Consider the following 114,641-nt stretch of genomic DNA (forward strand, 5'->3'; position numbering starts at 1 on the left):
CGAACACCGGAATGGCCACCGTCGCGGCCCCCCTCACCAACACGGCAATCGCCACGGCCCCCTCCCCCGCCCCCGCTCCCGTCGCGAACACAGGGACCTTCAGCGTCCCCAACCCCCTCATGGACAGCGGAGCGTTCACCGCGATGCCTCCCTGGGCCGCCACCGGGGTCTTCCCCACCGCCAACCCTGTCGTCGCGCCCAGCCCCGTACTCCCGTCACCGGTCCCCGTCGCGGCGGCCCCGGCCCCGGTCGCGGCCCCAGCCCCCGCACCGGCACCGGCACCCGTCCCCGTCCCCGTCCCCTACGAGGGAAGGGCCGCGCAGGCACTGGCGTTCGCTCGGGCGCAGATCGGGCGGCCCTGTGTGTGGGGTGCGACCGGGCCGGACTCCTACGACTGCTCGAGTCTCACCCAGGTCGCCTGGCGAGCCGCAGGCGTGACGCTGCCGCGGGCCGCGCGGGAGCAGGCGGACGCCGGGACACCCGTGGCGCTGAGCGAGGCCCAGCCCGGTGACCTCGTGATCTTCTTCCAGGACGCCGGCCATGTCGGCCTGTACTCCGGCAACGGCATGATGATCCACGCCCCGGGCCAGGGCGCGTACATCCGCGAGGAGTCGGTCTACGGTGCCGGGGAGGCGGCGATTCACCGGGTGATACGGCCCGCGTGAGACCGGCCGCGCCAGCTCTCGTAGTGGTCGAGCAGGGTCTCTTCGACCGGCCGGTAGGAGAGACCCAGCTCGCGCACACTCCGGCTGTTGTCCACGCGGAAGCGGATGCCGAGGTGCTTGCCGATGTAGTCCTGGGTGAGCCCGAACGCGGGGCCCAGGACGCGTACCGGCCAGTGCGGGAGCGCGGTGCGCGGGAGGCGCGGGTCGCGGGGGTGGCGGGTGCGGATGACGCGGGACATCTCCAGGAAGGACGTCATCGTCTCGGCCGCGACGATGTAGCGGCCCTTTGCCGCCGGGTTCTCCGCGGCGGCGATGTGCGCGTCGGCGACGTCCCGTACGTCCGCCGTGGTGAAGCTGAAGTCCGGCGCGCCGTAGCAGAAGTACCCCTTGAACAGTTCGTCGAGCAGGAAGAGGCTGCCGGACTCGGACGCGGGGGTGAGTGAGGGGCCGAGGACCAGTCCGGGGTTGACGGACACCATCCGCCAGCGGTCCTGGGCCAGTTCGGCCTCCCTGGCGATGCGCTCCGCGACGGTCTTGGCGTAGTGGTAGGGATTGTTCTCCACCGTGCTGGTGGTGTTGACGTACTTCTCCGACAGCACCTGGCCGTCCATCTCGAGGACGTCGGCGTAGTCGCCGAAGACCGCGCCCACCGTGGAGGTGAGGACCAGGGTGTGCACGGACGGCGTCCGCTCCACCGCCGCCAGCAGGTTGCGGGTGCCCAGCACGGCCGGTTCGACCACGTCGCGGCGGCCGTCCGCGATCTTCTCCGGCATGAGGAACGGCGACGCCACGTGGAAGACCACCGTGCAGCCGCGCACCGCTTCGTCGAAGGAACCCTCCTGGAGCAAGTCGGCCTCGAACAGGGTCAGTTGCCCGGGGAAGGCCTCCTGCATCTCCCAGAGGGGCCGCACCTTCACGCGGTGCGCGATCCGGCGCACGGTCGTGTGCACGCGGTAGCCCCGCTCCAGCAGTCGCCGCACCAGATGGCTGCCGACGAACCCGCTGCCGCCGGTCACCACGACGGTCCGGTCCCCGTCCCCGCGCTCCCCCACCCTGCTCACCCGTCAAGGGTCGGGCATGCTCATGACCGGTGTCCACACCCCGGTAAGGGCATAAGACCGGTTTATGAGCTCATAGAAGGGACCCGCGTACTAACTTAGGCCTGCCTTAGCTTAGGCTTCCCGATCGAGTCGCCTGTCATCGCTCGAAGGGAACCTGATCATGCCGCGCCCGCTGCGGGTAGCCATAGTCGGAGCCGGCCCGGCCGGGATCTACGCCGCCGACGCCCTGCTCAAGTCCGAGGTGGCGGCCGAGCCCGGCGTGTCCATCGACCTCTTCGAGCGGATGCCCGCCCCCTTCGGGCTGATCCGCTACGGCGTCGCGCCCGACCACCCGCGCATCAAGGGCATCATCACGGCCCTGCACCAGGTGCTCGACAAGCCGCAGATCCGCCTGTTCGGCAACGTGGACTACCCGGCCGACATCAGCCTCGACGACCTGCGCGCCTTCTACGACGCCGTGATCTTCTCCACCGGCGCCACGGCCGACCGGGACCTGTCGGTCCCGGGCATCGACCTCGACGGCTCCTACGGCGCCGCCGACTTCGTGTCCTGGTACGACGGCCACCCGGACGTGCCGCGCACCTGGCCTCTCGAGGCCGAGAAGGTCGCCGTCCTCGGTGTCGGCAACGTCGCGCTCGACGTGGCCCGGATCCTGGCCAAGACGGCGGACGAGCTGCTGCCGACCGAGATCCCGCCGAACGTGTACGAGGGCCTGAAGGCCAACAAGGCCCTGGAGGTCCACGTCTTCGGCCGCCGCGGCCCGGCCCAGGCGAAGTTCAGCCCGATGGAGCTGCGCGAGCTGGACCACTCCCCCAACATCGAGGTCATCGTCGACCCCGAGGACATCGACTACGACGAGGGCTCGATCGAGACCCGCCGCGGCAACAAGCAGGCCGACATGGTCGCCAAGACGCTGGAGAACTGGGCGATCCGCGACGTGGGCGACCGGCCGCACAAGCTGTTCCTGCACTTCTTCGAGTCGCCGACCGAGATCCTCGGCGAGGACGGAAAGGTCGTCGGCCTGCGCACCGAGCGCACCGAGCTGGACGGCACCGGCAACGTCAAGGGCGCCGGCACCTTCAAGGACTGGGACGTCACCGCGGTCTACCGCGCCGTCGGCTACCTGTCCGAGAAGCTGCCCAAGCTGCCCTGGGACCTCGAGTCGGGCACGGTCCCGGACGCGGGCGGCCGGGTCGTCGAGGAGAGCGGCGCGCACCTCCGGTCCACATACGTCACCGGCTGGATCCGGCGCGGTCCGGTGGGCCTGATCGGCCACACCAAGGGCGACGCCAACGAGACGGTGTCCAACCTCCTGGACGACTACACGAACGGCCGGCTGCACACGCCCGACTCCCCGGCGCCGGAGGCCGTGGACGCCTTCCTCGCCGAGCGGAACGTCCGCTTCACCACCTGGGAGGGCTGGTACCGCCTGGACGCCGCCGAGAAGGCGCTGGGCGAGCCGCAGGGCCGGGAGCGCGTGAAGATCGTCGAACGCGAGGACATGCTGCGGGAGAGCGGGGCGTAAGGCCCCCGGAGGGCACCGCGAAAACCCGGCCTGCCAGGCCACACGGTCTGTTAGCGTCCTGCGGTGCTCTCCCTCCGTGAACCCGCTCTCTTCACCCGCCTGCGTGACGCGCGGCGGGTGCTCGTCGCCGGCGCGGGCGGTGGCTTCGACGTCTACGCCGGTCTCCCCCTGGCCCTCGCGCTCCGGGAGGCCGGCGCGGAAGTGCATCTGGCGAGCCTGTCCTTCGCCGACCTGTACGGCCTGGACCTGGACGTGTGGGTCGAGCAGGACGTCGCCGCCGTACGGCCGGACACCACGCTGCGCGGGGACTACTTCCCGGAGCGCACGCTCGCCGAGTGGCTGGCGGAGCAGGGGCTGCCGTCGACCGTGTACGCCTTCCCGCGCACCGGCGTCGAGCCGCTGCGGGCCGCCTACCGCAGCCTGCTCGCCCACCTGGGCGGGGTGGACGCCGTGGTGCTGGTGGACGGCGGCACCGACATCCTGATGCGCGGCGACGAGCACGGGCTGGGCACTCCGGAGGAGGACATGGCCAGCCTGGCCGCGGTGGCCGGGCTGGACGAGGTCCCGCACCGGCTGGTGGCCTGCCTCGGCTTCGGGGTGGACGCCTATCACGGCGTCAACCACTCCCTGGTCCTGGAGAACCTGGCGGCGCTGGAACGCGACGGCGCGTATCTGGGGGCGTTCTCGCTGCCTCGGGAGAGCCGTGAGGGTGCCCTCTACCTCGACGCGGTGGAGCACGCGCAGCGGCGCACCGCGAGCCACCCCAGCATCGTCAACGGCTCCGTCGCCGCGGCCGTGCGCGGCGGCTTCGGGGACGTGCGGTTCACCGAACGGACCCGGAACAGTGAGCTGTTCGTCAACCCGCTGATGTCGGTGTACTTCTGCGTGGACGCGCCCGGACTCGCCCGTCGCAACCTCTACCTCGACCGGCTGGAGGGCACGGCGCTGATGCGCCAGATCAGCTCGGCCATCGAGCGGTTCCGCGACGAACTGCCCCGGCAGCGTCCACCGAGGACCTTCCCCCACTGAACCGTTCAGCCGGTGGCCGCGGTGACGTCCCCGTTGACGGTGGTGAGGGTCATGCGCCGGTCGCCGGACGCGGACGCGGTGGGGATCGTGACGGAGGGGCGGCCGTTGGCCGTCGTGGCCGTGACCCGGTAGGCCGGCGCGTCGTGCGGCACCGAGACCCGGACCGAGCCGTTGGTGGTGACGGCGGTGACCGTGTCCGGCGCGGTGGCGCAGTCCAGGTCCAGGTCGCCGTTGACGGTCCCGGCCCGCAGCCGCTTCGCCCCGAGTGCGGTCGCGCGTACCGAGCCGTTGCGGGTGGCGAGCCGTACGGCGGCCCCGTCCCGGCCCGAGCGGGTCAGCGTCACATCGCCGTTGACGGTCGTCAGGTCCAGCGCGCCGGACACCCCCGCCGCGTCGATGCCGGCGTTGCGGGCGGAGACGGTGACGGCCGTGCCCGCCGGAACGTCCACCTCGGGCAGAGGGGGGCACCGGCCCGCCCGGTCGCCGTGCTCCGGGCAGGACAGGTCCAGCACCCAGGTGTCGCCGCGGTGGGACCAGCGGTGGTCCACCCGCCGGTCGACGCCGGCCGCGTCGCCGTCGGCGGGGCGCAGCCGGAGCCCGTTGTCGGTGGTGATCACCAGGCGGGCGGTCGCGGGGCCGCCCGGCAGTGCCGCGAGCGGACGCGCGTCCTTGTGGCCCCCGCCGCCGCAGCCCGTCGCGGTGAGCAGGACCGCGAGGAGAACGGCCGGGCGCCGCAGGGCGGTTGTCGTGGTGTCCATGCCGGACGGTTTCCCCGGCGGCGCGGGTCCATGGCGGTGGGGCCGGTGCGGCGTCGCTCGGCCGGAGCGGGTATCGCCAGCACGACGGGCGGACGGGGTCCGCCCCAAAGCGGATGGTGGGCGGACCCCGCCCGTTTCCCATTGTCGTGGCCTGGACAGATGACGGGCATGTGTGAATGACCACCCCTCGCAGTGCGCCGCGCACACCCCGTGCGCGCAACGCGAGCCCCCGCGAAACGCGGGGCCCCGCCCGACGTGTCGCGATCATCGACCGCGATACTGGAGGACACCCGTCGTCCCTTTCCGCAGATTGGCTCATGTCGAACTCCGCCACCGACCGCGCCACGACCCCCCGTACCGTGTGGCTCGCCCGCGGCCGCCACACCGGCTCCATCTCCGAGGACGTCCTCCGCCGCACCCTGCGCCGGCTGAAGGTGGACGAGGTTCTCGACGACTTCGCCGAACCGCCGGATCCCGAGGACACGCCCGGACGGGTGTTCGAGGCACGTTGGCGGGTCGACGGCGACGTGACGGTCAGGGCCCGCCTGACCCTGCTTCCGCCGCAGAGCCGGGAGGAGGGCCGGGAGTGGATCCTCGTCGCGGAGGCGGAGCGCCCGTGGGACGACGCGTGGCCGTCGCCCGCCACGATGTTCTGGCCGGACGACCCCGACGGCACGGCCACCGCCTGGGACCACCACCACGCCGTGCCGGAGCTGCGCTTCCGTCAGGTCAACCCGCTCCCCGCCGACGACAAGGAGATGCGGCGCGTCCTGCGCGACGCGGCGCGCGAGTCCTGGTGCGTCAACCTCGTCGTGCACGAGGCGATGACCCCGGACGAGCACGGCAGGCTGCCGCTCACACGGCTGCTGCCGCCCGGGCTGCGGCACCGGGTCGTGGAGCACCGGGCCGCCCCGCACCAGCTGCGCGCCGTCAACTACGCCCTGAAGTACTTCGGCGTCGAGGTGCCGCGCGGCGGCGCGGTGCTGCTCCCGCCGCAGCCGGCCCCGCCCGGATACGACGGCCGGGACCACTCGGTGCGCAGCGTCTTCCTGGACGGCTCGGAACCGGCCGAACTCATCGGCGTACTGCGCCGCTTCACCACCCTCCCCCGGCCGCTCCCCGAGGGCGCCGAGGAGGCGCTGACCGGCCTGCGGGAGAAGTGGACGCTGCGGACCCTCGAGGAGGAGCTGGCCCGGCAGCGGGAACTCGTCGCCAGGTACGCCGAGGCGCTCGACGCCATGACGAGGTCCCGCGACCTCTACCGGGAGGCCGCCGAGCGCGCGGGCGAGGCGCTGGCCGCCTTCCGCGACGCCCCCGCCCCGCCGCCCGAGCAGCCCGCCGCTCCACCGGCCTCGCCGTTGCAGCAGCTGACCCGGACCTTCGAGCGCCTCAAGTTCGGCGCCAAGGCGCTCCGTCCGGCGCCCGCCCTGCCCGCGGCGCGGGACGCCGACGACACCGGGGACGGTGACGCGGAGGAGACCGACCGGATCTCGTGACCCGCCCGGGAGGAGACCCGGGCGGGCGGGAGATAGGGCGAGCGGGACGGGGAAGGCGAAAGAGAGCGGCCTGCCGAGGTCCGAGGTCGCGAGGAGGAGGCCCCGTGGACGTGGACGTGCCCACCACCTGGCTCGTGGTCGCCGCCGTCGTCGCGGCGGCCCTGCTCGCCGCGGCCCTCGCCGTCCTCGTACGACTGGTGCGCACCAGGCGGACCCTGCGCCGGGCCGGACTTCCCACCGGTTCGCGCTGGGTCTTCTGGGGCGCCGTCCTCTATCTGGTGCTGCCGACCGATCTGCTGCCCGACCCCGTGTACCTCGACGACATCGGCGTCCTGCTCCTCGCCCTGCGCAGCATGCGTGCCGCCCGGCCGCTGCCGCCGGACGAGGCCGAATTCTGACCCGGCGGCTCCCGCCGCGCCGCGCGCCGCCGCATCATGATGCGATGCAGTCGACGTTCACCTCGATCACCGGTGTGTCCAGGACACCCGAGGCCGCCGTCGTCGTCGACGTGATGCGCGCGTTCACCGTGGCCGCCGGGGCCCTCCGGCAGGGAGCGGAGAAGATCGTCTTCACGGACACCACCGACGAGGCACTGGAGCTGAAAGCCCGTCACCCCGGCTGGCTGGCCTTCCAGGACGGCGCCCCGACACCCGGCTTCGACCTGGCCAACTCCCCCGCCCGGCTCCGTTCGCTCGACGTGGCGGGCCGCACCGTGGTGCAGAAGACCACCGCGGGAACCGTGGGCGCCCTGGCGGTCGCCGACGCCCGGCTCCTGCTGTGCGCGAGCTTCGCGGTGGCCGGTGCCACGGCGGAGCTCCTCAGCCGCGAGCGGCCGGCGGCGGTCACCTTCGTCGTCACCGGCGACGACGGCCGGGCGGAGGAGGACCTGGCCTGCGCCCAGTACATCGCGGCCCGCACCACCTCCGGCACCACCGACCCGGCGCCCTACCTCACCCGCGCCCGGCACTCCGACGGTGCCGCCCGGCTCGCCGACGGGGTACGGCGCGGCTGGACGGGCGTCCACCCCGAGGACATGGAGCTCTGCCTGGAGGTCGACACCTGCGCGTTCGCCATGGTGGCCGGACGGGAGGAGGGACGGCTGACCCTCAGGGCGGTACCGGCCCACTGACCGCCGACCGCGTCGCCGCCGCACGGCAATGCTCGGACTCATACCGTCCGCCCAGGTGCGTTTCCCGGCCGTCGTGACGCATTCTTGCTGTGACACCCACCCGGCGGCGCACGGACGGGGCAGAGGCCGATGACTGGGAGCGGGGAGCGGGCACACCGGGCCCGCGGACGGCTGGCCCGGCTGCTCGTCGACGCCTCCACCCGGGCACTCGGCACGGCCGGCGGGCATGTGAGCGGCGTCTACCTGCGCTCCGGCACGCCCAAGCTGCTACGTCTCGCGGTGCTGGTGGGGCTGCCCGGTCCGCTGTTCCGGCCCTGGTGGCAGCTGCATGTGAAGCAGCCCTTCCCGGTCGCCGACGCCTACCGGCTCGGCGTCCAGGTGGTGCTGCCGAACGCCATGGAGACGGTCCGCCGCTACCCCCAGCTCGCGGCCGGTCTGCCGTTCCAGTTCGGGTCGCTCTACATGCCCGTGCCCGGGGAGAAGTCGACCTTCGGTGTACTGGCCGTGATGCGGCCGGCCGCCACGGACGCGGCGGAGGAGCTGCCCGACCCCGAGCGGCTGGCCACCCTGGCAGAGAAGCTGGGCACCGAGCTGAGCGCGCTGGCCGACGGTGACGAGGACGCGGTCGTCTGGGACGGCGAACCGCTGTGCGTACGCCCGCCGGCGGCCCGCCCGGTGCCCTGGCCCGTCGGACGGTTCACCTGGGACCCGGCGACCTCCGCGGTCACCGCGGACAGCCGGCTGCACGACCTGCTGGGCGCGCTTCCCGAGGAGTTCGCCGCGACGGGGGAAATCCTCGCGGAGGCGCTGGCCCCGTCCGAAGCCCACCAGATCATGGCGGCGCTCGACGCCACGGCCGCCGGAACACCTCCGCCGCTGCCGCTGCACGTCCGGGCGGGCGACGGGACCGCGCGGCTGCTGGAACTCTGGCCCCCGGCCGACCAGGCCGGCACGCCCCTGGTGCGGGGCCTCGTCATCGATCCCGGCCCCGCCGCGTCCGCCGGCGCGGCGGCCGACCCGCTGCCGCAGGGCGTGTTCTGCCTGGACCGGCTGGGTGTGGTGGTGTACGCCAATCCGGCCGCGGCACGCCTGCTGGGCCAGGAGCGCGGGCGGCTGGTCGGGCGTGCTTTCGGGGAGGCCGTGCCGTGGCTGAGCCGGCCGCCGTACGAGGACCATATCCGCGGTGCCCTGCTCTCCCCCGAGCCGGTGCACTTCCACGTCCGGCGGCCTCCGGACGAGGACGACCGCGAGGGCGACGGCGAGGGTGACTGGCTGGCGCTGTCCCTGCACGCCGGTCCGGACACGCTCACCTGCACCGTCGTCCCGGCGGACCGGATCGACGCATCGCTGGACACCCACGTGGAGCTGCCGCCGGTCGAGCCCGCGCCGGGTGACCGGCCGGCCGGTCCCTCGATGGCCCCCTTGTACCGGCCCATCGCCCTGGCCATCGCGCTGACCGACGCGGTCACCGCCCGCCAGGTGTCGGAGGTCGTCACGCGGGAGCTGCTGCCCGCGTTCGGCGGGCGGCGACTGGCGATCTACCTGCTCCAGGAGCGGCACCTGTACCTGGCGTGGGAGACCGGCTTCCCGCAGGGCTTCCTCGCCCCGTTCGAGGGCGTCGGCCTCGACGCCCGCCTGCCCGGCGTCGAGACGCTCACCACGGGCCGGCCCATCTTCTTCGAGTCCATGGAGTTGCTGAACGCGGCCTACCCGGGCATCCCCCTGGACGCCACGGAGGGCGCCCGCGCCTTCCTGCCGCTGGTCGCCTCGGGGCGCCCGGTCGGCTCCTGCATCCTGGGCTTCGAGCGCCCCCGCGGGTTCAGCACGGAGGAACGTACGGTCCTCACCGCGCTCGCCGGGCTGATCGCGCACGCCATGGAGAAGGCGCAGCGCTACGACACCGAGGCGGCCCTCGCCCGGGGGCTCCAGCAGGCGCTGCTGCCCCGGCGGCTGTCGGCGCATCCGCTGGTGGAGACCGCCGGACGCTATCTGCCCGGCACGCAGGGCATGGACGTCGGCGGGGACTGGTACGACGTGGTCGAGGCCGGGGACGGTCTGGCGCTGGTCATCGGGGACGTCCAGGGGCACGGCGTGCAGGCGGCGGCCACGATGGGGCAGCTGCGCAGCGCGGTCCGGGCCTTCGCGCTCGGGGACCGTCCGCCCGACGAGGTCATGAGCGGTACGAACCGGCTGCTCATCGATCTCGACCCCGGACAGTTCGCCAGCTGCTGCTACCTGCGCCTCGACCCCGCCACCGGGGTGGCCCGGGTCGCCCGCGCCGGGCATCCGCCGCCGCTGCTGCGCTCCCCGGACGGGCGCACCCAGGTCCTGGTCCTTCCCGGCGGTGTCGTGCTGGGCGTGGACCCGCACGCGGTGTACCCGGTGGCGGAACTGACCCTGGAGCCCGACGCGATCCTCGCCCTGTACACGGACGGGCTCGTCGAGCGGCCCGGCACGGACATCGACGTCGGTATCGGCGCGCTGCGCGTGGCCCTGGCCCGGGCCGGGGCCGCCGCCGGGCGCCGGGGCGGCCGTTCCCTGTCCGGCGTCGCCGACCGCCTCACCGCCACGGCCCGCCACGCCACCGACCGCCCCGACGACGTCGCCCTGCTCCTGGCCACCCGCCGCACGGCCCCCGGGCGCCCGCGATGAGCCGCGCACATCCCGCCGCCCATGCCCCCGGCACATGCCATGCCGGTCTCGTCTGCGCCGGGCCCACCCGCACCGCCGATCACAGGCAGTTATCTCATGGGATGCCTCTCGCCTCCGGGGGCCGGGCAGTGTAGACATGGGCTCATGGTCCGACTGTTGGGCCGGATCGCGCTACGGCCGGTCCGCCGGTCCGGTGAACCGCAGGCGCCGCTCCCACCGCGGCAGGACGGCACCGGGCCGCGCCGCGAAGGGGCCGGCGGGCTGCGGGCGATGGGCGGACGCAGCGTTGCCGGACAGGTGTTCGTACTGCAAGTGGTGATCGTGCTGCTGCTGGTCGTGTCGGCCGTGGTGGCGCAGGTCCTCCAGGTCCGGCACGACAGCGACCTGGAGGCGCAGAACCGCTCCCTCGCCGTCGCCCAGTCGTTCGCCAACGCCCCGGGCACGGTCGCGGCACTGCGCAGCAAGAACCCGACGGCCCTGCTCCAGCCGAGGGCCGAGGCCACCCGCAAGGCCACCGGTGTGGACTTCATCGTCGTGATGAACACCGACGGGATCCGCTACACCCACCCCAAGCCGGACCGCATCGGCAAGAAGTTCGTCGGCACGATCGCGCCGGCGCAGGCCGGGCACATCGTGACCGAACACGTCCACGGCACCATCGGGCCGCTGGTGCAGGTCGTGGTCCCGGTCAAGGCACCGGACGGCACCGTCGTGGGCCTGGTGTCCTCGGGCATCACCACCGCGCACGTCGGCGGTGCCGCCGACCAGCAGCTGCCGCTGCTGCTGGCCTCCGCCGCGGCGGCGCTGGCCCTGGCCACCGCGGGCACGGCCCTGGTGAGCCGGCGCCTGCTGCGGCAGACGCACGGCCTCGGCCCGTCCGAGATGACCCGCATGTACGAGCACCACGACGCGGTGCTGCACGCCGTCCGGGAGGGTGTGCTCATCGTCAGCGGTGAGGGCCGGCTGCTGCTCGCCAACGACGAGGCGCACCGCCTGCTCGACCTGCCCGAGGACGCCGAGGCCCGCCATGTGCTGGAGCTCGGCCTCGACGCCGACACCGCCGGGCTGCTCGCCTCGGGCCGGGTCGCCACCGACGAGGTGCGCCTGGTCAAGGACCGGTTGCTGGCGATCAACCAGCGGCCGACGGACCTCAGGGGCGGCCCGCCCGGAAGCGTGACCACGCTGCGCGACTCCACGGAGCTGCGCGCCCTGTCGGGCCGGGCGGAGGTGGCCCGCGAACGCCTCGACATGCTGTACGACGCGGGGGTCGGCATCGGCACCAGCCTCGACGTGAGCCGCACCGCCGAGGAACTGGCGGGGCTGGCCGTGCCCCGGTTCGCGGACTTCGCCACCGTGGACCTCTTCGACGCCGTGATCGAGGGGGCGGAGCCGCGGCCGGGCACCGCCCTGCACCGCACCGCGTGCAGCGGGGTGCGCGAGGACGCCCCGCTGTATCCGGTGGGCCGGCGCATCCGGTTCGTGGCGACCTCACCGCAGGCCCGCAGCCTGGCCACCGGCCAGTCGGTGGTGGAGCCCCGGCTGCGCGAGGCCTCGGGCTGGCGGGCGCAGGACCTGGAGCGCACCGAGCAGGTCGTGGAGTACGGCATCCACTCGCTGATCAGCGTGCCGCTGCGCGCGGGCAGCCTGGTGCTGGGCGTGGCGACCTTCTGGCGTTCGCAGAAGCCCGAGCCGTTCGACGCCGAGGAGCTGGCCCTCGCCGAGGAGCTGGTCGCCCGCGCGGCGGTGTCCATCGACAACGCGCGCCGCTACACCCGCGAGCACAGCATGGCGGTCACCCTTCAGCGCAGCCTGCTGCCCCGCTCCCTGCCCGACCAGAGTGCCCTGGAGATCGCCTACCGCTATCTGCCCGCGCAGGCCGGGGTCGGCGGGGACTGGTTCGACGTGCTGCCGCTGTCCGGGGCGCGGGTGGCGCTGGTGGTGGGGGACGTGGTGGGGCACGGGCTGCACGCCGCGGCCACCATGGGGCGGCTGCGCACGGCGGTGCACAACTTCTCCGCGCTGGACCTGCCGCCCGACGAGCTCCTCGCCCTGCTGGACGAGCTGGTCGCCCGCATCGACCAGGACGAGCCCCCCGCGGACGGCGGCGCGGTGGTCACCGGGGCGACCTGCCTGTACGCGGTGTACGACCCGGTCGCCCGCCGCTGCACCGTCGCCCGGGCCGGCCACCCCCCGCCCGCCGTGGTCCGGCCCGACGGAAGCGTCGACTTCCCGGACGTGCCCGCGGGTCCCCCGCTGGGGCTGGGCGGGCTGCCCTTCGAGGCCGCCGAGCTGGAGCTGCCCGAGGGCAGTCGGCTGGTGCTGTACACGGACGGGCTGGTCGAGGACCGGGACCGGGACATCGACGAGGGCCTGGAGCTGCTGCGGACCGCGCTGAAGCGGGCCGGGGACTCGCCCGAGGACACCTGCCGGGCGGTGCTGGACCTGCTGCCGGCCCGGCCGAGCGACGACGTCGCCCTGATCGTGGCCCGTACCCGCACGCTGGGCGCCGACCGGGTCGCCGAGTGGCAGGTGCCGTCCGAACCGGCGGCCGTCTCCCAGGTTCGGGCCGCGGTGACCCGGCGGTTGGAGGAGTGGGGCCTGGACGATCTGGCGTTCACCACGGAGCTGATCCTGAGCGAGCTGGTCACCAACGCCATCCGCTACGGCCGCGGCCCCATCGGCGTACGGCTCCTGCACGACCGGACCCTGATCTGCGAGGTGTCCGACAGCAGCACGACCTCACCACACCTGCGGTACGCGGCCACCACCGACGAGGGCGGACGCGGGCTGTTCCTCGTCGCCCAGCTCGCCGAGCGCTGGGGCACCCGCTACACCCCCAGCGGCAAGATCATCTGGGCGGGGCAGCCACTGCCCTGAGACGGCCGGGCGGACGAACGACCCGGCCGTCGGGGGGGGCGGAATGTTGCGTCAGCCGCCGTTCAGCCGCGAGCGCAGCAGCTGCTTGCCCAGCTCGGCGCCCTTGCGGCTGTCCGACTGCGCCTTGCGGAACAGGTCGGCGATCTCCTGATCCTTGTCGCGTTCCGCGTCCTGGATGTACTGCTCCAGTCGGAGGGCGTTGCTCAGGCACGCCTCGACGTACCAGATCAGGTTGTAGTCCTTGTCCCGGGTACCGGTGACGTGACCGGTCTCGGTGCTGCTGGCCATGGGGTTCTCCTCCATCTCCTGGCCCGGCGTCGCTGTGCTTCTCCGGAAACCACCGAGTACCCGGGCGACCGGCGGGCACACCGCCCCGATCTGGGACTATTCGTCGATCACCGCTCCGAAACGGGCACCGTGGCCGTTCCCGCCCAGGGCGCCGGCGCCGTAGACCCACGAACCGTCGGCGAGCAGGCCGCGGCCGCTCGCGGGCAGCAGCCACACCGCGCCGTCGCCGGCGTTCTCGCCGGACGCCGACGCGAGCAGTTCGGCGCGGCCGTCGCGATCGGTGTCCACCAGCCGCACCTGGGAGCCCCAGCCGTCGTCCGCCTCGGCGGTGCCGGGAATCTGGCGGGTGTTCTGGTCGAAGGACTGGGCGCCGGACCCGGTCAGGCCCTTGGCGGTGCCGCGCAGCAGCCACACCGCGCCCGCGTCGGCGACCGTGCCCACGTCCTCGCCGGGCGCGCCCACGGCCACGTCGGCGTAGCCGTCGCCGTTCACGTCGGCCACGGACAGGTCGGCGCCCCAGTCGTCGCCCTGCTCCGCGGTGCCGGGCACGCCCGGGGAGTTCTGCGACCACCACTGCGCGGAGCTGCCGGGGCCCTGGGTGCCGGCCGGCCCGTCCGCGCCGCCGTAGTAGACACCGACCAGCCCGCCGGGCGCGTCCGCGTCCCCGGTGGACTCGTCGGCGGCGCTGAGCTGGCCGACGACGAGGTCGTCGTAGCCGTCGCGGTTGATGTCGCCGGAGGCCGTGCCCAGGCCGCCGTGCAGGTCCCGCCGGTAGCTCAGGCCCCCGGCGCCGCCCGCGTAGTACGCCGACCAGCCCTGGGTGTAGTCGTCGTCCGGGCTGTAGCCGGAGACGACGAGGTCGGCGAAGCCGTCGCGGTCGTAGTCGCCGGTGGTCACGGAGAGGGGCTGGAGCCTGTGGCCGGTGGAGTGCGGGGCCCCGACCCGCCGCAGGACGCCCGCGTGGTACGTGAAGGCGGTCAGGCCCACCTTCTGGTCGACGACGAGCTGGTCGGCGTCGGTGTCCCCGGTGAACCTCGCGGCGGCCACCGCGAGGCCGAACCGGGCCCCGGCGGCGGGCCGGGCGGCGGTGACGGAGGCGGTCCGTTCGGCGCCCAGGCCGGCCTTGGAGCCGTACAGGACGGTCACCCGGCCCGCGTCCGCGACGCTGCCCTCGTCCTCGCCGGGGGCGCCGATGACCGCGTCGTCGTAGCCGTCGCCGTCCAGGTCGCCGGTGGCGACGGCCTGCCCGAAGTCGTCCCAGGCCTCCGAGGTGCCGGGCACGCCCCTGCTGGACTGGCTGATGACCGCGGTACGGCCCTTGGGCACGGTGTTGTGGGTGCCGATGCCGCTGGGGGCGCCGTACTGGACGGTGACGTATCCGGCGCCCTTCTTGCCGTCGACGGTGCCCTCCGGGACGCCGATGAGGACGTCGGCGTAGCCGTCGCCGTTGAAGTCGCTGTTGCGGTCGGCGGCGCTGGTGCCGCCGGGGACGCCGGCGAACGCGGACGGCGCGGCCAGGATGCCGGCGCCGGCGAGCAGCAGGAAGGAGGCGGCCGTGGCGACGGCCGAGGCCGTGGTACGGCGGGTCGTGCGTGCGATGCGGGTCATGTCCCGTTCCCCCAGGGTCTCTTGACGGTCCGTCGGGTACTGTTTGGTGACCGACGCCCTGTTCGACACGAGAGGTCCGGGCGGAGTTGTGGTGCGGGGCGCGGCTGTGACAGACCGGTTACAGTCGGTGCGGGGCCGGGGTGTGCGGACGTGCGGGCGGGCGGGGTCAGCCGAGGGCGCGGTCCAGGTTGAAGGCGGCGCTGATCAGGGACAGGTGGGTGAACGCCTGCGGGAAGTTGCCCTGTTGCTCACCGGTGCGGCCGATCTCCTCTGCGTACAGGCCGAGATGGTTGGCGTAGGTGAGCATCTTCTCGAACGCCAGCCGTGCCTCCTCCAGCCGTCCGGCGCGCACCAGCGCCTCGACGTACCAGAACGAGCAGATCGAGAAGGTGCCCTCGTCGCCGCGCACCCCGTCCGGGCTGGCCTGCGGGTCGTAGCGGTAGACGAGGGAGTCGGAGACCAGCTCCTCGGTCAGCGCGTCCAGGGTGGACAGCCACTTGGGGTCGGTGGGGGCGATGAACTTGGCCAGCGGCATCATCAGCACGGAGGCGTCCAGGACGTCGCTGTCCTCGTGCTGGACGAAGGCGCGGCGCCGCGGCGACCAGCCGCGGTCCATGATCCGCCGGTAGATGGCGTCCCGGCTCTGCCGCCAGCGGAGGATGTCGGCGGGCAGGCCCCGCCGGTTGGCGAGGCGGATGGCACGCTCGATGGCCACCCAGCACATCAGACGGGAGTAGAGGAATTTCTTGCGGCCGCCGCGGATCTCCCACACACCCTCGTCGGGCTGGTCCCAGTGGTCGCAGACCCAGTCGACCAGGTGGCACACGTCGTCCCACTGGCCGCTGGGGATGGGCTCGGCCCACTTGTCGTAGAGGTAGATCGAGTCGATCAGGGCGCCGTAGATGTCGAGCTGGAGCTGGTCGGCGGCGGCGTTGCCGACCCGGACCGGGGCCGAGCCCTGGTGGCCGGACAGGTGCCCCAGTTCGCGTTCGGGCAGGTCGGTGCGGCCGTCGATGCCGTACATGATCTGCAGCGGGCCCGATCCGCGGCCGTCTCCGGGGCTGATGTGGGTGGTCACGAACCGCATGAACGCCTCGGCCTCGCCGGAGAAGCCCAGCCGCAGCAGGGCGTACACGCAGAAGGCGGCGTCGCGGACCCACACGTAGCGGTAGTCCCAGTTGCGTTCGCCGCCGAGCTGCTCGGGGAGGCTGGTGGTGGGCGCGGCGACGATGGCGCCGGTCGGGGCGTAGGTGAGCAGCTTCAGGGTGAGGGCGGAACGGTGGACCATCTCGCGCCAGCGGCCCCGGTAGCGGGACCGGGACAGCCAGCGCCGCCAGTAGGCGACCGTGGCGGCGAACTGGTGCTCGGCCTCCATGTGGGGGCAGCCGCGCGGTGGTACGTCCTCGCCGACCTGGTCGAGGGCGAACACGGCGGTCTCGCCCTCGGTGAGCTTGAAGTCGGCGAGCGCGTCCACGCCGTCGCCCTCCAGCGGCATGGTGGCGGTCAGCGCGAGGGCCGTGTCCCGGGACTCGAAGAGGGCGGTCTCGCCGAGCATGGTCAGGGCGTGCGGGGCGGCGCCGTAGTCGAAGCGCGGTGCGATGCGGGCCCGGAAGGGAACGGTGCCGCGGACGCACAGGACGCGGCGGATCACGCGGTGCCGGTCGCTCTCGGCGGCCTCGCCGCTCACGGGCATGAAGTCCTGGATCTCCCCGACACCGTCCTCCGTGTAGAACCGGGTGATCAGTACGTTGGTGTCGGGGAAGTAGAACTGCTTGGTACGGGCCGGTACGGCCGCGGCGAGCTCGAAGGCCCCGCCGCGCTCGGGGTCCAGGATGGCCGCGAAGACGCTGGGCCGGTCGAAGGCCCGGCAGCAGTACCAGTCGATCGTGCCGTCGCTGCCCACCAGGGCCACGCTGCGCAGATCGCCGATCAGCCCGTGCTCGGCGATCGGCAGGGGGCGGGGGCGCCCCTGTGTGTCCTGCGGGAACTGTGTCTCGGCCATGACGGCCTCCCGGTCCGGGCGTGCGCGCTGCTTCCAGCGTAGGTCCGGGGGTTTCTTTCCGCCGTCTTCAGGTACCTCGTCATCGAGCCTGCGGCCGCTCCGGATGCAGGGCGCGCTCAGGCGGTGAATGGTGAGAGTGGGTCCCGGTCTCGCGGTACGTGCCATCCGGGCCCGAGGAGGAGGCATCATGTCGACGTCAGAACCCGAAGCGTCCCGGTTGTCGGACGACCTGCGCACCCCGGACTCCCTGCTGCACAGCTCCCCCGGCGGGGACATCACGGCGGAGGACATGGTGATGGCGGCGGGCCGGGACGTCACCCCGGCGAACCTGGAGTGGGCGAGGCGCAAGCTGGAGACCGAGGGGCCGTCCGCCATCGAGAAGCTGCTCCCCTAGGGCTCCACGGCATCATGGCCACTGGCTCCGGAACGCTGTGCCGGGGCCGGTGGTTGTGGTGTGCTCGCGCGCGGCGGGCGGCATACGGCGCGGGATGGTTTTCCGATCAGTCTTCCGCTGTGAGGGCGCGGGCTGGCAGACTCCGGGGGTGCCCGACTTCGACTTCGACATGCTTGTCATCGGATCCGGACCCGGCGGCCAGAAGGCCGCCATCGCCGCGGCCAAACTCGGCCGGCGGGTCGCGGTCGTCGACCGCCCCGACATGGTCGGCGGGGTCTCCCTACACACCGGAACCATCCCCTCCAAGACTCTCCGCGAGGCGGTGCTGTACCTCACCGGACTCACCCAGCGCGATCTGTACGGGCAGAGCTACCGCCTGAAGGAGGACATCACCGTCGCGGACCTGATCGCGCGCACCCAGCACGTGGTCGGCCGGGAGACCGACGTCATCCGCAGCCAGCTCTCCCGCAACCACGTCTCCCTGCACGCCGGCACGGCCCGCTTCGTCGACCCGCACACCGTCGCCCTGCGGGAGGTGACCGGTCACGAGCGGCTGCTGAGCGCGGAGCACATCGTGATCGCCACCGGCACCCGGCCCGCCCGCCCGGACAGCGTCGAGTTCGACGGGCGCACGATCCTGGACTCGGACAACGTGCTCACGCTGGAGCGGGTGCCGCGCTCCATGGTCATCGTGGGTGCCGGTGTGATCGGCATGGAGTACGCCTCGATGTTCGCGGCGCTGGGCAGCCGGGTCACGGTGGTGGAGAAGCGCCCCGGGATGCTGGACCTGTGCGACGTGGAGGTCGTCGAGTCGCTCAAGTACCACCTGCGGGACCTGGCCGTCACCTTCCGGTTCGGGGAGACCGTCGCCGCCGTGGAACGCCATCAGAACGGGGCCCTGACCGTCCTGGAGAGCGGCAAGAAGATCCCCGCCGACGCGGTGATGTACTCCGCGGGCCGCCAGGGCGTCACCGACGAGCTCGACCTGCCCAAGGCCGGTCTGTCGGCGGATCCCCGCGGCCGGATCAGGGTGGACGAGTGCTACCGCACCGAGGTGCCGCACGTCTACGCCGTCGGCGACGTCATAGGCTTTCCGGCACTGGCCGCGACCTCGATGGAGCAGGGCCGGGCGGCGGCGTACCACGCGTTCGGCGAGCCGGTGGGCCGTATGCACAACCTCCAGCCGATCGGCATCTACACCATCCCGGAGATCAGCTTCGTAGGCCGGACGGAGGACCAACTCACCGCGGACAGCGTGCCGTTCGAGGTGGGCATCGCCCGCTACCGGGAACTGGCCCGCGGCCAGATCATCGGCGACTCGCACGGCATGCTCAAGCTGCTGGTCTCCCCCGAGGACCGCACGCTGCTGGGTGTGCACTGCTTCGGCACGGGCGCCACCGAGCTGATCCACATCGGCCAGTCCGTGATGGGCTGCGGCGGCACGGTCGACTATCTCGTCGACGCCGTGTTCAACTACCCGACGCTCGCGGAGTCCTACAAGGTGGCCGCGCTGGACGCCACGAACAAGCTGCGCCAGATAGACCACTTGGGAGACTGACCGGCGCTACTCGGGCAGTGCCGTGTCGTCCTCGACGACGTGCACCGCCGCCTCCTCCGCACCGGCCGCGCCTCCGTCGACGCCCACGTCGTCCGCGACGGTCTCCTTGGTGGTGTCCGGGTGGGCACCCTCGTCGGGGGCCACGAGCCGGCCGGCGCGGTGGCCGCCCGCCTCGGCGTCGACGGGCTCGCCCTCGCCGCCCGGCAGGTCGCCCACGGCGTCCCCGGGCGGCGGGGACACGTCGGGCCGCTCCTGGTCCAGCCGCTGGTCGAGGCTCTCGCCCTCGTGCTGCTCGGCCGCGGTGGTCCCGTACCGGGTGACGCCCAGCGGCTTCTCCGGGGGCGAGTAACCCTCGTCGAGGCTGTCGTCGTAGGTCCGTTCGTCCACCGCGTCCTGAAGGTCCAGGGGCGCGGCGTCCTGCTGTTCCTCGTTGGTCCCGGTGGGCTGGTACGCGTCGTCGCCCATCGGGGTGTGCTCCGGCTGCTGACCGGTCATGACCGCCTCCCTCTCGGCGCCCGGCGCCTGTCGCTGTCACGGTTCCCGGTCCGCGTTTCCCGCTGCCGGAACCCTAATCCCCTCACAGCAAAGGCCCTGACCAGCGAGGGAAGTTGGCGCTGGGGTCGGCCGGGCGCAGATTACCGGCTGGTCAATCTTGAAACGTAAACGAGTGCCGCTATCATCACACCCACCCCACACGCGGTGTGATCGGCTGCCGACGCAGGGCTGATCACCACGTGCGTCCCCCTCCCCATTTCCTGCCCGCCCCCCGACCCGAGGCCATCCCTCTCCGGGTCCCGGGCGGAGCCACCCCCCACCCGTACGACGCCGGGCCAGGACGCCCATGCGCGTGCACTGGCGCAAGCGGCTCGACAATGAGCAACATCAGGGGCAGAGGTCTTCAGGCCAACGCCCTCGGCACGTTCGACACGGTGGTCATGGCGGTCGCGGGCAGCGCCCCGGCCTACTCGCTCGCGGCGACCACCGCGGTCCTGGTCGGTGCCGTGGGACTGGCCAGTCCTGCCGCGTTGCTGTACCGCGCGATACCCATGCTGGGCATCGCGCTGGCGTTCAGCTACCTCGGCCGGATCGACGTCAACGCGGGGGCGAGCTACTCCTGGGTGGGACGCACCCTCCACCCCTTCCTCGGCTTCATCAGCGGCTGGGCGCTGGTGGTGTCCGCGACCATCTTCATGGTGGCCGGTTCGCTGCCCGCCGGGTCGATGACCCTGGCCCTGTTCGACGGCGAACTGGCCGACGACACCGCGCTGTCGACGGTGGTCGGCACCATTTGGTTCCTGATCATGCTCGGGGTGGTGCTGGGCGGCGCCCGGCTCACCGTGCGCGCGCAGTTGCTGATGTCGGGCGTAGAGCTGGCGATCCTGCTGCTGTTCGCGGTGCTGGCCCTGTTCCACACCGGCAACGCCCGCGCCTTCGACTGGTCCTGGCTCGGCTTCAGCCACTTCGACGGGATGGCCGGCTTCGCCTCGGGCGCGCTCATCGCCGCGTTCTACTACTGGGGCTGGGACGTCACCAGCAACCTCAGCGAGGAGACCCGCAACAGCCGCCGTACGACGGGTCTCGCGGGCCTGATCGGCGTGGGCATCGTCTTCCTGCTCTTCGAGGTGTTCACCATCGCCGTGAACATCATCCTGTCCTCCAAGCAGATCGAGGACAACGACGCCAACGTGCTGGCGGTGCTCGGCGAGGAGGTCTGGCCCGGCTGGGGCGGCAAGCTGCTGATCATCGCCGTGATGCTGTCGACCATCGCCACCCTGGAGACGACGCTCATCCAGGTCACCCGCTCGCTGTTCGCGATGGGCCGCGACCGTACGATGCCGTCCGCGTTCGGGCGGGTGCACCGCACCTGGAACACCCCCTGGGTGGCGATCGCCGTGGTGGGCGGGGTGGCGCTGGTGATGTTCATCGCCTCCAACGCCCTGGGCTCGGTGGGCGACATCCTCGCCGACGCCATCTCGGCGATCGGCCTTCAGATCGCCATCTACTACGGTCTCGCGGGCCTCGCGGTCGTGGTGGCCTACCGCAAGATGCTGCTGAGGTCCGCGGCCGACTTCGTACTCGGCGGGCTGTGGCCGCTGTTCGGCGCCCTGTTCATGTTCTGGATCTTCATCGAGTCCCTGGGCGAGCTGAGCGGCGCGGCCATCGGCATCGGCCTCGGCGGGCTGGCCGTGGGCCTGGTGCCGATGCTCTGGTACTGGAAGCAGGGCAGCGACTACTACCGGCCCGCCAAGCTCGACGCCACCCGCACCGTCGAGGCGGAGTACGTCCCCGACGACCGCGCCGCGGAGGCGTCACGGGCCCACGAGGGCCTCCCCACCGACTTCTGACGGGGAGGGACCCGATGGCGAGAGACCGCTTCGTCTCCAAGTACGCGCCCGACTTCGACCCCGACTGCGGGGACGACCCCCTCAGCACCGCCCGGCACGACATCGTGATCGGCCGCTGGCAGGGCCTGCGCGAGCTGCTACGGGCCTCCGGGGTCGACTGGCTGTCCCGGGGGCACCGGATCCGGCTGCTCGCGCAGGCGTGCGCGAGCAGTACGACGGTGGAGTCCTGGCTGGCCGCCGAACCCCGCGGCGCCGACGCGCTGGTGCTGCGTGCGGCGACCGAGACCGCACGGGCCTTCAGCATGGCCATCGCGGCCGGCCGGGGCGTGCCGATCGACCGGGACCGGATCGACGCGGCCGTACTGGCCTGTCTGCGGGCCTGTGAGGCCTACCCGGAGGACCCCACCCCGTGGATCTCCCTGATCTCGGTCGCGCGGCTGTACCCGACCGGGGTACGGCGACAGGAGATCGCCCGCTGGTGGGACGAGTTGCACCGGCGCGACCCCTACAGCGTGGAGGGGCACCTCCAGGTGCTGCACTACTACTCGGCGCGCTGGCACGGCACCCACGGCCTGATGTACGACTTCGCGCGCGACGCGGCCGGAGTGGCACCGCCCGGCAGCGCCCTGCCGGTGCTCGTGCAGTACGCCCGGGTCGAGGAGTTCCGTTACGCCCTCGACGGCGCGCAGGGGCAGCACACCGCGGTGGGCCTCGGCCGGCACTGGGACCACGACGGCGCGGTCAGCGACGTACGCCGCACCTGGCAGCGCTGGATCACCGGCCGCGGCGACGCCGCCTTGGCCCCGGGTGAGCTCCGTGACCTCAACTACCTCACCCACGCGGCCTGTCTCGCGGGCACGACGGACGTCGCGGGCTCCATGCTGCGCATGCTGGGCCGCCGGGCGACCCGTACGCCGTGGTCGTACACCGGGGATCCGGAGAAGCAGATCGCCAAGTGGCGCAAGGACCTGCGATTACGGGAGTGAGGTCCCAGGCCGGTCCCGTTCGCCGGCCCCGGCTCCCCGCGGGGAGGTGCTGTGCGGAACCGGGGTCGGCCATGGCCCAGCCTTGTGCCAACTCACAGCAGGTACAAGGGACGCGCAGTAAAGCCGGGGGAAAGTCAGGCCGCCAGCAGCCCCCGGCCCAGCCAGTCCCCGGTGTCCCGCACGCCCGGCAGTGCGAAGAAGTAACCGCCGCCCGTCGGGGAGATGTAGTCGACGAGGGGTTCGTCGATCAGCCGCGTCTGGGTGGCCTCGAACTGCCGCTTGACGTCCTGCTGGTAGCAGCAGAAGGCCAGTCCCATGTCGAGGTCGCCGACGTCGTCCACGCCCCGGTCGTAGTTGTAGCCCCGGCGCAGGATGCGGGAGTCGTCGGAGGCGGCGGTGCGCGGGTTGGCCCGGCGGATGTGCGCGTCCAGCGGGATGGCCGTGCCGTGCGGGTCCTTGGCGTACTGGGGGATGTCGGTCTCCTTGGCGCCGTCCAGCGGGGCGCCGGTGTCCTTGCGGCGGCCGAACATCTTCTCCTGCTCGGTCAGGGACACCCGGTCCCAGAACTCCACGAGCATCCGGATGATCCGGATCACCTGGTAGCTGCCGCCCTTCGTCCAGGCCGGCTCGCCCTGTCCGTCGCCCACCCAGATCAGCCGGCCGGTCTCCCGGGCCGAGGTGACGTCCGGGTTGGCGATGCCGTCCTTGAAGCCCAGCAGATTGCGCTGGGCGCCGGTGGGACGCGGGGTGTTCTGGAAGCCGTCGACGCGCCACTTGATCTGCGTGGCGCCCCTCGTGTGCCGGGCGATGTCGCGCAGTGCGTGCAGCACGGTGTCCTGGCGGTCGGCGCAGATCTGGAGCGACAGGTCGCCGTGGCACTCGGCCGCGTCGAGGTTGTCGTTCGGGAACGTCCGCATCGGCGTCAGCCGGGCCGGCTTCGCCTTGGCCAGGCCGTAGCGGTCGTCGAAGAGGGAGGCGCCGACGCCGACGGTGACGGTCAGGGCGTCCGGGGGGACGTCGGGGCCGAGGATGCCGTTGTCGGAGGGCGGAGCGCCGACCCCGAGGTCGGTGGGGGTGCCGCCGGAGGTGAGGCGACGGGCCCGCTCGGTGACGGTCCTGAGCAGGTCTTCGAGGCCCTTGCGGTCGTCGGCTATGACCTCCAGGGAGACGAAGGTCGCGGCGGCCGGCGCCGGTGTGACGATTCCGGCCTGGTGGGCGCCGTGGAAGGGGACCTTCGCCCCGCCGTCCGTACCCGTGTCCTCAGCCTGGGCCGTGCCGCCGCTCTCACCGAGCACGAAGCCGCCGCCGGCCAGGACCGCGCCCGCCGCACCGGCGCCCAGCGCGGTCCGCACGAAGGAGCGGCGGGCGGGGCCGACGGGGCAGGCCGGCGTTTCGGCAGTGGACATCGAAGGGGTCCCTTCCAGGTGCGGGTGTTCGGTGCTCATCAGGCGGACTTCCGGATCTCGAGGAGGTCCGGGACCGGGGCGAGGTCTTCCAGCAGCTGTCCGGTGGCGCCGTTGAGCCGCTGCCGGCCGGCGGGGTCGAGCCGGTCGACGGGGGTCCAGCCGTTGTCGTGGTGGGCGGCGTCCAGGAGCTTCTGGAGGCGGGCGATGCCGGCGTCGACGGTGGGCAGCAGCTTCGGCGCGCGGGTGGTCAGCAGCGGTTCGAGCACGGTGAGCAGCTCGCGGGTGCCCGCCAGGTTGGCGTCGGCGGTGGCGAGCCCGGTACCGCTGCCCTGGTCGGTGTCGCCGGTCAGCTCGAACTGGAGGGTGTTCTCCAGGATCTCGTGGGCGCGCAGCGGCAGGTCGCCCGCGTCGAACGCCTGGCCGGGGAAGGCCTTGGCCAGCCCGGCGACCGCCTCGGCCAGCTGCCGGGCCGGGGTGCGGAGGTCCTTGGCCGACTGTGCGTGCCACAGGCCGTACTCGATCCGGAGGAAGCCGGTGAAGTCCTTGTCCCGCACGCCGTTCGGGAGTCCGTCGGGCCGGCCGTCGATCTTCTGGTCGAAGTCCTCGAAGGTGCCGTAGGCGGCGCCGAGGGAGGCGTAGGTGCGGTGGGCGGTCAGCCAGTCGGCGCGGGCCCGGCCGAGCCGGCCGGCGTCGATGTCGTCGTCGAGCTTCCGGGTCTGGGCGACGAGAGTGGCCAGGCCCTGGTTCACGTACGCCTTGTACGCCTTCAGCGGGGCCGCGAGGTCGTTCTCCGAGACCGGCACGACCGCCCTGGCCGCTCCCCCGCCGGTGACGCTGACGGCCTTGGAGGTGACCGCCTTGCCGTCGGTCGGCACGCACCGCCACGCGTAGCTGCCGCCCGCGACCGTGGCGACCAGGTCGCGGGTGGTGCCGGGGGCGAGGCCCTCGATCTCGCCGTAGACCGCGCCGGTCGCCGGGTTGATGAGGTACACCTCGGACGTCTTGCCGCCCGTGTTCTGCATCTGGAAGGTCTGCCGGCCCGGCTTGGGCGCGGTGAAGCCCTTGCCGCACTCGGTCCCGGACACCGCCACCGTCTGCGCCCCGGCCGCCTTGGGCCGGGCGAACGCGACGACCAGCCCCGCCAGAACCGCCGGGACGGCGACGACAGCCACCGGGACGACCCAGCCGGGCCGACGGCGGCCCGCGGCCACGGGTTCGCGCTCGGGGGTGGCTGCCGCGGTGGCGCCGGGGGCGTTCGCGCGTACCCCCCGTACGAACAGGGTCATCACCACCGCGAGGTAGCCGGCGTACCCGGCCACCTGGAGCCAGGTCATGGTGGGCGTCAGGTTCAGTACGCCCTGGACGAGCGTGCTGTACCAGGAGCCGGCGTCGATGCTGCCGGCGAGGTCGACGGCGTACGCGGCCTTGCCGGGCAGTACGCCGCCCTCCTGGAGGTCGCGCAGGCCGTAGCCGAGGACGCCGGCCGCGATGACGATGAGGACCACGCCGGTGGCGGTGAAGAACCTCGTCAGGTTGATCTTCAGGACACGGCGGTACAGGCCCCAGCACAGGCCCGCCGCGAGCACGAGCCCGATGCCCGCACCGGTCATCGGGCCCGCGGACTCGCCCGCCGCGCGGGCGGTGGTCCACAGGAACAGGGCGGTCTCCAGGCCCTCACGGCCCACCGCGAGGAACGAGGTGAGCACCAGCACCCCCGCGCCCGTGCCGAGCGCGCCGGTGACCTTCTCCTTGATCTCACCGGAGAGGCCGCGGGCCGAGCGCCGCATCCAGAACACCATGCCGGTGACGAACGCGACGGCGATGACACTGAGGGTGCCGCCGAACGCCTCCTGGGCGGTGGCGGACAGGGACGCGGCGGTGAAGGTGAGGACCGCGCCGAAGCTCATCGACACCGCGATCGCGGCCAGGACGCCCGTCCACACCTGCGGCAGCCGGGACCGCGCACCGGCCCGTACGAGGGTGGCGACCAGGATGGAGACGATGAGTCCGCCCTCGAGTCCCTCCCTCAGTCCGATCAGGAAACTCGGAAACGCGTCGTCCCACATGCGTCGCGGCCCTCCCGGCAGGCACGTCCCCGCCACCTCGCCCCCGACTTAGCGAAGGCATGCCTTACTTTCGATGACCATCATGACTACACCCATGTAGTCGGCTGGTCATGAAGCGGCAATGTCAGGGCAAAAGCCGGGGCCACCCGGTCAGGTCACGCCTCACCGGTCACAGCGCCTTGCGCCGGATCAGCATCCCGAGCACCACCAGACCGGGCACCAGCGGCAGCCACACGGTCAGGAGCCGGTAGCCGAGCACGGCGGAGGCGGCCACCGCGGCCGGGGCCCCGGACGCGGTCAGGGCGAGGCCGAGCGCCGCGTCGAGCGAGCCCAGGCCGCCCGGCGTGGGCAGCAGGGCGGCGGCACTGCTCGCGGCGAGGTACAGCAGCGCCACGCGGGCCGGCGGCAGGGGCAGCGCGACGGCCCGGGTGACGGCGATCAGCACCAGGGAGTGCAGCGCGGCGAAGCCCAGCGAGCCGCCCCACAGGGCCGCCGCACGGTGCGGTCTGGCGTGCACGGCGCGGATGTCGGCCAGTACGGTCGCCAGGGCCGCCCGGCAGCGGGGCCACAGCGGACTGGCGAGCAGCCCGGCCACCAGCACGACGGCCGCGAGGGCGGCAACCAGGACGGCCGGGGGAACGTGCGGGACCCGCAGCAGCCCCGGGCAGAAGGGGGCGAGCGCCGCGATCAGCGCGGCGCGGACCAGGACGCCCGCGGTGGCCTTGACCGCGAGCGCGCTGGCCGAGCGGCCCGGCGGGAGCCCGCAGCGCATCAGGAACCGCAGGTTCACCGCCCCGGCCCCGAGCCCGGCGGGCAGGACGTGGTTGGCGGCGCAGGCGGCGAACTGGGCGGCCACCAGGCGTCCGCCGGGCAGCGGCCGGATGACCGCGCCCTGCTGGGCGAGCGCCGAGGCGGCCCAGGTCCCGACCGCCGCCGTCGCGCCCACCAGCAGCCAGCCCTGGTCCGCGACGGCGAGCCGCAGGGCGCCCGTCTCGAGGAGCGGCCAGTGCCGGCGGGTCAGATAGGCCGCGCAGGTCAGGACGGCGAGGCAGACGGCGGTGTGCCCGTACGCCCGCCGGCGGCCGGCACCGGTGGCGAGGCCCGCCGGGGACGTCATCGGCGGCCGGCCGGTACGGCGTAGTGGATCCGCAGCCCGCCGAACGGTACGGACGGCCAGTGCCGGGCGTACGCGGGTGCCCGGGACCCGGCGGTGACCAGGGCGGCGACCGGTGTGCGGTCGGCGGTCCGGGCGATGGCGTCCGCGGTGCTGTTGGCGTTGTGCCCGGAGGTCGCCGCGGAGGCACAGCCGGCGTAGAACGCGACCGGGACGGACTCGTGCCCAGTGAGCAGGCAGGGCGGGCGGACACCGAGGCGGTGCAGCTCGGCGGCGGTACGGGACCAGGCGCGGCGGGAGGCTGTGGTGCCGTCGACGGTGTGCACCAGGACGGCCGTCTGGACGGCGAGGTGGGCGGCCAGGCCGAGCGTCACCAGCGTCACGGCCACGGTCCGCAGGGTGCGGCCGGGGACGGTCACCAGGTGGACCAGCGCGCCGGCCACCGGGAGCGCCAGCAGGGCGTAGGCGGGCAGCAGGAACCGGGGCGCCGCGTATCCGATCATGAACAGGTACGGGAAGGCGGCCGTCGCCCCGCACATCAGCGGCACCAGGGTGGCCGGCGTACGCCGGGCCCGGACGGCGACGACGAAGCCGAGCACCGCGAGCAGCGGCAGGGCGAACCACCAGAGGGTGAGCAGCGGGTCGGGCAGGGCGCCCGTACAGGGCCGGCACAGGGCCCGCCCGCCCAGGCTGCGCAGCTGGTCGACGACGGCGACGTTCCAGCCCAGGCCGCCCTGGATCGCGGAGCCGTCGGCCAGCCGCCGGGCCAGACCGCCGTAGCTCACGTAGGCCTCGATCACCCACTCCGCCGCGCCGGCCGCCAGTCCGGTCAGGAGCACGCCGAGGAGGCGCCAGTGGCGGCGCGACAGGGCGAGGACCAGCAGGGGGAGGGTCGCCCAGATCGCGTCGGTGGGCCGCATCCAGGCCATCAGCGCCCCGCCGGCGGCCAGCCCCCACAGGGCGGCCCGGTCCGAGCGGTCGGCGCCGGCCCGCAGGAAGCAGGCGACGGCGGCGAGCGCGCCCACGGCGACCCAGTAGTTGGGCATGGCCTGGGGGCCGTAGAAGAGCGTCACCCACAGCGACGCGAACAGGGCGCCCGCCAGGGCCAGAACACGGACCGGGAAGAGCCCCCGCCAGGCGCGCAGCGCCAGGAAGAGGGCCAGGCCGGACAGGACGGCCAGGTAGATCCGCAGCAGCGGGGTGGACGACGACCAGGCCGCGACGGGTGCGACGAACAGGGAGACGCCACGGGCCCGGGGCGCGCTGAAGAAGGCCGCCGGGGCATGGGGGCTGACCTGGCTGACGTACACGGTCTCGTCCCAGCCGAGGCCCATGCCGGGCCGGACGAGGAGGAGCTGGGCCAGGGTGAAGGCGGCCGCGACCACCGCGAGGGGACCGTCGGCGCGGGCTCGCCGGGTGCCGCGGGGCACGGTCCACGGACCGCCGCGCCGGGTCCCGCGGAGTGTGGCGTGCGCGCTGCCTGACATCGTCCACCCTTCTCCCCTACAGGTTGTAGGGTTCGAGTCACCCTACAGCCTGTAGTGCTACGGGCGCGAAAATGCACAAACACTGAGAAGCAGAGACAAATTAACCGGCGACGAGCCGGGCCGCAGGGCCAACACGGCCATCCGTTTGACGGCCCTACGCGCTGTAAGGTTGTGGCATGGCTGGCACAGGGTCCCCGGGCAGAGCGGAGCGGCGCAGCGCCGGGGCGCTGGAGAGCGAGGTGCTGGCCGCGCTGTGGGCCACGGAGCGACCGCTGACGCCGGCCGAGATCCAGACCGAGATCGGCGGCGGTCTGGCCTACAACACCGTGCACACCATCCTCAAGCGGCTGTTCGACAAGGGGCTCGTGCTGCGCGACGCGAACGGGCGGCGCGGCGCCTACCGGCCCGCGAAGAACGCGGCCGAGCTGACCGCCGCGGCGATGCACGACGCCCTCGACCGCGGTCCGGACCCCATCGCCGCGTTGCAGCAGTTCGTGTCCGGACTGAGCCCCGAGGAGGAGCGGGCCCTGCGCGATCTGCTCGGCGGAGGCGGCGCATGAGGATCGACGTCTACACCCCGCTGCTGCTGTCGCTGCTGCTGCGGCTGGTCGGTCCGGTGCTCGGCCGGCGGGTGGCACCCGCGCTCGCCGCACGGGTGCTGACCTCCGCCGCCGTGCTCACCTCGGCGGCCACCACCTGGTCGCTGGTGCTGCTGGCGGCCGCGTTGGTGGGCGACGCTCCCCCGGTGGTCGCCGAGGCCCGGGAGGACGGGCACCGGCTGGCCGATCCGGTGCCGGGCGTCATCGGGATCGCCGCGTGCCTGGCCCTCGCCGTCGTCGCCCGCCGGGTGCACCGTGCGGTGCGTGCCGAGCGCGGCACCCGGCGGGCGCTGCGACGGCTGTCGGCGGGGCATCCGGCGGACACCGAGCTGATCGTCGCGGCCTCCGACCGGCCGCAGGCGTTCGCCATTCCCGGCCGGCCGGGCCGGATCCTGGTCACCACCGCCATGCTGGGCGCCCTCGGACCGGCCGAGCGCCGGGTGCTGCTCGCCCATGAGCGGGCCCATCTCGCGCACCGGCACGGCTTCCTGGTGACCGCGGCCTCGCTCGCCGCGGCGGCCGACCCGCTGCTGATCCCGGTCCGTTCGACGGTGTCCTTCCTGGTGGAGCGCTGGGCGGACGAGCAGGCGGCGACCGACGTCGGGGACCGTGACACCACGGCCCGGGCCCTGGCCCGCGCCGCGCTCACCGCGGGCGGCGTCCGGACCGGCTGCGCGCTCACCTTCACGGACCGCGCCGTCACCCGCCGGATCGCGGCCCTCCAGACGACCCCTCCCCCGCGCCTGTGGACCGCCGCCGCGGCCGTCCTCGCCCTCGGCGCCCTCCCGGCGCTGGGCGCCGCCGACGCGACCGGCGACCTGCTCGGACTGCTGACCGGCGTGCTGAGCTGAGGCGGTCCCCGGTCAGCGGCTGTCGGGCCTGCGGTGCGGCGGCTGCTCGGGGGCCGGACGCGGTGTCACCGGGGGTACTGCGCGGACGGCCGGCTCGTCGGGGTGCAGGGTGAGCGGCTCGCCGTGGTGGCCGATGGTCAGCGTGGGACCGTCCAGCAAGGAGTACGTGGCCTTGTCGGCGTGCACCTCCACCCGCAGCCGGCGGCCGAGGAACCGCACGGTGAAGGCCAGGCGGCGGATCTTCTCCGGCAGCCGCGGCGCGAACCGCAGCCCGTCGTCGTCCCGGCGCATCCCGCCGAAGCCCGCCACCAGCGCCATCCAGGTGCCGGCCAGTGACGCGATGTGCAGTCCGTCGCGGGTGTTGTGCTCCAGGTCCGCCAGGTCCATCAGCGCGGCCTCGGCCGCGTAGTCGTAGGCCAGGCCCAGATGGCCCGCGCGGGCGGCGACGACGGCCTGGCAGCACGCCGACAGGGAGGAGTCCCGTACGGTGAGCGGCTCGTAGTAGGCGAAGTTGCGGGCGATCTGCTCGTCGTCGAACCAGCCGTCGCAGGTGTACATCGCCAGCACCAGGTCGGCCTGCTTGACGACCTGTTTGCGGTAGAGGTCGAAGTAGGGGAAGTTCAGCAGCAGCGGGTACTGGTCGGGGCGGGTGTTCGCGAAGTCCCACTGCTGGTAGCGGGTGAAGCCCGCGTGCTGTTCGTGCACGCCGAGATCGTGGTTGTAGGGGATGTGCATGGCCTCGGCGGCGTCCCGCCAGGCGGCGCTCTCCTCGTCGTCGACGCCGAGCCGGGCCGCCGCGCGCGGATGGCGCTCGACGGCGTCGGCGGCCGCCAGCAGGTTCTCGCGGGCCATCAGGTTGGTGTACGTGTTGTCGTCGGCGACGGCGCTGTACTCGTCGGGTCCGGTGACCCCGTCGATGTGGAAGGCGCCGTGGTGGTCGTGGTGACCGAGGGAGCGCCACAGGCGCGCGGTCTCCACCAGCAGTTCGACGCCGGTGTCCCGTTCGAAGCCGGTGTCCCCGGTGGCGGCGACGTAGCGCACCACGGCACTGGCTATGTCGGCGTTCACATGGAAGGCCGCGGTGCCGGCGGGCCAGTACGCCGAGCCCTCCGAGCCCTCGATGGTGCGCCAGGGGAACGCGGCGCCCTCCAGGCCCAGCTGGGCCGCGCGTTCCCGTGCCGGGTCCAGCGTGTTGAACCGCCAGCGCAGCGCCTCGGCGACGGCCTCGGGCGCGGTGTAGGTCAGCAGGGGCAGCACGAACATCTCGCTGTCCCAGAAGGCGTGCCCGTCGTAGCCGGAGCCGGTCAGCCCCTTCGCCGGGATCGCCCGCTGCTCGGCGCGGGCGCCGGCCTGGAGGACGTGGAAGAGGGCGAAGCGGACGGCCTGCTGGATCTCCTCGTCGCCGTCCACCTCGACGTCCGCGCACGCCCAGAAGTCGTCCAGGTAGGCACGCTGTTCGTCGAGCAGGCCCGGCCAGCCGTCGTGCGCGGCGGCGGCGAGGGCCGCGTCGACCTGGTCGCTCATCGCGGGCAGCGAACGGGTGCCGGACCAGCCGTGCGCGACGAGCTTCTCCACCCGCAGCCGCTGGCCCGGCTCCAGGACGGAGGTGACCGTCAGCCGGGCCGTGTCCGGCCGGCTCTCGCTGCTCGTGGTGGTCCGTTCCGGGCCGCTGACGACGTGGTCGGCGGCCACGGCGACGCGCAGCCCGCTGCGGCGGGTGCGGTGCACCAGGCGCAGTCGCCCGCCCGAGGCGAAGTCCTCCTCCGGCTCCAGCGGCGACTGGAGGGCCATCGCCGCGCGCGGGTCGCCGTTGGACTCCGGCAGCTGCTCGTTGGCGACCAGCTCGGACTGGATCACCACCCGGGCCCGCTTGCCGACGGGCTCCACCTCGTAGGCGACGGCGGCCACCGCCCGCTGGGTGAGCGAGACGAGCCGCGTCGAACGCACCCGTACCGTGGATCCCGTGGGCGAGGTCCACTCGCAGGTCCGCTCCAGCACGCCGCGCCGCAGGTCCAGGGTCCGCTCATGGCGTACGAGCCGGCCGTAGCGCAGGTCGAAGGGCTCGTCGTCGACCAGCAGCCTGAGGATCTTGCCGTTGGTGACGTTGATGACCGTCTGGCCCGACTCCGGATAGCCGTAGCCGGCCTCGGCGTACGGCAGGGGGTGCACCTCGTGCACGCCGTTGAGGTAGCTGCCGGGCAGGCCGTGCGGTTCGCCCTCGTCGAGGTTGCCGCGCCAGCCGACATGGCCGTTGGACAGCGCGAACACGGACTCGCTCTGGGCCAGCACGTCGAGGCCGAGGTCGGTCTCGCGCACGGTCCACGGCTCGACGGCGTACGACCGCTGGGTGATCACTCCTTGCCTCCCAGTTGGGCGAGGTCCTCGACGACGATGTCGGCGCCGTGCGCGTACAAGGCATCCCTCTGACCGACCCGGTCGACGCCGACGACGTACCCGAAGCCGCCGGAGCGGCCCGCGTCCATGCCGGCCAGCGCGTCCTCGAAGACGGCGGCGGCACGGTACTCGACCCCGAGGTCGCGGGCGGCGGCCTGGAAGGTGTCGGGGTGGGGCTTGCCCGGCAGCCCCCGCTCGGCGGCGACCACGCCGTCGATCCGGACGTCGAAGAGCCGCTCGGCGTCGATGGAGCGCAGCACGTCGCGGGTGTTGGCGCTGGAGGAGACGATCGCTGTCCTCAGTCCCGTGGACCGGACCGCCTCGATGTAGCGCAGCGTGCCCTCGTAGGCCTCCACACCCTCGGTACGGATCTTCTCCAGGACCAGTGCGTTCTTGCGGTTGCCCAGCCCGTGCACGGTCGGGGCGTCCGGTGGGTCGTCGGGATCGCCCTCGGGCAGATCGATGCCCCGGGAGGCGAGGAAGGTGCGCACCCCGTCCGCGCGCGGGCGGCCGTCCACGTACTCGTCGTAGTCGGCGACCGCGTCGAACGGCCGGGCGCGTTCGCCCTCGTATCCGCGCAGGAAGTCGTCGAACGTCTCCTTCCAGGCGGCCGCGTGTACGACGGCCGTCCTGGTGACGACCCCGTCGAGGTCGAAGAGACAGGCCTGGATGGTGTCGGGCAGACCGAGCTCAGTCATACTCAGCACACTTCCCCACATGACGGATTCCAGTGGGTGGTACGCGCCACACTCCACATGAACGGCGGATGACAGACTCTGCCGCGTGCGCATGACTTTCGATGACCTCCTCACCCGTGCCCGCTCCCTCGCCGAGGGCGGCCCACGCGCCCTCCTCGGCATCACCGGCAGCCCCGGGGCGGGCAAGTCGACTTTCGCCGAGCACCTGGTGCGCGCGCTCAACGGCACCGGGGAACCCTGGGTGGCGCACGTCCCGATGGACGGCTTCCACCTCGCCGACGTCGAACTGGACCGCCTCGGCCGCCGGGACCGCAAGGGCGCGCCCGACACCTTCGACGCGGCCGGGTACGCGGCGCTGCTCGGGCGGCTGCGCGAGGAGCGGGACGAGGTGGTGTACGCGCCGGGCTTCGAGCGGGTGCTGGAGCAGCCGATCGCGGGCGCGGTCCCGGTGCCGCCGACGGCGCGGCTGGTGGTGACGGAGGGCAATTACCTGCTGCTGGACACGGGCGCGTGGCCCCGCGTCCGCGCGCGGCTCGACGAGGTGTGGTTCTGCGAGCTGGACGAGCCGGAGCGGCTGCGCCGTCTGATCGCCCGGCACGAGGAGTTCGGCAAGGGGCACGAGGAGGCGGTGGCGTGGGTGACGCGCAGCGACCAGCCCAATGCCGAGCTGGTCGCCGCCACCCGGGAACGGGCGGACCTGGTCGTGCCGGTGGGCGAACTCGCCCTCACCTGCTGACCGCGCGCAGGGTCAGCCGCGGCTCCCCCCGCTCGTCCGCCGCCCCGAGCACCGCGGTGAAGGCGTCCGTCCGTACGGTGAGCCCCTCCTCCGTCCGTTCCACCGATACCGCGAGCGGACCTCCGGAGCCGTGGCGCACCGCGAACACGTGCAGATCGTCCGGCGCGCCCGGGACCGGTCCCGCCTCCAGGGCGGTGGAGCTCAGCAGGTGGCGCCAGCCGTCATCGGGGTTGCCGTAGCCGCGCGGGTCGGCGGCGAGCGCGAACGCCGCCTGTTCCTGGGTGAGTTCGGCCCGCGCGTCGAAGTGCTCCGGGCCCCGCGTCTCGGGGTGGCTCAGGCGCAGGGCACCCGCCGACGCCACGGCGGCCTCGGCAGTCCGGCGGACCCGGTCGCCGTCGTCGGCCGCGTACGGCAGTCCGGCGAGCAGATACGGGTCTCCGGGGAGGCGTTCGACGGCGACCGTCGTCCACAGGGCCGTGCCGTCGGTGACGTACAGGGACCGGACGTGCCGCAGGACGTGGTCCCGGCCGACGACCGGCTTGGTGACCAGCTTCGCCGTGAGCCCGTCGGCGCGCAGGTCCCGTACCCGGACCTCGCCCATGGGACGGCAGAACAGGAAACCGTCGAGCACCGGCCCAAAGCCGTGCTGGCGGTCGACGGCGGCGGGCAGGTAGTACGTCCCGCCAGCCTCGACCAGCGACGGGGTCATACGGTCGTCGAAGGCCACCGAGACCGTCCCCGCGCGCAGTTGGTGCCGGGCGGGTGCCGGTGACGGCTCGCGGTGCCAGCGTGTCGTGTCCTGGATCTGCCAGACCAGCATCCAGGCGAAGTGGCCGTCGACCCCGCCGTCCGCCTTCACGGCGTGCCGGCCCCAGCGGGTGTCTCCCCGGTAGCGGCCCAGGTCGGAGCCGATGCGGGCACCGAAGTAGCGCAGGCCCAGGACGGACTCGAAGCCGGAGTGCTGCTCGCTGTAGCGCGGGCCGCCGACGTCGAAGCCGCCGCCCGTCAGGCGGGCGTCGAGGTAGCGGGCCAGCGCGTCGCCGTCCTCGGCGAACACCGGCTCGCCGCTGACCCGGTGGGCCTGGGCGAGGAAGGACAGGGAGATCGGGCCGTAGTTGTTGTCGTAGGCGCCGCCGTGCTCGGGGGGCAGCAGGGCGCCCCGGTCGCGGACGCGGTGGGCGCGGATCTCGTCGGCGTACAGCCCGAGTGCCCGTGCACGGACCGCGTCCCCCTCGGGGCCGGGCAGATGACGCGCCAGCATCAGCCCGCCCACCACGCACCCGATCGCCTGGTTGCCCGCCTCCTGCGGGTTGAAGAAGGTCGCCTCGGTGAGCCATCGCCAGTAGCCCCGTGCCACCTCCAGCAGACCGGCCCGCTGCTCGTCGTCGACGAGACCGTCGGCCGTGTCGAGGACGTTGACCGTCTGGAGCAGCGCCCACACCGTGCTCGGCCAGTCCCCGACGGGGTGCGCGCCCGCCTCCAGTACATAACGGGCGTACGGCAGCCCGGAGTCGCGGATCTTCAGGTTCGGGTAGCCGGGGTTGTCCTCGGTGTAGACCCGCTCGCGCAGATGGAAGCCGAGGCTCCGGCGCACCGCCTCCGGCAGGCGCGGGTCCTTGGTGCGCCGCCAGGCGAGCGCCAGCAGGGAGGTGATGCCGAGGGAGGTGTCACCGATGTCGTCGGTGCAGTCGGGGTGTTCGAGGTTGCCCTCCGGTGTCATGCGCGCGAGGGCCTGTTCGACGACGTCGGCGAGGACCGCGTCGTAGGCCTCCCGGGTGTCCGGGAGGTCGTGCAGCGGGCCGCGCTGGTGGAGGAGGTGCACGAGTGGATCAGCCCTTCATGCCGGAGGTGGCCGTCGCGTGGGTCTCGGGGTCAGAAGACAGGGACAGGTGCCAGGTGGCGGGCGCGCAGTGTGACGCTCAGCGTGTGCGGGCCGTGTCCACCGATGTAGACGCGGTTCCCGGTTGTCGCGTCGGTGCCGCCCACCACGGTGTGGTCCTGCCCCGGGTCGTACCGCAGTACGTCGCTCCGGTCCGGCCCGGCGAGCGGTTCGCCCGCCTCGACCTCGGTCTCGACCCGGATCTCGTCGTCACCGACCCGGTACGTCATGGGCCCGGTCGTCAGGCACCAGCGTCCGTCGCCGATCGGGACGGCGCCCTCCGGCACGCCGCCCGGCCGGAAGGTCAGTTCTAGGGCCCAGGGCACCGGTGGTCCGCTGATGCCGATCCGCAGGTCGACACCGTCCTCCCTCAGCTCCACGTCCACGCGGGTCGTCTGGGAGACCTCGTCCCGAGGCCGGTCCGGGAAGGCCATGGCGGCCGAGAAGCGTCCCTCGTCCGCCGTGCGGTAGGCGCCGTCGGCCCGTCGCCGGTCCGGCGGGAGCGGCTGGTAGTAGGCGGCCGAGAGGGTTTCGGTGAGCCGGTACCGGTTGTCGGCGAGCCGTTGCAGGCCGGCGGCGCGGAACGGGCCGAGGTCGAAGAATCCCCGTGAGAGGCGGACCGCGTCGAGGACTGCGTCGCCGGCGAACAGGCGCAGGAAGGTCGGGTTGCAGGCGAGGCCCGAGCGGATGCGCCGGTGCTCGGGCACGTCCGAGCCGCCGTACAGGACGCTGTGCGCGGTGGCGGAGGCACGGGAGGCAAGGCGCGCCGTGGTGATGTACCGGTCACGGGGAAGGGGTTCCGGCGCCGGTGTCGGCAGCACGCGGCACAGGTCGGGGGTGAGGAGGGTCTCGGCGAGCAGGTCGGGGTCGTCGACGCCGCCGGCGGCCGCCAGCCGCGCCGCCCGGCTGAAGTCGCCCCGGCCGGTGCGGATCGCGAGCAGCCGGTAGTGCGGCAGGTAGGGCGCCAGCGGGAACGGGTGGTTCTGGTCCTGCCGTCGCGAGTGGACGGTCTCCACCGTGCCGTCCGGTCTGATGAGGTCCAGGGTCGCGGTGAGGTTGCGTTCGACGGCGTCCCACAGGTCGGTGCGGCCGAGGACGTCGGCCAACAGCAGCAGCGACGGGTTGGACACGTGGGCCGCGTAGATCGCGCTCCGTTCCGAGTACAGGCCCTCCGCGTCGATGTCGACGCCCTCGGCGAGCCACTCGTCGATACGGTCGAGCAGTCGGCTGTCCGGGAACGACCGGTGCAGCCGGGCCAGCGCCGCGCACAGCTCCCAGCGGTGGTTCGGCGTGTGCACCCCACCGGTCAGGAGACTGCCGGTGGCGGCGCCGGCGATCTCGGCGAGCGCGGCCGTGACGTCGCGCAGTTCCGGCCCCGCCCCGGCTGCGAGGACGTGCGCGTCGCACACGTCGTTGACGGTGAACGCGGAGTCCGGCGGTGACTGCACGTTGTCGCCGCCGGCGAAGAGGCCGGTGGGTGTCTGCGCGGCCCTCAGGGCGCGGAGGTCGGTCGTCGCGGCGGCGACGGCCTGCCCGCTGCCGTGCAGTGCCGAGTCCGGGGACCGGTACGCCGCGACCAGAGTCTTCACCCGGCGTGCCAGAGCGCGGTGGGTCACACCGAGGGGACTCTCCTCGGGGCCGGCCGCCTGCGGGACGGCCAGTCGGTCGGCGGCGCGTGCGGCCGCGGCGACGAACTCGTGGTCGAGCGGGGTGGGCAAGGTCAGTCCTTCAGTCCGGCATTGATGTCGGCGCCCATGACGTAGCGCTGGAAGACCAGGAAGATCGCGATCAGCGGGATCATGGAGATGACCGATGCGCCGAGCAGTACCGACCAGTTGATGTTCTGCGCCCCGACGATGCTCTGGATGCCGATCTGCACGGTGAACTTGTTGGGGTCGTTCAGCATCAGCAGCGGCCAGATGTAGTCGTTCCACCGCCACTGGAAGGACAGGATGGCGAGGGTCAGCATGATGGGCCGGGAGAGCGGCACCATGATCCGCAGGAAGATCGACAGTTCGCGGGCGCCGTCGATGCGTGCGGCTTCCACGAGTTCGTCGGGAACCGTCAGGAAGAACTGGCGGAACATGAAGCATCCGGTCGCGGTGAGCACGGCCGGGAGGATGATGCCGGCGAAGGAGTTGTAGAGGCCGAGGTTGCGGACCACCAGGAACTCCGGGGCGAGCATGACCTCGGACGGCAGCATCGTGGTGGCCAGGATGCAGAGGAAGAACGCCTTGAGCCACCTGTTGTCGTACTTGGCCAGGGCGTATCCGGTGCAGCAGCTGACTCCCACCGTGAGGATCGTCGTGATCACGCACACGGTGGCCGTGTTGATGAAGTACTGGGAGAAGTTGGCACTGCGCCACGCCGTCAGGTAGCCCGACAGGGTGGGGTTGTGCGGAACCAGCGTCAGCGGATAGGAGAACAGGTCGCTGGCGGGCTTGAGGGAGCTGAGGATGAACCACAGCACGGGCAACCCGTAGAGGCACGCCAGGATCCACAGCAGTGTCGTCGCGGACACCGCCTGCCGGAGCCCACCGCCGCCCGTGTTGCGGGACCGCTTCCTGGAGACGGCCCGTCCGGGATCCGCGTCGACCTTGCGTGGCACGTCTGTGGTTGTCATCGGTTCTCCACCCGCCGGTTGACGATCAGCTGGATGATCGCGACGACCATCAGGATGAGCATGAGCACGAACGACGCGGCGCTCGCGTAGCCGATCTGGCCCCGTTTGAAGCCGGTCTCATAGATGTACTGGACAAGCAGGTTGTTCGACGTGCCGGGTCCGCCGTTGTTGAGGGCGACGAACACCGGGTATTCCTTCATCGCGTTGATCGTGTTGAGCAGGATGACGATGAACGAGGTGGGCGCGATGCTCGGCAGTGTGATGCTGAAGAACTGGCGCCATGGGCCGGCGCCGTCGAGCGAGGCCGCCTCGTAGTACGACACCGGTACGTTCTTGATCGCCGCGATGAACAGCAGCATCGAGAAACCCGTCCAGGCCCAGGAAGCCGCCATCACCACCACGATCAACGACAGGTCCGCGTTCGACTGCCACGGAACGGCACTTCCGCCGAGCTTCTCGATGACGTAGTTGGCCAGTCCGAAGTTCTCACCGAACAGCCACCGCCACAGGACACCCACGACGATGGGCGACAGAAGCCACGGGATGAAGAAGATGACGCGGGCGACCGACGCGCCCTTGGCGTGCTTGCTCACCACCAGGTTGGCGGTGAGCAGCGAGAGCGCGAAGTTCAGCGGTACGAAGAGCGCGGCGTACAGCAGTGTCCGGGTCAGCGCGTCGTAGAAGGTGGAGTCCCCGAACAGGTTGTGGTAGTTGTCCAGTCCGATGAACTGGAACGCCCCCACACCCGTGTAGTTCGTGAAGGAGTAGCCGAGCCCGATCACCGCCGGCCAGACGAAGAACAGAGCGAAGAGCACGACATTGGCCGCGATGAGCACGAGCGGCGCAAGGGTGTACTTACTGCGTCTCCTGGGCGGGCTCGCGGACACGTCCGAGGCGCGTTTTGTCATCTTCCTGACTCCGTGCTGGTGGAATGGATTGCTGTGGGCTCACGCCATGAGCCCGGCATCACAGGGGCGCCAGGGCCGGGCGGCGGAGTCTCGACCCCGCCGCCCGGCCCTGTGGCCTAGGATCCGCCGCCGACCTGCTGGTTGTAGCCGGCCACGATGTTCTCCAGGGCCTTGTCGGGCGACTGCTGGCCGTTGATCGCCTTGCCGAGCTCCGTCTTGGTCGGGTCCTCGGTGAGGCTCTTGCCCTTCAGCACCCAGTTCGTCTGCGCGCCGTTGAAGTACCCGGAGATCGGGGCGTAGAGCGGGATCTCCTCGTTGTACAGCTTGAACGCCGCCTGCGCCGCGTCGGAGGTGAAGGGGTACTTCGGGCTCAGACCGCTCTCGACCGGAAGGAACCCGGAGGTCTCGACCAGCTCGGTGTACTGCTTCGGGTCGTACACCCAGGACATGAACTTCTTCGCGGCGGTGGCCGCGGCGCCGTTGTTGTTGAAGCCCACCATCATGCCGCCGCTGTTGACGTCGCTGGCCTGCACCGGCTGGGCGGGGGTCGGGACGCTCGCCCAGTCGAACTTCTTGATGCTGTCCGCGAAGGAGGCGACCTGCCACACGCCGGACCAGTAGGCGACCACGTCACCGCTCTGGAACATCGCCGACGGGTCGGCGCCGCTGGTCCACACCGACTTCGGCATGGTCTTGTCGTCGTTCAGTCCGACGAAGTACTTCACGGCCTTCTTGGTCGCGGCGTCCACCGAGAACTTGCCGGAGGAGTCCGCGTGGACGTACTTCCCGCCCATCTCGTACACCATGGCGCGCAGCCGGGACGGCGACTGGTCGAAGGTCAGGGAGTACTTGGCGCCCGTCTTCTCCCGGACCTTGTTCGCCGCCGCGATGAACTCGGTCCAGGTCCAGGTCTTCGACGGCGAGGCCGGGACCTCGACACCCGCCTTCTTGAACAGCGTCTTGTTGATGAAGAGGCCGGAGGCGGTGACGTCCGAGGGGATGGACAGCACCTTCCCGGACGAGTCCTTGGCGAGGAAGTTGGCGTTGATGTTGTAGCTCTTGTTGTTGGCTATGGAGCCGAGGTCGATCAGCTTGTTCGACCAGATCGGGTCCAGCGCCGGCACGTCCGCGACGTCGGGCAGGGAGTTCGCCTGCGCGGCGTTGTGCAGCTTCGTCGGGTAGCCGTCGTAGGGGATGTTGACGAGCTTGACGCTGACGCCCGTTTCCTTCTTGTACTGCGCCACCAGCTTCTTCCAGCCCGCGTCCTGCCCCGGAACCGTGGAGATCCAGAACGTCAGCGACTTGGCGTTCCCGCCCGAGCCGGAACCCGAGCCCCCGCAGGCGGAGAGCAGCAGGGCACCTGCCGTGGCCACGGCAGCGAGGGGAACCAGGCGGCGCATACCGCCGCGGCCGAGTCGGCGGGAGCGCCGCACACCCACAGTGGTCATCTTCGATCCCATTTCGTCGTAGGGACGGAGCACGGCGCCGGCTGAGGCGGCACGGGTGCATTGTGAAGGAAAGTCGCTTTCCGGGGGCGCGGCCTCGCCCGGCCGCATCGTCCACGCGGGGCGAGATCCCCGGCCGTGCTGACCGTCACCGCACGGGCACGCCCTCGTGCGGTTGCCGTACGTCGTGTACGGACTGGGAGGCTCACCCCAAGCCGGCGTCCCGGCCGACTTAGAAAGCGCTTGTCCGGACATTGGCAGACCAAGTCGGAGGCCGTCAATCCTTCGCCCCCGCGGGCTCGGTCACGTTTTGGACTCCTCTGGCGACCGCGAGCCGGGCGGCGCCCACGACGGTGCCGGAGTCCCCGACCGTACTGCTGACCACCTCGGTCGGCCAGCTCAGCCGCTCCAGTTCCGCCCGCACACCGGGCAGGAGCTGCGGGTCCGCGCCCGTGCTGCCGCCCAGCACGATCAGCCCCGGGTCCAGCACGGCGGTCACGGCGGCGGCGATCCGGCCCACGTCGGCGGCGTGCTGGGCGACCACGGCGGCGGCCGTGGCGTGGCCCTCCCCGGCGAGCGCGAAGAGCCGGTCGGCGGTCCGGGGGCAGGGCCCGTCGGTGTCCCGCCAGGCCTGCCTGGTCCGGCGCAGCAGGGAGCGCGCGCCGATCTGGTCCTCCAGCGCCTCGCGGCGCGGCTCGCGGCCCTCGTCCCAGGGGTAGGGCAGCCGTGCCAGCTCTCCGGCGGCGCCGTTCGCGCCGCGCAGGACCTCGCCGCCGACGACGATGCCGAGGCCGACACCCACCCCGATCCGCAGATAGCCGAAGGTGCGGCGGTCGCGGGCGGCGCCCTCGTGCAGCTCCGCGAGGGCGGCGCAGTTGACGTTGTTCTCGAGGTGGACGGGCACCCGGGGCGGCAGCTCGACGGCGATGGCGTCGAAGACGGGGCCGGCCTTGGCGGTGGCGGGGCGCATACCGGTGCCCTCCCGGTCCCGCGTGGTGACGTCGCCGACGGCGACGACGATGCTGCGCAGCGGGGCGTCCGCGGGCAGTGCGCCGAGGGCCTTGCGCACGGCGTCGACGGCGTCCGTCCGGGAGCTGGTGGCCTCGGCGAGCAGGGTCCCGTCCAGGGCACAGCCGTGCACCCGGGTGAGCGCGGGCCCGAGATCGACGGCGAGCACGGACCCGGCGGCCGGTCCGAGACGGTAGACGGCGGCGTTGCGGCCGGTGCCGCTGGAGGCGGTGCCCGAGTGGGCGGCGAGCCCGGCGACCTCGAGTTCGGCCACGGCCGAGGAGACGGTCGGCTTGGACAGGCCCGCGTCGGCCGCCAGCCGGGGGCGGGTCGCGGTCCCCGCCGCGGCCAGTACGGCGAACACCGCGCGGGCACTTTCGCTCAGGTTCATGCTCTCCCCCAGATCGTGCCGCAGCGGTCTGCTCACAAGGGTTGGACGGCACCGGGATTCCGTGCCTCTTGACGCACTCTACTTCGTTAGTAAACTTCCTAACGAATTCCGCGGCACACGCCGGCCGCACCCCGTTCAGAAGCCCGTCCCGGGGCTTCGCTACGCATTCAAGTCCCCTTCTCCCAGGCACGGTTCGCCCGCCGTCGCAGCACAGCGCAACGACGAAAGAGGTTCCGTGCAGGACACCCCTCTCTCACGCCCCCTCGTGGTCGGCGTCGACGTGGGCGGCACCAAGACCCATCTGCGCGCCTTCACGGGCGAGGGTCCGGTCGCCGACCATGTGCGCACCAGCGGCGGCTGGCGGCCGCACGACCCCGTGGCCGCCGCCCGCTGGCTGGCCGCGCTGATCGCGGACGCGCTGCCCGTCGGCGCGCGCCCGTCCGCCGTGGCCGTGGGCGGGCACGCCTGCGAGACACCCCGGCAGTGCGACCTGATACGGACCGCGCTGCACCACCACTTCGACGCGCCCGCGCTGGTCGTCGGCGACGCCGAACTGCTGCTCCCGGCCGCCGGGCTGGACAAGGGCGTCGGCCTGGTCGCCGGCACCGGCTCGGTGGCCGTGGGCCGGCGCGCCGACGGCTCCGTCGTGCAGGTCGGCGGCTGGGGCGCGGTGCTCGGCGACGAGGGCGGCTCGGCCGGGCTCGTACGCGAGGCCGCGCGATCCGTCTGGGCCGCGCACGACCGCGGCGAGACCCCGGACGCGCTGGCGTCGGCGCTGGTCGACGCGTTCGGCGTCGCGGAGGTACCGGCGCTCGGAGCGGCACTCGAGGCCGCCTCCGACGTCTCCGCGGAGTGGGGCCGGCACGCCCCGGCCCTCTTCGCCGCCGCCGACGCGGGATCGCTCCTCGCCCGGGACGTGATCGCGGCCGGTGGCCGCTCCCTCGCCGCGCTCGTCGTCCGGCTCTCCGCGCGCGGGGTCGCCGCCGACGACGTGGTGATCGCGGGCAGCACCGTTCTCGCGCAGCCCCGGCTGTACGACGCCTTCACCACCGCACTCGCCGAAGCCCTCCCCGGTGCCCGGCCGCGCCCCCTCCACGTGCCCCCGGTCGAGGGCGCGGTGGCGTTGGCGCGCTCGATCCTGTGAACCGCGCGGCCCGCGTTCACCCGCGGGCCATGTCCCGGCCGCCGGGCCCTCGCCGACGGGACACGGCTCTCTCATAGATCTTCACTCCTCCCGGCTCGCAGGGCCGAACACAGGCCGCAGGGCCGCACAACACAAGAGAGGCACACGCATGCCGTCACCAGCCGGGCACCGCTCCCCCTCGCCGGTCCGCGACCGCGCCGTCGGCCGACGGGGGTTCCTCACGACCTCGCTCGGCGCCTCGGCGGGCGTGCTGACCGCGCCGACGTTCGCCGGCTGGCTGGCCGCCGCCGACGCCAAGGCCGCGACCGCCCCCGCCCCGTTCGCCGACGACTACAAGACCAACGTCCTGGGGAATCTCACCGCCGACACCAACGCGGTGGTCCGGATCCTGGACGGGTTCGCCCAGGTGTGGAAGACCGGCTCCGCGTGGAACGCCGGCGCCGTGCTGCGGCCCGAGGTGCTGCGCGCCAACATGCGCTACTGCGCCCGGACCACGGGCGCGCGCACGGACGCCGAGGCGAAGGAGGCGTTCGTCTACGACCGGCAGCACCAGAGCTACGCGATGATCGCGGGCCTCGGCCCGCTGGCCGGCCTGTACAAGGCGGGCGCCAAGGCGGTCACCTCGATCACCGGCGCGCCCGACGGCACCCCGGCGACCACCGTCAGCGACGCCGTGCCCGCCGACGCCCCGGCCGGCTCCGCGCTCGGCGCGGGCTCCCACGACTCCGCACTGGGCAGGGTGGCCGAGCTGGTCGACACCGTGCGCGGCCCGTACGCCTCCGGCAACCCGGCCAAGTACGCCTACCAGTACCCCCGGCCGTGGCGCATGAACGAGGACAGCGCGGTCGTCGACACGGGCAGGACCGACGCGCTCGGCTACCCGGTGTACGACTCCGAGGTGATCGTCGCCCCGCAGCTGCTGCGCCAGCGCGGCACCTCCCCCACCGACGACGGCGGCTTCCCCAGCGGCCACACCAACGCCTTCCACCTGGCGGGCCTCGCGCTGGCGTACGCGGTCCCCGAGCGCTTCCAGGAGCTGGTGACCCGCGCCTTCGAGCTGAGCCACACCCGGATCGTGGCGGGCATGCACTCCACCGTCGACGTCATCGGCGGCCGGATCATGGCCACCGCGCTGGCCGCCGCTACCCTCGCGGACCCGGCCAACACCGCCCTCAAGCAGGCCGCGCGGGCCCAGGCGCTGGCCTTCTTCGAGCAGGGCACCGGGACCACCGCCGACACCCTGTACGCCTACGCGCACGCGGCCGGCCCCGGCACCGACCCGTACGCCGACCGGGCCGCCAACGCGCGCGCGGTCACGCCCCGGCTGACGTACGTCCTGACCCGGCGCGGCCACAGCGCGCCGCTGACCGTGCCCAAGGGCGCGGAGGTGCTGCTGGAGACCCGGCTGCCGTACCTCGACGCGGCGCAGCGGCGCGAGGTGCTGCGCACCACCGGGCTGCCCGCGGGATACGTCCTGCTCGACGGTTTCGAGCAGTGGGGCCGGCTGAACCTGTTCGCGGCGGCGGACGGCTACGGTGCCTTCGACTCCGACGTGACGGTCACCCTCGACGCGGCCGCCGGGGGCTTCTCGGCGGCCGACAGCTGGCGCAACGACATCGACGGGCGCGGCGGCCTTACCAAGCGGGGCACCGGCACGCTCGCCCTGACCGGCCGCAACCGGTACTCGGGCGGGACCGTGCTGGCGGCGGGCACGCTGGTCGCGGGGTCGCAGGACGCCCTCGGCCACGGTGACGTGCGGGTCGCCGACGGCACGCTGCGGGTGGACGACGAGCGGGTACGGGTGCGCGGGCAGTACGGCCAGGACGCCGGCGCCCTCGAGGTCACCCTGCGCGCGGGCCGCAAGGCGCCGCTGACGGTGAAGCGGCGCGCGGTGCTCGGCCGGGGCAGCGTGCTGTCGCTACGGCTGGACGCCGAGCGGCCGCCCGCCGCGGGCAGCACGGTGCCGGTGATCGAGGTTCCGCAGCTGCGCGGTCAGTTCGACCGCGTCGAGGTGAACTCCGACCGGCTGCGCGCCGTACCGGTGTATACGGCAGACGGTCTGTCGGTACGACTCGTGAGGCGGTGACGCGCCCGGTGGCGGGGGCGATGCGAGAGTAGGGCCATGAGGCGGCCCTCCGATCGCCGCCGCCACCGGCCGGCGCGGGACACCGCGGGGCGGACGATGACACGCGAACAGCACTCGGTCCTCGAACCCGAGGCCCCCGGCGCGGACGGCCCGGCGCCGCGAGCGGCACTGCCCGTCCGGGCGCGCCTGTCCGCCGGGCTGCGCCGCCACCGGCGGTGGCTGCTGCCGCTGCTGGTGGCGCTGCTGCTCGCGCAGATGGCCGGCGCGATGGTGACGACGGCCGTGCGGCAGACACCCACGATCGACGAGCCGGTGTACGTGGCCACCGCCACCGACTACCTGCGCGAGCACCGCGTGCGCTACAACCCCGAGCATCCGCCGCTCGGCAAGCTGGTGATCATGGCGGGGATCGCGGTCGCCGACCCGCACTACGACGCCTCGTACCACGGCGACCAGGGCCAGGTGGGCAGCCGTCTGCTCTACGAGTCCGGCAACGACCCCTGGCGGCTGATGCTGTGGGCACGGCTGCCGGTGATCGCGCTGACGCTGCTGTTCGGGCTGGTCGTGTACGCCTTCGCCCGCGAGGTCGTCGGCACGGTGGGGGGCCTGGCGGCCCTCGCGCTGTACGCCTTCTCCCCCGACGTGATCACGCACGGCTCGCTGGCCACGCTCGACGTGCCGGCCGCCGGGTTCGTGCTGACCTCGGCGTGGCTGGTGTGGCGGGCGCGGCGCAGGCCCCGGTTGTACCTGCCCCTCGCGGGGGCGGCGCTCGGGGCGGCCGTGGCGACCAAGATGAGCGCGCTGCCGGCGATACCGGTGCTGATGCTGCTGGCTGTCCTGTCGGGCTGTGCGCGGGGCGGTGCCGATCGCCGCCGGGCGCTGGTGCGCGGGCTGGCCGGGGCGGCCGTCGTGGTGCTCGCCGCGGTCGCCGTCGTGTGGGTCAGCTATCTGGCCGTCGATCCGCGGCTGCGCTTCGCCCCCGCCGACCCCGTGCCCGTCATCCACGGGCTGCGCGGTCGCCTGGCCGGGCTGCTGCCGTTCCCGCGCGCGTACCGGGACGGGATGCTCGTGCAGTTCGCCTTCGAGGACCAACCGTGGCAGGGGTATCTGTTCGGCCGGCTCTACACCGGCTCGCTCTGGTACTACCTCCCGGCCGCCCTGCTGGTGAAGACCCCGCTCGGCATGCTGGCGCTGTGGGCGGCCGGGGCGGTGGCCGTCGTGCGGGTGCGCAGGCTGCGGTCCGCGGCGCCGTACGTGCTGCTGCCGCCCGCCGTGCTGCTGGCCGCGGCGATGACCGGCTCACGGGACTTCGGCACCCGCTACGCCTTGTTCATGCCGATGTTCCTCGCGGTCGGGGCGGCCTGCCTGCTCGCGGTGCGACGGCGGTGGGCGCCCGTGGTGACGGGGGCTCTGGTGCTGTTCGTCGCGGTGAGTTCCGTGCGGACGTTCCCCTACTATCTGCCGTACTCCAACGAGGCGTTCGGCGGACCGGCGAAGACGCATCTGCGGCTGCACGACTCCAACGTGGACTGGGGGCAGGACCTGGGCCGGCTCGCCGACCGGCTGGATGGCCGCTACCGGGGCGAGCGGATCTGGCTCGTCTACAAGGGGGCCCCTCTGCCTTCCTACTACGGCATCCACGCCGCCGATCCGCGCCGGGTGCCGCCGAGCGAGGTGCACGGTCTGCTGGTGGTGTCCGACTCGTCGGTCGCCAAGGCGCGCGGGCGACTGGCCGAACTGATCGACAGCAGCCGTCCGATCGACGACGTCGGTCATTCGATCACCATCTACCGGCGGTGACCGCCGCCGGCGCCGGTCGTCCCGCGCGACTTGTGGATTCGCCGTGCGGGAGGGGCCGTTGTTCCCTCGCAAGCCCTGGTCACCACGGTCCGTGAGCTATGTTGAGCTTCGTGGGAGACAAGACAGGCGCACCGGTGCCATCGCCCCAGCAGGCACGCGCGCAGGCATCCGCGATCACCTCGGGCAAGGCCGTCCCGGAGACCGAAGCGTCCCCGGTCTCCCGGCTCCGCGAACTCTTCGACGGCCCCCGGCTGTCACCCGGTCAGCGCCGTATCGCCCAGTACCTCATCGAGAACATCACCGAAGCCGCGTTCCTGTCGATCACCGACCTCGCCGACCGGGTCGGCGTGAGCCAGCCGTCCGTGACGCGGTTCGCCGCCGCGGTCGGCTTCAGCGGCTACCCGGCGCTGCGGGAGAAGCTCCAGTCGATCGCGCTGGGCGCCCTCGCCGGCGGCCCCGGCGCGGCCGAGGAGAACCGCAGCAACGAACTCCAGGCGGCCGTCGACGCCGAGATCCAGAACCTGGAGAACCTTCGGCGGGACTTCGCCGACCCCGGCCGGGTCATCCAGGTCGGCCGCGAGCTGTCCCGGTCCACCCCGCTGACCGTGGTGGGCATGCGCATCTCCGTCTCCCTGGCCGAGTACTTCGCCTACGCCGCACGCCGCATCCACCCCGACGTGCGGCTGGTGACCCGGGGCGGCAGCGTCGCCTTCGACGCGCTGCTCCAGTCACGCGAGGCCGGTGGGACGTGGGTGCTGGCCTTCGGCATGCCCCGGCACGCGCAGGAGACGCTGACCGCGATCCGGGTCGCGCGCGGCGCCGGCCTGAAGGTCGCCCTGATCACGGATCTCGCGCTCGGTCCGCTGGCCGACGAGGCCGACGTCGCCTTCGCGACCGGCACCGGCTCCCGGCTGGTCTTCGACTCCTACGCCGCCCCGGGGCTGATGGCCGCAGCACTGCTCCAGGCCATGACCGACGCCGATCCCGAGCGCACCCAGGCGCGGCTGGACGAGTACGAGCAGGTCGCCGACCAGCACCAGTTCTTCCTCAAGGACTGACGGGGGTCCCCGCGACCGGGGATCGTAGGGGGATCATTCACCCCAAAGCGCGCATGAATGTTTTCATACGTCTTGCAAAGCCGACGGCATATATAAATACTGCTCACGGATCGCACCCGGCCGGCTCCGGGGACCGTTCCACACCCAAGGACTCACCTCGCACGTGCCCCGAGAAAGCCGACGGACCGCCCATGCGCACGCAAGCCCGCACGCCGCGCCGGCGAACCGACGTCCGGGGCCCCTGCACGGACATCCCCAGCCGCCGTCCCCTACCCGCGTCGGCGCCCGGGGTGTTCGATCGGGCGTCTCCTGCACGAGCGCCCCTGGCGGCCCCGGTCATCCCCTAGGCCGGGGCCGCCCACCCCGTCGGACCACCCCTCACGACGCCGCACACCCGGAAGCGATGACCATGACCCTCACCACCACGCGCACCCGCCCGGACTGGCCCTGCCAGGTCAAGACGCCCGGCAGCTACGACTGGGAGCGCTCGGCGGCCAGGTGGCTGCGCGAGCTGGTCCCGGCCCGCTACGGCAGCTACCCGGTGCTGATCCGCCATCCCGTGCTGCTCGCCCGGCACGCCCAGATCCAGGTCCAGCAGGAGATCCGGGTGGCCCGGACCGCGCTTCAGACCGCGCGCGCCGAGCTGCCCACGCTGGGCCTGCCGGAGTCGGTCATCGAGCACACCATCAAGATGTACGCGGCCGAGGTGCTCCAGCTCCAGCACATCGCCCGCAGCGTCCGGGCGGTCACCGAGGCGCTGGTCGGGCACAGCACCGGCCGCTGACCAGGCACGACGGCCGCGCCGGTCCTGGCCTTCCCCCCGATCGGCCTCTCGATCGGCGGGTCACCGTCCGCCCCGGGCACACCACCGCGCCCCGGCGGGCGCACAGCCGGGCGGACTCCGGTCCGCCGCAGGTGTGATCGGACCGGCTCCGGTGTGCAATGCTCGTTCGCGTGACGAGCGAGCCCGCGCCTTCCTCGCCGACCGGTGGCGTCCCCGACCTGGCGGCGCTGGCCAGGGTCGTGGCCAGGCAGCGCGCGGAGATGGACCGGCTCCAGGAACTGGCGGCGACGTCGGCCGTCGTGGAGCGGGCCAAGGGCGCCCTGATGGCGCTCACCGGGTGCTCGCCGGACCATGCCCACGAGGAACTCCTCCAGCGCGCCAAGGCCGGGAGCCGCTCGCTCATCGAGGAGTGCTGGCTGACCCTGGGCGCGTTGATGCCGCCGCTGGACGACTTCGACGACGCCGCCCGCCCGGCCGTGCACACGGGACCGCGTGCGGTGGCGGCCCAGGAGGACGAGGAGGACGAGGAGGACGCAGCCCCGGTGGTCCGGGCGGTCACCGCGCTTCCCGTCCGGACCGGCACCGCCCTCCAGGCCGCCGGGCCCGACGACCGTTCCGAGGCGCTGGGGCGGCTCGGCAAGGCGCTGGTGCGGGTGGACTCGCCGCAGGAGCTCGCGGTGTGCCTGCTTCAGGGGCTCGGTCCGGAGGTGGGGGCCGACGCCGTCCTGCTCTTCAGGCGCCTGCCGGAGGGCGGGCTCGAACTGATCGGGCACGCCGGCGTGGGGGACACGCTGGCCGCCCAGTGGCACCGGGTCCCGCCGCTCGGCGGAGTCGCCCCGCTGGACGCCCTGGAGAACCGGGAGCCGTGCTGGCTGGAGGACCTGCCCGCGGACCGGTCGCGGTACCTGCTGATGGGGGATCCGCCCGAGCGGTGGCGTTCGCGTGCCTGGCTGCCCGTGTCGACCGGGCGCACGGCCGATGTGGCGCTCGGGGTGCTGCGCGGGCCCGGTGAGCCGTTCGCGCCCCGCACGCGCGAGTTCCTGCTGGCCGTCGCCCGGCTCTGCGCCGGCCGGCTGCGCGCCTTCGACGCACCGCGGGACCAGGCCGCCCCGAGCGTCGCCGACGCCGTGCAGGCCGTGTTCGACGTGCTCCCGGGCACGGCGATCCTGCTCACCCCGCTGCGTTCCGCGTCGGGCGAGGTGGAGGACTACCGCATCGACGCCGCGACCCCGGACTCGATCGACGTCCTGGACCGCACCGGACGCGAGCTGATCGGGCTGCGCATCCTGGAGTGCTACCCGTCCGTCGCGGGCGAGCCCCTGTGGCAGGGGTACCTCGCGGCGCTCACGACCGGGGAACCGTACGAGGGCGAGCCGTTCGCGTACCAGGAGATGACGGCCGAGGTGCCGCAGACCGTCACCTACTCGGTGCGGGCCGCGCGGCTGGGCGAGGGGCTGGTGGTCAGCTGGATCCGGCACGACCCCTCCGACCGCCAGGAGCAGCGGCTGGCGGACGTGCAGCGGCTCGGCAACCTGGGCTGGGCGAACTGGAACCTGGTGACGTACGAGGCCCTGTGGTCGGTCCAGGCGTACTCCGTGCTCGGCCGGGATCCCGCGCGCGGTCCCGTCGCTCTGGAACGCCTGCCGGATCTGGTGCTCCCGGAGGACGCCCCCGCCGTCTCGCGTGCCGTCACCGGCCTCGTCCGCTCCGGGCGTTCGTTCGACGTGCCGTTCCGGATCAGGACCGCGCGGGGGGTCCGGCACCTGCGGGCGGTCGCGGAGGCGGTGGCGGACCAGGACGGTACGCCCGTCGAGGTGCACGGGTTCGTACAGGACCTCACCGCCCAGCGCAGCGCCGAACTGGCGCTGGTGGAGAGCGAGCGGGCGGTGCTGATGCAACGCGGCATCCTCCAGGCGGAGCGGGCGATGGCCGCCCGGCTCCAGCACGCGCTGCTGCCGCTGCCGAGCAAGCCGGTCCAGCTGGCCGGGCTGCGGGTCGACGTGGCCTATGTGCCCGCCCAGTCGGAGATCCACGTCAGCGGTGACTGGTTCAGCGCCGTCGAACTGCCCGACCACAACGCCCTGTTCGTGGTCGGTGACGTGGCGGGGCACGGCATCGGCGCCGTCGCCACCATGGCCCAGCTCCGCTTCACCGCGAAGGGCATGGTCAGCACGGGTTCGTCGCTGACCGGTGCGCTGGCCCGGCTGAACATGCTGCTGCTGCACTCCCGGGACAGCCACGGCACCGCGACCATGGTCCTGGCCCGCTACGAGCCCGAGGAGCGCCGGCTGGCCTGGGCCCAGGCGGGTCATCCACCGCCGCTGCTGCTGCGCGGGGGCGAGGCGCGCTTCCTCGACCGGCCCGCCGGCATGCTGCTCGGGGCGTCCCCTACGCCCGTCTACCACGCCGCCGAGTGCCGTCTGGAACCCGGGGACCGGCTCCTGCTGTACACCGACGGCCTCGTCGAACGGCCCGGCGAGGGCATCGACGCGGGCCTCGCCCGGCTCGCCGCCGCCGTCCTCGCCCAGGACACCGACGGACCCGGCGCCCTGGAGTCCCTGCTCACCTCGATGCTGGAGGGCGAGCGGCGCGACGACGTCTGCGTACTGGACATACGGATGCCGACCGAGACACCCTGAGCCCCGCCGGCCGACCCACGCAGAGCGAACCCGGCACCGACCCCGGTCGCCCGAGTCGAGCAGGCCGGCCCCGCCCGGTCAGCCGCGTCCGCCCGCCGGCCGGACCCGGACCGAACGGGACGACAAGACCGCGACGACGGCCGCGTGCCGGACATACGGATCCCGACCGAGACACCCTGAGCTCCGCCGGCCGACGCACACAGAGCGAACCCGGCACCGACCCCGGTCGCCCGAGGCGAGCAGGTCAGCCGCGTCCGGCCGCCGGCCGGGCCGGGGCCGAACGGTCCGGCGGGAGCCGCGACGCGGGCCTCGCCCGGGGCACCCACGAGCCCGGAGCCCGGCGCCCTGAAGGCTCCCCTCGCCGGGATGTCAGTCGTCGAGGCGGGTCAGCCGCGGTCGGTCAGGCCGTGTTCGATGGCCAGGCGGGTCAGGTCGGGTCTGCGCCGGGAACCCGTCTTCTCGCCGATGCGGTCGAGGTGCGAGTGGACCGTGTGGGTGCTGATGGAGAGCCGGCGGGCGATCTCCTGGTCCGTCGCGCCGCCCGCGAGGAGTTCGAGCACCTCCCGTTCCCGGTCCGTGAAGTGCGGGGACGGCCCGAGCAGGTGGCCGGCGGGCACGGACACGTAGGCGCGGCCCGAGCCCACGCGCCGGATCGCCGTCAGCAGTTCCTCCCCCTCGGCCTGCCGGCTCAGATAGCCGCTGGCGCCCGCCCGGATCACCCGGACGGCGTCGATCTGCGGCGACGAGGACACCACGATCACGGCGTGCCCCCGCTCACGCAGCTCCGCCACGGCCGCGGAGAGGGCCGCGGGAGGCTTCTGGAGGTCCATGAGGACCACTTCCGTGCCCCGCAGATCGCCGTTCGCGACCTCGATCGAGGGCGCGGTGACGACCAGCCGGAGATCGGGGGCGGTCGCCACCAGGTGGGAGACGCCGTGCCGGAAGACGGGACAGTCCCCGACGACCGCGATGCACACGCGCGTGGCCGGGCCTGCCCCCGCGGCCCGGGGGCCACCGCTCATGGGCATCTCCGATCTCGCGCGGACGTCCTGCCCTCAGCCTGGGCTGGGGACGGTGAGCCGGCCCGCCGGGCTGGCCCGTCGGGGGGACGGGGACACGTCCTAGTCGTCGTCGCGGTGACGCCAGTACCAGCACAGGCCGACGACGGCGGCCAGCAGGAACACGGCGGGCAGCACCAGGCCCGGGATGCGGGAGCCGGTCATGGGCATGGCCTTCGATCGTTCGGTGGTCCGTCTGCGGGTGCGGGCTGCGGGAGGCCGACCGCGGGAGACTGCCCGTGGTGACCCACGTCACTCCCACACCGCCGGTTCTTTTCCCTGCCTCATGCCAGGCGTTCGACCAAGTGCCGGGCCGGGTCAGTCCACCGGATGACCCGGTTCGATGGCAAGCGCGTCGCCGAGTCGCAGCAGGGTCCCCGCGCGCCGCTCGCCCCACTGCACGGGGTCGAGGAGGAAGCCGACGTGGTCGCCGCCGTCGACGCGTCCCACCACGGTGCCGACGAACCAGGCCGCCGTGTCCTGGAGGACGACCGCACCGCCGTGGCCCCGCGTCCAGGGCACGTGGGCGAACTTGTCGACCCGGTCGCCGGTCTCCCCGCCGAACAGGGCCGCCACCTCGTACTGCTCGCGGGTCAGCAGGTGGACGGCGAGGCACTCGGTGTCCAGGGCGACCCGGTAGGTGTGGTTGACCTTGGACAGCCACACCACGAACCGCACGGGCTCGATGGAGCACTGCGAGGAGAACCCGACCAGACAGCCCGAGCGCTCCTCGCCCGCCGCGGCGGTGACCACGCACATGTCCGGGTCGAGCCGGCGCGTGAACACCTCGGGGTCCGCCATGCCCGCCTCACCTCCGTCACCACGCCCGCCGCCCGGGGCCGTACTCACCCCCCGGGTGCCCCCGGTCGCCCCCGCCTCACCCGGTGGCGAGGCTGGTACGGGATTCCAGGGAGCGGCGGGTGTCGTTGCCGTAGACGCCGGACTCGTCGCCGCGGATGCCGTACCAGAGCTGGAAACGCGCCACCGCCGCGGTGAGTTCGGTGTCGTAGCTGCCGTTGGTGGAGCCGTCGCGGTAGACGTCCGGGATGCGCAGCAGGCGCTGCTGGAGTTCGGTGACCTCGGGGCCGCTGTCGCCCTGGCGGAGCGTGCCGGCACCGTCGGGGTCGGCGGTGGCGGTCGCGGTAGGCGTGGTGTCGGCCGACTCGGTGGGGCCGGCGGAGGTGGCCGGTGCGGAAGGCTGCGCGGCGGAGGCGGTGTCCTGGCGGCCGGGCAGCAGCAGGGCGCAGGCGAAGCCGACCAGCGCGGCCGCGGTGACGGCGACCGCGACGGCGGCGCGGCGCAGCCCGGGTCCGAATCCGAAGGGGCCGGTGCGGGGCGCGGCACGCCGCTGCCGCCCGGACGGGGCATCTGCGACGCGCGGCAGTTCCTGGGTGTCGTCCTCGGCGGGCGGCTCCGACCAGTCCTCGGGGCCGGAAGGATCGGCGGAGGCGTCCGTGGCGGCGGGATCCGCGAAGGCGTCCGAGCCGGACGGGTCCGGGGCGGGCTCCGTCCGGGCCGCGTCCTGCTCCATCTCCCGCATCAGCTCGGCGAGCGCGTCGAGGCGACGGGGACGCAGGACGCGGATGGGTTCGAGGACCGGGCCACGGCTCGGGCCGCCCTGATCGTGCGGTGTCGACACAACGCTCTCCTTCCGTCCGAGCAGAGATACGCAAGCGCTGCCCCCGGAGTTCAGAATGCACTCAGTTCCCCCGAAGCCGCACTGAGTGCCACGAGATCCGGACGAGTGCTACGTTCACGTCCATGAGCTCCAGCAGCGCGCCGGCGGCCGCGAAGCCGCCCATGCGGGACGCCCTGGTGGCGGCGGCCTTCCGGCTGTTCCTGGAACGCGGCTACGAACAGACCACGGTGGACGACATCGTGGCCCTCGCGGGGGTCGGCCGGCGCTCGTTCTTCCGCTACTTCCCCTCCAAGGAGGACGTGGTCTTCCCCGACCACGAGCGCTGCCTGGCCGACATGACCGCCTTCCTGGCCGCGAGCGGCGAGGAGCACGAACCGGTGCGGCGGGTCTGCGACGCGGCCCGGCTGGTGCTGCGGATGTACGCGGAGAACCCCGACTTCTCCGTGCAGCGCTACCGGCTCACCAAGAAGGTGCCGGGGCTGCGGGCGTACGAACTGTCGGTGGTGTGGCGTTACGAGCGGGCGCTCGCCGAGTACCTGCGCGCCCGTTTCGCCGGCCGGCCCGACGGTGCGCTGCGGGCCGACGTGATCGCGGCGGCGGTGGTCGCGGCGCACAACAACGCGCTGCGCTCCTGGCTGCGTTCGGGCGGCGAGGGCGACGCGAGCGCGACGGTGGACCATGCGCTGGGGTATGTGCAGTCCGCCTTCGGCCGGCCCTCCGTGGTGGTGCCGGGCGAGCAGCGGGCCGAGGACGTGATCGTGCTGGTCTCCCGGCGCGGGGCGCCGCTGTGGCGCGTGGTGCAGGAGCTCGAGTCCGCACTCGGGCGTGACTGACCCGACCCGTGCGGCGGACCGGCTGACGCAGATTCGGGGTACGGAGTGCCTTTACGAGTGGCACTGAGTGCCATACTCTGTCGGCGTGCACGGTGGCACGGCGAACCGGGCACGTGTCTGCGCGGCCCGTGCCGGGCACGCGGATTCCGGCCGAGCGCAGGGAGTTGACCAGCGTGTACCACCATTCAGGAAGCTCCGCTCGTCCGGCGGGCGGCTCCGCGACGGGCGTCCTCGACCCCCAGGCCCCGGACTCGGGCACCCTTGTCTTCCAGCGCTGCAACTGGTGCGGCACCGCCATGTACCACCGGCTGCTGTGTCCGGTCTGCCAGGGCAGCGACCTGCGCACCGAGCGCAGCGAGGGCGTGGGCACGGTCCGCCATTCCACCGTGGTGCACCGCAACACGCCCGCCGCGCGCAATGTGTCGCTGATCGAGATGGCCGAGGGCTTCGTCGTCCGCGGGCGGGTGATGGGGCCGCCCGTCGGCATCCACAGCGGGGACCGGGTGCGGCTGTCCACGGCGAAGGACCCGGTCCGCGGCGAGCCCGTCTTCCAGTTGCTCGACGAGCCGTACCGCGCCTGGAGTTGACGGCTCCCCTCCAGGAATCACCTCCGCGGGATCCACCTGCTCCTCACAGGCAACCCACAGTCGCCTCTTCCCGTCCTCCGGAACGCGAGGGGCCCCCGGGACGGCCGGGGTGTCCGAACTCGGCGTCGGAGGAGGGGAACAGTGGTCCGTGCCCGGCGAATATGGGTCACCGCCGCGGTGTTGCTCGCGGTGGCGGGAGGCTCTCCAGGGCTGGCACAGGCGCAACAGCGGTCAGGCGCACCGTCGTCGGTGAACGCGGCCGACGAGAGGCTGCCACCGGGCTGGCGCATCGCCGGTGCCCGCTCGGCACCGGAGCTGGTGTGGCGGTCGGCGGCGCGGGTGCCCATGGGCGACGCGCGCGTGGAGTTCCGAACGGCGGGACGGTTGCTGGGCGTTCCGGCTCCGGGGAAGGACGGGCACAGCTTCCGGCTCGGCCTCGACGGTGTGCGGCCGGACGAGCTGAAGAACCTCCAAGTGTGGTCGGGCGGGCGGCGGCTGGATGGCGGGCCGGCCACCGCGTCACAGGACCGCGGCACCGCGGCGGCCCGGCCTCCGGCCCCGCTGCCCGCGAACGGTGTCGACCCGGGCAAGCCCGGCCGGTACCGGACCGTGACCGGCGAGTACACGCTCAAGTCGGTACGGCTGCCCGGCTTTTCGGAGCCGGTCGAGATGAAGGGCGTGGTGGTGGCGCCGTCCGGGGCCACCGGGCGCAGGCCGCTGGCACTGTTCCTGCACGGACGTCACTACACCTGCTACGCCCCGAACGGCGACATCAACGGCGACTGGCCGTGCAAGAGGGGCACCAAGCCGGTGCCCAGCCACCGCGGCTACCTGCGCGACCAGAAGCTGCTGGCCTCCCAGGGCTATGTGACGGTGTCGATCTCCGCCAACGGCATCAACGCCCAGGACGGGGACGCCGACGACGGCGGCGCGCAGGCCCGTTCGTCGCTGGTGCGGCTGCACCTGGCGCAGTGGGCCGACTGGGCCGAACACCCCGGCACCGCGCCGGCGGTGGTCCGTGACGCGCCGCGCGCCGATCTGTCCCGCGTCCTGCTGATCGGGCACTCCCGGGGCGGCGAGGGCGTCAACCGGGCGGCGATGGACAGCCTCTACCCGCCGCCCGCGGACCAGGACGGCTACCACGGCCCGGTGCGCTGGCACATCAGCGGCACCGTACTGATCGGCCCCACCGTCTTCGGCCAGAACCCGGTGGCCGACGTGCCGTCGGTGTCGATCCTGCCCGGCTGCGACGGCGATGTCTCCGACCTCCAGGGCGAGGTGTACGTCGACGGCACCCGGGGCGTCAGCCGGGGCACCGCCCTGCACAGCGCCGTCTACGTGATCGGCGCCAACCACAACTTCTTCAACACCGAGTGGACGCCGGGGCAGGCGCAGGCCCCGGCCGAGGACGACTTCTGGGACGAGCCGGACCACCCGGACCCGGTGTGCAAGAAGGGCTCGGCCACCCGGCTGACCGCGAACCAGCAGCACAAGGCGGGCTCCACCTACATCGCGGCGGCCGCCCGGCTGTTCGTCGCCGGGGACGACCGGGTGCGTCCGCTGCTCGACGGTTCGGGCCGGCGGGCCCCGTCGGCGGACCCGGCGCGGGTGCTCAGCCACGCGGTCGGCGCGAACCGGGGTGCGCGGTTCCTCCCGGACGACCCGGCCGGCAAGGTGTCCGTCTCCGGCGCCCGGCTGTGCGCGGCGGTCGACCCCGACCCGTCCGTCGCCTGTCTCGGCCGGAACGCCAAGGGCAGCTCGCCGCACTTCGCCACGTGGGACACGGACAAGGAGGCCGGCCGGCACGCGATCGCGCTGCGCTGGACGTCCTCAGGTTCCCCGGCGCGGATCAGCGCCGCCCGGCCCGTCTCCCTCGGCGGCGCCAAGGCGCTGGCGCTGCGCGTCATCGTCCCGCCGAACACCTCCGGGACGCAGCTGGACGTGGCCCTCACCGACACCTCCGGCCGCACCGCGACGCTCGGCCGGGCGCGGGTGGACGGGCTGCCCGGCAGTGACCGCACCGCCTCGTACTGGGCGCGCGAACTGCACGTGCCGCTCGCGGCGGCCGGCCGGGCCGGGCTCGACCTGCACCACGTCAAGTCCCTGCGGCTGACCCCGCGTTCACGGTCGGGGCAGGCCTGGCTGATGGACGCCTGGGGCTGGCGGCCGGGCACCCCGGCGGCGGGCACGGCGAAGCTGTCGCGCGTGGATGTCGGCCGGACCACGGTCGACGAGGGCGACTCGGGCGTACGCACCTACCGGGTGCCGGTCCAGGTGTCCGGGCAGGGCAGCGGCCAGGTGCGCGTGTACGTCGTCGACCCGGCCACCGGGCGGGCGAAGAACCGGCTGGTGACGGTCCGGCCCGGCGGTCACGACATCGACGTACAGGTCGAGGTCGAGGGGAACACGCGGTACGGCGACGACGTGCCGCACGACATCCTGGTCAAGGCGGTGAAGGGCACGGTCGTCGGCTCCCACCGCGGCGGGATCACCGTCCACAACGACGACCCCGCGCCCAGGATCACCGTGACCCCGGTGGCCGGCCGGGTCACCGAGGGACAGCCCCTGAAGTGGCGGATCTCCCTGTCGGAGGCCGCCGACGTGGACCTCGGGACGGCCTTCACCGCGGTCCCCGTCGCCGGGACCGAGCTGTCCACCAAGGACGTCGACCCGGCGTGGCTCAGGGACACCGCGGGCGCGTCACCGGACCCGGAGCGGCCACTGTCCAAGGTGGACGGCCTCTACCTGTGGCTGAACGTCCCGGCGGGCAAGCTGGGCATCGACGTGACCCTGCCCACGGTCAAGGACCGGGTCACCGAGTCCGAGGAGTCGGTGCGCTTCCAGCAGCTCGACGAGCAGGGCGACCCGCAGTCCGGCGGGCTGGTCCTGGACGGCACCGTGCTGGACGCCTCGTAACGGCGTACGGCACGCGTACGGCACACGTACGGCACACCGGCGGGGCCGCGGCGCGGGAGCCGCGGTCCCGCCGGGCCTTTTCCGGGCCTCGCCGTCAGGGTTTGAGGGTCACCGTGATGCCCACGGTCCCCTCCCGCCCCCGGCGCAGCCGGCTGCCCAGCAGCGTCAGGCGGCCCGCGATGCCGTACTTGCGGGCGATGAGCCCCCGGTAGCGCTCGGCCGTGGCCGCGTCGCCGATCTCCGCGGTGGCGGGAACCTGGTCGCCGGTCGGCGTGCCGCGCACGTCGCAGGGGCCGACGAGGACGTCCGGGTGGCGGCGGACACGTTTGACCTTCCAGGAGTCGGCGACCGTCCAGACGCCGAGCGCGGCCCCGTCCCGTACCACCCAGACCGGGGTGGCGACCGGGGTGCCGTCCTTGCGGTAGCTGGTGACGAGCAGGTACTTGCCCGCGGAGAGCCGGTCCAGCGACGAGTCGTCCATACCGTCAGTCTAGGAGGACGCCGCCTGCCCGAGCAGGGCGAGATAGCGGCGGGCGAAGAGGTAGGCGTCGCCCGGCCAGCGTGCCGACAGGTAGGCGCCGTCCTGGACGGCGAAGGCGTGCGTGTCGTCGTCAGCGGTGCCGCGCCGGGTGAGCTCGCGGGGTCCGGCCTCGAACTGCCGGGCCGGGTCGGCGAGGGCGGAGCGCACCTCGTCCTCGACGTAGGCGGGATAGGTGCGGTAGTAGCGGCCCAGCCGCCAGGCGGTGGTCCAGTAGGCGGTGCGTTCCATGTACTTGGGCAGGCAGGTCGTGCGCCGGCCGGCGAGCACGCTGCGGCCGGTCGCCGGGTCCTCGGTGCGGGCCAGCACCAGGACGCCGTGGCAGATCGCCCCGACGGGACGGCCGAGCGCCCAGAACCGGGCGACCTGGGACCGCAGTCCGGCCGAGCCGAGGTACTGCCGCATGCCGGGTGCGTGTCCGCCCGGCAGCAGCAGGCCGTCGAAGCCGGCCACGTCCACCTCCGCCCAGCCCTGCGTGGCGGTGAACTCCGGTGCCGCGCACAGCTCTTCGTAGAACCGCTTCGGCTCGTCCGCCGCACCCAGCTGCCCGAACAGCACGCCGGTGAGCAGCCGGGGATCGGCGGCGGGCCGGGTGCCGGCGCGTTCGGTGGCGAAGACGACCTCGTGCCCCGCGCGGGTCAGCAGCCGCCAGAGCACGGCCACCTCGGTCACGTCGAAGTCCCGGTCGGGAAGCGGCATCAGCACACGCATGGGCCCATCATGTCAGCGCCGCCGCCATCCGCCGCACCCCCTCCGTGATCACCTCCGGCGAGGTCGCCAGGTTCAGCCGTACGTACCCGGCTCCGCCCGTGCCGAACGGGATGCCGGAGCTGAGGGCGACCCGGCCGCGCTCCAGGAAGACCTCCGCCGGATCGTCCCCCAGGCCCAGGGCCCGGCAGTCCAGCCAGGCCAGGTAGGTGGCCTCGGCGGGGCGGTGCCGGATCGCGGGCAGGTGCTCGGCCAGCAGGCGGGCGAGCAGCCGCCGGTTGTCGTCGAGGCCGGCCAGCAGGGCGTCCAGCCAGCCCGTACCGTCCCGCAGGGCGGCCGTGTGGGCGATCACGCCGACGTGGCTCGGGCCGTGGCTCACCTCCTCGGGCAGCCGGGCCAGGTCGGCGGCGGCCGACGGTCCGGCGACGGCCAGCGCGGCCTTGATCCCAGCCAGGTTCCAGGCCTTGGACGCCGACATCAGCGACAGGCCGTGCTCCCCGCCCGGCACGCTCAGGTACGGCACGAAGGCGGCGCCGGCGGCGACCAGCGGGGCATGGATCTCGTCGGCGACGACCCGCACGCCGTACCGTTCGGCGAGCGCGGCGACGGCGGCCAGCTCCTCCGCGGTGTGCACGGTGCCGGTCGGATTGTGCGGGCTGCACAGCAGGTACGCGGCCCGTCCGCCGCCGGCGACCGCCGCCCGGAAGGCCTCCTGAAGGACCCCGAGGTCGATCCGCAGCCCCGCGCCGAGCGGGGCTTCCACCACGCGCCGGTCCATGTGCGTGACGAACTGGAAGAACGGCGGATAGACCGGCGGGTTGACCACCACCGGATCGCCGGGCCCGGTGACCAGCCTGAGCATCTCGACGACGCCCAGCATCACGTCGGGCACGATCGCGGTGCGCTCCACGGCCGGCCCGTCCCAGCCCCACCGCTCGGCGGCGAAGGAGGCCAGCGCCTCGGCGTAGGCGGTGCCCGCCGGATAGCCGGTGTCGCCGAGTTCCATCGCGTCCGCGACGGCGCGGATCACGGCCGGGGCGAGCGGCACGTCCATCTCGGCCACCCACATCGGCAGCACGTCCTCGGGATAGGTGCGCCATTTCATGCTCGTACGACGACGGAGACGGTCGAGGGTGAGCACGCGCAGGGGATCCGGTTCACCTGGTGTGCCGTGCGGGGTGCTGGTCATGGGGTCAAGATAGGCGGCCGGGGGTGTGACCCGGTACGGGGCGGGGCCGCCGCGCGCCGTGGAAAACGCCGGACGACCAGCGGAGATCAACTCCGGCGTCTAGATTGCCCTTTGACCCCTGTACCTCTCATCCGGCCCCTCAGGAGCTGACCGAAGTGACCGAGAATCCGGCAGTCACCAATGACGTCGCCGAGTCGCTGCGCGCCCGCATCAACACCGACCAGCCGCACACGGCCAGGATCTGGAACTACTGGCTCGGCGGCAAGGACAACTACGAGGTCGACCGCGCGGCAGGCGACCAGATCCGCTCGCTGCACCCGGGGATCGGGGAGTACGCCCGCGCGGACCGGCTGTTCCTGGGGCGGGCCGTGCGGCACCTGGCCGACGACCTCGGCATCCGCCAGTTCCTGGACATCGGCACCGGCCTGCCCACCGCCGACAACACGCACGAGGTCGCCCAGCGCGTCGCCCCCGAGAGCCGGATCGTGTACGTCGACAACGACCCGCTGGTCCTCGCCCACGCGCGGGCCCTGCTCACCAGCACCCCCGAGGGCCGCACCGACTACCTCGACGAGGACCTGCGCAACGTCGACGCGATCCTCGAGCACGCCGCGCAGACCCTGGACCTCAGCGAGCCGGTCGCGCTGATACTGCTCGGCGTGGTCATCTTCGTCGGCGACGACGAGGACCCGTACGGCCTGGTCCGGCAGCTGGTGGACCGGCTGCCCTCCGGCAGTCACCTGGTGCTGTCGCACACCATCACCAGCCCGGCGATGCCCGACGTGGACGAGGCGGTGAAGTTCTGGAACGAGCACGGCACGCCGAAGCTCACCCAGCGCACCCCCGAGGACGTCGCCCGCTTCTTCGACGGCCTCGACCTGCTGGAGCCGGGCGTGGTGTCCTGCTCGCGCTGGCGCCCGGAGCACTCCCACGGGGCCGAGCCGGAGGAGGTGGCCATGTTCGGCGGGGTGGGCCGCAAGAGCTGACCGAAGAAGATCACCGGTGTGGTGAACGCCCTCGCCCCGGGCCACGTATGAAGGACAGGGCGCTCAACGACCGGAGGGCCCCGCGGTGTTGTCCAGGCACCGTGCGTTCGGGGTTCGGGAGCCATGCGATGAGGCACGCACGACGACGGGTCGTCCGGCGAGTGACACAGCTGGCGGCGGTCGGCGGACTCCTGCTGGGAGGCGTCATGGTCACCCAGGCCATGGCGAGCGAGACTCCCGGCACGTCCGCCACGCCGTTCAGTACGGCGGGACAGGCCGGGAACACCGGCACCGCGCTGGTGGCGAAGCTCGGCACCACCCGTACGGCGGGCAGCTGGATCGGCACCGACGGGCGCCCGGTCGTCGCGGTCACCGACGACCAGGCGGCGGCCACGGTGAAGAAGGCCGGGGCCGAGCCGAAGGTCGTCCACCACAACATGAACCAGCTGAAGTCGGCCACCGCCGCCCTGCGTTCGGCGCCCCGCGTGGCGGGCACGGCGTGGTCCCTGGACTACCGGACCAACCAGGTCGTCGTGCAGGCCGACAAGACCGTGTCGGCCGCCGACTGGAAGCGGATGTCCGAGGTGGCGAAGGGCATCGGCGGCTTCGTGCGCATGGAGCGCACCCAGAGCACCTTCACCACCCGCCTCAACGGGGCGCAGCCGATCCTGTCGACCAGCGGCCGCTGTTCGGCGGGCTTCAACGTCACCAACGGCAAGAGCGACTTCATCCTCACGGCGGGCCACTGCGGTCCCTCCGGATCCACCTGGTTCGCCGACAACCAGGGCAACCAGCAGCTGGGCACGACGCTCCAGAGCAACTTCCCCGGCAACGACTTCTCCCTCATCCAGTACGCGACCGGGAAGGCCGGGGACGGCGCCGACGTGGTCGCCATCGGCAACGGCAACGGCGTCCGGATCACCGGCGCGGCCGATCCCACGGTCGGGCAGCGGGTGTTCCGCAGCGGCAGCACGAGCGGGCTGCACGACGGGACGGTGACCGGGCTCAACGCGACCGTGAACTACCCCGAGGGCACCGTCACCGGCCTCATCCAGACCAATGTGTGCGCCGAACCGGGCGACAGCGGCGGCCCCATGTTCTCGGAGGGCATCGCCCTGGGCGTGACCTCGGGCGGCAGCGGCGACTGCACGGCGGGCGGTACGACCTTCTTCCAGCCGATAACGAAGGCCATGTCGGCGCTCGGCGTCCAGCTGATCGTGTCGGCGCAGAACGCCGCGGGCGGCCAGAACGCCTCGTCCGCGCCGTCCTCCCCGGCCACCCAGGGCGCCATCGCGCCCAGCGCGGCCTCCCCCGGCACGTCGGCCCCGGCCACCGGCACCGCGGTGGGCACCACCTTCCTGTCCCGCCTCACCGACACCAAGAACGTCGGCCCCGGCCTGCTGGTGATCGCGGGCAGCCTGATCGCCCTGGTCGCGACCCGCTACTTCCGCTCGGAACAGGACCGCAGGGCGTACCAGCGGTACTACGGGGCGACCTGGGGCTGACGCCCCGGCCCGAGGCGGCCGATCCGGCCGGAGACGGCAGCGAGAAGGGCACCCGTGCGCTCACGGGTGCCCTGGACGGTGCTGCGGGGTCGGCGAATCAGGCCGCGTGGTCCGACGGAGGAGCGACGGCGGCCCACTCCATCACGAGCCGCTGGTACTCCTCGCGCTGCTCGGTGGTCAGTATCCCGCCCGACCGGAGCCACAGGGCCCGGATCTCCTCGTTGACCTCCGCGGCCGATCGCTCGGAGGCGGCTTCAACAGTGGTGGACATGGTGTGAAGCATATGCCGGTCGGCGTGAAGGCATCGTGAGTAAGTACGAGGAATTCGGGCATTGCGGACCGTGTTCATCATCACGTCGAGAGAGCTCGAGAGAGCGGAGAGCTACGGCGGGTTCAGCCTTCGACGGTGCCGAGCACCAGCACCTGGATCGCCAGGACGGCCGCCCCCCGCGCCCAGTCGTGGAAGTCGGAGACCTTCGTCTCCAGCCCGACCGGCGCGGCCATCGGGTGGCGGCCCGCCCTGATGCTCTCGTGCACCGCCGCGCCGGCCACGTCCATCAGCCCGACGCCCTCCCCGGCGAGCAGGATCTTCTGCGGCATCACGAAGTTGGCGATCTGGGCGACCAGCGTGCCGAGTGCCCGCGCCGCCTCGTCGATCACCCGGGCGGCCATCGGCTCCCCTTCGGCGGCGCGGGCGAGGATCTCCTCGTACGTCGCGTCGTGGCCGGTGGCGGCCCGGATCTGGTAGCGGATGCTGGGGATCGCGAGAAGGGACACGGCGCTGCCGCGCGCACCGTCCGGGGTCAGCGGGCCGTGGGGCTGGACGATCCAGTGGTGCCCGAAGCCGCGGTCCTCCTCGGCGTGGGGCACCCGCTTGCCGCCGAGCACCAGCCCGTAGCCGATGCCGGCCCCGATCGTCAGCACCACGAAGCGGTCGAGGCCGCGGCCCGCCCCGAACCAGGTCTCGGCCTCCACGAGGGCGGCGACGTCGTTCTCGACGACCACCGGCAGCCCGGTGCGCTCCCCCACCAGCCGGGCCAGGGGCACGTCGCGCCAGCCCAGGTAGGGGGACTCACCGACCACGGCGCGCTCCCGCACCAGGCCGCCCACACCGATGCCGATGCCCGCGAGCGGGGCGGTGGCGGCGGCGGCGAGCTCTTGCGTCATCGCCGCCAGCACGTCGGCGACCTCGCCGGGGTGGTGACCGGTGAGCGGGCGGTCGAGCCGGGCGACGACCTCGCTGCGGAGCGTGGTGACGACGCCGTAGACCATGTCGCCGGTGACCTTGAACCCGAGGAAGGCCCGGGAGCCGGCCACGACGTCCAGGGGCTGCGAGGGCCGCCCCTGCCGGGCCTGGGCCGCGATGCCCGACTCGGGCACCTCGACCAGCAGTCCGGACTCGATCAGCGGTTTGGTCAGCCGGGTGAGACTGCCCGCCGAGAGGCGCAGACGCCGGGCGAGCTCGGTGCGCGAGAGGGGGCCGTGGACGAGCACCTCGATCGCCACGGAGCGCTCCGCGGGGGTCAGCGGGGGCCATCCGGGAGTGGGTTGCTTTTGCATCAGAAGTAAGTCTGCCATTTCGGCCGGGCGGCAGGGAAGCCGAAGCGGGGCGTTACGGGCTCTTGACACCTAGATTCTTTTGATTCAAAAGTAAACCCATGGCATCCATGACACCCAAGACGCCCAAGACGTTTTCCCTCGGCATCGTCGGAGCCGGACAGTTCTCCGGCCAGTTCGCCACGCTGTTCCAGGCCCACCCGGGGGTCGGCGACGTGTTCGTCACCGACCTGCTGCCGGAGCGGGCCGAGCGGCTCGCCGCCGCGCAGGGGCTCGCGGGCACCTTTCCCTCGTACGAGGCCATGCTGGAGTCCCCGGCGGTGGACGCGGTCGCGATCTTCACGCAGCGCTGGACCCACGGCCCGCTGGTCCTGCGGGCGCTGAACGCCGGGAAGCACGTGTACAGCGCCGTGCCGATGGCGATCAGCACGGAGGAGATCGCGGCCATCATCGACGCGGTCCGGGCGACCGGGCTGACCTACATGATGGGCGAGACGAGCCAGTACAACCCGGCGACCGTGCACGCCCGCAACAGAATCGCCGAGGGCGCCTTCGGGCGGCTGTTCTACGCCGAGGGCGACTACGTCCACGACATGGACCTGGGGTTCTACGAGGCGTACCAGTACAGCGGCGGCGAGAACTGGAAGGCGACCGCCAGCTATCCGCCGCTGCTGTATCCGACGCACTCGGTGGGCGGGGTGCTCGGGGCCTGGGGGACGCACGCGGTGAGCGTGTCGGCGATCGGCGTGGTCGACGAGCGCGGGGACGGCGTGTTCGACAAGGAGGTCAGCCAGTTCGGCAACGACTTCTCCAACGCGACCGCGCTGTTCGAGGTGGCGGGCGGCGGCACGTTCCGTACGAACGAGTTCCGCAGGGTCGGCTACCCGTCCCACATACGGGAATCGCGATTCCGGTTCTTCGGTACGGAGGCGAGCATGGAGCAGCTCGCCACGGTCGCGCTGTGGCAGGACAAGAAGGGCGTGAAGGACATCACGGAGCTGCTGGAGCCCAAGCCCACGATGTCGCCGGACGACCCCTCGCTCCAGCACATCGCGCCGGAGCTGCGGGCGGCCTTCACCTCCGGGTCGGCGCCGGTGCACGACCGGTCCCGGCTGCCGAGGGCGTTCGACCACCTGCACAACGGCCACGAGGGCAGCCACCACTTCCTGGTGGACGACTTCGTGACCGCCGTGGGCATCCGCACCCTGCCGTCGGTGAACGCGTGGGTCGCGGCCCGCTACACCCTGCCGGGCATCGTCGCGCACGAGTCCGCGCGGCAGGGCGGGGTCAGGCTGGAGATCCCGGACTTCGGGGACGCGCCCCGGGGATGACGGATCAGGTGCCCGGCTTGCGGCCGTAGACGAAGACGTCGTCGCCGGTCCTCAGCAGCGACCAGTACTTCTTGGCGTCCTTCGTGGTCATGTTGACGCAGCCGTGCGAGCCCGGCGGGTTCCACATGCTGAGGTTCACGGAGTGGAAGGCCTGGCCGCCGTCGAAGAACTGGCTGTAGGGCATCGGGACGTCGTAGACGGTCGAGACGTGGTCGATGTCGCGCCAGTAGATCTTCTTCAGGCCGGTGCGGGTCTCGAACCCGTTCCGGCCGGTGCGCACCGGCACCGGGCCGTAGACCAGCCTGTCGCCGTCCTGGACCCAGCTCAGCTGGAGGCTGAGGTTCACGCAGGCGATACGGCCCTTGTTCACCGGGCACTTGCCGTCCTTGTTCGGGTCGTTCCCGACGGCCTTCTGCTTGTTCATGAGGTCCATCACGCCCCAGGTGACGGGACCCGCGTAGCCGACGGCGGGCGTGATGCCGTGCTTGTTCTGGAAGGCCTGGATCGCCTTGCAGTCGGTGGTGGACTGCTTTCCGTCGACCGGACGGCCGAGGAACTTCTCCACCTGCTTCTGGTACGGACCCGCCTGTGTCGTACAACTCGCCGCCTGCGCCGGAGCGGTGCCCAGTGCGAGTGTGAGCGGCGCCACAATTCCGGTGATGCCCAGCGCTACAGCGCTCCGTCTGCGTATGTCCCCCATGCCTGCCTCTCGCCTTTCTGTCCGGTTCACCGTTCCCACGATGCCCGACAGCTGGACCGATAACCGGCGCTGACGGTTGTAGGAACAATCACTCTGTGACGAATCGGTTAATTTCGTCACCGTGTATCAGGCCAGTTTTCCCGAGGTGGACCGGGTGGCCGGCCTCGCGGGCCTCGTACGCTGCGGCTCATGCACCCCACACTCGCCGACGACCTCTCGCGGTTCCCCCAACTCCTTCAGTCCACACGCGACTTGGCCGTCCGCGAACTGGGCGGCCTCGCCGAACGGCCGGTGGCCCACCCGGAACCGGCGCCGGGCGGGGCGCCCCTGCCGGCCGAGGGTGCGGGGGCGGAGGGGGCCCTCGCGCGGTTCGCCGAGCGGTGGGCACCGGGCTTCTCGGGCTCGGCGGGTCCCCGCTACCTGGGTTTCGTCACCGGCGGTGCGACGCCCGCCGCCGTCACCGGGGACTGGCTGACGGCCGCCTACGACCAGAACGTGTCCGGCGCCGCCGGCTCCTGGGCGGCGGCCCTGGAACACGAGACGGTGGCCTGGCTGCGGGAGCTGTTCGGGCTGGGTGAGGCGCACAGCGGGGCGTTCGTCACCGGGGCGAGCGTGTCGAACACGGTGGGCCTGGCCATCGGCCGGGAGTGGCTGGGCGAGCGGCTGGGCGTGGACGTCTCCCGGGACGGTGCCGCCGCGCTCGGTCCGGTCGACGTGCTCTCCGGCAGCCCGCACTCCAGCGTGACCAAGGCGCTGTCGGTCCTCGGCATCGGGCGCGGCCGGCTGCGGACCGTGGCGCCGCTGCCGGGCGGCCGGGAGGCCGTGGACGTGGCCGCGCTCGACGCCGTGCTGGCGGAACTGGGCGGCCGGCCCGCGATCGTGGTGGCGAACGCGGGCACCGTGAACACCGTCGACTTCGACGATCTGCGGGCGATCGCCGCTCTGAAGGAGCGGTACGACTTCTGGCTGCACGTGGACGCGGCGTTCGGCGGCTTCGCCGCGCTCTCCCCCGCGTACGCGCACCTCGTGGACGGGCTGGACGGGGCCGACTCGGTCTGCGTGGACCTGCACAAGTGGCTCAACGTCCCCTACGACGCCGCCGTCCAGTTCACCCGCCGCCGCGACCTCCAGGTGGCGGTGTTCCACAATGCCTCGCCCTATCTCGGACTCCCGGCCGGCGAGCCCGACTTCCTGCACCTGACCCCGGAGAACTCCCGGCGGCTGCGTGCCCTGCCCGCCTGGTTCTCCCTGGTCGCCTACGGCCGTGCGGGTCACCGCGAGATCGTCGAGCGCAACGTCGCCCTCGCCCGGCGGCTCGGCGCGGCCGTCGACGCCCTGCCGGGGCTGCGGCTGCTGGCCCCGGTCCGGCTCAACGTCGTGTGCTTCACCCTCGCCGAGGATCCCACGCCGGAGCGGGTGGACGCCCTGGCCCGGGACGTCACGGCCTCCGGGGAGACGTTCCTGACGCCGACGGTGTACGACGGGGTGCCGGGGCTGCGGGCGGCGTTCAGCAACTGGCGTACCACACAGGCCGATACGCGGCGGGTACTGGACGTGCTGGCGGCAGTCGCGCCCTGAGGGCTCAGCTCCGGTGGACCGCGGCATGGAACCCGGTGTGCACGGAGGTGAGGCCGCCGTCGACCACGAGGGTGGTGCCGGTGATCCAGGCGGCGTCGCCGGAGGCGAGGAAGGCGACCGCGGCGGCGATGTCCTCCGGTTCGCCGACCCGGCCCAGCGGGTACAGGGCACGGACGGCGTCGAGGTCGTCGTCCCGCCCTTCCCAGGCCGAGGTGCGGACCGTGCCCGGCGTCACGAGGTTCACCCGGACGCCTCGGGCCGCCGCGTGCCCGGCGAGGGTCCGGGTGAGGGAGCCGAGACCGGCCTTGGCGGCGCTGTAGGCGTGGTTGCCGAAGTCCCGCAGGCCGTTGACGGAGCCCACGCTGACGATGGCGCCCCGTCCGGAGGCGGCGAGGTGGGGCAGCGCGGCGCGGCAGCAGCGGTAGGCGCCGGTCAGCGTGACGTCGAGGTCGCGGGCCCACGCCTCGTCGGGTTCGTCCTCGAAGAGCGGCACATCCGGGGTGCAGTGGGCGGCGCAGTTCACCAGCACGTCGAGCGAGCCGAAGGCGCCGACGGCGTGCGCGACGGCCGCCTCCACGGACTCCCGGTCGGCGACGTCGCACCCGTACGCCTCCACCGCCAGCCCTCGCTGCCGCAGCCCGGCCGCGGTCCGCTCCGCCTCGGGCAGGTCCCGGTCGGTCGCCAGCACCCGGCCGCCCTCCTCGGCGAGGCGCCGGGCGACGGCCGCGCCGATACCGCGGGCGGCGCCCGTGACGAGAACTCCCTGTCCTGCGAAGCGCTTGAGATCGGTCATGGGACAGACGGTACGGGCGGGACGATCAACCGGGCAGGTAGCGTGCGCGCATGTCCGCGTTTATACAGCAACTCCCCGCCCTGATCGGCGTCGTGATCGGCGCGCTCGGCTCGTATCTGGCGGTGGTGCGGGGAGACCGGGCACGGTTCCGCCGCGAACAGGCGGCCCGCTGGGAGGAGCGACGGCTGGCGGTGTACGCGGACTACGCGCGCACGCTGAAGAAGGCGGTCACGCTGACGTACCGGGTCGCCGCCCATCTCGGCAACGACCCGCATCCGCACCCGCTGTCGCCGGAGCAGGCGGCACCCCTGCTGGCCGAGGCCGACCTCGCCCGGGACCCCGCCGGCGAGGCGCTGCTCCTGCTGGGCAGCCCGGCCGTGGTGGAGAAGGCCCGGGTGTGGGTTGTGACGGCGATGGAGATGCAACGGTTCCTGCGAGAACGGACACACGACCCCGAGGCCTGGCAGAACCTGCTGGAACAGCAACGCGCCGGCCGCGAGGGCTACTACGCGGCCGTCCGAGAGGACCTGGCACTCCCACCCGGCCACTCGGCCCGCTGGCCACTGCCACCGGCGAGCGATCAGCGATAGCCCGTGGTGTCGGCCGGTTCTCCCGCGTCCTGGATCTCCACCAGGTACCGCCAGGCGTCCGGGCGGCTGCCGTCGAGGTCCGTGAAGCCGTACTCCCTGGCGAGGCCTCCGCTGGAGAGGGACGTGCCGTTGAAGCGGGTCACGTCCGGGTCGGCGGCGAGGGCGGCGACGGCGCGGCCGACGTAGCGGGGGGTCTCGGAGATGGCGAAGTGGGGCTCGCGGGCTAGGGCGTCGCGCCAGTTGTCCTCCCGTACCCCGAAGGTGTCGAGCATGATCTCCGAGCGCAGCCAGCCCGGGGTCAGGGCCACGGCGGTGGCGCCGCGCGGGCCGAGTTCGTGGCCGAGGGCGAAGGCCATGCGCAGGACGGGGCTCTTGGCGAGGTCGTAGAAGAGGTTCACCCGGTAGGTGTCGCGGTTGTAGTCGGCAGTGCCGTCGGTGACCTCGACGACCAGGCCGCCGGGGCGGCGCAGCAGCAGCGGCAGGGCGTGGTGGCTGGTGATCGCGTGGGTCTCGACGGCGAGGCGGAGCAGCCTCAGGCCCTTGTCGAGGTCGTGTTCCCAGACCGGGGTGTCCCAGGCGAAGAGGTGCTCGGCGCCCCAGATGTCGTTGACCAGGACGTCGAGGCGCCCGGACTCCTGGGCGATCCGGTCCACGAGGGCGCGGACCTGCGCCGGGTCCAGATGGTCGGTGGGTACGGGAACGCCCCGGCCGCCGGCCTCGCTCACCAGGTCGGCGGTGTCCTCGATGGTCTCGGGGCGGTCGTACTCCGAGCGCCGCGCGCGCGTGCTGCGGCCGGTGACGTAGACGGTGGCGCCGGCCGCGCCGAGCTCCACGGCGATCCCCCGCCCCGCCCCGCGCGTCGCCCCCGCGACCAGTGCGACCTTGCCTTCCAGCGGACCCGGCATGTCCGGCCTCCCGTACCCGTACGACTGCTGTCACCGTCCAGGGTCGCCGGGAAACCGGACATCTTCTGTCGTCTTTCAGTGGCCGCGTGCGATCCACTCCTCCAGGTGGGGTGCCTCGTCCCCGATGGTGGTCGGGTCGCCGTGGCCGGTGAGGACCTTGGTCTCCGGGGGCAGGGTCAGGAGGCGGTCGCGGATGGAGTCGATGATGGTCGGGAAGTGGGAGTAGGAGCGGCCGGTGGCGCCGGGCCCGCCCTGGAAGAGGGTGTCGCCGGTGAAGACGGCGCCCAGACCGGGGTCGTACAGGCAGACCGCGCCGGGCGCGTGGCCGGGCGTGTGCAGCACGGTGAGGTCGGCGCCGGCCGCCTCGATGACCTGCCCGTCGGCCAGGTGGGCGTCGGGGTCGCGGCCGGGGTGGGTGAGCTTCCACAGCGGAAGGTCGTCGGGGTGCAGCCAGATCATGGCGCCGGTGCGGTCGGCGAGGGCGGGCGCGGCGTCGATGTGGTCGTTGTGGGCGTGCGTGCACACGATCGCCGTCAGCCGGCGGTCACCGACGGCCTCGGCGATGGCGTCGGCGTCGTGGGCCGCGTCGATGACGACGACCTCGTGGTCGTCGCCGACGATCCACACGTTGTTGTCGACGTCCCAGGTGCCGCCGTCGAGGGTGAACTGCCCGGAGGTGACGAGGCGTTCGATGCGCGCGGCCATCACAGCACCACCACCGAGCGCAGCACGTCGCCGTGGTGCATCCGCTCGAACGCCTTCTCCACCTCGTCGAGCTGGATGGTCTCCGTGACGAACTTCTCCAGCGGCAGCCGTCCCTGGAGGTGCAGGTCGATCAGCATGGGGAAGTCACGGCTCGGCAGGCAGTCGCCGTACCAGGAGGACTTCAGGGCGCCGCCGCGGCCGAAGACGTCCAGCAGCGGAAGCTCGAGCTTCATCTCCGGGGTCGGCACACCGACCAGGACGACCGTGCCGGCGAGGTCGCGGGCGTAGAAGGCCTGCTGGTACGTCTCCGGGCGGCCGACCGCCTCGATGACCACGTCGGCGCCGAAGCCGCCGGTCAGCTCGCGGATGGCCTCGACCGGGTCTTTCTGCCGGGAGTTGACCGTGTGGGTGGCGCCCAGCTCCCGGGCCGTGTCCAGCTTGCGGTCGTCGATGTCCACCGCGATGATCTTCGCCGCGCCGGCCAGGAAGGACCCGGCGACCGCCGCGTCCCCGACGCCGCCGCACCCGATCACGGCGACCGAGTCGCCGCGGCCGACGTTGCCGGTGTTGATCGCGGCACCGATGCCGGCCATCACGCCGCAGCCCAGCAGCCCGGCCACCTGCGGGGAGACCGACGGGTCGACCTTGGTGCACTGCCCGGCCGCGACCAGCGTCTTCTCCGCGAAGGCGCCGATGCCCAGGGCCGGGGACAGCTCGGTGCCGTCGGTCAGGGTCATCTTCTGCTTCGCGTTGTGCGTGTTGAAGCAGTACCAGGGCCGCCCGCGCAGACAGGCCCGGCACTGGCCGCACACCGCACGCCAGTTGAGGATCACGAAGTCCCCGGGCGCCACATCGGTGACACCGTCGCCCACCGACTCCACCACACCCGCCGCCTCGTGCCCGAGCAGGAAGGGGAAGTCGTCACTGATGCCGCCCTGCTTGTAGTGCAGGTCGGTATGACAGACGCCGCAGGCCTGGATCCGCACCAGGGCTTCCCCCGGCCCCGGGTCCGGTACGACGATCGTCTCGATCCGCACGGGCTGGTCCTTGCCCGGTGCGATCACGCCGCGTACTTCCTGCGCCATGGTGCCGGCTCCTTCCGTCGATGCTCCTGCACCGAGACCCTACGTGTGACTGATCAGTACCGCAGGGAGCGGCGCCGACCTGGGAAATGATTCTCCGCCGGGCTCACGGCCGACTTAGCCTGGAGCATCCACCCGCCTGGTGAGGACAGGGAGCCCTGTGAGCGACGCAGCGACGGACACGACCCGGCCGACCACGTGGCGGCTGCTCCTCGGCTACACAAGACCCCACCGCTGGGCCCTGTTGGCGGGCGCGGTGCTCTCGCTGGTGACCGGGGCGACCGGGCTGCTGCTGCCGCTGGTGGCGCGGGGACTCATCGGTGACCTGGCGCACGACAGGTCGATCACCGGCCCGTTGCTGGGCATGGCGGGCCTGGTCGTCGCCAACGCGGTGGTGGGCGCGCTGGGTTCGTACGTGCTGCGGCGCACCGCCGAGTCGGTGGTGCTCGGCGCGCGGCGCACCCTGTCGTCGTACCTGCTGCGGCTGAGGATCACCGCCGTGGACCGCAGCGAGCCGGGCGACCTGATGGCCCGGATCACCTCCGACACCACCCTGCTGCGCGAGGTCACCACCGACTCGCTGGTCGCGCTCGGCACCGGCGGGCTCACGCTCGTCGCCACGGTGGTGATGATGGGCCTGGTCGACCCCGTGCTGCTGGCCGTGACGCTGGCGGTGGTGCTGGGCGCGGGCACGGTGCTCGGCGCGATCGTGCCGCGCATCAACCGGGCCAGCCGGCGGGCGCAGGACGCGGTCGGGGTGATGGGCGCCTCACTGGAGCGGGTCCTCGGCGCGCTGCGCACGGTGAAGGCGTCGGGCGCGGAGCACCGCGAGGAGGCCACGCTGCACGCGGCGGCCGAGGAGTCGTGGCGGCAGAGCGTACGCGCCGCCAAGTGGTCGGCCGCGGCGGGCAACACGGCCGGGCTGGCCATGCAGATCGCCTTCATCACGGTCCTCGCGGTCGGCGGGTCGCGGGTGGCGACCGGCTCGATCGACGTGGGCACGCTGGTCGCGTTCCTGCTGTACGTCTTCTACCTGATGTCGCCGATCCAGCAGGTCGTCGGCGCGATCACCCAGTACCAGACGGGCGCGGGCGCGCTCGCCCGTATCCAGGAGGCACTGCGGCTGCCGGCCGAACCGGTGTCCGGGCCCGTCCCGTTGCCGTCCGCCGGGGCCGAGCCGGCCTCGCTCGCCTTCACGGACGTGCGCTTCCGGTACGCCGACGACCTGCCGTACGTGCACCACGGGGTCAGCTTCGAGATACCGGCGCGCGGCATGACGGCCTTCGTCGGGCCGTCCGGCGCGGGCAAGACCACCGTGTTCTCGCTGATCGAGCGGTTCTACGACCCCGACGCCGGTGTCATCACCGTCGACGGCCTCGACCTCGCCGCCTGGGAGCTGCCCCGGCTGCGGTCCGCCATCGGGTACGTGGAGCAGGACGCGCCGGTGCTGTCGGGCTCGCTGCGGGACAACCTGCTGCTGGGCAATCCGGAGGCGGAGGAGGACGCGGTGGCACGGGTGGTGAAGACGACCCGGCTGGACGGACTGGTCGCCCGGCTGCCGCAGGGCCTGGACACGCTGGTCGGGCACCGCGGGACCAAGCTGTCGGGCGGCGAGCGGCAGCGGGTGGCGATCGCCCGCGCGCTGCTGCGCCGCCCGCGGCTGCTGCTCCTGGACGAGGCGACCTCGCAGCTGGACGCGGTGAACGAGGCGGCCCTGAGGGACACGGTCGCCGACGTGGCCCGGTCCACGACCGTCCTGGTCGTCGCGCACCGGTTGTCCACGGTCACCATGGCCGACCGGATCGTGGTCATGGACGCGGGCCGGGTCCGCGCGCTGGGCACGCACCGGGAACTGGTGACGTCCGATCCGTTGTACGCGGAACTGGCGGCGACACAGTTCCTGGCGACGGCCGGCTGACGCCGGGTGCGGGGCGCGCCCTCTGCGCTTGCCGAGGCCGCGGGGGCGGAGGAGTCTCGAAGGAGGGACCGGCGCGGCCCGCTCCGCCTCGGGCCGCGGGCCCCCGAAGGAGGTCACCATGGGCACCTCGACAGGCTCCGCCTTCGACACCGAAACCCTGCGCCGGGGCATAGAAGGCAACACCGGGAACAACCTTCTGTCGCTCTACGCGGACGACGCGGAGATCCGCATCGTCGACCACAACAGCCAGCCCAGTCATCCGAAGATCCTGCACGGCCGGGGCCAGATAGCCGAACTGCTCGACGACGTCTACAGCCGCGACATGACGCACAAGCTGGAACAGTGCATCGTGCAGGGCGATCACGCCGCCTTCAGCGAGTCCTGCGAGTACGCGGACGGCACCCGCGTGCTCGCCGAATCGATGATCACCCTGCGCGACGGGAAGATCGCCGCACAGATCATGATCCAGGCATGGGACGAATAGGCAGCAGAACCGCGCGGGTCCAGGTCAGCTCCCGGCTGACCTGGACCTTCTCGGCCCGGGCGGCCCTGGGCCAAGCGCGCCGCGCTCGTCCTCGGCGGCCAGGACCGGCTTCCACGGCAGGTCGGGCAGTGTCCGCCGTTCTTCTTCGCTCGGTGCTGCGAGCGGTGCGCTCCCGCCCGCGTCCGCCGAGACGGCGTGCGCTGCGCGGGCGGCGCGCCCTGACTCGGTGAGGCGCCGGTCCCGCGCTTCCCGGCGGCCGAAGTCGCCCTGACACGCGACCGGTTCCCCGGCACGCTCTCCCGGCGACACGGGCCGGCACCGCCTGCCACGGGTGTGGTCAGCGCATCCAGGCGCTGTACTCCATGACGTCCCCGGGCTTCAGGCCGTACTCGGGCTCGGCCGCGGTCGCCATGAACTCCAGGCCGAGGACGGTGCCGGTGGCCGGGTCCAGGATCAGCATGCGCCGGCTGCCCTTGCCGTCGTAGACGTACGCCTGGCCGGGCCGCCCGAGCCGGTCCGTGACCCGGCCGGCCGGACGCAGGTCCTCGGTGTCGGCGAGGAGCCGGACGAGCGCCGCGGACTCACGGGCACCGAGTGTCCAGTGGTCCAGCAACTCCGCGGTGGCGTCGAGGAGTTCCGGGGTGGTCAGGGACCCGGCGCGCGCGGTCTCCGTGAGGTAGGCGCGCAGGCGGGCGGCCTGGTGCGGGGGCCGTGCCGCGGGCGGGGCGTCGCTCCAGCTGGGCGGATACGTCTGCCTGCTGATGACGTGGCCGTCCTCGACCAGGTGCGGCTCGTCGCCCTCGTCGCTGAGGACCGGGCGGCCGGGGCGCAGCGGGTCGGTCGCGACGACGAGTTCCGTGTGGCTGTCGTCCGCCCGCCAGCGGACCACGCGTTCCTCGGGCAGGGTGACCGGCGGCTTGTCGTCGCTCATGCCCATGGCCCACGTCTGCACATGGGTGCCCTTGCGCAGGCTCGGGGAGCCGTCCGACGCGGCCGCCGCGGCCAGTTCGGCCAGCTGTCCCAGTGGTACGGGCCTGGAGCCGGCTTCGACCACCAGCGGGCGGGGCGCGGCCACGGCGGGGGTGGGGCCGGGGCCGCCGAGCAGCACGGTCAGGGCGGTCGCCACGACGACGGCGGTGGCCGCGAGGCCCCACCCGAGCCGGGCGTACGGGCGGCGCCGGCCGGGGTGGGAGTCGTGCAGCAGCCGGTTCAGGTGCCGTTCGGCGTGGTGGTCCAGCGGGCCGTCGCCGAAGTGGGGGCTCTCGGCGGGCACCGGGTTGGCGTCACGCAGCAGTTCGAGTTCGTCAGCCATGGCGGTGTTCCTCGGTGGGTGCCGCCGCGGCGGCGCCGGCGGGTTGCGTCCGGTCGATCTCGGCTCTCAGCCGGCGGCGGGCCCGGTGCAGGCGCATCGCCGCGGCGCGTCTGCCGCAGCCGAGGGCGACGGCGACCTCGTCGACGCCGAGCTCCTCCCACGCGGTCAGCCGCAGCACCTCCTGATCGGCCGGGGAGAGCCGGGCCAGCGCGTCGTGCACCCAGGCGCCGGGGGCCTCGGCGTCGGGGCTGTCCACGACGTGCCTGCCGTGCGCGGTCTCGTCGTTGCCCAGCCGGTCCACCAGCCGGCGCCGGCGCCCGTATCCGCGTACCGCGTTCGCCAGGCAGTTGCGTGCCACGCCGTACAGCCAGGGCAGCGGTGACGGCGGCAGGTCCGCCCGGCGCCGCCAGGCGACCGTGAACACATCCGCCACCACTTCCTCCACCTCGCTGGTCCGCCCGTCCAGTCGCCGCGCGACATAGCGGCTGACCGCCCAGTAGTGCTCGCGATAGGCAGCGGCGAAGGTCTCGTCGTTGCTCATGTTCGGTTCGTGTCCGGCACCCGCTCGATCGTCACACCTGTTTCCGTGATTCTCCTCGCGTCCCGGGGGTGTGACGCCGGGAGGGGGTCGCGGACACAGGCGGGGCGTGAAGAGGATCAGAGACATCAGGGCCGTCCGGTGGCTGACGACCACGGACCACAAGACCATCGGCACGCTGTACCTCACGACGTCGTTCGCGTTCTTCTGCGTCGGTGGCGTGCTGGCGCTGCTGATGCGCGCCGAGCTGGCCCGGCCGGGCCTTCAGATCATGTCGAACGAGCAGTTCAACCAGGCGTTCACGATGCACGGCACGATCATGCTGCTGATGTTCGCGACACCGCTGTTCGCCGGCTTCGCCAACTGGATCATGCCGCTCCAGATCGGCGCGCCGGACGTGGCGTTCCCCCGGCTGAACATGTTCGCCTACTGGCTGTACCTGTTCGGCTCGCTCATCGCCGTCGGCGGCTTCCTCACCCCGGACGGGGCGGCCGACTTCGGCTGGTTCGCCTACGCCCCGCTGTCGGACGCGGTCCGCACCCCGGGCGTCGGTGCCGACATGTGGATCATGGGTCTGGCCTTCTCCGGCTTCGGCACGATCCTCGGCTCGGTCAACTTCATCACCACGATCATCTGCCTGCGCGCGCCCGGCATGACGATGTTCCGCATGCCGATCTTCACCTGGAACGTGCTGCTGACCGGTGTCCTGGTCCTGCTGGCCTTCCCGGTCCTGGCCGCCGCGCTGTTCGCCCTGGAGGCGGACCGCAAGTTCGGCGCCCACGTCTTCGACGCCGCCAACGGCGGGGCCTTGCTGTGGCAACACCTCTTCTGGTTCTTCGGCCATCCGGAGGTGTACATCATCGCCCTGCCGTTCTTCGGCATCATCAGCGAGATCATCCCGGTGTTCTCACGGAAGCCGATGTTCGGCTACACGGGCCTGATCGCCGCGACCATCTCGATCGCCGGTCTGTCCGTGACGGTGTGGGCGCACCACATGTACGTCACCGGTGGCGTGCTCCTGCCGTTCTTCTCCTTCATGACCTTCCTGATCGCGGTCCCGACCGGGGTGAAGTTCTTCAACTGGATCGGTACCATGTGGCAGGGCAGCCTGTCCTTCGAGACCCCCATGCTCTGGGTGACGGGCTTCCTCGTCACCTTCGTCTTCGGCGGGCTCACCGGCGTCATCCTCGCCTCGCCGCCGCTCGACTTCGCGACCTCCGACTCGTACTTCGTGGTGGCCCACTTCCACTACGTCATCTTCGGCACCGTGGTCTTCGCGATGTTCGCCGGATTCCACTTCTGGTGGCCGAAGTTCACCGGCAGGATGCTGGACGAGCGCCTCGGCAAGATCACCTTCTGGACGCTGTTCATCGGCTTCCACGGCACCTTCCTGGTCCAGCACTGGCTGGGCGTGAACGGCATGCAGCGCCGGATCCCCGACTATCTCGCGGTCGAGGGCCTGACGACGCTCAACACCGTCTCGACGGTCTTCTCCTTCGTGCTGGGCTCGTCCCTGCTGCCCTTCTTCTACAACGTCTGGAAGACCGCCAGGTACGGCGAGAAGATCGAGACCGACGACCCCTGGGGCTACGGACGCTCCCTGGAGTGGGCGACCTCCTGCCCACCGCCCCGCCACAACTTCCTCACCCTCCCCCGCATCCGCAGCGAGTCCCCGGCCTTCGACCTGCACCACGCCCCGGCCCCGGCGCGGGACAGAGAGGTGACCTCCGCGTGAGCACCATGGACACCCGGGCGCTGATCAACGACATCGAGGGCCATCTGCTCCTCGCCGCCGCCCGCGAGGAGGGCCGCCGGGCCGCCGCGGACCTCAGCGCCCCGCTCCTGTGGCTGACGGACGGTCAGCGTGCGGAGCTGGAGCGCCGGTTCGAGGCGGAGTACCTCGCACTCGCCCGTGCCTCCTGGCGACGCACCGCCGAGCGAGCCGGAGAGTTGCGGAACGAGTACGAGGAAACCTACCGCTGCCTGCGGCGCCGCCTGTTGGCCGGCTGGCTGCTGGCGTGCGCCGCGGCCGCGGGGTTCGTGCTGCTGGCCCTCGTCTAGCCGGTCACTACGTCCGCGACCACTGCTGGTTGGTCTGGCCGTTGCAGGACCACAGGTCCAGCCCGCTGCCGTTGGCCGTGGCGTTGTCGTACACGTCCAGGCAGAGACCGGCGTTGACGTTCGTGATCGTGCCGTCGCTGTTGACGTTCCACTGCTGGTTCGCCTGGCCGTTGCAGTCCCAGATGACGACCTTCGTGCCGTTGGTCGTGCCGAGGTTGTAGGCGTCCAGGCACTTGTTGCCGTACACCACGAGTTCCTTGCGGGAGGTGTACGCCCAGGACTGGTTCTGGCCGCCGTTGCAGTCCCACAGCTCGGCCTGGGTGCCGTTGGTGAGGGTGTTGTCGTAGATGTCGAGGCAGCGTCCCGACTGCTTGCCGGCGACCAGGGTGCCGTTCGTGCCGGGCAGCGGTCTGACCGTGATGGAGTCCAGTGCCGGGGCGTTCGAGAAGGTGAGCTTGTTGGAGGAGCCCTTGGACAGGGCGACCGCGAGGGAGATCGTGCCCGCGCTCGAACCCGTGGGCGGGAAGGAGACCGTCGTGCTGCCCTGGCCGTTGACCTGGAGCGTGGCCGTGCGGGCGGTGGAGGCGGTGTTGGTGTACGAGACGTCGACGGTCTTCACGCCGGTGCTGCCCGCGACCACGCCGGTGAAGCCGGACGTTCCCGAGTACGTGCTGCTCGCGGCCTCGGTGCCACCGGTGACCGTGAGCATCACCGAGCCGCCCGCCGGGACGCCGGTCGTGTAGCTCGTGCCGTGACTGCCGAGGTCGGACCGGGCCCACAGGTCACGGACGGTCGCGGAGGCGTCGGTCAGGCCGAGGTCGGACCAGCGCACGGTGATGTTCTTGGCAGCGGAGGTGCGGTTGAGGAGCACGACCGCGCGGTTGCCGCCGCCGGACAGCACCTTGCCGTACACCTGGAGCCCGGTGGTGTCCTCGGCGACCTTGACGCCCTGTAGCCCGCGCGCGTCCTGGTCGACGGCGATGACCTCGGGGTTCTTGAGGATGCCCGCGGTCTCCGAGGTCATCGTGGTCAGGTCGTTGCCCGCCAGGAGCGGGGCGCCGGAGATCGCCCACAGGTTCATGTGGGTGCGGTTCTGGGCGGCGGTGAAGCCGTCCATGCCGACCATCAGCATGTCCGGGTCGTTGTAGTAGCCGGTGTGCTGGGCCGTGGGGTGCAGGGTCTGGTCGAAGTTGGACAGCAGGTTCGACATCGACGGCTTGTTGCCGTAGTAGACGATGTCGGTGCTGGTCCGCCACATCGGGGCCTGGCCCGGCGCCCAGTTCCAGGGGTTCTGCTTGCCCCAGTTGCAGATCGAGAGGGTGAGCGGACGGCCGGTCGTGGACGCCGCCTTGGCGACCGAGTCGCTGATGGACTGGTACGTCGTCTTCGCGTCGAGGCCCTCGGCGTCACCGCCGCACCAGTCGACCTTGACGAAGTCGAAGCCCCACTTCGAGAACTGGAGCATGTCCTGGTCGTAGTGGCCCTCGCTGCCCGTGTTCGCGGCGGCGGGGCGGCCGGTCGGGTAGTAGTAGCCGCAGCCGTTCTTGCCCGCGTCGGTGTAGATGCCGGCCTTGAGGCCCTTGCTGTGGATGTAGTCGGCGATGGCGCTCATCCCGCCGGGCCACTCGGACGTGTCGACGGTGATGTTGCCGTCGCTGTCACGGGTGCCCTGCCACCAGCCCTCGTCGATGTTGATGTACTTGTACCCGGCCGCCGGCAGTCCCGCGGCGACGAACGCGTCGACCTGCTTCTTGATGACGCTGTAGTCGATCTTGGCGGCGAAGCTGTTCCAGGAGGCCCAGCCCATGGGAGCGGTGGGGACGGATATCTGACGGGCCGTCGCGGCCTGCGCCGTCACCGGCTGGGCGAAGAGCAGCGCGGCGGCCGCGGTCAGGGCCAGGGCGAGGGCGCGTACGGCCGCGGCTCTGCCGCGTCGGACGAGGCCTTGGCGCGAGGATCGGGGTGGGGGGTACATGCGGCTCCTCCGGGGGGTTCACACTCTTCAGCGCGCACGAGATTTCGAACACGGATCGGCAAGCCGAACGCGTCGCGCGCCGACCGTAGAGCCGCCGGAGGGGTAAGTCAACGGACGCGACAGGAGTGACCGGGCGAGGGCCGAAGGCGTGAAGTCGACGCCCGCGCCGGGTCGTTCGTACCGCCGCGGGTGCCGCGCCGCCATACTGGCCGTCGTGCGCGTAGCGATCATGACGGCGGGATCCCGGGGCGATGTGGCTCCGTACACCGGACTGGGTCACGGCCTGAGCCGTGCCGGGCACGAGGTCACCCTGGTCACTCACGCCTGCTTCGCGCCCCTGGTGGCGGGCTCCGGAGTGGGGTTCCGTCCGCTGCCCGTGGATCCGCGGGCGGAACTGGCGTCCCCGCGGGGGCGTGGGCTGCACCGCAGTGCCAGTGGCGCGGGGAAGCTGTTGCGGGTGGTGGAGATGGCGCGGCGGCTGGTCGGCGGACTGACCGACGACCTGGTGGCCGCGGCCCGGGCTAGCGACGTGCTGTTGCTGTCCGGCTCACTGGGGCCGCTCGGGCACGCCATCGCCGAGGGGCTGCGGCTGCCGAGCATGGGTGTGTACCTGCAACCGCTGACTCCCACAAGGGAGTTCGCCCCGCCGGTGCTCGGGGGCGGCTCCTGGGGCGGGACCGGGAACCGGATCGCCGGGCACGGGGTGCTCCTGGCCGAGGGGCGGATCTTCGCGGCCGCCGTCCCGGCCGTGCGGGAACGGCTGGGGCTGCCCCGGGCGCGGGCCGCCGACGGGCGGCGGACCCGGGAGCGGCAGGGATGGCCGGTGCACCACGGCTTCAGCCCGCTGGTGGTGGCCCGGCCCCGGGACTGGCGGACGGGACTCGGGGTCTGCGGCTACTGGTGGCCGTACGACGGTGACACCCGGCTGCCCGCCGAGCTGCGGGACTTCCTGGACGCGGGCCCGCCGCCGGTCTTCGTCGGGCTGGGCAGCGCCACGGTGCCCGACGCCGAGCGGGTGAGCGCGCAGGTCGTGACGGCGCTGCGGCGGGCCGGGCTGCGCGGGGTCGTCCAGCGGGGCTGGGGCGGGCTCGCGGCCGACGGGGACGACATGCTGACCATCGGCGACGTCCCGCACTCCGCGCTGTTCCCGCGCATGGCCGCCGTGGTCCACCACGCGGGCGCGGGGACGACCGCCGCGGGGCTGCGGGCCGGGGTGCCGGCCGTGCCCGTCCCCGTCCAGTTCGACGAGGGCTTCTGGTCCGCCCGCCTGATCTCCCTCGGCGTGGCCCCCACCGCCGTACCCCTGCGCGGCCTGACCACCGACGCCCTGACCGCCGCGCTCGCCCGGGTGACCCGCGACCACGGCTACGCCGAGCGGGCCCGGTCTCTCGGCTCCCGGATCCGGGCGGAGGACGGGGTGGCCCCGGTGGCGGAGGCGGTGGACCGGCTGACCGGCTGACCGACCGGCTGACCGACCGGTCGAGGAGACGGACCGCCGGCCCGGCGACCGGGCTCAGCGCCCCCGGTCCCAGCCCTCCGGCCGCAGGATCCCCAGGAGTTGCCGGGCCAGCTCGTCGACCACCTCGTCCAGGGTGGCGTCCACCCAGCCCGCGCTCCAGTCGTGGAGGAGGCCGTTGACACTGCCGATGAACGCGGTCGCGGCGAGGCGGTAGTCGCGCCGTGCGGCATCCCCGTGCGCGGCGGCCGCGGTGGCCTCGGCGCAGATCAGGTCGACCCAGCCGGCGCGGCGGGCGAGCCGCTGTTCCTCCAGGCGCGGGCTGACGCCGATGATCTCGACGAAGGTGATGCGGATACGGCGCGGGTCGGAGGTGACGTCGCGGGCGTAGGCCCGGAAGAGCACCGTGACGCGTTCGGCCAGCGGCAGCGTCTCCGCCTCGGCGAGCGCCGCCAGCACCGCCTGCTCGGCCCAGTCGTTGACCTCCAGGTGCAGCGCGGCGAGCACGTCCTCCAGGGTGCGGAACTCCTCGTAGAACTGACGGGTCGACAAGCCGGCCGCCTGGCTCAGCGCGGCGACGGTCGTCCCGCGGAAACCGGGGCTGTCGCCGAACAGTTGCAGCGCCGCGTCCAGGAAACGACGGCGCCGCTCGGCCTGCCGTTCCTCGGCCGACCTGCCGCCGTAGCGGCCCTTCGGGGCTTTGAGCCTGCCCGCCACGCTTCCCCCCTCCTTCATCCCGCCGATGGTCAATCTTGTCGTGCACGCATCTTGTCGAGTAGACCGCCCCTTCCTTACCTTCCAGTAAGTAACTTTGAAAGCGCCTGTGTTCAGATTTCTCAGAGGAGAGAGCAGTCATGCCCGCCTTCAGATCCAGGCACCTCTGCGCGGCAGCAGCCGCCCTCGTCCTGACCGTCGCCGCCCCCGCCACGGCGGCATCCGCGGCCTCCGCCGCCTCGGACGCCTCCGCCCTGCGCGAGGTGATGTTCGTGGGCAACAACTGGGACGGCACCGCGGATGTCATCAAGTCCTCCGGGGACTTCGCGAAGGTCGGACGGATCAACGTCATACCGGACAAGGACGCGCGGATGGCGGAGATCAACGCCGATCCGATCAAGTGGATCTACTTCCAGGCGATCCGCAACAGCGTCGGCGAGGGCCACGACCAGTTCGTGGACGACATGTACTCCACGCCCGACGGCAAGTCGGTGGTGGCCTCCCGTCCGAGCTTCGCCGACGTGGTCTCGATCGACCTGGCCACCGGGAAGATCAACTGGCGTTTCCCGGTGTCCGGTTACCGCGCCGACCACATGGCCGTCTCCCCCGACGGCACCCGGGTCGCGGTCTCCGCGTCGACCGCGAACACGGTGCACGTGCTCGACATCAACACCGGCAAGCAGCTCGGCTCGTTCGCCACCGGTGACAAGCCGCACGAGAACATCTTCAGCAAGGACGGCAAGTACATCTGGAACATGGCCATCGGGGACGTCAACACCTCCCTCGACGACCCGGGCTGGGACTGGACCAAGGGCGACCGTCACATCACGGTGGTGGACGCGACGACGTTCAAGCAGGTCAAGATCATCGACATGCGGAGCCGGCTGGACGCCTTCGGCCTGAAGGACTTCTCCGACGCCGTCCGCCCGGCGGTCTTCTCCCCCGACGAGTCGAAGCTGTACTTCCAGGTGTCCTTCTTCAACGGCTTCCTGGAGTACGACGTCGCCTCCGACAAGATCACCCGGATGAAGACGCTGCCGAAGAACCCGGCGACCAGCGAGGACCGCACCACCTGGGTCAACGACTCGCGCCACCACGGCATTTCGATGAACCCTTCGGGCACCAAGCTGTGCGTGGCGGGCACCATGGACGACTACGCGACCGTCGTCGACCGCTCGACCCTCCAGGAGGGGCCGCTGGTCACCGCCTCCAAGCCCTACTGGGCCACGGTCAGCGGCGACGGCAAGGACTGCATCATCTCCGAGAGCGGCGCCGACCAGGTCACGGCCATCGACTTCGCCACCGGCCAGAAGGTGACGTCCGTGGCGGTGGGCGACCATCCGCAGCGCGTCCGGCTCGGGCATGTGCAGGCCGACTGGACGGGGCCGTCCGGCAGTTGACGTCCCCGCACGGCCTCCGGGGAGCGGCGGCTCCCCGGAGGCCGGCACGGCTCAGAAGTGCGCCGCCGCCCACGCCGCGAGCTCGGACTTCGCCGCGCTCAGCAGGTCCGCGGAGGGGGTGCTCGTCGTGCCGTTGGTCACCAGGGCGTAGTGCGGGACCCCGGAGTCGGTGTCGGTGAGCAGCAGCCGGCGGCTTCCCGTGCCGCCCGGCTCGGGCGCCACGCCGACCGGGGTCGAGGCGGTGTACGACGGGGGCGCGTACGCGGTGCCGAGGTCGGAGACCACCGTGGTCGCCGAGGTGGGGAAGGACGCCGGGAGGTGCAGTTCGGTGGGTGCCGTGCCGCTGCCCGAGCGCCACACCAGCAGCCCGTACTGGCCGGAGCCGACCAGCCGCGAGACATTGGGCAGCGAGCTGGGCACCGGGTTCCAGGTCAGGGTCGTCGAGCCGTCCCGGGAGCGGTCCTCGTAGCTGAAGGCGAGCGTGGTGCCCGCCGTCGCGGCCGGGTAGAGCCGGTCGAGGAGCCGGGCGTCCTGACGCAGTGTCACCGTGCCGGAGTCGTCCAGGCGTACGGCGGAGAGGTCCTCGTCGTTCCAGGCGTCGCCGGAGGTGAGCACCTTGCCGGCGTTGCCGTTCATCAGCTCGTGGTGACGTCCGTTGTAGATGTCCCACTGCCACTGGGTGCCGGACAGGACCGGGCCGGAGGAGGCCGGGCTCGTCCACCAACTGGCCCCGGGCAGACGGGAGTCCAGGGCCTGGTACATCGCCTTGAGCACGGTCGGCGCCTTGTCCGACACCGTCCCCGACAGGGGGTGCCCGAACTCGCTGACCAGGGCCGTGGTCCCGGCTGCCGCAGCCCGGTCACGCACCGTGCCGAAGTCGGTGGCGTACTGGCCGTCGCCCGCCTTGCCCCACATCAGGATGCCGGAGATGGCCTTCTGGTCGTAGAAGTGGGTGTTGAAGACGTAGCGTGAGCCGAGGGTGCCCGCGTCCAGCAGGCCGCCCTCCTGCTTCTGGGAGTCGATGTTGGAGTTCCAGAAGAGGTTCGGCTCGACCATGGCGGGCTTGGCCTGCCAGCCGGCCGCGTCCATGCGGGCCCGGAACTTCTGGTAGAAGGGCCACAGCAGATCCCGCTCCCAGGTGCGGCTGGTCCGACCGGACTCGTACGTGCCCGCGTACGGCTCGTTGTACGGGTCGAAGCCGGCCACCCCCGCGAACTCGGCGTCGGTGAGGTGCTGGACGAGGTACGACATCGTCGACTGGGCCGTGGTGAGGAAGGCGTCCTGGAGGCCGTAGTCGTTGTGCCAGAAGTCGTACTGCGCCTTGGTCACCGCCGAGTTCTGGGTGATGTTCTGCCCCCAGAAGAAGCAGATCCCGCACGACTCCGCGGAGTAACCCCCGGCGTCCACCGCCCACTCGGGGGCGCCGTCGCCCGTGTACCAGCTTCCGGTGTTGAAGAGGTAGCGGGAGTAGAGGTCCTGGTGGAAGTCGGGGTAGACGCGGATGCCGGCGTCGAGGAAGGCGCGCATCTGGTCGGTGACGGCGGCCAGATAGGCGGTGTCGACCTGGCCGCGCACGGGTTCGGCGTGCGCCCAGGAGAGCAGGAAGCGGACCGCGTTGCCGCCGCCGAGGGCACGCAGGGCGGTGGCGGACTTCTGCGCGTCGGCGACCGAGGCGAAGGGCAGGCCGCCGTTCTCCTCCAGCTTGGTCTCGCCGGAGACGTTGTAGCCGCGCAGGACGACCTCGCGGCCCTGGCCGTCGGTGAAGCGGCCGTTCTGCACGGTGAGCGGGGTGCCGTCGAACCAGAGGGAATCGTCAGGGGTGGCAGGGGTGGCGGCGGTGGCGGGCTGGGCACCCGCCACCGTCAGGAATCCGCAGAGGACAACCAGGACAACGATCAGACGCGCCCGGATTTTCGACATGTCCACTACAGTCCGGCGATGTCAAGACACAGTCAACACCTCTGACTCTGGAGTAAGTTACGGCTCGTCCACCCCTCGGTCCTCAGCTCCTCAACCGCTCACCCGGTGCGTCACGTTCAACAGGTACTCCTTGCGGTCCAGCGGGTTGTGGTCGGTGCGGGGCCGCTCGGGGAGCGTGCCGCGGGTGACCGGCGCGTAGTGGTCGAAGGCGCTCTCCAGCTCGCCCTCGCCCCGGGTCAGCCCCGGCAGCCGCTGCCCGAGTTCGTGCACCCGGGCGGCCGGGATCGCGCCCTCCAGGACACAGACGGCACCCTGCGTCGCGGTGGTCCCCGGCACCGCGCCCAGCCGGGCGAGCACCGGGAGCAGGGCGCCCGGCGTGTCCGCCGGGGCCTCGATACGGAAGCGGTGCATCGGCTCGTACACCCTGCTGCCCGCGCGCCGCAGCGCCTCGATCAGCACGAGCGGGGTCAGACCGCGGAAGTCGGCCCCCGTGCTCGACATGCTCTTGTCGAAGCCCTGATGGGCATGGCTCTGCCGGGGCGAGTAGCCGGAGTGGGTCATGGTGACCGTGCAGTCGGTCACCTGCCAGCCGTGCAGCCCCTGGCCGAGCGTCTCGCGGACGCTGTCCTCGACGGCCTTGAAGAAGGCGTACGGCATGGAGCCCAGTTCCACCTCCAGCCGGAAGCCGACGCCCGATCCGGCCGGGGCCGCCTCCACGCGCAGGCCGACGGTCGCCAGGAACGGGTTTGCGTCCTTCTTGTTGAACTCGACGGCCGCGCCGGTGCCCACGGGCCGCTCGACGCAGATCGTCGTCGTCTCCCGGAAGGTGACCCCCAGCCCGAACTCGTCGGCGAGGGTGGCCTGGACGACCTCCTTCTGCACCTCGCCGTAGAGGGAGACCGAGGTCTCGCCCCGCACCTCGTCGTGCCGGACGTCGATCAGCGGGTCCTGCTCGGCGAGCCGGGTGAGCGCGAGGTGCAGCGACCGCCGGTCCGTGCCCGGCCCGGGGACGACGACCGTCTCCAGGGTCGGGGGCGCGAAGTGACGCTCGTACGCCGTCCTGCGCACCGCTCCGAGCCGGTCGCCGATCCGGATCCCGCCGAGGCCCCACAGCCGGGCGATCCGGCCCGCCCCGACGCTGTCCCGGCGGACCTCGGTGCCGTCCTCGAAGACACCGATCGCGGTGACCTTGCCGTCCTCGGGGCCGTCCCCGAACGGGATCCGGTCACGGGTGCGCAGGGTGCCGGAGAAGATCCGGGCGTACGCCACCTTCTCCCCCGCCGGCCCCCGCTCCACCTTGAACACGGAGCCCGACAGCGGCCCCTCGGGGTCGCCTCCGGCGCCGGGAAGGAACTCCCGGATGCCGGTGACCAGCTCGGACACACCCGCGCCGGTGACGGCCGAGCCGAAGTAGACCGGATGCGCGAGCGCCTGCCGGGTGTGCTCGGCGAGGGCGCTGCGCAGGCGGCCGGGCGGGACGGCGGCGCCCTCCACGTACGCGGCGAGCAGCCGGTCGTCGTGCTCGGCGAGGACGTCGAGCGCTGCGGCCGGGCCGGGACCCGGGACGAAGCGGGCCGTGCGGGTGCCGAGTCCGGTGGCCGTCCCCATCGGCACGAGGGCCGGGGTGAGCCGGCGGGCCATCTCCCGCAGCACGTCCTCGTCCCGTGCGCCACGCCGGTCGATCTTGTTGACGAAGATCACGGTGGGAATGCGCAGCCGGTGCAGCGTGCGCATCAGGACACGGGTCTGCGCCTGCACGCCCTCGACCGCCGAGACGACCAGCACCGCGCCGTCCAGCACGCCGAGCACCCGCTCCACCTCGGCGATGAAGTCCGGGTGACCGGGGGTGTCGATGAGGTTGACGGTCACGCCGTCGAGCGGGAAGGAGACGACGGCCGACTTGATGGTGATACCGCGCTGCCGCTCCAGCGCGAGGGTGTCGGTCCGGGTGGTGCCCGCGTCGACGCTGCCGACCTCGTCGGTCACCCCGGCCGTGTGCAGCAGCCGTTCGGTCAGGCTGGTCTTACCCGCGTCGACGTGCGCGAGGATCCCCAGATTGAGCAAGTGCACCAAGTGTCATGTCCTTGAGAGAGTGGGCCATTCCTTCCTGGGTGGACATGAACGGTGCGCGCATCACTGCTCCTGGGATTCGGGGAACTCGACCGGTGCAGTGCAGCAGAACGGCGGCCGGCCCGCCAACGGATTAACGTTCAACCAAACCTGTGCGCGGGGCGAGCGGAGGAGCGGACGATGCGGGACATTCTCCCGGTGCTCAGCGGGTGGTACGCCGCTCACCTGCCGTTCGGGCTCGCCACGGTCGTCGCGGTCAGCCGCAGCGCGCCGCGCGGGCCGGGGTCGGCGATGGCGGTCGGCCCGGACGACGAGGTCGTGGGCAGCGTGTCCGGGGGCTGCGTGGAGGGCGCGGTCTTCGGACTCGCCCGGGAGGCCGCCGCCGGCGGCGAGGCCCGGCTGGAGACCTTCGGCTACAGCGACGAGGACGCGTTCGCGGTCGGGCTCACCTGTGGTGGCGAGATCACCCTGCTGATCCGTCCCGTCACGCCCGAGCTGGACCCGTCCTTCGGGGCGGTCGCCGCGTCGGTCGCGGACGGGGAGCCGGTGACCGTGGCGAGTGTGGTCGACGGGCCGGCGCCGCGCGGGGCGACCCTCGCGGTGTGGCCGGAGACGGCCGCCGGGGCGCTGGGCTCGCGAGGGCTGGACGTGGCCGTGGCCGCCGACGCGCGGGGGGAGCTGGCGCTGGGCGCGACGGCCCTGCGGCACTATGGGCCGGGCGGGGAACGCCGCGAGGACTCCGTCACCGTGTTCCTGCACTCCTTCGCGCCACCGCCGCGGATGCTGGTGTTCGGCGCCATCGACTACGCCGCCGCGGTGGCCCGCGTCGGCGCCTTCCTCGGCTATCGGGTCACCGTGTGCGACGCCCGGCCGGTGTTCGCCACGCCGGCCCGCTTCCCCGAGGGCGTCGAGGTGGTCGTGGACTGGCCGCACCGCTATCTGCGCGGCACGGACACCGACGAGCGCACGGTGATCTGCGTGCTCACCCACGATCCCAAGTTCGACGTGCCGCTGCTGCGGGAAGCGCTGCGCCGGCCCGCCGCGTACGTCGGGGCGATGGGCAGCCGCCGTACCCATGCCGACCGGATGCGGCACCTGGCCGGGTCCGGGCTCACCCCGGCCGCGCTGTCCCGGCTGCGCTCTCCCCTGGGCCTGGACCTCGGGGCCCGCACACCGGAGGAGGTCGCCGTGTCGGTGGCCGCCGAGATCGTCGCGCTGCGCTGGGGCGGAAGCGGGGTGCCGCTGACGGTGACGGAGGGTGCCATTCATCCGCGCAGACGGGCGTAGAACCGGTGCCCGGGGATTTTTTTCCGGACATTGGCGTAATCGGTGTGTGAGGCGACGCGGGGACGGGTAGGCGGCGCAACAGCAACGGATGGCATGCATGTCCGTCTACGGCACTTCCCGGAAGGAGGTCCGTGACAGCGCATCATCCACAGTGCCCGGGTCGTCCCCATCGCGGGGCGGCCCGGATCTCGTTTCCGTCACCTCCCGGCCCGCCTGACGGGTAGCAGCGACCCCGGCAGCAGGGCGAGCGCGTGAACGGCCGCCGCCAGGTATAGGCCGGCGGAGCGAGGGCCACGGCGTGAAAGCCGTGGACAGAACGCGCCGTGTCGTCGGGCCGGCCGGCCACCGCGCCGGCCACCGCGATCCCGACCGCACCGCCCGTCTGGCGTGCGCTGTTGTTGACCGCCGAGGCGAGGCCCGAGCGTTCGGCGGGGACGGCGGCGACGGCCGCCGCGACCACGGCCGGAGTGAGCAGACCGCAGCCGACGCCCCACAGCAGGAACGCCCGGAGCAGCACGGCGTACCCGGAGCCCGGCACGGCCCGCACCAGCAGCGCGAGTCCGGCCGCGGCGATCACCAGGCCCGCCACCGCGGGCACGCGGGCGCCGATCCGGCTGGTGATCCGCCCGCCGACAGGCGCGAGGACCGCCAGCGGGGTGAACAGCGGGACGAGCGCCAGCCCCGCGAGGAAAGCCGAGCGGTGCTGCACCGACTGGAGGAACAGGGTGAGCACGAACAGGGTGCCCAGGGTGCCCAGGTTCATGATCGCGGCGCAGGCGTTCGCCGTGCCGAAGGCGGGCCGCGCGAGCAGCGCCGGCGGCAGCATGGCGGTGTCCCCGCGCCGCACCTCGACGACGCCCAGCGCCACCAGCGCGGACCCGGCGACGACCGCGGCCGTGACCACCCCGGGCGCGCCCGCGCCGGCACGTCCGCCCTCGATGAAGGCGTACGTCACCGCCAGCAGCGCCAGGGCGCCGAGCAGCAGGCCGGGCAGGTCCAGGGCGCGGGCCCGGTCCGCGACGCTCTCCCGGACGACCGCCGCGGACCAGACCAGCGCGAGAAGCACGATCGGCCCGTTGATCAGGAACACCGCGCGCCGGCCCGGCCCGTCCGTGAGCGCGCCGCCGAGCAGCGGTCCCGCGGGCAGCGCCAGGCTGCCGATGCCCGCCCATACGCCGATCGCCCGCGCCCGCCGGGCGTCGTCGGGGAAGGCCCGGCCGATGATGGCGAGCGTGCCCGGCAGCAGCAGCGCGGCGCCCACGCCCTGGATCACCCGGGCGACGACGAGGAACCGCACTCCGGGAGCGAGGCCGCAGGCCAGGGACCCGGCGCCGAAGACGGCGAGGCCGGTCAGCACGATGCGCCGGTGCCCGTAGCGGTCGCCCGCGGTGCCGCTGGTGAGCATCAGCGAGGCGAGCGTCAGGGCGTAGCCGTCGACCACCCTCCCCCAGAGGGGGGGACCCCCAGCAGGCCGCCGACATCCGCGCCCAGGCCGGAGCCGATGGCGGGGAGGGCGACGTTGACGATCGTGACGTCGAGCAGCACCAGGAAGTATCCGGCACACATGACGACGAGGACGGCGCGCGGCGAACCGGCGTGCCGACCGGGGCTCACCGCGCGTCGCAGGAGGGTTGCCGGTGCTTGGGGCATACCTCCCGGGTACCACGCGGCACCGGCGGAACCCCCGGCTGTCAGGCGTCGCCGACGGCCCTCACCGCTGTGGCAGCCGGTGCAGTGTCACGTCCGTGAGCGCGCCGTCGGTGACGGTCGCCGTCAGGTACGTGCAGTGCGGCTGGCGGCGGCGGTCGGTGGGCGAACCGGGGTTGAGCAACCGCAGGCCGCCGGGCGCGGTGGTGTCCCAGGGGATGTGGCTGTGGCCGAAGACCAGGACGTCGAGATCGGGGAAGCGGGCGGCGCAGCGGGCCTCGCGGCCCTGGGCGGGGCCGGTCTCGTGGACGACGCCGAAACGCAGACCGCCCAGCTCGGCGTACGCCACCTCGGGCAGGCGGGCACGCAGCCGGGGCCCGTCGTTGTTGCCGTACACGCCGACCAGCCGGCGGCTGCGGTCCTCCAGGAGGTCCAGGGTGGAGGTGTCGACCCAGTCCCCGGCGTGGACCACGACGTCGGCCCGCGGGAGTTCGGCCAGGAGCTGGTCCGGCAGCTGCTTGGCGCGCTTGGGGAGATGCGTGTCGGACATGAGGAGCAGGCGCACGGGCTCAGGCTATCGGGGCACGTCGGCGTCAGCCGGACCTGGCGAGGCGCCGGATGCCGCGCACCGCGGTCACCGCGGCGAGGCCGGTGCCGAGGGCCGTGGCGGCGGGGTGGTGGGCGAGGGCGGCCTGCCAGGAGCGGCTGTGGGAGCTGTCGTCGAAGACGCCGTGGGCGCCGTGGTCGTCGCCGGGCAGCCGGTCGACGGGCTCGAAGAGGTTGCTGCGGCCTGTCGGGGCCTCCTCGTCGGTCTGCTGGGCGTCGAAGCCGGTGCGCGCCAGGTAGCGGTCGAGCAGGGCGGGGGCGAGCCGGTTGGCCCAGATGGTGGCCACGGTGGTGGCGCCGACGTAGTACTGCTTGCGGCGGGGGTGGTCGGCGGCGTGGAGCACGCCCCGGGCGGCGACCTCGGGCTGGTAGATCGGGGGGACGGGGCTTGGGTGCTTGCGCAGGCGGGAGCGCACCCAGTCGAACTGGGGGGTGTTGACGGCGGGCATCTGGGCGACGGTGACGTGCACATTGCTCCCGCGGTGCATCAGCTCGACGCGGAGGGACGAGGTGAAGCCGTTGATGGCGTGCTTGGCGCCGCAGTACGCGGACTGGAGCGGGATCGCCCGCTCGCCGAGCGCGGAGCCGACCTGCACGATGGTGCCCCGGTCGCGGGGCAGCATGCGCTTCAGCGCGGTGTGGGTGCCGTTGACGAAGCCGAGGTAGGTCACCTCGGTCACCCGCCGGTACTCCTCGGGGCCGATCTCGTCGAAGGGCGCGAAGACGCTGGTGAAGGCGCAGTTGATCCAGACGTCGATGGGGCCGAACTCCTTCTCGGCGGCCTCGGCGACGGCCTCGACCTGGTCGGCGTCGGCGGTGTCGGCGACCTGCACCAGCGGCCGGCCGCCGAGCGCGGCGACCTCGTCGGCGGCGGCCTCCAGTCCACCGCGGCCGCGGGCGACGAGTACGACGTCGGCGCCGCGCCGGGCGTAGAGGCGGGCGGTGGCGCGGCCGATACCGGCGCTGGCACCGGTGATGACGACGGTGGCGGGCATGGTCAGCTCCTCTCGGGGTGCGGGTGGTCCTGGCCCAGCCGGGCCGCGGTCTCGAGCAGCAGCGCGTGCACGAAGGCCTGCGGCAGGTTGCCGCGCAGCTGGCGCTGGGCGATGTCGTACTCCTCGGCGTACAGGCCGGAGGCGCCGCAGGCGCCGCGGTTGCGCTCGAACCAGCGGTGTGCCGGGACGGTCCGCCCCTGCTGGTGTTCGGCCAGCGCCATGACGAATCCGCAGAGCAGGAAGGCGCCCTCGGCCTCCGCGAGGGGCCGGTCGTCGTGACGGAAGCGGTACAGGAAGTGGTCCTCGGCGAGCGAGTGGCGGCAGGCGTCGAGGGTGGCGCGGGTGCGGGGGTCGTCGGCGGGCAGGCCGCCGCGTACGGCGGGCAGCAGCAGGGCGGCGTCCACGGCGGGGGCGTCGGGGCCGCGCTGCCAGTGTCCGTCGGCGTGCAGGGAGGTGGCCGTGGTGGCGGCGAGGACGGTGTCGGCGAGCCGGACGCAGGTCTCGGCGCGGGGGTGGCGCGGGTCGGCGGCGGCGAGGGCGCGCAGTCCGGCGACGCAGATCAGGCGGCTGTGGGTCCACTGCCGTGGGGACAGCTCCCAGATCCCGGCGTCGGGTTCGCGCCACCGGTCGGCGATGGCGCGTACGGCGGCCTCGGCGGCCTCGGTGGCGGTGGCGTCGAGCCGGTCGTGCCGGGCCGCCGCGGCGAACAGCAGCAGGGCCTCGCCGAAGCAGTCGAGCTGGAACTGCTGTCCCACCCGGTTGCCGACCCGGTCGAAGCCCCCGGGGTAACCGGGCAGGTCGAGCTCCCGCTGGCCGGGCACGGGTGCGCCGTGCACGGTGTAGGCGGGGGCGAGGCGGGGGCCGTCGGCGCACAGCCGCTCGGCGGTGAACCGGACGGCGTCGTCGAGGAGTTCGGGGACGCCCGCGGTGGCCGCGGCCTGTCCGGCGTAGCTCTGGTCGCGGATCCAGACGTACCGGTAGTCGTAGTTGCGGCCCTCCTCGGCGCGTTCCGGGAGGCTGGTGGTCGCCGCCGCGACCATGCCGCCGTCCCGCGTGGTCAGGCCGCGCAGCACGGCGCAGGCGAGGCGGGCGTCGCCCGGGGCGATGGTGTGGTCCAGCGGGGGTACCGCGCGCCGCCAGGCCCGCTCGGTCGCGGACCATGCCTGCTCGGCGTGCGGCGGGGTCCGCGGGAGCGGGGAGGGGGAGCACTCCAGGACGAGGTCGTGGGTCTCCCCGGGCTTCAGTGCGAGTTCGGCGGTCAGCCCCTGTTCGCGGAGGGCCGCGGCGGGCGCGCCCTGCCAGCGCAGCCGGTGGGGGCCGGTGAGCAGGTGCCACACGCCGGCGTCGTCGCGGTGGGCGGAGTCGAGCGGGGCACGGCCGTAGTCGGCGTGCGGGTCGAGTACGACGGTGAGGTGTGCGGGCCCGTCGACGGCGTGCAGCCGGCGCAGCAGGACCACGCGGCCCGGCTCGCCGGGGAAGGCGAGCGCCTCGCGGCACTCCACGACGCCCTCGGTGGTGACCCAGCGGCTGCGCCGGATCAGGCTGCCGTTCTCGTAGTAGCCGCCGGGGACGTAGGGGGCGCGCGGGGTGACGGCGTAGCCGCCCCGGCCGCCGATGAGGGAGGCGAACAGGGCGTCGTCGTGCCAGCCGGGCGCGCAGAGCCAGACGACGGCTCCGTCGGGCCCGATCAGCGCGCCGCGTTCACCGTCGGCCAGCAGGGCGTAGTCGTGCAGCGCGTGCGGTGCGTACAGTGCGAAGTGGTTGCTCATGGGGTCTCCTCGGTCAGCGCACGCGGTACGGCCGGGCGCGCTCGGCGTCGAGGGTGAGCCCCAGTCCGGGCGAGCCGCCGGCGCCCGGGGCGATGCTGCCGCCGGCCGGGTCGAGGACGCCGTCGAAGAGGATGCGCTCGATGCGGACGTGGTCGTGGAACCACTCCAGATGGCGCAGGTTGGGCACCGCGGCGGCGACGTGCGCGTGCGCGTGCGGCGCGCAGTGCCCGGAGACGTCGAGGCCGCGGGCGTGGGCGAGGGCGGCGGCGCGCAGCCAGACGGTGATGCCGCCGCAGCGGGTGACGTCGATCTGGAGGCAGTCCACCGCCTCGGCGGCGAGCATGTGCTCGAAGTACGGGAGGGTGTAGCCGTACTCCCCCGCGGTGACGTCCATGGGGGCGTGGGCGCGGATCCCCGCGAGAGCGGTGAGGTGGTCGGAGGAGACGGGTTCCTCGAACCAGGTCACGCCGTGCCCGGCGAGGGCGTCGGCGACGCGGAGGGCCTGCTTGGCGCCGTAGCCGCCGTTGGCGTCGACGTAGAGGGCGGTGGCGTCGCCGATGCTCGCGCGGGCCCGGCGGACGCGTTCCAGGTCGCGGTCCTCGCGGGTGCCCCACGACTCCCCGATCTTGATCTTGACGCGGGGGATGCCCTGGTCCTCGGTCCAGGCACGCAGCTGCCGGTCCTGCCGCCGGTCGTCGTACGTGGTGAAGCCGCCGCTGCCGTACACCGGCACGTCGTCGCGGGCCGCGCCCAGCAGGCTGACCAGGGGCAGACGGAGCAGGCGGGCCTTGAGGTCCCACAGGGCGATGTCGACGGCGGCGACGGCCTGCGCGCCGATGCCGGGCTGGCCCGCGTTGCGCACCGCGCGGCACATGTCCTCGTTCAGCCGGGGCACGTCGAACGCCGGGGAGCCGGTGACGACACCGGCCAGCAGGTCGTCCACGAGCTCCGCGGTGGCCGCGGGGGCGTAGGTGTAGCCGAGCCCGCTCACCTCGCCGCTGCGGACGGTGACCAGGACGAGGGTGGTCTTGTCCCAGGCCAGGGTGCCGTCGGCCTCGGGCGCGTCGGTGGGCACGGTGTAGACGGAGCTGTCGACCTGTTCGACGACCGGCTGGTCGGTCATGTCTCCTCCCTGAAGTGGGCCCGTGTGCGGGCGGGTTCGGTGGTGCGGTGGTGCTGCTGCCGGGTCATGTGCGGCGCCGCAGCCGCAGTGCTGCCCCGCCGGCCAGCGCGCCGGTGAGGGCGGCGAGGGAGGCGGTGGTCGCCCAGCGGGCGGTGCGGGAGGGTTCCGGCGGCCGGCCGGCGAGGCGCTCGGGCCGGTCGCTCGGCAGGTTGCCGTCCATCGCGAGGGCCAGCACCTCGGCGAGGTGCAGGGCGCGGCGGCCGGTGTCGCCCTGCTCGATCTGGGTGCGGCAGCTGAAGCCGTCGGCGAGGAGCAGGCTGTCGGGGGCCGCCTCTCGGACGGCGGGCAGGACGCCCTGTTCGGCGACGGCCATGGACACCTCGTGGTGACCGCGTTCGAAGCCGAAGTTGCCGGCCAGGCCGCAGCAGCCCTCGTCGAGGACGTCGGCGTCGAGGTGGGCGCGGCGCATCAGTTCGCGGTCGGCGTCGAACTTCATGACGGCGTGCTGGTGGCAGTGGGTCTGTACGGTCGCCTGCCGGGCGAGCCGCGGTGGCCGCCAGTCGTCGGGCGCGTGGTGGACGAGCTGCTCGGCGAAGGTGCGGACCTGTCCGGCGAGCCGGCGCACGTCCTGGTCGGCGGGCATCAGCTCGGGCGCGTCGGCCCGGAACACGGCGGTGCACGAGGGTTCCAGGCCGATGACCGGGGTGCCCGCCTCGAGGTAGGGGCGCAGCACGTCCAGGGTGCGGCGGAGCACCTTCTCGGCGACGGTGAGCTGACCGGTGGAGATCCAGGTCAGGCCGCAGCACACCGGCTTGTCGGGGACGGCGACCCGGAAGCCCGCGTCCTCCAGGACGCGTACGGCCGACATGGCGATCGACGGGTGGAAGTACGTGCTGAAGGTGTCGGGCCACAGCACCACGGTCCGCGGGTCGGCCGGGTCGGGCTCCTCGGTGCCGCGCTCCCGCCACCACTCGACGAAGGACCGTCCGGCGAAGACCGGCGCGGGCCGGGCCCCGTCCACGCCCGCCAGCCGCTTGCCCAGCCGGGCGAGGCCGGGCGCGTGCAGCGCGCTGTTGACGAGGGCGGGCCAGAAGCGCGACAGCCGCGCCCACACCGGCAGCCAGCCCATCGAGTAGTGGGCGGCGGGACGCGCTCGGCCCTCGTAGTGGTGGGCGAGGAACTCCGCCTTGAGCGTCGCCATGTCGACGCCGGTCGGGCAGTCCGACTTGCAGCCCTTGCAGGCCAGGCACAGGTCGAGGGCGTCGCGGACCTCGGTGGAGTGCCAGCCGTCCTTGACGGCGGAGTCCGCGTGCCCGTCGAGCATTTCGAACAGCAGCCGGGCCCGGCCGCGCGTGGAGTGCTCCTCCTCCTTGGTGGCCCGGTACGAGGGGCACATCACGCCGCCGGAGTGACCGCGGCAGTTGCCGATGCCGACGCAGCGCATGACCGCGCGGGTGAAGGAGTGCTCGTCCTCCGGAAAGCCGAAGTGGGTGCCGGGCGTGGCGGGGCGCCAGCCGGAGCCGAGGCGCAGCTGCCCGTCGACGGGGTTCGGGCGGACGATCTTGCCCGGGTTCATCCGGTCGCGGGGGTCGAACAGGGTCTTCAGCTCCCCGAAGGCGGTGACGAGCCGCTCGCCGAACATGCGGGTGAGCAGTTCGCCCCGGGACTGGCCGTCGCCGTGCTCGCCGGACAGCGAGCCGCCGTAGGAGGCCACGAGGTCGGCGGCGCGCTCCAGGAACCGGCGGAAATCCCGTACCCCCTCGGCGGTCTTCAGCCCGAAGGGGATGCGGGTGTGCACACAGCCCTGCCCGAAGTGCCCGTACAGGGAAGGGTGGTCGTAGCCGAACTCCTCGAACAGCTTCTTCAGGTCGCGCAGATAGTCGCCGAGCCGCTCCGGCGGGACGGCCGAGTCCTCCCAGCCCTCCCAGGTCTCGCGGTCGTCCGGGGGCCGCGCGGTGACACCGAGCCCGGCCTCGCGGGCCTTGAGCATCTTCTCCTCGCGGTCCGGGTCGTCGGAGAAGGCGACGTTCGCGTCCTTCTCACCGCGTCCGACGGCGCGCAGCAGGGCGTGCGCCTGTTCGTCGACGTCGTCCTGGCTGTCGCCGGCGTACTGCACCATCAGCCAGCTGTCGCCTTCCGGAAGGATGGCGAGGGAGTCCAGGTAGGCGCCCTCCTCGCGCATGAGCTGGGCCATCCGCCCGTCGAGGGCCTCCAGTTGGCTGGGCGAGCAGTGCTCCAGCAGGTGCGACACGTCGTCGGCGGCGGCGCAGATGTCGTCGTAACCGAGCACCAGCAGCGACTTGTACGGCGGCACCGGGACCAGGTCGACCTCGGCGCGCAGGACGGTCACCAGGGTGCCCTCGCTGCCGACCAGGGCCCGGGCGACGTCGAAGCCGTTCTCGGGGAGCAGTGAGTCGAGGTTGTAGCCGGAGACGCGGCGGGGGATCTTGGGGTAGCCGCGGCGGATGTCGGCCAGGTAGTCGGTGGCGATGCGGTCCAGGCCGTCGTAGAGGTCGGCGAGCCGGCCGCCCTGGGCGGTGATCCGTTCCCGTTCGGCGGCGGACGTCGGTCCCACCCAGGCGCGGACGCCGTCGTAGGTGAGGATCTCCAGGCGGCGCACGTTGTCCACGGTCTTGCCGTAGGCCTGCGCGGAGGCGCCGCAGGAGTTGTTGCCGATCATGCCGCCGAGCGCGCAGTGGCTGTGCGTGGACGGCTTCGGTCCGAACTGGAGCTTGTGCCCGGCCAGTCGGCGGTTGAGTTGGTCCAGCACGATGCCGGGCTCGACCACGCAGGTCCGTGCCTCGGGATCCACCGAGACCAGCGCGTCGCAGTACTTGGTCCAGTCGATCACGACGGCGGTGTTGGTGCACTGTCCGGCCAGGCTGGTGCCGCCGCCGCGGGAGAGGACGGGGGCGTCGAACCGGGCGCAGACCGCCACGGCTCGCGCCCCCGCCTCGACGGTGCGGGGGACGACGACACCGATGGGGACCTGCCGGTAGTTCGAGCCGTCCGTGGCGTAGGCACCGCGGCTGCCCGCGTCGAAGCGGATCTCGCCGTCCACCTCGGCGCGCAGAGCCGTCTCGAGGCCGGTCACGTCCCCAGGGGTCATCTGCTCACGTCCTCGTTCTCGCCCGACGGTCCTGCCCGGTCACGGACGGGCGAGTACCCCGGGATCGCCCGGTGGAACGGAGCGTCATGACCGGCCGCCACACAATTAATCAGGTACACCTGAACAGTTTGGACTGGACAGCTTTGCCTGACGGTCATAGGGTGGGCGGCATGGACGACATCTCCGACTCCGCGGCCCGTACCGCGCGCGACCTGCGGGTGGTCTTCAGTCGGCTGCGGCGCCGGATCCGCGAGGTGGCACGGGAAGAGGACAACAGGGTCCTGTCCCCGTCCCAGGAGTCGGCGCTCACCCTGGTGGGCAAGCACGGCGCGGCCACGGCCAGCGCCCTGGCCGCCGCCGAGGGCGTGCGGCCGCAGTCGATGGCCACCACCCTGGCCGCGCTGGACCAGCACGGCCTGATCCGCCGGGCCCCCGACCCGGACGACGGCCGGCGTCAGCTGGTCACCCTCACCGAGGCCGGCCGGGCCCGCGTCGAGGGCAACCGGCAGGTCCGCGAGGAGTGGCTGGCCCGGGCCTTCCAGGACCGGTACTCCGAGGAGGAGCGGCAGACGGTGCTGGAGGCGCTGACCCTCCTGGAACGGCTGTCGCAGCCCTGACCCCGGGCCCGTCCGGCGCGCCGCGCGGGACGTCCGCCCGGTCTCCACGCTCCACCCGCGGTCCTCTCCGGCACCGCGCCGACACCACCCGGCCACCTGGCCTTGCCCTGTTCATACCCGATTCACACCCTTCGGCCCGGCACGGCTGCCGGCGGCGCCCCGCCCGGGCCGTTCCCTCGGTTCCCTCACCCCCTGACCCCGAAAGGCATCACCCATGGCACTGACCGCCCTGGACCCCCGTACCGCCCTCGTCGCGATCGACCTCCAGAACGGCATCGTGGGCATGCCCACCCAGCCGCACACCGGCCCGGACGTGGTGGCCCGCACGGCCGAGCTCGCCGACGCCTTCCGGGCCCACGGCCTGCCCGTGGTCCTGGTCCGGGTCTCCTTCGCCCCCGACTGGGCCGACGCCGTTCCCGGCCGCACCGAGCGCCAGGCACGCGGCCTCGCCTTCCCGGAGGGCTGGGACACCGTGGTCGACGAACTGAGCGGCCACCCCGGCGACATCCGCGTCACCAAGCACAACTGGAGCGCCTTCCACGGCACCGACCTCGACGTCCAGCTGCGCCGCCGCGGGATCACCCAGATCGTGCTGACCGGCATCGCCACCAGCATCGGCGTGGAGTCCACCGCCCGCGACGCCTACGCCCACGGCTACCACGTCACCCTCGCCACGGACGCGATGGCCGACAGCGACCCCGAGGCGCACCGGGGCAGCGTCGAGCGGATCTTCCCGCGGCTCGGCGAGTCGGGCACGACGGCGGAAGTGCTGGAACTTCTTACCAAGACGCACGACTGACCGCCCGGCCGGGCCCCTTGCCGAGGGCGAACAAACGTCCATACAAGGGGCCGGGTTAGCATTCGGCCACGCGCACGTGCCACCCAGGCAACGCGTGGCGATCTAAGGGGGCTTGGAAGCCGGATGCCGGTCAAGGTCAGCGTCATCGTCCCCGTCTACAACCCGGGGCCCTACATCGAGGACTGCATCGCCTCGATGCTGCGGCAGTCGCTGCCTCCCGACGAGTTCGAGGTGATCTTCGTCGACGACGGCTCCACCGACGGCACCCCTGTCCGCCTGGACACCCTCGCCGCCGAGCACCCGCACATCCAGGTGATCCACCAGGAGAACTCCGGGTGGTCGGGCAAGCCCCGCAACGTGGGCATCGAGGCGTCCCGGGGCGAGTTCGTGATGTTCGTCGACAACGACGACTACCTCGGCGACGCAGCCCTCGAACGTATGTACGAGTACGGGGTGGCGAACAAGGCCGATGTGATCGTCGGAAAGATGGCCGGGAAGGGCCGCCCGGTGCCGGTGGAGCTGTTCCGCCGCAACCATCCGCACGCCACCGTCCAGAACGCCCCCCTGATCGACAGCCTCACCCCGCACAAGATGGTCCGGCGCGCCTTCCTGGACCGCACCGGTCTGCGCTTCCCGGAGGGCCGGCGGCGCCTGGAGGACCACGTCTTCGTCACCGAGGCGTACCTGCGGGCCGACAACGTCTCGGTGCTCAGCGACTACGTCTGCTACTACCACGTCAAACGGGACGACGGCTCCAACGCGGGCTTCCAGCGCTTCGAGCCGGTCGGCTACTTCAAGAACCTCCGCGAGGCCCTGGACGTCGTCGAGCAGTACACCGAGCCGGGCCCGCTGCGCGACCGGCTGCTGCGCCGCTGGCTGCGCGTCGAGATGGTCGACCGGATGAGCGGGCGCCGCCTGCTGGCCATGCCGGACGACTACCGCCGGGAGCTCTTCCAGGAGATCCGCGGGGTGGTCCTCGAACGCTTCGGGCCCGGCGTGGCCGCCGGGCTGCGCCCGGGACAGCGGATCGTCGCCGCGCTGATCCGCGAGGACCGCTACGACGAACTGGTCGCCTACGCCCAGTGGGAGATCGGCATCGCCCCCAAGGCCGTACCGACCGCCCTGGAGTGGCGGGACGGCGGACTGCGGGTCACCTTCACCGCCGAGTACCACTCCGCCGGCCAGGCACTGACCTTCACGACGGACGGCACCGGAGCGCCCGCCGACGGCATCCCCCGGGACCTGGACGAGGCGATCGACTGGCTCGGCGCGGCCGCCGTGAACGGCTTCGGGAAGGCCACCGCCGACCTGGTCCTGCGCGACCGCGCCAGTTCCGCCTCCTTCCTGCATCGGGCCGAGCTCACCCGCGAGCGCGTCCCGGCCGAGGACGGACGGATCCGGCTGGTGCTGCGCGCCACGGTCACCGTCGACCCCGCCGCGGCGGCCGGCGGTGGCCCGCTGGGCACCGGCCTGTGGGACGCGTACGTCCGGGTCGGCCTGGGCGGCTGGTCCAAGGACTGCCGGCTGGGCCCGGCCCCGGGCCACGGCCGTCCCACACCGCCCCCGGGCGTGGTCGCCGGCCGGGTGGTGCTGCCGTACTGGACCAAGCAGCACCAGAACTTCTCCCTGGACGTGGACCGGGCGACCAAGTCGCTGGGCCTGACCGCGCTCACCCCCGAGGACGCGGCGGTCTCCGGCGACGGGCTGCTCAGCCTCGCGCTGCCGCTGTACGTCGCCGACCGCACCGACGTCCGGCTGCGCTGGACCGGCACCGCGTCGGGCGGCCCCCTCCAGGAGACCGGGACGCTCACCCCCGCCGACGGCAACGGCTCGCTGCTGCGCACCGGGCTGCCCCTGTCCGCGATGCAGGGTGCCGTGTGGCGGCCGGAGCTGTGCCTGGCGCCGGAGGCGGGAACGCCTCGCTTCCTCGCCCTGCCGCTGGCCCTGCGCGTGAGCCGGAGCGGGGACGTCGAGGTGTCGGGGCCGCCGGTGCCCGGCCCGGTACGACGGCTGCTGCGCACGGTGCGGCGCTTCGCGGGCGCGGCCCGGCGGAGGATGACATCCACGGACGAGACACGGAGGGCGTGACGACGTGCGGGCACTGGAGATAGCGGACGCCTGGGTGCTGGAACCCAAGGTCTTCCCGGACTCCCGGGGCAGTTTCCACGAGTGGTACCGGGGCGAGGAGTTCCGCGAGGCCACCGGGTACGACCTCGGCCTCGCCCAGGCCAACTGCTCGGTGTCGCGGCGGGGCGTGCTGCGCGGGATCCACTTCGCCGACGTACCGCCCGGTCAGGCCAAGTACGTCACCTGCGTCCGGGGGGCCGTCCTGGACGTGGTGGTGGACATCCGCGTCGGTTCGCCCACCTTCGGCCGCTGGGAGGCCGTACGCCTGGACGACGACACCCGGCACGCCGTGTTCCTCGCGGAGGGGCTGGGGCACGCCTTCATGGCGCTCACCGACGACGCCACGGTGGTGTACCTGTGCTCGGCCGGGTACGCGCCGGGGCGCGAGCACGGACTGCACCCGCTCGACCCCGCTCTGGGTATCGCGTGGCCGGAGGGGATCGAGCCGCTGCTGTCCGAGAAGGACGCGGCGGCCCCGTCACTGGCCGAGGCGGAGCGGTCCGGGCTGCTTCCCACGTACGCGGACTGCTCCGCCCACTACGAGCGGCTGCGCGGTCAGGACTTGGCGTAGCGCTGCTTCAGCGCGCTCCGCTTGTTGGTGCCCTCGGCGTTCCGGCCCTTCTCGATGATCACCAGATTGTGGTAGAAGTGCACCGCCACGACGTTGAGGTCGGTGTAGCTCGGCTGGTAGTTCTCGTCGACGAACTCCTCGTAGTTCAGCCCGTCCGTCAGCCGCTTCAGCATCCCCATGCTGGTGTTCGGGGCGTCGCGGTCCTCGCTGCCCATCCACTCGGGCCAGTACGAGGACTGCGTGTCCTCGACGGCGTAGATGCCACCGTCCTTGAGCCGGGGGAAGAGCGTGGCGAACGTCGTGAGCACGTGCGGGCTGCGGTGGCTGCCGTCGTCGATGATGACGTCGAGGTCACCGATCTTGTCGGCGACGGCGTTCAGGGACGAGGGGTCGGACTGGTCGCCGATGAAGGTCGTGATGCGGTCCTCGTCGACGAATGACTTGTCCTGGATGTCCATTCCGAAGATCTGCGCCTTCGGGAAGAACGCCTTCCACATACGCAGTGACGCGCCGCCCTGCCCGGCCCGGCTGTAACCGCCGACGCCGATTTCCAGGAGATTGAACGAATCCTTCTTCAGGTGCTGGAGATGGCGCTGGTAGTGCTGGGTGTAACGGTGCGTCCCCCACTTGTCCGTCTTGAAGTGCACGGCGAGCTTGTTGAGATCGTTGGAGATCGCGTCGAGTCCGCTCGGCCTGGCGGGCTTTGCGGGCTGGGTCAACGTGCTGACACGACGCTTCAGCCGCCGCAGCACCCGCATGTTCTTCTCGCCCAAGGCGGACTTCACGGTCTCACGAATCGACATCGCTGGATATTCCTTTCACCATGTGCGGCAGTGCTTCGTGCAGGGCGGACCGCCAGTCCCTGAGCGGTGCCAGACCGATCTCCCGCCACCGGTCGTGCCCGAGGACGCTGTAGGCGGGCCGGGGCGCGGGCCGGGTGAAGGCCCGGCTGTCGGTGGGCCGCACCCGGTCCGGGTCGGCGCCGGCGAGCCGGAACACCTCCCGGGCCAGGTCGTACCAGCTGGCCTCGCCGGAACTGGTGGCGTGGAGGACACCGTACGCGCCGGTGTCCCGGTGGAGCTTCGCGCCGAGGTCCGCGATCCGGGTGGCGACGTCCGCGCTCCAGGTCGGCTGTCCGCGCTGGTCGTCGACCACGTCGAGGGTGTCCCGGCGGCCTTCCAGCTCCAGCATCGTGCGGACGAAGCTGCGGCCGTGGACGCCGTACAGCCAGGCGGTGCGCAGGACGGCGGACGCGCCCGGAAGTTCTTCGAGGACGGCCCGCTCCCCGGCCAGCTTGGTGCGGCCGTACGCGGTGCGCGGCGCGGGGGGATGGTCCTCCGGGTAGGGGGTGGTACGGGTCTCGCCGGAGAAGACGTAGTCGGTGGAGACGTGGATCAGACGGGCGCCGTGCTCGGCGCAGGCGCGGGCGAGCAGCCGCGGCCCGTCGCCGTTGATGGCGAGGGCCCGTGCCTCGTCGGTCTCGGCGTCGTCGACGGCCGTGTACGCGGCGCAGTTGACGACGGTCTCGGGCCGGTGCTCGCCGAACGCCCGGCCCACGGCGCCGGCGTCGGTGATGTCCAGGGCGGCGCGGTCCAGGCCCGTCACGTCCGCACCGCGCCGCAGCAGTTCCCCGACGGTGTCGCGGCCGAGCATCCCGCCCGCGCCGGTGATCAGCCACCGCATCAGGACTCCTGCTGGGCGCGCCGCTTGAGCGGTTCCCACCAGGCGCGGTTGTCCCGGTACCAGGCGACCGTGCCGGCGAGGCCGGTGGCGAAGTCGTGGCGCGGCCGGTAGCCCAGTTCGTCGCGGGCCTTGCTCCAGTCCACGGAGTAGCGCAGGTCGTGGCCCTTGCGGTCGGTGACGTACTCGACCCGGTCCCAGCCGGCCCCGCAGGCCTCCAGGAGCAGCCCGGTGAGTTCCTTGTTGCTCAGCTCCGTGCCGCCGCCGATGTTGTACACCTCGCCGGGGCGGCCCTTGGTGCGCACCAGTTCCACGCCCTGGCAGTGGTCGTCGACGTGCAGCCAGTCCCGGACGTTGCGTCCGTCGCCGTACAGCGGGACCTTGTGGCCGTCGAGGAGGTTGCTGACGAACAGCGGGATGACCTTCTCCGGGAACTGGTGCGGCCCGTAGTTGTTGGAGCAGCGGGTGACCCGGACGTCCAGGCCGTGGGTGCGGTGGTAGGCCAGGGCGAGCAGGTCGGAGGAGGCCTTGGAGGCGGAGTACGGGGAGTTGGGCGCGAGCGGGTGGGTCTCCGGCCAGGAGCCGGAGTCGATGGAGCCGTAGACCTCGTCGGTGGAGATGTGCACGAACGGGCCGACGCCGTAGCGCAGGGCCGCGTCCAGCAGGGTCTGGGTGCCGGCCACGTTGGTGAGCACGAACTCGCTCGCCCCCGCGATCGAGCGGTCCACATGGGACTCGGCGGCGAAGTGCACCACCTGGTCGGCCTGGGCCATGAGCTTGTCGACCAGTTCGGTGTCGCAGATGTCGCCCTGGACGAACTGGAGGCGGGGATGGCCGGCGGGCAGGTTGGCGAGCGTGCCCGCGTAGGTCAGCTTGTCCAGCACGGTGATGCGCGGCGCGTCGGGCGCGTCGTCGGCGAGGAGCGTGCGGACGTATGTGGAGCCGATGAACCCGGCGGCGCCGGTGACGAGGAGATTCATGAACTGATCTGCACCTTGCTGTGGTCTCCGAGGACGAGTCGGTGGGCACTGGGCACGCCGGGCGCCGGGGTCACCTCGGTGTGCCGGCCGATCAGCGAGGACTCGATCCTGCCCACCCCGTCTATGGAGGAGTCCCGCAGCACGATGGAGAACTCCAGCTCGCTGTCCGTGATCCGGCAGTTCTCGGCGATCGAGGTGAACGGGCCGACGTAGGAGTCGGCGACGACGGTCCCCGGGCCGATGACGGCCGGGCCGACGATCCGCGAGTTGACGATCCGCGCCCCCGGCTCGACGACCACCCGCCCGACGGTCTCGGACAGTTCGTCCACATCGCCGTCGATGCGCCGGTCCATGCTCTCGAGGACGATACGGTTGACCTCGAGCATGTCGCCGACGTTGCCGGTGTCCTTCCAGTAGCCCTTGATGACCGTCGAGCGGACGTCGGCTCGGGCGTCGATGAGGTACTGGATGGCGTGGGTGATCTCCAGCTCGCCCCGCCAGGACGGCTTGATGGCCCGCACCGCCTCGTGGATCACGGGGGTGAACAGGTAGACCCCGACCAGGGCGAGGTCGCTCTTGGGGCGCTCGGGTTTCTCCTCCAGGCCGATCACCTGCCCGGCCGGGTCGAGCTCGGCGACACCGAAGGAACGGGGGTCGGGGACGCTGGTCAGCAGGATCTGGGCGTCGGGGCGGCTCGCGCGGAACCCCTCGACCAGATCGCGGATGCCGCCGACGATGAAGTTGTCCCCGAGGTACATCACGAAGTCGTCGTCGGCGAGGAACTCCCGCGCGATCTGCACCGCGTGGGCGAGGCCGAGGGGCCGCTCCTGGGGTATGTAGGTGACCTCCAGGCCGAACTTGGAGCCGTCACCGACCTCTTCCTCGATCTCGGCGGCCGTGTCGCCGACGATCATGCCGACCTCGGTGATCCCGGCCGCGGCGATGGACTCCAGCCCGTAGAAGAGAACCGGTTTGTTCGCCACGGGGACCAGTTGTTTGGCCGACGTGTGGGTGATCGGCCGCAGCCGGGTACCGGCACCGCCGGAGAGCACCAGAGCCTTCATCTGCCACACCATATAGGTGATCGTCCGGAACGGGCCTTTGTTCCTTACTCGTTTGTTACGACAGTATGGCTGTGGCACTACGGGCGGTCCGCGCGGTGATGAACCGGCTCAGTCCTCGCCGCGGACGATGGTGCCGTCCTGACCCTGGGCCGCCTCCCGCGCGGCACCTCGGTCGAGAAGGGCGGGCAGACAGGTCCGCAGTCCCTTGCCCCGCCTCCGACGGGCCTTCGACCACCCCGTCTCGGGTATGCCTGCGACGGGTTTCTCACTGCTCTGCGCGGTCACGACGTCTCACTTCTTCCTTGCTGCCTTCTTGCGGCGCTCTTGCTGTCTTCTTGCCGCCTTTTCACGTACGGCCCCCGCCACCACCGCCGAACGATCCGCTCGAACCGGGTTCCCAGCGCGGGCGGCGCTGGTCGGCGGCACGCTTGGTCCCGGTGGGGTTGAGCTGGTGCGGGGTGAGCCGCTCGCTCCCGTCCGCCGCCCGGGGCACCTCGTCCCATGCGCGCACCTCGCGCTCCTCCTGCACCGGCCCGGAGACCGGACGCGTGGGCTGCTCCTCCGGCCGGGGCGGCCGCGGCTCGCTCCGGCGCACCCGGAAGCCCATCCGGAAGGCCCAGATCAGCCCGGCCACGACGGCGACGCCCACGACGAGGATGGCGATGTATCCGAAAGCAGAGACGGCTCCGGCGGCCTCGTTGATGGCAGTGTCCATGGACGGCGGGTACCCGGGCGGGCGTGGCGGATGCCTGGTTGGGCGGGCCCGGCGTGGCGCGGGTCGGCCGTTTCGTCCTGCGGAGTAGCGTCATTGGACGATGTCGGAACTACCCGAACTGTCAGAAATTTCGGACGACGGCGATGTCCTGGATCGGTACCGGGTCACCGCGCCCCGCCCCGGCCGGGCCGTGGTGCGCTGGGCCACGACCACCGACCACAAGGTGATCGGCCGGCTCTACATGGTCACGTCGTTCTGCTTCTTCCTCCTCGCCGGACTGCTGGCGCTCGCCATGCGCGCGGAGCTGGCCCGTCCGGGCCTTCAGTTCCTGAGTCTCCAGGGCTACGACCAGTTCGTCACGGTTCACGGCACGATCATGATGCTGCTGTTCGCGACGCCCATGTTCGCCGGGTTCGCCAACGCCGTCATGCCGCTCCAGATCGGCGCCCCGGACCTGGCCTTCCCCCGGCTGAACGCGCTGTCGTACTGGATGTACCTCTTCGGCGGCCTGATCGTGGTGTCGGGCTTCCTGGTGCCGGGCGGGGCGGCGGCGTTCGGCTGGTTCGCGTACGCGCCGCTGAACAGCGCCTACTTCTCCCCCGGCGCGGGCGGTGACCTGTGGGCGATGGGGCTGGTGGTGTCGGGCGTGTCGACGACCCTGACCGCGGTGAACTTCATCGCCACGATCATGTGCCTGCGCGCCCCCGGCATGACGATGTTCCGGATGCCGATCTTCACATGGAACGTGCTGTTCACCTCGATCCTGGTGCTGCCCGCGTTCCCGGTGCTGACCGCGACGCTGCTGGCGCTGGAGGCGGACCGGAAGTTCGGGGCACACGTGTTCGACGCGACGAACGGGGGCGCGCTGCTGTGGCAGCACCTGTTCTGGTTCTTCGGGCACCCGGAGGTCTACATCGTCGCGCTGCCGTTCTTCGGCATCGTCTCCGAGATCATCCCGGTCTTCTCGCGCAAGCCGCTCTTCGGATATCTGCCGATGATCGGGGCGACCATCGCGATCACCATGCTGTCCGCGGTGGTGTGGGCGCACCACATGTTCGCCACGGGCGCGGTGCTGCTGCCGTTCTTCTCGATCATGTCGTTCCTGATCGCGGTACCCACGGGGATCAAGTTCTTCGCGTGGATCGGGACCATGCACAACGGCTCCCTGTCGTTCGAGACGCCGATGCTGTGGTCGATGGGCTTCCTCGTGTCGTTCCTGCTGGGCGGACTGAGCGGGGTGCTGATCGCCTCGCCGCCGCTGGACTTCCACCTCACCGACTCGTACTTCATCGTGGCGCACCTGCACTACGTGCTGTTCGGCACGGTGGCGTTCGCGATGTTCGCCGGCTTCTACTTCTGGTGGCCCAAGTTCACCGGGAAGATGCTCGACGAGCGGCTCGGCAAGGTGCACTTCTGGCTGCTGTTCCCGGGGTTCCAGCTGACCTTTCTGGTGCAGCACTGGCTGGGTGAGTCCGGGATGCCCCGCAGGTACGGGAACTACCTCCCCGACGACGGCTTCACGCTGCTCAACACGATCTCCACGGCCGGGGCCTTCGTGCTCGGCGTCTCCACGCTGCCCTTCCTCTACAACGTCTGGCGCACCACGACCCGGGCGCCCCACGTCACGGAGGACGACCCCTGGGGGTACGGGCGGGGCCTGGAGTGGGCGACGTCCTGCCCGGCACCGCGGCACAACTTCGTGGCACTGCCCAGGGTGCGGTCCGAGTCGCCGGCCTTCGACCTGCACCACCCCGCGATCGTCAAGCAGGCGGAGGAGGAGGGGCTGCGGTGAAGGCAGAGGCGTTGCTGTTCGGCGGTGTCGCGCTGTTCTTCGCCGGGAGCGCCGCGCTCTACGGCGTGTGGTCGCGCGAACCGGCGGGCACGGCGGCCCTGATCGTCGCCTCCGGGATGGCGGCCGTGGTCGCCTTCTTCTGCGCGGTGCAGTACCGGCGCCGCGGGACACGGCCCCAGGACCGCAAGGACGCCGAGATCGCCGACGGCGCCGGGCCGGTGGAGTTCTTCCCGGACGAGAGTCACTGGCCGGTGCTCACGGCCCTGGGCTTCGCGCTGGCGGCCACCGGGGTCGTGTTCGGGCTGTGGCTGTTCCTCATCGGTCTCGGCGTGCTGGCGGCCGGTGTGTTCGGGATGGTGTTCCAGTACGCGCACCGGTGATCGGCCGTTTCGGGGCGCCGGGGCGGGAGGTGTCGACGGGGTGGTGGTCGGTCTCGTAGCCGCCGGCCACGGTCTGGCGGATCTCGCCGGTCGGTACTCCTTCCGCGAGACGGTGCCGCTCCGCCTCCACCAGGGCCAGGCACACCCACCGGGTCAGGAGGAACGCGGCCACCGGGGCCACCACCAGCGCGACGCGCAGCACCCAGGTCAGGGTGTTCACCGAGACCCGGAAGCTCTGGGCGACGATGTCGTTGGCGCCGGCCAGCAGCAGCACGCCGTAGAAGACGGTCCCGGCGACGCCCAGACCGGTCCGTACGGGACGCTCGCGCGACCGGTCGCACAGGTGCCGTTCCTGGTGCCACTCCCCCGTCAGGCGCTGCTCCACGAAGGGGTACGCGTACAGCACGAGGAACAGCAGGGCGGGCAGCACCACCGCGGGGAGCAGCACGTTCCACATGAAGGTGTGCCCGGCGACGTTCGTCTCCCACGGCGGTGTCAGCCGCAGCGCGCCCTCCAGGAAACCGACGTACCAGTCGGGCTGGGAGCCGGTGGAGACCAGGTCCGGCCGGTAGGGGCCGTAGACCCAGACCGGGTTGACCTGGGCGAGGCCGGCCAGCAGCACCAGCACGCCGGAGACGGTCAGGGACAGCCCGACGGAGGAGGCGGTGAACTGCGGGTAGAGCGGTTTGCCGAGGGCATTGGCGTTGTTCCGGCCCGGCCCGCGCCACTGGGTGTGCTTGAGGTGGAAGACCAGGATCAGGTGCACGGTGACCAGGGCGAGCAGCGCGCCGGGCAGCAGCAGGATGTGCACCGGGTACAGCCGGGTGATGATGTCGTGGCCGGGGAACTCGCCGCCGAAGACGAAGAAGCTGACGTACGTCCCCACCACCGGCAGGGAGGTCATGATGCCCTGCGCGATGCGCAGCCCGGTGCCGGAGAGCAGGTCGTCGGGGAGCGAGTAGCCGGCGAAGCCCTCGGCGAGGGAGAGCACGAACAGGGTGAGCCCGATGACCCAGTTCACCTCGCGGGGCCTGCGGAAGGCGCCGGTGAAGAAGACGCGCAGCATGTGCACGCCGATCGCGCCGACGAAGACCAGCGCCGCCCAGTGGTGCGCCTGCCGGATCAGCAGGCCGCCGCGCACCTCGAAGCTGATGTGCAGGGTGGAGTCGAACGCCGCCGACATGAGCACGCCCTGGAGCGGCGCATAGGGGCCCGTGTAGACGACCTCGCGCATCTCGGGTGCGAAGAAGAAGGTCAGCCAGACGCCGGTGAGCACCAGGACGAGGAGGCTGTAGAGCGCGAGTTCGCCGAGGAGGAAGGACCAGTGCTCGGGGAACGCCTTGCGCAGCAGCGACCCGGCCTCGACGGCCGGCAGCCGGGCGTCCACGGCGTCGGCGAGCCGTTCACCGCGGGACGCGCGCTCCGGTCCGGGCGAGGTCACGTCCCCTCCGGTTCCGCGGCGGCCCGCTGCACCTCCGCCTCGGTCTCGGTCCGGGACCTGCCCGTCTCCTTCGCGTACTCGCCGAGCGCCGTCTGCACCTCGCGGGCCAGGTCACGCCAGGCCCGCAGGGCCGTCTCGTAGGTCGACGACTGGGCGCCGGTCCACTGTGCCTGGGCCGGAGGGCCGTACGCCTCGCGCAGGGCCATGGCCCTCGCGTGCGCCGCCTCGGCCGCGCGCTGCTTCTCCACGAGCTCTTCGAAGGTGTGTGCCACGGCAGGACCCTAGGCAAGGCGGCGGTACGGACCCCGCCGACCTGCCGTAGGCACCCGCACCCACACCCGAGTGGCGGGGGCCCGCGCGGGTCAGCTGTCGAGCGCGAGTTCGGACCAGACCTGCTTGCCGCCGCTCACCGGGAGCGTGCCCCAGGCCGCCGACATGGCCTCCACGAGGAGGATGCCGCGGCCGCCGGTGGCCTCCCAGCCGACGCTGGTGGGCTTCATCGGGGTGCGGGGCGAGGCGTCGGTGACGGCGACGCGCATCCGGTGGCTGACGAGGGTGAGGTCCAGGCGGACCTGGCCGTCGGTGTGCACCAGGGCGTTGGTGACGAGCTCGGACACGACGAGCAGCACGGAGTCGATGTCCTCGGCGGGTACCTCCCACGCGCGCAGGGTCCGCCGGGTGAAGCGGCGGGCGTGCCGGACGGCCTCCGGGACCCGCCACACCGTCCAGCCCTCCCTGAGCGGGCGGACGGCCATGCCGTCGTAGCGCATCAGGAGCAGGGCGACGTCGTCCTCGCGGTGCGCGCCCGCGAGCAGCGCGTCGGCGACGAGGCCGAGGTGGGCGGGGTCGGAGGCGGACAGGTCGCGGGCGAGCCGGTCCATGCCGTCGTCGATGTCGTCCTCGGCGGACTCCACCAGGCCGTCCGTGGTCAGCGCGAGCACCGTGCCGGGCTGGAGCCGAAGCGGGGTCATCGGGAAGTCGGCCTGGGTGAGCACGCCCAGCGGCGGGCCGCCCTCCGTCTCCACGATGGTGGTCGAGCCGTCCGGGAGGCGCAGCACCGGTGGCAGATGTCCGGCCCGCACGCACCAGGCGGAGCCCTCCTCCATGTCGACGTCGATGTAGGCGCAGGTGGCGAAGAGGTCCGTCTCCAATTCCATCAGGAGGCGGTTGGCGTGGGAGACCACCACGTCCGGCGGGTGCCCCTCGGCCGCGTACGCGCGCAGGGCGGTGCGCATCTGGCCCATGAGGGTCGCGGCGCCCGCGTTGTGGCCCTGTACGTCGCCGATGACCAGGGCCACGTGGTTGTCGGGCAGCGGGATCACGTCGTACCAGTCGCCGCCGACCTCCAGCCCGGCGGTGGTGGGCAGATAGCGGGCGACGGCGACCCCGCCGGGCAGCTTGGGCAGGCGGCGCGGCAGCAGCGTGCGCTGGAGCATGCCGACGAGTTCGTGCTCGGCGTCGAAGGCGTGGGCGCGCATCAGGGCGTGACCGGCCAGCGTCGCCGCGGCGGTGAGCAGGGCGCGCTCGTCGGGGCCGAAGTCGTGCGGGTGGTCCCAGCCGATCAGGCAGGCGCCCGCCATCCGGCCCCCGGCGGGCAGCGGCAGCACGGCGAGGCCACCGGGGCCGACCTCGGCCAGGGCGGGCTCCAGGAAGGTGCCCGCGGGCCACATGTGGATGCGGCCCTCGCGCAGGGCGGCGGCCAGCGTGGGCATCGCCCGGACCGGGGCGTCGGGCCACTCGGTCCGCCACTCGGTGCGCCACAGCTCGGGCCAGACCTCCGGTTCGGGCGGGTCGAGGACGGTGACCACCAGACGGTCGTTCTCCAGCTCGGCCAGGGCGATCCGGTCGGCGTGCAGCGGCCTGCGCAGCGCGGCGACCACGGCCTGGCCGACGTCCTTGACGGTGCCGGCGGTGGCGAGCGCGGCGGCGAGACGCTGCACGCGGACCACGTCGGTGACGTCGGAGCGCAGCGCGGAGGCGTCCGCGACGGTGCCGGCCAGGCGGGCCGGCACCCCCTCGCCGCCGGGCAGCAGCCGGCCGCGCAGCCGCAGCCACCTGGGCGAGCCGGACGGCTGGAGGATGCGGAACTCCAGCTCACGGTCGCCGATGGACATGTGGTCGGCCTCGACGGCCGACATCAGCGCGGGCAGGTCCTCCGGCACGGTCCGGCCGAGCAGGGTCTCCACCTTGCCGTCGAACTCCGCCCGGTCGATCCCGAACAGCTCCAGGATCCCGTCGCCGACCTCGATGCGGCCGGTGTCCATGGCCAGGCCGAAGGCGTCGGCGGGCAGCTCGCCGGTGTCGGCGGCGGGGGCCGGGGCGCGCCAGGCGACGGCCTCCGCGATCAGTTCCAGGCAGGCGCGGTCCTCGGTGCCGAAGCCCCCGGGGCTCTCGGTGACGGCGACCAGGCAGCCCCCGGCGTCCATGGGAACCGGCAGGACGGCCAGGGAGAAGTCCGGGTAGGGGGTGCGCCGCGCCTCGGGACAGCCGGCGAGTTCCTCGGGCCCGAGCCACACCGGCCGCCCCCCGCGGTGGACCGCGGCGGCCGGGGACCGGCCGGCGGCGGGATAGCTGTCGCGCAGCCCGTACAGCGTGCGCGGCAGGCCGGCCGACTCCACGAGGCACAGGGAGACACCGTTCTCGCCGGGCGCGTACACCCCGGCGAACGCCGCACCGGCGAAAACGAGGGCCTGTTCGAGGACGCGGCGCAGCCGGTCGGGAGCACCAAGATCGGCGGTGACCGTTTCAAGGGCAAGTTCGGCACGCTCCGTCCTCGTTCTGCGCACCGCCGCACCCTCACTGACCACGTTCGCCATTACAGCGCTTATGGAGGCCCTGCGCAGCCCCTGTGACGGTTCGAGGGAGCCAGGGGCCGGCCGGCGCTCGAAACGCACCGAACATGTCTTGACGCATGCGTTCCGCACGGCGATCTCGTGACAGCGGTGACTGTCCGCGACCACCGGGGGCCTGGGAAGTTCGTTGCGGGCCAAGGAGGGGAAGGCATGGACAAGCGGTACGAGGTGTACGCGCTCGCCGACAGACACTTCTACGACACGCCCGACCGGCTGTCCGCGGCCGGTCCGGACGCCGCACCGCTGTACGACGCGGCGCGCCGCGAGGTCCCGGAGGGCTGGCACGCGGGGCGCACCGGCGACTGGCTGACGCTGACGCCGCTCGACGCGGACGGCGCGCCGGCGCCGTCCCCCGCGCAGGGCTGGAAGATCCATGCCTCGGCGACGCGGGCGGACGCGGAGCGGATCGCGGCGACCGTGTGGGACTACTGCGTGCCGCGGCGCATCCCGTTCAAGTTCGTGCCGGCCCCGCATCTGCTGCACCTGCGCAACGCCAAGTACGCGGGCCGCGACACCAGCGGCAAGTTCGTCACCGTCTACCCGGCCGACG

96 protein-coding genes (1 of these 96 cut by a window edge) are annotated in these 114,641 nt (G+C 72.6%); 43 read left to right on the forward strand and 53 right to left on the reverse strand.

Features of this window, described 5'->3' with window-relative positions; genetic code table 11:
* Positions 1-665: C40 family peptidase (locus tag ABZ915_RS03510; protein ID WP_361795033.1), on the forward strand; the 665-nt coding region annotated here is incomplete at its 5' end.
* Here the strand turns inward: ABZ915_RS03510 and ABZ915_RS03515 are convergent.
* Positions 641-1,726, reverse strand: a complete 1,086-nt coding sequence (locus ABZ915_RS03515; protein WP_361795036.1) for an NAD-dependent epimerase/dehydratase family protein — start codon at positions 1,724-1,726, stop codon at positions 641-643. The two genes, ABZ915_RS03510 and ABZ915_RS03515, sit on opposite strands and share 25 nt — an antisense overlap.
* A 160-nt stretch (positions 1,727-1,886) precedes the next feature.
* Here ABZ915_RS03515 and ABZ915_RS03520 point away from each other — a divergent pair, with 160 nt between their 5' ends.
* Together ABZ915_RS03520 and ABZ915_RS03525 are read left to right on the forward strand one after the other, a co-directional pair.
* On the forward strand, positions 1,887-3,251 hold the full coding sequence (locus ABZ915_RS03520; RefSeq protein WP_361795039.1) for an FAD-dependent oxidoreductase: 1,365 nt from the start codon (positions 1,887-1,889) through the stop codon (positions 3,249-3,251).
* Between the two features lie 63 nt (positions 3,252-3,314).
* Positions 3,315-4,280: a DUF1152 domain-containing protein gene (locus ABZ915_RS03525; RefSeq protein WP_361795042.1), complete on the forward strand. Its 966-nt coding sequence runs from the start codon at positions 3,315-3,317 to the stop codon at positions 4,278-4,280.
* Positions 4,281-4,285: 5 nt separating this feature from the next.
* Here the strand turns inward: ABZ915_RS03525 and ABZ915_RS03530 are convergent, their stop codons facing one another.
* Entirely contained in the window at positions 4,286-5,038 is a 753-nt protein-coding gene (locus ABZ915_RS03530) for a DUF4097 family beta strand repeat-containing protein (RefSeq protein WP_361795045.1), read from the reverse strand.
* A gap of 317 nt (positions 5,039-5,355) precedes the next feature.
* Between ABZ915_RS03530 and ABZ915_RS03535 the strand changes: the two genes are divergently transcribed.
* The 5 genes from ABZ915_RS03535 (at position 5,356) to ABZ915_RS03555 (ending at position 13,192) form a co-directional block, all read left to right on the forward strand.
* Entirely contained in the window at positions 5,356-6,534 is a 1,179-nt protein-coding gene (locus ABZ915_RS03535; RefSeq protein WP_361795048.1) for a hypothetical protein, read from the forward strand.
* A gap of 110 nt (positions 6,535-6,644) precedes the next feature.
* Complete coding sequence (locus ABZ915_RS03540; RefSeq protein WP_361795804.1) at positions 6,645-6,932, forward strand: YkvA family protein; 288 nt, start codon at positions 6,645-6,647, stop codon at positions 6,930-6,932.
* Between the two features lie 44 nt (positions 6,933-6,976).
* On the forward strand, positions 6,977-7,663 hold the full coding sequence (locus ABZ915_RS03545; protein WP_361795051.1) for a 2-phosphosulfolactate phosphatase: 687 nt from the start codon (positions 6,977-6,979) through the stop codon (positions 7,661-7,663).
* A 129-nt stretch (positions 7,664-7,792) separates the two neighbouring features.
* Positions 7,793-10,315, forward strand: a complete 2,523-nt coding sequence (locus tag ABZ915_RS03550) for a SpoIIE family protein phosphatase (protein WP_361795054.1) — start codon at positions 7,793-7,795, stop codon at positions 10,313-10,315.
* Positions 10,316-10,585: 270 nt separating this feature from the next.
* Positions 10,586-13,192, forward strand: coding sequence for a SpoIIE family protein phosphatase (locus ABZ915_RS03555; protein ID WP_361795807.1), 2,607 nt, complete (start codon positions 10,586-10,588; stop codon positions 13,190-13,192).
* A gap of 51 nt (positions 13,193-13,243) precedes the next feature.
* Here ABZ915_RS03555 and ABZ915_RS03560 read toward each other — a convergent pair whose 3' ends face one another.
* The 3 genes from ABZ915_RS03560 to ABZ915_RS03570 form a co-directional block, all read right to left on the reverse strand.
* A complete protein-coding gene (locus ABZ915_RS03560) occupies positions 13,244-13,480 on the reverse strand; it encodes a hypothetical protein (RefSeq protein WP_361795057.1) in 237 nt (78 codons plus the stop codon).
* 96 nt (positions 13,481-13,576) lie between these two features.
* Positions 13,577-15,088 carry an FG-GAP repeat protein gene (locus ABZ915_RS03565; protein WP_361795060.1) on the reverse strand — a complete coding sequence of 504 codons (1,512 nt, stop codon included), beginning with the start codon at positions 15,086-15,088 and terminating at the stop codon, positions 13,577-13,579.
* Positions 15,089-15,254: 166 nt separating this feature from the next.
* Positions 15,255-17,090, reverse strand: coding sequence for a glycoside hydrolase family 15 protein (locus tag ABZ915_RS03570; protein WP_361795062.1), 1,836 nt, complete (start codon positions 17,088-17,090; stop codon positions 15,255-15,257).
* A 187-nt stretch (positions 17,091-17,277) separates the two neighbouring features.
* Between ABZ915_RS03570 and ABZ915_RS03575 the strand changes: the two genes are divergently transcribed.
* Complete coding sequence (locus ABZ915_RS03575; protein WP_361795065.1) at positions 17,278-17,484, forward strand: hypothetical protein; 207 nt, start codon at positions 17,278-17,280, stop codon at positions 17,482-17,484.
* Positions 17,485-17,632: 148 nt separating this feature from the next.
* Positions 17,633-19,042, forward strand: a complete 1,410-nt coding sequence (gene sthA, locus ABZ915_RS03580; RefSeq protein ID WP_361795068.1) for a Si-specific NAD(P)(+) transhydrogenase — start codon at positions 17,633-17,635, stop codon at positions 19,040-19,042.
* 6 nt (positions 19,043-19,048) lie between these two features.
* Here sthA and ABZ915_RS03585 read toward each other — a convergent pair whose 3' ends face one another.
* Positions 19,049-19,537 (reverse strand): DUF5709 domain-containing protein, encoded by a 489-nt coding sequence (locus ABZ915_RS03585; protein ID WP_361795071.1) that lies wholly within the window; start codon positions 19,535-19,537, stop codon positions 19,049-19,051.
* Between the two features lie 377 nt (positions 19,538-19,914).
* Between ABZ915_RS03585 and ABZ915_RS03590 the strand changes: the two genes are divergently transcribed.
* Positions 19,915-21,387, forward strand: coding sequence for an APC family permease (locus ABZ915_RS03590; protein ID WP_361795074.1), 1,473 nt, complete (start codon positions 19,915-19,917; stop codon positions 21,385-21,387).
* A gap of 14 nt (positions 21,388-21,401) precedes the next feature.
* Positions 21,402-22,373 (forward strand): hypothetical protein, encoded by a 972-nt coding sequence (locus ABZ915_RS03595; protein WP_361795077.1) that lies wholly within the window; start codon positions 21,402-21,404, stop codon positions 22,371-22,373.
* Between the two features lie 134 nt (positions 22,374-22,507).
* Here ABZ915_RS03595 and efeB read toward each other — a convergent pair whose 3' ends face one another.
* The 4 genes from efeB to ABZ915_RS03615 all read right to left on the reverse strand — a co-directional run bounded on the left by efeB (position 22,508) and on the right by ABZ915_RS03615 (position 28,446).
* The gene (gene efeB / locus ABZ915_RS03600) at positions 22,508-23,779 is read right to left on the reverse strand and encodes an iron uptake transporter deferrochelatase/peroxidase subunit (protein ID WP_361795080.1); all 1,272 of its coding nucleotides are present in this window, start codon (positions 23,777-23,779) and stop codon (positions 22,508-22,510) included.
* Positions 23,780-23,817: 38 nt separating this feature from the next.
* Positions 23,818-25,845: an iron uptake transporter permease EfeU gene (gene efeU, locus ABZ915_RS03605; protein ID WP_361795083.1), complete on the reverse strand. Its 2,028-nt coding sequence runs from the start codon at positions 25,843-25,845 to the stop codon at positions 23,818-23,820.
* Positions 25,846-26,014: 169 nt separating this feature from the next.
* Positions 26,015-26,962: a lysylphosphatidylglycerol synthase domain-containing protein gene (locus ABZ915_RS03610; protein WP_361795086.1), complete on the reverse strand. Its 948-nt coding sequence runs from the start codon at positions 26,960-26,962 to the stop codon at positions 26,015-26,017.
* The gene (locus ABZ915_RS03615) at positions 26,959-28,446 is read right to left on the reverse strand and encodes a hypothetical protein (RefSeq protein ID WP_361795089.1); all 1,488 of its coding nucleotides are present in this window, start codon (positions 28,444-28,446) and stop codon (positions 26,959-26,961) included. The genes ABZ915_RS03610 and ABZ915_RS03615 overlap by 4 nt, the downstream gene beginning before the upstream one ends.
* A gap of 176 nt (positions 28,447-28,622) precedes the next feature.
* On the opposite strand from ABZ915_RS03615, the gene ABZ915_RS03620 reads away from it, so the two are divergent.
* Complete coding sequence (locus ABZ915_RS03620) at positions 28,623-29,006, forward strand: BlaI/MecI/CopY family transcriptional regulator (RefSeq protein WP_361795092.1); 384 nt, start codon at positions 28,623-28,625, stop codon at positions 29,004-29,006.
* Entirely contained in the window at positions 29,003-29,896 is an 894-nt protein-coding gene (locus tag ABZ915_RS03625) for a M56 family metallopeptidase (protein WP_361795095.1), read from the forward strand. The genes ABZ915_RS03620 and ABZ915_RS03625 overlap by 4 nt, the downstream gene beginning before the upstream one ends.
* Before the next feature lie 12 nt (positions 29,897-29,908).
* Here the strand turns inward: ABZ915_RS03625 and ABZ915_RS03630 are convergent, their stop codons facing one another.
* Both ABZ915_RS03630 and ABZ915_RS03635 read right to left on the reverse strand, forming a co-directional pair.
* Positions 29,909-32,251, reverse strand: a complete 2,343-nt coding sequence (locus tag ABZ915_RS03630; protein WP_361795098.1) for a glycosyl hydrolase family 65 protein — start codon at positions 32,249-32,251, stop codon at positions 29,909-29,911.
* Entirely contained in the window at positions 32,248-32,988 is a 741-nt protein-coding gene (locus ABZ915_RS03635; RefSeq protein ID WP_361795101.1) for an HAD-IA family hydrolase, read from the reverse strand. The genes ABZ915_RS03630 and ABZ915_RS03635 overlap by 4 nt, the downstream gene beginning before the upstream one ends.
* Positions 32,989-33,073: 85 nt before the next feature.
* Between ABZ915_RS03635 and ABZ915_RS03640 the strand changes: the two genes are divergently transcribed.
* Entirely contained in the window at positions 33,074-33,724 is a 651-nt protein-coding gene (locus ABZ915_RS03640) for a nucleoside/nucleotide kinase family protein (RefSeq protein ID WP_361795104.1), read from the forward strand.
* On the opposite strand, the gene ABZ915_RS03645 is transcribed toward ABZ915_RS03640, so the two are convergent.
* From ABZ915_RS03645 to ABZ915_RS03670, 6 genes are all read right to left on the reverse strand, one after another.
* Positions 33,714-35,546, reverse strand: coding sequence for a hypothetical protein (locus ABZ915_RS03645; protein WP_361795107.1), 1,833 nt, complete (start codon positions 35,544-35,546; stop codon positions 33,714-33,716). The genes ABZ915_RS03640 and ABZ915_RS03645 overlap by 11 nt on opposite strands.
* 50 nt (positions 35,547-35,596) lie before the next feature.
* Positions 35,597-37,321, reverse strand: a complete 1,725-nt coding sequence (locus tag ABZ915_RS03650; protein WP_361795110.1) for a hypothetical protein — start codon at positions 37,319-37,321, stop codon at positions 35,597-35,599.
* Between the two features lie 2 nt (positions 37,322-37,323).
* Positions 37,324-38,226: a carbohydrate ABC transporter permease gene (locus ABZ915_RS03655; protein ID WP_361795113.1), complete on the reverse strand. Its 903-nt coding sequence runs from the start codon at positions 38,224-38,226 to the stop codon at positions 37,324-37,326.
* A complete protein-coding gene (locus ABZ915_RS03660) occupies positions 38,223-39,134 on the reverse strand; it encodes a sugar ABC transporter permease (RefSeq protein ID WP_361795116.1) in 912 nt (303 codons plus the stop codon). Before ABZ915_RS03660 ends, ABZ915_RS03655 begins: the two co-directional genes overlap by 4 nt.
* A gap of 116 nt (positions 39,135-39,250) precedes the next feature.
* Positions 39,251-40,582 carry an extracellular solute-binding protein gene (locus ABZ915_RS03665; RefSeq protein ID WP_361795119.1) on the reverse strand — a complete coding sequence of 444 codons (1,332 nt, stop codon included), beginning with the start codon at positions 40,580-40,582 and terminating at the stop codon, positions 39,251-39,253.
* 274 nt (positions 40,583-40,856) lie between these two features.
* Positions 40,857-41,978 carry an ROK family transcriptional regulator gene (locus ABZ915_RS03670; RefSeq protein WP_361795122.1) on the reverse strand — a complete coding sequence of 374 codons (1,122 nt, stop codon included), beginning with the start codon at positions 41,976-41,978 and terminating at the stop codon, positions 40,857-40,859.
* A gap of 235 nt (positions 41,979-42,213) precedes the next feature.
* On the opposite strand from ABZ915_RS03670, the gene ABZ915_RS03675 reads away from it, so the two are divergent.
* The 6 genes from ABZ915_RS03675 to ABZ915_RS03700 all read left to right on the forward strand — a co-directional run bounded on the left by ABZ915_RS03675 (position 42,214) and on the right by ABZ915_RS03700 (position 51,489).
* The gene (locus ABZ915_RS03675; protein WP_361795125.1) at positions 42,214-43,122 is read left to right on the forward strand and encodes a BadF/BadG/BcrA/BcrD ATPase family protein; all 909 of its coding nucleotides are present in this window, start codon (positions 42,214-42,216) and stop codon (positions 43,120-43,122) included.
* 148 nt (positions 43,123-43,270) lie between these two features.
* The gene (locus tag ABZ915_RS03680; protein ID WP_361795128.1) at positions 43,271-45,208 is read left to right on the forward strand and encodes a phosphatase PAP2 family protein; all 1,938 of its coding nucleotides are present in this window, start codon (positions 43,271-43,273) and stop codon (positions 45,206-45,208) included.
* 96 nt (positions 45,209-45,304) lie between these two features.
* The gene (locus ABZ915_RS03685) at positions 45,305-47,008 is read left to right on the forward strand and encodes a phospholipid carrier-dependent glycosyltransferase (protein WP_361795131.1); all 1,704 of its coding nucleotides are present in this window, start codon (positions 45,305-45,307) and stop codon (positions 47,006-47,008) included.
* A 134-nt stretch (positions 47,009-47,142) separates the two neighbouring features.
* Positions 47,143-48,066 carry a MurR/RpiR family transcriptional regulator gene (locus ABZ915_RS03690; protein WP_361795810.1) on the forward strand — a complete coding sequence of 308 codons (924 nt, stop codon included), beginning with the start codon at positions 47,143-47,145 and terminating at the stop codon, positions 48,064-48,066.
* A gap of 403 nt (positions 48,067-48,469) precedes the next feature.
* Positions 48,470-48,850 (forward strand): hypothetical protein, encoded by a 381-nt coding sequence (locus ABZ915_RS03695; RefSeq protein WP_361795134.1) that lies wholly within the window; start codon positions 48,470-48,472, stop codon positions 48,848-48,850.
* A gap of 260 nt (positions 48,851-49,110) precedes the next feature.
* Positions 49,111-51,489: a SpoIIE family protein phosphatase gene (locus tag ABZ915_RS03700; protein ID WP_361795813.1), complete on the forward strand. Its 2,379-nt coding sequence runs from the start codon at positions 49,111-49,113 to the stop codon at positions 51,487-51,489.
* A gap of 386 nt (positions 51,490-51,875) precedes the next feature.
* Here ABZ915_RS03700 and ABZ915_RS03705 read toward each other — a convergent pair whose 3' ends face one another.
* The 3 genes from ABZ915_RS03705 to ABZ915_RS03715 form a co-directional block, all read right to left on the reverse strand.
* Positions 51,876-52,511, reverse strand: a complete 636-nt coding sequence (locus ABZ915_RS03705) for a response regulator transcription factor (protein ID WP_361795137.1) — start codon at positions 52,509-52,511, stop codon at positions 51,876-51,878.
* A gap of 354 nt (positions 52,512-52,865) precedes the next feature.
* Positions 52,866-53,348 carry a flavin reductase family protein gene (locus ABZ915_RS03710; protein WP_361795140.1) on the reverse strand — a complete coding sequence of 161 codons (483 nt, stop codon included), beginning with the start codon at positions 53,346-53,348 and terminating at the stop codon, positions 52,866-52,868.
* A gap of 76 nt (positions 53,349-53,424) precedes the next feature.
* Positions 53,425-54,186, reverse strand: a complete 762-nt coding sequence (locus ABZ915_RS03715) for a peptidoglycan-binding domain-containing protein (RefSeq protein WP_361795143.1) — start codon at positions 54,184-54,186, stop codon at positions 53,425-53,427.
* A gap of 122 nt (positions 54,187-54,308) precedes the next feature.
* Between ABZ915_RS03715 and ABZ915_RS03720 the strand changes: the two genes are divergently transcribed.
* From ABZ915_RS03720 to ABZ915_RS03730, 3 genes are all read left to right on the forward strand, one after another.
* Positions 54,309-55,019, forward strand: coding sequence for a TetR family transcriptional regulator (locus tag ABZ915_RS03720; RefSeq protein WP_361795146.1), 711 nt, complete (start codon positions 54,309-54,311; stop codon positions 55,017-55,019).
* A gap of 173 nt (positions 55,020-55,192) precedes the next feature.
* Positions 55,193-55,606, forward strand: coding sequence for a zinc ribbon domain-containing protein (locus tag ABZ915_RS03725; RefSeq protein WP_361795149.1), 414 nt, complete (start codon positions 55,193-55,195; stop codon positions 55,604-55,606).
* A gap of 141 nt (positions 55,607-55,747) precedes the next feature.
* Complete coding sequence (locus tag ABZ915_RS03730) at positions 55,748-58,522, forward strand: hypothetical protein (RefSeq protein WP_361795152.1); 2,775 nt, start codon at positions 55,748-55,750, stop codon at positions 58,520-58,522.
* A gap of 94 nt (positions 58,523-58,616) precedes the next feature.
* On the opposite strand, the gene ABZ915_RS03735 is transcribed toward ABZ915_RS03730, so the two are convergent.
* From ABZ915_RS03735 to ABZ915_RS03745, 3 genes are read right to left on the reverse strand one after another with little or no spacing between them, the layout of a single operon-like run.
* Positions 58,617-59,003: a PPOX class F420-dependent oxidoreductase gene (locus ABZ915_RS03735; RefSeq protein ID WP_361795155.1), complete on the reverse strand. Its 387-nt coding sequence runs from the start codon at positions 59,001-59,003 to the stop codon at positions 58,617-58,619.
* 9 nt (positions 59,004-59,012) lie between these two features.
* Positions 59,013-59,771 (reverse strand): type 1 glutamine amidotransferase domain-containing protein, encoded by a 759-nt coding sequence (locus ABZ915_RS03740; protein WP_361795158.1) that lies wholly within the window; start codon positions 59,769-59,771, stop codon positions 59,013-59,015.
* Between the two features lie 7 nt (positions 59,772-59,778).
* Entirely contained in the window at positions 59,779-60,957 is a 1,179-nt protein-coding gene (locus tag ABZ915_RS03745; RefSeq protein WP_361795161.1) for an aminotransferase class I/II-fold pyridoxal phosphate-dependent enzyme, read from the reverse strand.
* A gap of 155 nt (positions 60,958-61,112) precedes the next feature.
* On the opposite strand from ABZ915_RS03745, the gene ABZ915_RS03750 reads away from it, so the two are divergent.
* Together ABZ915_RS03750 and ABZ915_RS03755 are read left to right on the forward strand one after the other, a co-directional pair.
* Positions 61,113-61,943, forward strand: coding sequence for an SAM-dependent methyltransferase (locus ABZ915_RS03750; protein ID WP_361795164.1), 831 nt, complete (start codon positions 61,113-61,115; stop codon positions 61,941-61,943).
* A gap of 128 nt (positions 61,944-62,071) precedes the next feature.
* A complete protein-coding gene (locus tag ABZ915_RS03755) occupies positions 62,072-63,448 on the forward strand; it encodes a S1 family peptidase (protein WP_361795167.1) in 1,377 nt (458 codons plus the stop codon).
* A gap of 97 nt (positions 63,449-63,545) precedes the next feature.
* On the opposite strand, the gene ABZ915_RS03760 is transcribed toward ABZ915_RS03755, so the two are convergent.
* Together ABZ915_RS03760 and ABZ915_RS03765 are read right to left on the reverse strand one after the other, a co-directional pair.
* Positions 63,546-63,731 (reverse strand): hypothetical protein, encoded by a 186-nt coding sequence (locus tag ABZ915_RS03760; protein WP_361795170.1) that lies wholly within the window; start codon positions 63,729-63,731, stop codon positions 63,546-63,548.
* Between the two features lie 110 nt (positions 63,732-63,841).
* Positions 63,842-65,008, reverse strand: coding sequence for an ROK family transcriptional regulator (locus ABZ915_RS03765; RefSeq protein WP_361795173.1), 1,167 nt, complete (start codon positions 65,006-65,008; stop codon positions 63,842-63,844).
* Between the two features lie 107 nt (positions 65,009-65,115).
* Here ABZ915_RS03765 and ABZ915_RS03770 point away from each other — a divergent pair, with 107 nt between their 5' ends.
* Entirely contained in the window at positions 65,116-66,336 is a 1,221-nt protein-coding gene (locus ABZ915_RS03770) for a Gfo/Idh/MocA family oxidoreductase (protein WP_361795817.1), read from the forward strand.
* Between the two features lie 4 nt (positions 66,337-66,340).
* On the opposite strand, the gene ABZ915_RS03775 is transcribed toward ABZ915_RS03770, so the two are convergent.
* Positions 66,341-67,036 carry a L,D-transpeptidase gene (locus tag ABZ915_RS03775; protein ID WP_361795176.1) on the reverse strand — a complete coding sequence of 232 codons (696 nt, stop codon included), beginning with the start codon at positions 67,034-67,036 and terminating at the stop codon, positions 66,341-66,343.
* Between the two features lie 189 nt (positions 67,037-67,225).
* Here ABZ915_RS03775 and ABZ915_RS03780 point away from each other — a divergent pair, with 189 nt between their 5' ends.
* The gene (locus ABZ915_RS03780; protein ID WP_361795179.1) at positions 67,226-68,614 is read left to right on the forward strand and encodes a pyridoxal-dependent decarboxylase; all 1,389 of its coding nucleotides are present in this window, start codon (positions 67,226-67,228) and stop codon (positions 68,612-68,614) included.
* Between the two features lie 4 nt (positions 68,615-68,618).
* On the opposite strand, the gene ABZ915_RS03785 is transcribed toward ABZ915_RS03780, so the two are convergent.
* Positions 68,619-69,407, reverse strand: a complete 789-nt coding sequence (locus ABZ915_RS03785) for an SDR family NAD(P)-dependent oxidoreductase (protein ID WP_361795182.1) — start codon at positions 69,405-69,407, stop codon at positions 68,619-68,621.
* Positions 69,408-69,457: 50 nt separating this feature from the next.
* On the opposite strand from ABZ915_RS03785, the gene ABZ915_RS03790 reads away from it, so the two are divergent.
* On the forward strand, positions 69,458-69,997 hold the full coding sequence (locus tag ABZ915_RS03790) for a hypothetical protein (protein WP_361795185.1): 540 nt from the start codon (positions 69,458-69,460) through the stop codon (positions 69,995-69,997).
* On the opposite strand, the gene ABZ915_RS03795 is transcribed toward ABZ915_RS03790, so the two are convergent.
* The 3 genes from ABZ915_RS03795 to ABZ915_RS03805 all read right to left on the reverse strand — a co-directional run bounded on the left by ABZ915_RS03795 (position 69,988) and on the right by ABZ915_RS03805 (position 72,692).
* Positions 69,988-70,902 (reverse strand): SDR family oxidoreductase, encoded by a 915-nt coding sequence (locus ABZ915_RS03795; RefSeq protein WP_361795188.1) that lies wholly within the window; start codon positions 70,900-70,902, stop codon positions 69,988-69,990. The two genes, ABZ915_RS03790 and ABZ915_RS03795, sit on opposite strands and share 10 nt — an antisense overlap.
* A 75-nt stretch (positions 70,903-70,977) precedes the next feature.
* On the reverse strand, positions 70,978-71,607 hold the full coding sequence (locus tag ABZ915_RS03800; protein ID WP_361795191.1) for an MBL fold metallo-hydrolase: 630 nt from the start codon (positions 71,605-71,607) through the stop codon (positions 70,978-70,980).
* Positions 71,607-72,692 (reverse strand): S-(hydroxymethyl)mycothiol dehydrogenase, encoded by a 1,086-nt coding sequence (locus ABZ915_RS03805; RefSeq protein WP_361795194.1) that lies wholly within the window; start codon positions 72,690-72,692, stop codon positions 71,607-71,609. The genes ABZ915_RS03800 and ABZ915_RS03805 overlap by 1 nt, the downstream gene beginning before the upstream one ends.
* Positions 72,693-72,849: 157 nt before the next feature.
* On the opposite strand from ABZ915_RS03805, the gene ABZ915_RS03810 reads away from it, so the two are divergent.
* Entirely contained in the window at positions 72,850-74,607 is a 1,758-nt protein-coding gene (locus tag ABZ915_RS03810) for an ABC transporter ATP-binding protein (RefSeq protein ID WP_361795198.1), read from the forward strand.
* Positions 74,608-74,725: 118 nt separating this feature from the next.
* Entirely contained in the window at positions 74,726-75,091 is a 366-nt protein-coding gene (locus tag ABZ915_RS03815) for a nuclear transport factor 2 family protein (RefSeq protein WP_361795201.1), read from the forward strand.
* A 337-nt stretch (positions 75,092-75,428) separates the two neighbouring features.
* On the opposite strand, the gene ABZ915_RS03820 is transcribed toward ABZ915_RS03815, so the two are convergent.
* Both ABZ915_RS03820 and ABZ915_RS03825 read right to left on the reverse strand, forming a co-directional pair.
* Positions 75,429-76,403, reverse strand: a complete 975-nt coding sequence (locus ABZ915_RS03820) for a CU044_5270 family protein (RefSeq protein ID WP_361795204.1) — start codon at positions 76,401-76,403, stop codon at positions 75,429-75,431.
* Positions 76,396-76,944, reverse strand: a complete 549-nt coding sequence (locus ABZ915_RS03825; protein WP_361795207.1) for a sigma-70 family RNA polymerase sigma factor — start codon at positions 76,942-76,944, stop codon at positions 76,396-76,398. Before ABZ915_RS03825 ends, ABZ915_RS03820 begins: the two co-directional genes overlap by 8 nt.
* A gap of 106 nt (positions 76,945-77,050) precedes the next feature.
* Here ABZ915_RS03825 and ctaD (ABZ915_RS03830) point away from each other — a divergent pair, with 106 nt between their 5' ends.
* Positions 77,051-78,676 carry a cytochrome c oxidase subunit I gene (gene ctaD, locus ABZ915_RS03830; protein ID WP_361795210.1) on the forward strand — a complete coding sequence of 542 codons (1,626 nt, stop codon included), beginning with the start codon at positions 77,051-77,053 and terminating at the stop codon, positions 78,674-78,676.
* Positions 78,677-78,681: 5 nt separating this feature from the next.
* Positions 78,682-79,002 (forward strand): hypothetical protein, encoded by a 321-nt coding sequence (locus ABZ915_RS03835; RefSeq protein WP_361795820.1) that lies wholly within the window; start codon positions 78,682-78,684, stop codon positions 79,000-79,002.
* Between the two features lie 7 nt (positions 79,003-79,009).
* Here the strand turns inward: ABZ915_RS03835 and ABZ915_RS03840 are convergent, their stop codons facing one another.
* Positions 79,010-80,977 carry a ricin-type beta-trefoil lectin domain protein gene (locus ABZ915_RS03840; protein WP_361795213.1) on the reverse strand — a complete coding sequence of 656 codons (1,968 nt, stop codon included), beginning with the start codon at positions 80,975-80,977 and terminating at the stop codon, positions 79,010-79,012.
* A 229-nt stretch (positions 80,978-81,206) separates the two neighbouring features.
* On the opposite strand from ABZ915_RS03840, the gene ABZ915_RS03845 reads away from it, so the two are divergent.
* Complete coding sequence (locus tag ABZ915_RS03845; RefSeq protein WP_361795823.1) at positions 81,207-82,436, forward strand: glycosyltransferase; 1,230 nt, start codon at positions 81,207-81,209, stop codon at positions 82,434-82,436.
* A gap of 54 nt (positions 82,437-82,490) precedes the next feature.
* Here the strand turns inward: ABZ915_RS03845 and ABZ915_RS03850 are convergent, their stop codons facing one another.
* Positions 82,491-83,150, reverse strand: a complete 660-nt coding sequence (locus ABZ915_RS03850) for a TetR/AcrR family transcriptional regulator (RefSeq protein ID WP_361795826.1) — start codon at positions 83,148-83,150, stop codon at positions 82,491-82,493.
* 137 nt (positions 83,151-83,287) lie between these two features.
* On the opposite strand from ABZ915_RS03850, the gene ABZ915_RS03855 reads away from it, so the two are divergent.
* Positions 83,288-84,547 carry a YncE family protein gene (locus tag ABZ915_RS03855; RefSeq protein ID WP_361795216.1) on the forward strand — a complete coding sequence of 420 codons (1,260 nt, stop codon included), beginning with the start codon at positions 83,288-83,290 and terminating at the stop codon, positions 84,545-84,547.
* A gap of 51 nt (positions 84,548-84,598) precedes the next feature.
* Here ABZ915_RS03855 and ABZ915_RS03860 read toward each other — a convergent pair whose 3' ends face one another.
* Positions 84,599-86,467: a cellulase family glycosylhydrolase gene (locus ABZ915_RS03860; RefSeq protein WP_361795219.1), complete on the reverse strand. Its 1,869-nt coding sequence runs from the start codon at positions 86,465-86,467 to the stop codon at positions 84,599-84,601.
* Between the two features lie 90 nt (positions 86,468-86,557).
* Positions 86,558-88,537: a translation factor GTPase family protein gene (locus ABZ915_RS03865; RefSeq protein WP_361795829.1), complete on the reverse strand. Its 1,980-nt coding sequence runs from the start codon at positions 88,535-88,537 to the stop codon at positions 86,558-86,560.
* A 180-nt stretch (positions 88,538-88,717) separates the two neighbouring features.
* Between ABZ915_RS03865 and ABZ915_RS03870 the strand changes: the two genes are divergently transcribed.
* Complete coding sequence (locus ABZ915_RS03870) at positions 88,718-89,824, forward strand: XdhC/CoxI family protein (RefSeq protein WP_361795222.1); 1,107 nt, start codon at positions 88,718-88,720, stop codon at positions 89,822-89,824.
* Between the two features lie 142 nt (positions 89,825-89,966).
* Here the strand turns inward: ABZ915_RS03870 and ABZ915_RS03875 are convergent, their stop codons facing one another.
* From ABZ915_RS03875 to ABZ915_RS03905, 7 genes are all read right to left on the reverse strand, one after another.
* Positions 89,967-91,265 (reverse strand): MFS transporter, encoded by a 1,299-nt coding sequence (locus ABZ915_RS03875; protein WP_361795225.1) that lies wholly within the window; start codon positions 91,263-91,265, stop codon positions 89,967-89,969.
* Positions 91,244-91,474, reverse strand: a complete 231-nt coding sequence (locus ABZ915_RS03880; protein ID WP_361795228.1) for a hypothetical protein — start codon at positions 91,472-91,474, stop codon at positions 91,244-91,246. Before ABZ915_RS03880 ends, ABZ915_RS03875 begins: the two co-directional genes overlap by 22 nt.
* A 61-nt stretch (positions 91,475-91,535) precedes the next feature.
* Positions 91,536-92,036, reverse strand: a complete 501-nt coding sequence (locus ABZ915_RS03885; RefSeq protein WP_361795231.1) for a metallophosphoesterase — start codon at positions 92,034-92,036, stop codon at positions 91,536-91,538.
* A 28-nt stretch (positions 92,037-92,064) separates the two neighbouring features.
* A complete protein-coding gene (locus tag ABZ915_RS03890) occupies positions 92,065-93,072 on the reverse strand; it encodes an SDR family oxidoreductase (protein WP_361795234.1) in 1,008 nt (335 codons plus the stop codon).
* A gap of 2 nt (positions 93,073-93,074) precedes the next feature.
* Entirely contained in the window at positions 93,075-94,841 is a 1,767-nt protein-coding gene (locus ABZ915_RS03895; protein ID WP_361795237.1) for a glycoside hydrolase family 15 protein, read from the reverse strand.
* 13 nt (positions 94,842-94,854) lie between these two features.
* The gene (locus tag ABZ915_RS03900; protein WP_361795240.1) at positions 94,855-95,964 is read right to left on the reverse strand and encodes an enolase C-terminal domain-like protein; all 1,110 of its coding nucleotides are present in this window, start codon (positions 95,962-95,964) and stop codon (positions 94,855-94,857) included.
* A gap of 64 nt (positions 95,965-96,028) precedes the next feature.
* The gene (locus tag ABZ915_RS03905) at positions 96,029-99,073 is read right to left on the reverse strand and encodes an FAD-linked oxidase C-terminal domain-containing protein (RefSeq protein ID WP_361795243.1); all 3,045 of its coding nucleotides are present in this window, start codon (positions 99,071-99,073) and stop codon (positions 96,029-96,031) included.
* Positions 99,074-99,243: 170 nt separating this feature from the next.
* On the opposite strand from ABZ915_RS03905, the gene ABZ915_RS03910 reads away from it, so the two are divergent.
* From ABZ915_RS03910 to rfbC, 4 genes are all read left to right on the forward strand, one after another.
* Positions 99,244-99,690: a MarR family transcriptional regulator gene (locus ABZ915_RS03910; RefSeq protein WP_361795246.1), complete on the forward strand. Its 447-nt coding sequence runs from the start codon at positions 99,244-99,246 to the stop codon at positions 99,688-99,690.
* 214 nt (positions 99,691-99,904) lie between these two features.
* Positions 99,905-100,489 (forward strand): hydrolase, encoded by a 585-nt coding sequence (locus tag ABZ915_RS03915; protein WP_361795249.1) that lies wholly within the window; start codon positions 99,905-99,907, stop codon positions 100,487-100,489.
* A 123-nt stretch (positions 100,490-100,612) separates the two neighbouring features.
* On the forward strand, positions 100,613-102,577 hold the full coding sequence (locus ABZ915_RS03920) for a glycosyltransferase (RefSeq protein WP_361795252.1): 1,965 nt from the start codon (positions 100,613-100,615) through the stop codon (positions 102,575-102,577).
* Positions 102,578-102,581: 4 nt separating this feature from the next.
* Positions 102,582-103,187: a dTDP-4-dehydrorhamnose 3,5-epimerase gene (rfbC, locus tag ABZ915_RS03925; RefSeq protein WP_361795255.1), complete on the forward strand. Its 606-nt coding sequence runs from the start codon at positions 102,582-102,584 to the stop codon at positions 103,185-103,187.
* Here rfbC and ABZ915_RS03930 read toward each other — a convergent pair.
* The 6 genes from ABZ915_RS03930 to ABZ915_RS03955 form a co-directional block, all read right to left on the reverse strand.
* Positions 103,172-103,990, reverse strand: coding sequence for a class I SAM-dependent methyltransferase (locus tag ABZ915_RS03930; RefSeq protein WP_361795258.1), 819 nt, complete (start codon positions 103,988-103,990; stop codon positions 103,172-103,174). The genes rfbC and ABZ915_RS03930 overlap by 16 nt on opposite strands.
* Entirely contained in the window at positions 103,977-104,870 is an 894-nt protein-coding gene (gene rfbD, locus ABZ915_RS03935) for a dTDP-4-dehydrorhamnose reductase (RefSeq protein ID WP_361795261.1), read from the reverse strand. Before rfbD ends, ABZ915_RS03930 begins: the two co-directional genes overlap by 14 nt.
* Positions 104,870-105,847: a dTDP-glucose 4,6-dehydratase gene (gene rfbB / locus ABZ915_RS03940; protein WP_361795264.1), complete on the reverse strand. Its 978-nt coding sequence runs from the start codon at positions 105,845-105,847 to the stop codon at positions 104,870-104,872. Before rfbB ends, rfbD begins: the two co-directional genes overlap by 1 nt.
* Positions 105,844-106,911 (reverse strand): glucose-1-phosphate thymidylyltransferase, encoded by a 1,068-nt coding sequence (locus ABZ915_RS03945; protein WP_361795267.1) that lies wholly within the window; start codon positions 106,909-106,911, stop codon positions 105,844-105,846. The genes rfbB and ABZ915_RS03945 overlap by 4 nt, the downstream gene beginning before the upstream one ends.
* Before the next feature lie 108 nt (positions 106,912-107,019).
* Entirely contained in the window at positions 107,020-107,196 is a 177-nt protein-coding gene (locus ABZ915_RS03950) for a hypothetical protein (RefSeq protein WP_361795270.1), read from the reverse strand.
* A 61-nt stretch (positions 107,197-107,257) separates the two neighbouring features.
* Positions 107,258-107,626, reverse strand: a complete 369-nt coding sequence (locus ABZ915_RS03955; RefSeq protein ID WP_361795273.1) for a DUF6479 family protein — start codon at positions 107,624-107,626, stop codon at positions 107,258-107,260.
* Between the two features lie 193 nt (positions 107,627-107,819).
* Between ABZ915_RS03955 and ctaD (ABZ915_RS03960) the strand changes: the two genes are divergently transcribed.
* Together ctaD (ABZ915_RS03960) and ABZ915_RS03965 are read left to right on the forward strand one after the other, a co-directional pair.
* Positions 107,820-109,418, forward strand: coding sequence for a cytochrome c oxidase subunit I (gene ctaD, locus ABZ915_RS03960; RefSeq protein ID WP_361795832.1), 1,599 nt, complete (start codon positions 107,820-107,822; stop codon positions 109,416-109,418).
* Positions 109,415-109,798, forward strand: a complete 384-nt coding sequence (locus tag ABZ915_RS03965; RefSeq protein ID WP_361795276.1) for a cytochrome c oxidase subunit 4 — start codon at positions 109,415-109,417, stop codon at positions 109,796-109,798. The genes ctaD (ABZ915_RS03960) and ABZ915_RS03965 overlap by 4 nt, the downstream gene beginning before the upstream one ends.
* On the opposite strand, the gene ABZ915_RS03970 is transcribed toward ABZ915_RS03965, so the two are convergent.
* The 3 genes from ABZ915_RS03970 to ABZ915_RS03980 all read right to left on the reverse strand — a co-directional run bounded on the left by ABZ915_RS03970 (position 109,734) and on the right by ABZ915_RS03980 (position 114,055).
* Positions 109,734-111,239, reverse strand: a complete 1,506-nt coding sequence (locus ABZ915_RS03970; RefSeq protein WP_361795279.1) for a ubiquinol-cytochrome c reductase cytochrome b subunit — start codon at positions 111,237-111,239, stop codon at positions 109,734-109,736. The two genes, ABZ915_RS03965 and ABZ915_RS03970, sit on opposite strands and share 65 nt — an antisense overlap.
* A complete protein-coding gene (locus ABZ915_RS03975; protein WP_361795282.1) occupies positions 111,236-111,511 on the reverse strand; it encodes a hypothetical protein in 276 nt (91 codons plus the stop codon). Before ABZ915_RS03975 ends, ABZ915_RS03970 begins: the two co-directional genes overlap by 4 nt.
* Before the next feature lie 90 nt (positions 111,512-111,601).
* Positions 111,602-114,055 carry a SpoIIE family protein phosphatase gene (locus ABZ915_RS03980; protein WP_361795285.1) on the reverse strand — a complete coding sequence of 818 codons (2,454 nt, stop codon included), beginning with the start codon at positions 114,053-114,055 and terminating at the stop codon, positions 111,602-111,604.
* A gap of 186 nt (positions 114,056-114,241) precedes the next feature.
* Between ABZ915_RS03980 and lanKC the strand changes: the two genes are divergently transcribed.
* Positions 114,242-114,641: the beginning of a class III lanthionine synthetase LanKC gene (lanKC, locus tag ABZ915_RS03985; protein ID WP_361795288.1), read on the forward strand. It continues 2,225 nt past the right edge of the window; 400 of the gene's 2,625 nt are visible here — the first part of the coding sequence; its start codon is at positions 114,242-114,244; its stop codon lies off the right edge, out of view.

Source organism: Streptomyces sp. NPDC046915, assembly GCF_040644935.1.
In the GTDB taxonomy this organism is placed as follows: Bacteria; Actinomycetota; Actinomycetes; order Streptomycetales; family Streptomycetaceae; genus Streptomyces.

Coding starts and splice junctions, on each gene's coding strand:
- ABZ915_RS03700 (WP_361795813.1), top strand. CDS start 49,111: ATGGACCGGCTCCAGGAACTGGCGGCGACGTCGGCCGTCGTGGAGCGG.
- ABZ915_RS03870 (WP_361795222.1), top strand. CDS start 88,718: ATGCGGGACATTCTCCCGGTGCTCAGCGGGTGGTACGCCGCTCACCTG.
- ABZ915_RS03520 (WP_361795039.1), top strand. CDS start 1,887: ATGCCGCGCCCGCTGCGGGTAGCCATAGTCGGAGCCGGCCCGGCCGGG.
- ABZ915_RS03920 (WP_361795252.1), top strand. CDS start 100,613: ATGCCGGTCAAGGTCAGCGTCATCGTCCCCGTCTACAACCCGGGGCCC.
- ABZ915_RS03595 (WP_361795077.1), top strand. CDS start 21,402: ATGGCGAGAGACCGCTTCGTCTCCAAGTACGCGCCCGACTTCGACCCC.
- ABZ915_RS03825 (WP_361795207.1), bottom strand. CDS start 76,944: ATGAGCAACGACGAGACCTTCGCCGCTGCCTATCGCGAGCACTACTGG.
- ABZ915_RS03815 (WP_361795201.1), top strand. CDS start 74,726: ATGGGCACCTCGACAGGCTCCGCCTTCGACACCGAAACCCTGCGCCGG.
- ABZ915_RS03765 (WP_361795173.1), bottom strand. CDS start 65,008: ATGCAAAAGCAACCCACTCCCGGATGGCCCCCGCTGACCCCCGCGGAG.
- ABZ915_RS03625 (WP_361795095.1), top strand. CDS start 29,003: ATGAGGATCGACGTCTACACCCCGCTGCTGCTGTCGCTGCTGCTGCGG.
- ABZ915_RS03665 (WP_361795119.1), bottom strand. CDS start 40,582: ATGACCACTGTGGGTGTGCGGCGCTCCCGCCGACTCGGCCGCGGCGGT.
- efeB (WP_361795080.1), bottom strand. CDS start 23,779: ATGTCCACTGCCGAAACGCCGGCCTGCCCCGTCGGCCCCGCCCGCCGC.
- ABZ915_RS03720 (WP_361795146.1), top strand. CDS start 54,309: ATGAGCTCCAGCAGCGCGCCGGCGGCCGCGAAGCCGCCCATGCGGGAC.
- ABZ915_RS03790 (WP_361795185.1), top strand. CDS start 69,458: ATGTCCGCGTTTATACAGCAACTCCCCGCCCTGATCGGCGTCGTGATC.
- ABZ915_RS03930 (WP_361795258.1), bottom strand. CDS start 103,990: ATGTCGATTCGTGAGACCGTGAAGTCCGCCTTGGGCGAGAAGAACATG.
- ABZ915_RS03620 (WP_361795092.1), top strand. CDS start 28,623: ATGGCTGGCACAGGGTCCCCGGGCAGAGCGGAGCGGCGCAGCGCCGGG.
- ABZ915_RS03880 (WP_361795228.1), bottom strand. CDS start 91,474: ATGCCCCAAGCACCGGCAACCCTCCTGCGACGCGCGGTGAGCCCCGGT.
- ABZ915_RS03980 (WP_361795285.1), bottom strand. CDS start 114,055: ATGGCGAACGTGGTCAGTGAGGGTGCGGCGGTGCGCAGAACGAGGACG.
- ABZ915_RS03635 (WP_361795101.1), bottom strand. CDS start 32,988: ATGACTGAGCTCGGTCTGCCCGACACCATCCAGGCCTGTCTCTTCGAC.
- ABZ915_RS03680 (WP_361795128.1), top strand. CDS start 43,271: ATGCCGTCACCAGCCGGGCACCGCTCCCCCTCGCCGGTCCGCGACCGC.
- ABZ915_RS03860 (WP_361795219.1), bottom strand. CDS start 86,467: ATGTCGAAAATCCGGGCGCGTCTGATCGTTGTCCTGGTTGTCCTCTGC.
- ABZ915_RS03755 (WP_361795167.1), top strand. CDS start 62,072: ATGAGGCACGCACGACGACGGGTCGTCCGGCGAGTGACACAGCTGGCG.
- ABZ915_RS03915 (WP_361795249.1), top strand. CDS start 99,905: ATGGCACTGACCGCCCTGGACCCCCGTACCGCCCTCGTCGCGATCGAC.
- ABZ915_RS03685 (WP_361795131.1), top strand. CDS start 45,305: ATGACACGCGAACAGCACTCGGTCCTCGAACCCGAGGCCCCCGGCGCG.
- ABZ915_RS03710 (WP_361795140.1), bottom strand. CDS start 53,348: ATGGCGGACCCCGAGGTGTTCACGCGCCGGCTCGACCCGGACATGTGC.
- ABZ915_RS03760 (WP_361795170.1), bottom strand. CDS start 63,731: ATGCTTCACACCATGTCCACCACTGTTGAAGCCGCCTCCGAGCGATCG.
- ABZ915_RS03565 (WP_361795060.1), bottom strand. CDS start 15,088: ATGACCCGCATCGCACGCACGACCCGCCGTACCACGGCCTCGGCCGTC.
- ABZ915_RS03705 (WP_361795137.1), bottom strand. CDS start 52,511: ATGAGCGGTGGCCCCCGGGCCGCGGGGGCAGGCCCGGCCACGCGCGTG.
- ABZ915_RS03735 (WP_361795155.1), bottom strand. CDS start 59,003: ATGGACGACTCGTCGCTGGACCGGCTCTCCGCGGGCAAGTACCTGCTC.
- ABZ915_RS03820 (WP_361795204.1), bottom strand. CDS start 76,403: ATGGCTGACGAACTCGAACTGCTGCGTGACGCCAACCCGGTGCCCGCC.
- ABZ915_RS03695 (WP_361795134.1), top strand. CDS start 48,470: ATGACCATGACCCTCACCACCACGCGCACCCGCCCGGACTGGCCCTGC.
- ABZ915_RS03550 (WP_361795054.1), top strand. CDS start 7,793: ATGACTGGGAGCGGGGAGCGGGCACACCGGGCCCGCGGACGGCTGGCC.
- ABZ915_RS03895 (WP_361795237.1), bottom strand. CDS start 94,841: ATGAGCAACCACTTCGCACTGTACGCACCGCACGCGCTGCACGACTAC.
- ABZ915_RS03740 (WP_361795158.1), bottom strand. CDS start 59,771: ATGCGTGTGCTGATGCCGCTTCCCGACCGGGACTTCGACGTGACCGAG.
- ABZ915_RS03785 (WP_361795182.1), bottom strand. CDS start 69,407: ATGACCGATCTCAAGCGCTTCGCAGGACAGGGAGTTCTCGTCACGGGC.
- ABZ915_RS03795 (WP_361795188.1), bottom strand. CDS start 70,902: ATGCCGGGTCCGCTGGAAGGCAAGGTCGCACTGGTCGCGGGGGCGACG.
- ABZ915_RS03905 (WP_361795243.1), bottom strand. CDS start 99,073: ATGACCCCTGGGGACGTGACCGGCCTCGAGACGGCTCTGCGCGCCGAG.
- ABZ915_RS03955 (WP_361795273.1), bottom strand. CDS start 107,626: ATGGACACTGCCATCAACGAGGCCGCCGGAGCCGTCTCTGCTTTCGGA.
- ABZ915_RS03560 (WP_361795057.1), bottom strand. CDS start 13,480: ATGGCCAGCAGCACCGAGACCGGTCACGTCACCGGTACCCGGGACAAG.
- ABZ915_RS03890 (WP_361795234.1), bottom strand. CDS start 93,072: ATGCCCGCCACCGTCGTCATCACCGGTGCCAGCGCCGGTATCGGCCGC.
- ABZ915_RS03655 (WP_361795113.1), bottom strand. CDS start 38,226: ATGACAACCACAGACGTGCCACGCAAGGTCGACGCGGATCCCGGACGG.
- ABZ915_RS03900 (WP_361795240.1), bottom strand. CDS start 95,964: ATGACCGACCAGCCGGTCGTCGAACAGGTCGACAGCTCCGTCTACACC.
- ABZ915_RS03775 (WP_361795176.1), bottom strand. CDS start 67,036: ATGGGGGACATACGCAGACGGAGCGCTGTAGCGCTGGGCATCACCGGA.
- ABZ915_RS03910 (WP_361795246.1), top strand. CDS start 99,244: ATGGACGACATCTCCGACTCCGCGGCCCGTACCGCGCGCGACCTGCGG.
- ABZ915_RS03840 (WP_361795213.1), bottom strand. CDS start 80,977: ATGTACCCCCCACCCCGATCCTCGCGCCAAGGCCTCGTCCGACGCGGC.
- ABZ915_RS03555 (WP_361795807.1), top strand. CDS start 10,586: ATGGGCGGACGCAGCGTTGCCGGACAGGTGTTCGTACTGCAAGTGGTG.
- ABZ915_RS03610 (WP_361795086.1), bottom strand. CDS start 26,962: ATGACGTCCCCGGCGGGCCTCGCCACCGGTGCCGGCCGCCGGCGGGCG.
- ABZ915_RS03585 (WP_361795071.1), bottom strand. CDS start 19,537: ATGACCGGTCAGCAGCCGGAGCACACCCCGATGGGCGACGACGCGTAC.
- ABZ915_RS03570 (WP_361795062.1), bottom strand. CDS start 17,090: ATGGCCGAGACACAGTTCCCGCAGGACACACAGGGGCGCCCCCGCCCC.
- ABZ915_RS03945 (WP_361795267.1), bottom strand. CDS start 106,911: ATGAAGGCTCTGGTGCTCTCCGGCGGTGCCGGTACCCGGCTGCGGCCG.
- ABZ915_RS03535 (WP_361795048.1), top strand. CDS start 5,356: ATGTCGAACTCCGCCACCGACCGCGCCACGACCCCCCGTACCGTGTGG.
- ABZ915_RS03800 (WP_361795191.1), bottom strand. CDS start 71,607: ATGGCCGCGCGCATCGAACGCCTCGTCACCTCCGGGCAGTTCACCCTC.
- ABZ915_RS03780 (WP_361795179.1), top strand. CDS start 67,226: ATGCACCCCACACTCGCCGACGACCTCTCGCGGTTCCCCCAACTCCTT.
- ABZ915_RS03615 (WP_361795089.1), bottom strand. CDS start 28,446: ATGTCAGGCAGCGCGCACGCCACACTCCGCGGGACCCGGCGCGGCGGT.
- efeU (WP_361795083.1), bottom strand. CDS start 25,845: ATGTGGGACGACGCGTTTCCGAGTTTCCTGATCGGACTGAGGGAGGGA.
- ABZ915_RS03745 (WP_361795161.1), bottom strand. CDS start 60,957: ATGACCAGCACCCCGCACGGCACACCAGGTGAACCGGATCCCCTGCGC.
- ABZ915_RS03855 (WP_361795216.1), top strand. CDS start 83,288: ATGCCCGCCTTCAGATCCAGGCACCTCTGCGCGGCAGCAGCCGCCCTC.
- ABZ915_RS03660 (WP_361795116.1), bottom strand. CDS start 39,134: ATGACAAAACGCGCCTCGGACGTGTCCGCGAGCCCGCCCAGGAGACGC.
- ABZ915_RS03835 (WP_361795820.1), top strand. CDS start 78,682: ATGGACACCCGGGCGCTGATCAACGACATCGAGGGCCATCTGCTCCTC.
- ABZ915_RS03770 (WP_361795817.1), top strand. CDS start 65,116: ATGACACCCAAGACGCCCAAGACGTTTTCCCTCGGCATCGTCGGAGCC.
- rfbB (WP_361795264.1), bottom strand. CDS start 105,847: ATGAATCTCCTCGTCACCGGCGCCGCCGGGTTCATCGGCTCCACATAC.
- rfbD (WP_361795261.1), bottom strand. CDS start 104,870: ATGCGGTGGCTGATCACCGGCGCGGGCGGGATGCTCGGCCGCGACACC.
- ABZ915_RS03545 (WP_361795051.1), top strand. CDS start 6,977: ATGCAGTCGACGTTCACCTCGATCACCGGTGTGTCCAGGACACCCGAG.
- ABZ915_RS03845 (WP_361795823.1), top strand. CDS start 81,207: ATGACGGCGGGATCCCGGGGCGATGTGGCTCCGTACACCGGACTGGGT.
- ABZ915_RS03530 (WP_361795045.1), bottom strand. CDS start 5,038: ATGGACACCACGACAACCGCCCTGCGGCGCCCGGCCGTTCTCCTCGCG.
- ABZ915_RS03590 (WP_361795074.1), top strand. CDS start 19,915: ATGAGCAACATCAGGGGCAGAGGTCTTCAGGCCAACGCCCTCGGCACG.
- ABZ915_RS03670 (WP_361795122.1), bottom strand. CDS start 41,978: ATGAACCTGAGCGAAAGTGCCCGCGCGGTGTTCGCCGTACTGGCCGCG.
- ABZ915_RS03575 (WP_361795065.1), top strand. CDS start 17,278: ATGTCGACGTCAGAACCCGAAGCGTCCCGGTTGTCGGACGACCTGCGC.
- ABZ915_RS03805 (WP_361795194.1), bottom strand. CDS start 72,692: ATGGCGCAGGAAGTACGCGGCGTGATCGCACCGGGCAAGGACCAGCCC.